This is a genomic window from candidate division TA06 bacterium, assembly GCA_016235665.1.
GTDB lineage: Bacteria > Edwardsbacteria > AC1 > AC1 > EtOH8 > UBA5202.
The window spans coordinates 1-115,343 of the sequence record JACRJI010000003.1 but is presented as its reverse complement, the minus strand read 5'-3'; the positions used below and the strand labels follow the sequence as shown (position 1 = coordinate 115,343).

At 54.0% G+C, this 115,343-nt stretch carries 106 protein-coding genes (1 of these 106 running past the window's edge); 54 read left to right on the top strand and 52 right to left on the bottom strand.

The annotated features are described in order from the left end of the window. Nucleotides 1-1,042, bottom strand: the 5' portion of a protein-coding gene (locus HZA73_01225; GenBank protein ID MBI5804647.1) for a guanine deaminase. The gene continues 203 nt to the left of window position 1, outside the view; the window shows 1,042 of its 1,245 coding nt (coding positions 1-1,042); its start codon is at nucleotides 1,040-1,042; its stop codon lies off the left edge, out of view. Between the two features lie 154 nt (nucleotides 1,043-1,196). Next, a complete protein-coding gene (gene ligA, locus HZA73_01220) occupies nucleotides 1,197-3,197 on the bottom strand; it encodes an NAD-dependent DNA ligase LigA (GenBank protein ID MBI5804646.1) in 2,001 nt (666 codons plus the stop codon). Between the two features lie 200 nt (nucleotides 3,198-3,397). On the opposite strand from ligA, the gene HZA73_01215 reads away from it, so the two are divergent. The 8 genes from HZA73_01215 (at nucleotide 3,398) to HZA73_01180 (ending at nucleotide 14,821) form a co-directional block, all read left to right on the top strand. Next, entirely contained in the window at nucleotides 3,398-4,273 is an 876-nt protein-coding gene (locus HZA73_01215) for a DMT family transporter (GenBank protein ID MBI5804645.1), read from the top strand. Between the two features lie 162 nt (nucleotides 4,274-4,435). Next, the gene (locus tag HZA73_01210) at nucleotides 4,436-5,170 is read left to right on the top strand and encodes a hypothetical protein (GenBank protein ID MBI5804644.1); all 735 of its coding nucleotides are present in this window, start codon (nucleotides 4,436-4,438) and stop codon (nucleotides 5,168-5,170) included. Nucleotides 5,171-5,602: 432 nt separating this feature from the next. Then, nucleotides 5,603-7,360, top strand: a complete 1,758-nt coding sequence (locus HZA73_01205; protein MBI5804643.1) for a metallophosphoesterase — start codon at nucleotides 5,603-5,605, stop codon at nucleotides 7,358-7,360. A gap of 31 nt (nucleotides 7,361-7,391) precedes the next feature. After that, entirely contained in the window at nucleotides 7,392-7,961 is a 570-nt protein-coding gene (locus HZA73_01200; protein MBI5804642.1) for a pseudouridine synthase, read from the top strand. Nucleotides 7,962-8,059: 98 nt separating this feature from the next. Further along, entirely contained in the window at nucleotides 8,060-9,211 is a 1,152-nt protein-coding gene (locus HZA73_01195; GenBank protein MBI5804641.1) for a hypothetical protein, read from the top strand. 18 nt (nucleotides 9,212-9,229) lie between these two features. After that, nucleotides 9,230-10,807, top strand: coding sequence for a hypothetical protein (locus HZA73_01190; GenBank protein MBI5804640.1), 1,578 nt, complete (start codon nucleotides 9,230-9,232; stop codon nucleotides 10,805-10,807). Between the two features lie 25 nt (nucleotides 10,808-10,832). Further along, the gene (locus HZA73_01185) at nucleotides 10,833-12,431 is read left to right on the top strand and encodes a hypothetical protein (GenBank protein ID MBI5804639.1); all 1,599 of its coding nucleotides are present in this window, start codon (nucleotides 10,833-10,835) and stop codon (nucleotides 12,429-12,431) included. 20 nt (nucleotides 12,432-12,451) lie between these two features. Beyond that, nucleotides 12,452-14,821, top strand: a complete 2,370-nt coding sequence (locus HZA73_01180) for a TonB-dependent receptor (GenBank protein MBI5804638.1) — start codon at nucleotides 12,452-12,454, stop codon at nucleotides 14,819-14,821. 148 nt (nucleotides 14,822-14,969) lie between these two features. Here HZA73_01180 and HZA73_01175 read toward each other — a convergent pair whose 3' ends face one another. Continuing rightward, entirely contained in the window at nucleotides 14,970-16,946 is a 1,977-nt protein-coding gene (locus tag HZA73_01175) for an OmpA family protein (GenBank protein MBI5804637.1), read from the bottom strand. A 135-nt stretch (nucleotides 16,947-17,081) separates the two neighbouring features. After that, nucleotides 17,082-19,034: a tRNA uridine-5-carboxymethylaminomethyl(34) synthesis enzyme MnmG gene (gene mnmG, locus HZA73_01170; protein MBI5804636.1), complete on the bottom strand. Its 1,953-nt coding sequence runs from the start codon at nucleotides 19,032-19,034 to the stop codon at nucleotides 17,082-17,084. Nucleotides 19,035-19,193: 159 nt separating this feature from the next. Here mnmG and HZA73_01165 point away from each other — a divergent pair, with 159 nt between their 5' ends. The 3 genes from HZA73_01165 (at nucleotide 19,194) to HZA73_01155 (ending at nucleotide 22,317) form a co-directional block, all read left to right on the top strand. Continuing rightward, nucleotides 19,194-19,637: a hypothetical protein gene (locus HZA73_01165; protein ID MBI5804635.1), complete on the top strand. Its 444-nt coding sequence runs from the start codon at nucleotides 19,194-19,196 to the stop codon at nucleotides 19,635-19,637. Nucleotides 19,638-19,974: 337 nt separating this feature from the next. After that, nucleotides 19,975-21,081 carry a hypothetical protein gene (locus HZA73_01160; GenBank protein ID MBI5804634.1) on the top strand — a complete coding sequence of 369 codons (1,107 nt, stop codon included), beginning with the start codon at nucleotides 19,975-19,977 and terminating at the stop codon, nucleotides 21,079-21,081. A 165-nt stretch (nucleotides 21,082-21,246) separates the two neighbouring features. Next, entirely contained in the window at nucleotides 21,247-22,317 is a 1,071-nt protein-coding gene (locus HZA73_01155) for a branched-chain amino acid aminotransferase (protein ID MBI5804633.1), read from the top strand. A 139-nt stretch (nucleotides 22,318-22,456) separates the two neighbouring features. Here HZA73_01155 and HZA73_01150 read toward each other — a convergent pair whose 3' ends face one another. Together HZA73_01150 and HZA73_01145 are read right to left on the bottom strand one after the other, a co-directional pair. After that, nucleotides 22,457-23,197 (bottom strand): rRNA pseudouridine synthase, encoded by a 741-nt coding sequence (locus HZA73_01150; GenBank protein MBI5804632.1) that lies wholly within the window; start codon nucleotides 23,195-23,197, stop codon nucleotides 22,457-22,459. A 91-nt stretch (nucleotides 23,198-23,288) separates the two neighbouring features. Beyond that, entirely contained in the window at nucleotides 23,289-24,683 is a 1,395-nt protein-coding gene (locus HZA73_01145) for a T9SS type A sorting domain-containing protein (GenBank protein ID MBI5804631.1), read from the bottom strand. 255 nt (nucleotides 24,684-24,938) lie between these two features. Here HZA73_01145 and HZA73_01140 point away from each other — a divergent pair, with 255 nt between their 5' ends. Next, nucleotides 24,939-26,192, top strand: a complete 1,254-nt coding sequence (locus tag HZA73_01140; GenBank protein ID MBI5804630.1) for a radical SAM protein — start codon at nucleotides 24,939-24,941, stop codon at nucleotides 26,190-26,192. 82 nt (nucleotides 26,193-26,274) lie between these two features. Here the strand turns inward: HZA73_01140 and HZA73_01135 are convergent, their stop codons facing one another. From HZA73_01135 to dnaA, 6 genes are all read right to left on the bottom strand, one after another. Next, on the bottom strand, nucleotides 26,275-26,892 hold the full coding sequence (locus tag HZA73_01135) for a chemotaxis protein CheC (protein MBI5804629.1): 618 nt from the start codon (nucleotides 26,890-26,892) through the stop codon (nucleotides 26,275-26,277). A 56-nt stretch (nucleotides 26,893-26,948) separates the two neighbouring features. After that, entirely contained in the window at nucleotides 26,949-27,824 is an 876-nt protein-coding gene (locus HZA73_01130; protein MBI5804628.1) for a DMT family transporter, read from the bottom strand. A gap of 70 nt (nucleotides 27,825-27,894) precedes the next feature. Beyond that, a complete protein-coding gene (locus HZA73_01125) occupies nucleotides 27,895-28,749 on the bottom strand; it encodes a DMT family transporter (protein ID MBI5804627.1) in 855 nt (284 codons plus the stop codon). 71 nt (nucleotides 28,750-28,820) lie between these two features. Continuing rightward, nucleotides 28,821-29,129 (bottom strand): Dabb family protein, encoded by a 309-nt coding sequence (locus tag HZA73_01120; GenBank protein ID MBI5804626.1) that lies wholly within the window; start codon nucleotides 29,127-29,129, stop codon nucleotides 28,821-28,823. 75 nt (nucleotides 29,130-29,204) lie between these two features. Beyond that, nucleotides 29,205-30,314, bottom strand: coding sequence for a DNA polymerase III subunit beta (gene dnaN / locus HZA73_01115; GenBank protein ID MBI5804625.1), 1,110 nt, complete (start codon nucleotides 30,312-30,314; stop codon nucleotides 29,205-29,207). A gap of 248 nt (nucleotides 30,315-30,562) precedes the next feature. Continuing rightward, nucleotides 30,563-31,900 (bottom strand): chromosomal replication initiator protein DnaA, encoded by a 1,338-nt coding sequence (gene dnaA / locus HZA73_01110; GenBank protein MBI5804624.1) that lies wholly within the window; start codon nucleotides 31,898-31,900, stop codon nucleotides 30,563-30,565. 561 nt (nucleotides 31,901-32,461) lie between these two features. On the opposite strand from dnaA, the gene rsmG reads away from it, so the two are divergent. Both rsmG and HZA73_01100 read left to right on the top strand, forming a co-directional pair. Beyond that, nucleotides 32,462-33,103, top strand: coding sequence for a 16S rRNA (guanine(527)-N(7))-methyltransferase RsmG (rsmG, locus tag HZA73_01105; protein MBI5804623.1), 642 nt, complete (start codon nucleotides 32,462-32,464; stop codon nucleotides 33,101-33,103). A 2-nt stretch (nucleotides 33,104-33,105) separates the two neighbouring features. Beyond that, nucleotides 33,106-33,804 (top strand): HAD family hydrolase, encoded by a 699-nt coding sequence (locus HZA73_01100; GenBank protein ID MBI5804622.1) that lies wholly within the window; start codon nucleotides 33,106-33,108, stop codon nucleotides 33,802-33,804. 66 nt (nucleotides 33,805-33,870) lie between these two features. Here the strand turns inward: HZA73_01100 and HZA73_01095 are convergent, their stop codons facing one another. Then, nucleotides 33,871-34,473: a PorT family protein gene (locus HZA73_01095; GenBank protein ID MBI5804621.1), complete on the bottom strand. Its 603-nt coding sequence runs from the start codon at nucleotides 34,471-34,473 to the stop codon at nucleotides 33,871-33,873. A 190-nt stretch (nucleotides 34,474-34,663) separates the two neighbouring features. Here HZA73_01095 and HZA73_01090 point away from each other — a divergent pair, with 190 nt between their 5' ends. From HZA73_01090 to HZA73_01075, 4 genes are all read left to right on the top strand, one after another. Next, nucleotides 34,664-35,443, top strand: coding sequence for a ParA family protein (locus HZA73_01090; GenBank protein MBI5804620.1), 780 nt, complete (start codon nucleotides 34,664-34,666; stop codon nucleotides 35,441-35,443). A gap of 49 nt (nucleotides 35,444-35,492) precedes the next feature. Next, nucleotides 35,493-36,311: a polyphosphate kinase 2 family protein gene (locus HZA73_01085; GenBank protein MBI5804619.1), complete on the top strand. Its 819-nt coding sequence runs from the start codon at nucleotides 35,493-35,495 to the stop codon at nucleotides 36,309-36,311. A 134-nt stretch (nucleotides 36,312-36,445) separates the two neighbouring features. Beyond that, nucleotides 36,446-37,327, top strand: a complete 882-nt coding sequence (locus HZA73_01080) for a ParB/RepB/Spo0J family partition protein (GenBank protein ID MBI5804618.1) — start codon at nucleotides 36,446-36,448, stop codon at nucleotides 37,325-37,327. Continuing rightward, nucleotides 37,327-38,199 carry a nucleotidyl transferase AbiEii/AbiGii toxin family protein gene (locus HZA73_01075; protein MBI5804617.1) on the top strand — a complete coding sequence of 291 codons (873 nt, stop codon included), beginning with the start codon at nucleotides 37,327-37,329 and terminating at the stop codon, nucleotides 38,197-38,199. The genes HZA73_01080 and HZA73_01075 overlap by 1 nt, the downstream gene beginning before the upstream one ends. Here HZA73_01075 and HZA73_01070 read toward each other — a convergent pair. Then, entirely contained in the window at nucleotides 38,176-39,051 is an 876-nt protein-coding gene (locus HZA73_01070; GenBank protein ID MBI5804616.1) for a hypothetical protein, read from the bottom strand. The two genes, HZA73_01075 and HZA73_01070, sit on opposite strands and share 24 nt — an antisense overlap. 141 nt (nucleotides 39,052-39,192) lie before the next feature. Here HZA73_01070 and HZA73_01065 point away from each other — a divergent pair, with 141 nt between their 5' ends. The 9 genes from HZA73_01065 to rpsU all read left to right on the top strand — a co-directional run bounded on the left by HZA73_01065 (nucleotide 39,193) and on the right by rpsU (nucleotide 48,181). Further along, nucleotides 39,193-39,675: an adenosine-specific kinase gene (locus HZA73_01065; GenBank protein MBI5804615.1), complete on the top strand. Its 483-nt coding sequence runs from the start codon at nucleotides 39,193-39,195 to the stop codon at nucleotides 39,673-39,675. A 28-nt stretch (nucleotides 39,676-39,703) separates the two neighbouring features. After that, the gene (locus HZA73_01060; protein ID MBI5804614.1) at nucleotides 39,704-42,157 is read left to right on the top strand and encodes an AMP-binding protein; all 2,454 of its coding nucleotides are present in this window, start codon (nucleotides 39,704-39,706) and stop codon (nucleotides 42,155-42,157) included. A gap of 97 nt (nucleotides 42,158-42,254) precedes the next feature. Then, nucleotides 42,255-42,473: a hypothetical protein gene (locus HZA73_01055; GenBank protein MBI5804613.1), complete on the top strand. Its 219-nt coding sequence runs from the start codon at nucleotides 42,255-42,257 to the stop codon at nucleotides 42,471-42,473. A 65-nt stretch (nucleotides 42,474-42,538) separates the two neighbouring features. Then, a complete protein-coding gene (locus HZA73_01050) occupies nucleotides 42,539-43,387 on the top strand; it encodes a 4Fe-4S binding protein (protein ID MBI5804612.1) in 849 nt (282 codons plus the stop codon). Between the two features lie 10 nt (nucleotides 43,388-43,397). Further along, nucleotides 43,398-44,546, top strand: a complete 1,149-nt coding sequence (locus HZA73_01045) for a M42 family metallopeptidase (protein MBI5804611.1) — start codon at nucleotides 43,398-43,400, stop codon at nucleotides 44,544-44,546. A 47-nt stretch (nucleotides 44,547-44,593) separates the two neighbouring features. Next, nucleotides 44,594-45,628 carry a M42 family metallopeptidase gene (locus HZA73_01040; GenBank protein ID MBI5804610.1) on the top strand — a complete coding sequence of 345 codons (1,035 nt, stop codon included), beginning with the start codon at nucleotides 44,594-44,596 and terminating at the stop codon, nucleotides 45,626-45,628. Nucleotides 45,629-45,839: 211 nt separating this feature from the next. Continuing rightward, nucleotides 45,840-46,844, top strand: coding sequence for a M42 family metallopeptidase (locus HZA73_01035; protein MBI5804609.1), 1,005 nt, complete (start codon nucleotides 45,840-45,842; stop codon nucleotides 46,842-46,844). Nucleotides 46,845-46,920: 76 nt separating this feature from the next. Continuing rightward, the gene (locus HZA73_01030; protein ID MBI5804608.1) at nucleotides 46,921-47,703 is read left to right on the top strand and encodes a M23 family metallopeptidase; all 783 of its coding nucleotides are present in this window, start codon (nucleotides 46,921-46,923) and stop codon (nucleotides 47,701-47,703) included. A 307-nt stretch (nucleotides 47,704-48,010) separates the two neighbouring features. Further along, a complete protein-coding gene (gene rpsU / locus HZA73_01025; GenBank protein ID MBI5804607.1) occupies nucleotides 48,011-48,181 on the top strand; it encodes a 30S ribosomal protein S21 in 171 nt (56 codons plus the stop codon). A 78-nt stretch (nucleotides 48,182-48,259) separates the two neighbouring features. Here rpsU and HZA73_01020 read toward each other — a convergent pair whose 3' ends face one another. From HZA73_01020 to HZA73_00995, 6 genes are read right to left on the bottom strand one after another with little or no spacing between them, the layout of a single operon-like run. Then, entirely contained in the window at nucleotides 48,260-49,132 is an 873-nt protein-coding gene (locus tag HZA73_01020) for a decaprenyl-phosphate phosphoribosyltransferase (GenBank protein MBI5804606.1), read from the bottom strand. Next, the gene (rsmA, locus tag HZA73_01015; protein MBI5804605.1) at nucleotides 49,129-49,950 is read right to left on the bottom strand and encodes a ribosomal RNA small subunit methyltransferase A; all 822 of its coding nucleotides are present in this window, start codon (nucleotides 49,948-49,950) and stop codon (nucleotides 49,129-49,131) included. Before rsmA ends, HZA73_01020 begins: the two co-directional genes overlap by 4 nt. 6 nt (nucleotides 49,951-49,956) lie before the next feature. After that, nucleotides 49,957-50,793, bottom strand: a complete 837-nt coding sequence (locus HZA73_01010) for a hypothetical protein (GenBank protein ID MBI5804604.1) — start codon at nucleotides 50,791-50,793, stop codon at nucleotides 49,957-49,959. Next, nucleotides 50,793-52,169: a YchF/TatD family DNA exonuclease gene (locus HZA73_01005; GenBank protein ID MBI5804603.1), complete on the bottom strand. Its 1,377-nt coding sequence runs from the start codon at nucleotides 52,167-52,169 to the stop codon at nucleotides 50,793-50,795. The genes HZA73_01010 and HZA73_01005 overlap by 1 nt, the downstream gene beginning before the upstream one ends. A 5-nt stretch (nucleotides 52,170-52,174) precedes the next feature. Then, nucleotides 52,175-53,581 carry a hypothetical protein gene (locus tag HZA73_01000; GenBank protein MBI5804602.1) on the bottom strand — a complete coding sequence of 469 codons (1,407 nt, stop codon included), beginning with the start codon at nucleotides 53,579-53,581 and terminating at the stop codon, nucleotides 52,175-52,177. 1 nt (nucleotide 53,582) lies between these two features. Then, complete coding sequence (locus HZA73_00995) at nucleotides 53,583-53,969, bottom strand: YigZ family protein (protein MBI5804601.1); 387 nt, start codon at nucleotides 53,967-53,969, stop codon at nucleotides 53,583-53,585. A 210-nt stretch (nucleotides 53,970-54,179) separates the two neighbouring features. Between HZA73_00995 and HZA73_00990 the strand changes: the two genes are divergently transcribed. The 19 genes from HZA73_00990 (at nucleotide 54,180) to clpB (ending at nucleotide 75,899) form a co-directional block, all read left to right on the top strand. Continuing rightward, the gene (locus HZA73_00990; GenBank protein ID MBI5804600.1) at nucleotides 54,180-55,655 is read left to right on the top strand and encodes an NADP-dependent malic enzyme; all 1,476 of its coding nucleotides are present in this window, start codon (nucleotides 54,180-54,182) and stop codon (nucleotides 55,653-55,655) included. Next, entirely contained in the window at nucleotides 55,652-56,497 is an 846-nt protein-coding gene (locus HZA73_00985) for a fumarate hydratase (protein MBI5804599.1), read from the top strand. Before HZA73_00990 ends, HZA73_00985 begins: the two co-directional genes overlap by 4 nt. Next, nucleotides 56,497-57,054 (top strand): fumarate hydratase C-terminal domain-containing protein, encoded by a 558-nt coding sequence (locus tag HZA73_00980; GenBank protein ID MBI5804598.1) that lies wholly within the window; start codon nucleotides 56,497-56,499, stop codon nucleotides 57,052-57,054. The genes HZA73_00985 and HZA73_00980 overlap by 1 nt, the downstream gene beginning before the upstream one ends. 357 nt (nucleotides 57,055-57,411) lie before the next feature. Further along, the gene (locus HZA73_00975; protein ID MBI5804597.1) at nucleotides 57,412-57,894 is read left to right on the top strand and encodes an NUDIX domain-containing protein; all 483 of its coding nucleotides are present in this window, start codon (nucleotides 57,412-57,414) and stop codon (nucleotides 57,892-57,894) included. Nucleotides 57,895-57,921: 27 nt separating this feature from the next. Continuing rightward, entirely contained in the window at nucleotides 57,922-58,884 is a 963-nt protein-coding gene (locus tag HZA73_00970; GenBank protein ID MBI5804596.1) for a hydroxyacid dehydrogenase, read from the top strand. A 1-nt stretch (nucleotide 58,885) separates the two neighbouring features. Further along, nucleotides 58,886-59,065, top strand: coding sequence for a hypothetical protein (locus HZA73_00965; protein ID MBI5804595.1), 180 nt, complete (start codon nucleotides 58,886-58,888; stop codon nucleotides 59,063-59,065). 317 nt (nucleotides 59,066-59,382) lie between these two features. Then, entirely contained in the window at nucleotides 59,383-60,555 is a 1,173-nt protein-coding gene (gene sucC / locus HZA73_00960) for an ADP-forming succinate--CoA ligase subunit beta (GenBank protein MBI5804594.1), read from the top strand. An 87-nt stretch (nucleotides 60,556-60,642) separates the two neighbouring features. After that, on the top strand, nucleotides 60,643-61,515 hold the full coding sequence (gene sucD, locus HZA73_00955; protein ID MBI5804593.1) for a succinate--CoA ligase subunit alpha: 873 nt from the start codon (nucleotides 60,643-60,645) through the stop codon (nucleotides 61,513-61,515). Between the two features lie 68 nt (nucleotides 61,516-61,583). Continuing rightward, nucleotides 61,584-62,183, top strand: a complete 600-nt coding sequence (locus HZA73_00950; GenBank protein MBI5804592.1) for a hypothetical protein — start codon at nucleotides 61,584-61,586, stop codon at nucleotides 62,181-62,183. 63 nt (nucleotides 62,184-62,246) lie between these two features. Next, complete coding sequence (locus HZA73_00945) at nucleotides 62,247-62,927, top strand: hypothetical protein (GenBank protein ID MBI5804591.1); 681 nt, start codon at nucleotides 62,247-62,249, stop codon at nucleotides 62,925-62,927. A gap of 207 nt (nucleotides 62,928-63,134) precedes the next feature. Beyond that, nucleotides 63,135-63,470, top strand: a complete 336-nt coding sequence (locus HZA73_00940) for a DUF350 domain-containing protein (protein ID MBI5804590.1) — start codon at nucleotides 63,135-63,137, stop codon at nucleotides 63,468-63,470. Between the two features lie 45 nt (nucleotides 63,471-63,515). Next, nucleotides 63,516-63,896: a hypothetical protein gene (locus HZA73_00935; GenBank protein MBI5804589.1), complete on the top strand. Its 381-nt coding sequence runs from the start codon at nucleotides 63,516-63,518 to the stop codon at nucleotides 63,894-63,896. An 82-nt stretch (nucleotides 63,897-63,978) separates the two neighbouring features. Continuing rightward, on the top strand, nucleotides 63,979-64,443 hold the full coding sequence (locus tag HZA73_00930; protein MBI5804588.1) for a DUF192 domain-containing protein: 465 nt from the start codon (nucleotides 63,979-63,981) through the stop codon (nucleotides 64,441-64,443). 31 nt (nucleotides 64,444-64,474) lie between these two features. Further along, nucleotides 64,475-66,358, top strand: coding sequence for a M6 family metalloprotease domain-containing protein (locus HZA73_00925; protein MBI5804587.1), 1,884 nt, complete (start codon nucleotides 64,475-64,477; stop codon nucleotides 66,356-66,358). A gap of 33 nt (nucleotides 66,359-66,391) precedes the next feature. After that, entirely contained in the window at nucleotides 66,392-67,456 is a 1,065-nt protein-coding gene (locus HZA73_00920) for a DUF1028 domain-containing protein (protein MBI5804586.1), read from the top strand. 141 nt (nucleotides 67,457-67,597) lie between these two features. Further along, nucleotides 67,598-71,059 carry an alpha-amylase gene (locus tag HZA73_00915; GenBank protein MBI5804585.1) on the top strand — a complete coding sequence of 1,154 codons (3,462 nt, stop codon included), beginning with the start codon at nucleotides 67,598-67,600 and terminating at the stop codon, nucleotides 71,057-71,059. Then, the gene (locus HZA73_00910; protein ID MBI5804584.1) at nucleotides 71,059-72,141 is read left to right on the top strand and encodes a divergent polysaccharide deacetylase family protein; all 1,083 of its coding nucleotides are present in this window, start codon (nucleotides 71,059-71,061) and stop codon (nucleotides 72,139-72,141) included. Before HZA73_00915 ends, HZA73_00910 begins: the two co-directional genes overlap by 1 nt. 14 nt (nucleotides 72,142-72,155) lie before the next feature. Continuing rightward, on the top strand, nucleotides 72,156-73,232 hold the full coding sequence (locus tag HZA73_00905) for a CapA family protein (GenBank protein ID MBI5804583.1): 1,077 nt from the start codon (nucleotides 72,156-72,158) through the stop codon (nucleotides 73,230-73,232). Between the two features lie 87 nt (nucleotides 73,233-73,319). Further along, on the top strand, nucleotides 73,320-75,899 hold the full coding sequence (gene clpB / locus HZA73_00900; GenBank protein MBI5804582.1) for an ATP-dependent chaperone ClpB: 2,580 nt from the start codon (nucleotides 73,320-73,322) through the stop codon (nucleotides 75,897-75,899). A 79-nt stretch (nucleotides 75,900-75,978) separates the two neighbouring features. On the opposite strand, the gene HZA73_00895 is transcribed toward clpB, so the two are convergent. The 23 genes from HZA73_00895 to HZA73_00785 all read right to left on the bottom strand — a co-directional run bounded on the left by HZA73_00895 (nucleotide 75,979) and on the right by HZA73_00785 (nucleotide 100,735). Next, nucleotides 75,979-77,130: a hypothetical protein gene (locus HZA73_00895; protein MBI5804581.1), complete on the bottom strand. Its 1,152-nt coding sequence runs from the start codon at nucleotides 77,128-77,130 to the stop codon at nucleotides 75,979-75,981. Nucleotides 77,131-77,168: 38 nt separating this feature from the next. Next, nucleotides 77,169-78,575, bottom strand: a complete 1,407-nt coding sequence (locus tag HZA73_00890; GenBank protein ID MBI5804580.1) for a phospholipase — start codon at nucleotides 78,573-78,575, stop codon at nucleotides 77,169-77,171. Nucleotides 78,576-78,694: 119 nt separating this feature from the next. Next, complete coding sequence (locus tag HZA73_00885; protein ID MBI5804579.1) at nucleotides 78,695-78,874, bottom strand: hypothetical protein; 180 nt, start codon at nucleotides 78,872-78,874, stop codon at nucleotides 78,695-78,697. Nucleotides 78,875-79,004: 130 nt separating this feature from the next. Further along, nucleotides 79,005-79,373, bottom strand: a complete 369-nt coding sequence (locus HZA73_00880) for a hypothetical protein (protein ID MBI5804578.1) — start codon at nucleotides 79,371-79,373, stop codon at nucleotides 79,005-79,007. Between the two features lies 1 nt (nucleotide 79,374). Further along, nucleotides 79,375-80,154 carry a DUF4065 domain-containing protein gene (locus HZA73_00875; protein ID MBI5804577.1) on the bottom strand — a complete coding sequence of 260 codons (780 nt, stop codon included), beginning with the start codon at nucleotides 80,152-80,154 and terminating at the stop codon, nucleotides 79,375-79,377. A gap of 121 nt (nucleotides 80,155-80,275) precedes the next feature. Continuing rightward, the gene (locus HZA73_00870) at nucleotides 80,276-80,722 is read right to left on the bottom strand and encodes a DUF3592 domain-containing protein (GenBank protein ID MBI5804576.1); all 447 of its coding nucleotides are present in this window, start codon (nucleotides 80,720-80,722) and stop codon (nucleotides 80,276-80,278) included. Nucleotides 80,723-80,724: 2 nt separating this feature from the next. After that, nucleotides 80,725-81,513 (bottom strand): tRNA 2-thiocytidine biosynthesis protein TtcA, encoded by a 789-nt coding sequence (locus tag HZA73_00865; protein MBI5804575.1) that lies wholly within the window; start codon nucleotides 81,511-81,513, stop codon nucleotides 80,725-80,727. Between the two features lie 117 nt (nucleotides 81,514-81,630). Then, entirely contained in the window at nucleotides 81,631-85,524 is a 3,894-nt protein-coding gene (locus HZA73_00860; protein ID MBI5804574.1) for a T9SS type A sorting domain-containing protein, read from the bottom strand. Between the two features lie 29 nt (nucleotides 85,525-85,553). After that, nucleotides 85,554-88,226 carry an endonuclease gene (locus HZA73_00855; protein ID MBI5804573.1) on the bottom strand — a complete coding sequence of 891 codons (2,673 nt, stop codon included), beginning with the start codon at nucleotides 88,224-88,226 and terminating at the stop codon, nucleotides 85,554-85,556. Between the two features lie 352 nt (nucleotides 88,227-88,578). Further along, nucleotides 88,579-90,303: an RNA polymerase sigma factor RpoD gene (rpoD, locus tag HZA73_00850; protein ID MBI5804572.1), complete on the bottom strand. Its 1,725-nt coding sequence runs from the start codon at nucleotides 90,301-90,303 to the stop codon at nucleotides 88,579-88,581. A 197-nt stretch (nucleotides 90,304-90,500) separates the two neighbouring features. Beyond that, complete coding sequence (locus HZA73_00845; GenBank protein MBI5804571.1) at nucleotides 90,501-92,279, bottom strand: DNA primase; 1,779 nt, start codon at nucleotides 92,277-92,279, stop codon at nucleotides 90,501-90,503. Nucleotides 92,280-92,459: 180 nt separating this feature from the next. Then, nucleotides 92,460-93,164 carry an SOS response-associated peptidase gene (locus tag HZA73_00840; protein MBI5804570.1) on the bottom strand — a complete coding sequence of 235 codons (705 nt, stop codon included), beginning with the start codon at nucleotides 93,162-93,164 and terminating at the stop codon, nucleotides 92,460-92,462. Nucleotides 93,165-93,390: 226 nt separating this feature from the next. Then, entirely contained in the window at nucleotides 93,391-93,795 is a 405-nt protein-coding gene (locus HZA73_00835; protein ID MBI5804569.1) for a PAS domain-containing protein, read from the bottom strand. 62 nt (nucleotides 93,796-93,857) lie between these two features. After that, nucleotides 93,858-94,187, bottom strand: a complete 330-nt coding sequence (locus HZA73_00830; protein MBI5804568.1) for a hypothetical protein — start codon at nucleotides 94,185-94,187, stop codon at nucleotides 93,858-93,860. Between the two features lie 7 nt (nucleotides 94,188-94,194). Further along, the gene (locus HZA73_00825) at nucleotides 94,195-95,049 is read right to left on the bottom strand and encodes a class I SAM-dependent methyltransferase (GenBank protein ID MBI5804567.1); all 855 of its coding nucleotides are present in this window, start codon (nucleotides 95,047-95,049) and stop codon (nucleotides 94,195-94,197) included. A 10-nt stretch (nucleotides 95,050-95,059) separates the two neighbouring features. Next, entirely contained in the window at nucleotides 95,060-96,832 is a 1,773-nt protein-coding gene (locus HZA73_00820) for a DUF4153 domain-containing protein (GenBank protein ID MBI5804566.1), read from the bottom strand. A gap of 43 nt (nucleotides 96,833-96,875) precedes the next feature. After that, the gene (locus HZA73_00815) at nucleotides 96,876-97,379 is read right to left on the bottom strand and encodes a hypothetical protein (protein MBI5804565.1); all 504 of its coding nucleotides are present in this window, start codon (nucleotides 97,377-97,379) and stop codon (nucleotides 96,876-96,878) included. Beyond that, nucleotides 97,358-97,837 carry a hypothetical protein gene (locus tag HZA73_00810; GenBank protein ID MBI5804564.1) on the bottom strand — a complete coding sequence of 160 codons (480 nt, stop codon included), beginning with the start codon at nucleotides 97,835-97,837 and terminating at the stop codon, nucleotides 97,358-97,360. The genes HZA73_00815 and HZA73_00810 overlap by 22 nt, the downstream gene beginning before the upstream one ends. A gap of 65 nt (nucleotides 97,838-97,902) precedes the next feature. Continuing rightward, nucleotides 97,903-98,391: a GNAT family N-acetyltransferase gene (locus HZA73_00805; GenBank protein MBI5804563.1), complete on the bottom strand. Its 489-nt coding sequence runs from the start codon at nucleotides 98,389-98,391 to the stop codon at nucleotides 97,903-97,905. Between the two features lie 30 nt (nucleotides 98,392-98,421). After that, a complete protein-coding gene (locus tag HZA73_00800) occupies nucleotides 98,422-99,105 on the bottom strand; it encodes an isoprenylcysteine carboxylmethyltransferase family protein (GenBank protein MBI5804562.1) in 684 nt (227 codons plus the stop codon). A 136-nt stretch (nucleotides 99,106-99,241) separates the two neighbouring features. Continuing rightward, complete coding sequence (locus tag HZA73_00795) at nucleotides 99,242-99,673, bottom strand: hypothetical protein (protein ID MBI5804561.1); 432 nt, start codon at nucleotides 99,671-99,673, stop codon at nucleotides 99,242-99,244. Between the two features lie 6 nt (nucleotides 99,674-99,679). After that, nucleotides 99,680-100,231 carry a GNAT family N-acetyltransferase gene (locus HZA73_00790; protein ID MBI5804560.1) on the bottom strand — a complete coding sequence of 184 codons (552 nt, stop codon included), beginning with the start codon at nucleotides 100,229-100,231 and terminating at the stop codon, nucleotides 99,680-99,682. A gap of 21 nt (nucleotides 100,232-100,252) precedes the next feature. After that, entirely contained in the window at nucleotides 100,253-100,735 is a 483-nt protein-coding gene (locus HZA73_00785; protein ID MBI5804559.1) for an NUDIX hydrolase, read from the bottom strand. A 146-nt stretch (nucleotides 100,736-100,881) separates the two neighbouring features. On the opposite strand from HZA73_00785, the gene HZA73_00780 reads away from it, so the two are divergent. Next, nucleotides 100,882-101,040 carry a hypothetical protein gene (locus HZA73_00780; GenBank protein MBI5804558.1) on the top strand — a complete coding sequence of 53 codons (159 nt, stop codon included), beginning with the start codon at nucleotides 100,882-100,884 and terminating at the stop codon, nucleotides 101,038-101,040. Between the two features lie 93 nt (nucleotides 101,041-101,133). Here HZA73_00780 and HZA73_00775 read toward each other — a convergent pair whose 3' ends face one another. From HZA73_00775 to HZA73_00735, 9 genes are all read right to left on the bottom strand, one after another. Then, the gene (locus HZA73_00775; GenBank protein MBI5804557.1) at nucleotides 101,134-101,619 is read right to left on the bottom strand and encodes a GNAT family N-acetyltransferase; all 486 of its coding nucleotides are present in this window, start codon (nucleotides 101,617-101,619) and stop codon (nucleotides 101,134-101,136) included. Between the two features lie 114 nt (nucleotides 101,620-101,733). Next, nucleotides 101,734-102,378 carry a hypothetical protein gene (locus HZA73_00770; GenBank protein MBI5804556.1) on the bottom strand — a complete coding sequence of 215 codons (645 nt, stop codon included), beginning with the start codon at nucleotides 102,376-102,378 and terminating at the stop codon, nucleotides 101,734-101,736. A 101-nt stretch (nucleotides 102,379-102,479) separates the two neighbouring features. Continuing rightward, nucleotides 102,480-103,103 (bottom strand): hypothetical protein, encoded by a 624-nt coding sequence (locus tag HZA73_00765; GenBank protein MBI5804555.1) that lies wholly within the window; start codon nucleotides 103,101-103,103, stop codon nucleotides 102,480-102,482. A gap of 212 nt (nucleotides 103,104-103,315) precedes the next feature. Next, the gene (serS, locus tag HZA73_00760; GenBank protein MBI5804554.1) at nucleotides 103,316-104,587 is read right to left on the bottom strand and encodes a serine--tRNA ligase; all 1,272 of its coding nucleotides are present in this window, start codon (nucleotides 104,585-104,587) and stop codon (nucleotides 103,316-103,318) included. Between the two features lie 135 nt (nucleotides 104,588-104,722). Further along, the gene (locus HZA73_00755; protein MBI5804553.1) at nucleotides 104,723-105,748 is read right to left on the bottom strand and encodes a phosphotransferase; all 1,026 of its coding nucleotides are present in this window, start codon (nucleotides 105,746-105,748) and stop codon (nucleotides 104,723-104,725) included. Nucleotides 105,749-105,912: 164 nt separating this feature from the next. Beyond that, complete coding sequence (locus HZA73_00750; GenBank protein MBI5804552.1) at nucleotides 105,913-108,135, bottom strand: T9SS type A sorting domain-containing protein; 2,223 nt, start codon at nucleotides 108,133-108,135, stop codon at nucleotides 105,913-105,915. 97 nt (nucleotides 108,136-108,232) lie between these two features. After that, nucleotides 108,233-109,183 (bottom strand): PAS domain S-box protein, encoded by a 951-nt coding sequence (locus HZA73_00745; protein MBI5804551.1) that lies wholly within the window; start codon nucleotides 109,181-109,183, stop codon nucleotides 108,233-108,235. A 35-nt stretch (nucleotides 109,184-109,218) separates the two neighbouring features. Further along, nucleotides 109,219-109,989, bottom strand: coding sequence for an exodeoxyribonuclease III (xth, locus tag HZA73_00740; protein MBI5804550.1), 771 nt, complete (start codon nucleotides 109,987-109,989; stop codon nucleotides 109,219-109,221). 278 nt (nucleotides 109,990-110,267) lie between these two features. Then, nucleotides 110,268-111,008, bottom strand: coding sequence for a hypothetical protein (locus tag HZA73_00735; protein ID MBI5804549.1), 741 nt, complete (start codon nucleotides 111,006-111,008; stop codon nucleotides 110,268-110,270). Nucleotides 111,009-111,193: 185 nt separating this feature from the next. Here HZA73_00735 and HZA73_00730 point away from each other — a divergent pair, with 185 nt between their 5' ends. The 7 genes from HZA73_00730 to HZA73_00700 all read left to right on the top strand — a co-directional run bounded on the left by HZA73_00730 (nucleotide 111,194) and on the right by HZA73_00700 (nucleotide 115,205). Then, nucleotides 111,194-111,562, top strand: coding sequence for a metalloregulator ArsR/SmtB family transcription factor (locus tag HZA73_00730; protein MBI5804548.1), 369 nt, complete (start codon nucleotides 111,194-111,196; stop codon nucleotides 111,560-111,562). Between the two features lies 1 nt (nucleotide 111,563). Further along, entirely contained in the window at nucleotides 111,564-112,631 is a 1,068-nt protein-coding gene (gene arsB, locus HZA73_00725; GenBank protein MBI5804547.1) for an ACR3 family arsenite efflux transporter, read from the top strand. A 96-nt stretch (nucleotides 112,632-112,727) separates the two neighbouring features. After that, entirely contained in the window at nucleotides 112,728-113,096 is a 369-nt protein-coding gene (locus tag HZA73_00720; GenBank protein MBI5804546.1) for a rhodanese-like domain-containing protein, read from the top strand. Between the two features lie 43 nt (nucleotides 113,097-113,139). Then, nucleotides 113,140-113,391 carry a hypothetical protein gene (locus HZA73_00715; GenBank protein MBI5804545.1) on the top strand — a complete coding sequence of 84 codons (252 nt, stop codon included), beginning with the start codon at nucleotides 113,140-113,142 and terminating at the stop codon, nucleotides 113,389-113,391. Between the two features lie 104 nt (nucleotides 113,392-113,495). After that, nucleotides 113,496-114,422: a cation transporter gene (locus HZA73_00710; protein ID MBI5804544.1), complete on the top strand. Its 927-nt coding sequence runs from the start codon at nucleotides 113,496-113,498 to the stop codon at nucleotides 114,420-114,422. 16 nt (nucleotides 114,423-114,438) lie between these two features. Beyond that, nucleotides 114,439-114,669, top strand: a complete 231-nt coding sequence (locus tag HZA73_00705; GenBank protein MBI5804543.1) for a TM0996/MTH895 family glutaredoxin-like protein — start codon at nucleotides 114,439-114,441, stop codon at nucleotides 114,667-114,669. 212 nt (nucleotides 114,670-114,881) lie between these two features. Beyond that, complete coding sequence (locus tag HZA73_00700) at nucleotides 114,882-115,205, top strand: thioredoxin family protein (protein MBI5804542.1); 324 nt, start codon at nucleotides 114,882-114,884, stop codon at nucleotides 115,203-115,205. Nucleotides 115,206-115,343: the final 138 nt, after the last annotated feature.

The following is a 115,343-nucleotide window of genomic DNA, read 5'->3' as shown; positions in this document are numbered from 1 at the left end:
CCCCGCCCAAAGTGGCCAGGTAAAATAACCGGGACAGCGGCATCATATTGACATAATAGGCGTCGCGCATTACGTCAAACATGGAGAAAGACGGCCCGGCCCCCACGTCGCTGCCCAGAGCCAGCTTGGAATAACTCGGCCAATGTTCCACAGGAAACCGCCCGGAGTGAAGGAACAGGTTGGAGGACGGGCAGTGCACCATCCCGCAGCCCCGCTTTTCGATCAGTCTTCGCTCGGACGGGGAAAGGTGGATACCATGGGCCAGCAGGGTCTTGGGTGTTAAAAGCCCTGCCCGGTCGTAGACCTCGGCATAGTTTCTGGCTTTGGGAAATAATTTTTTTACCTCGGCAAGTTCCTGCAGGTTCTCCGAGATGTGGGTCTGAATGTAGACCTCGTTCTTCTTGGCAAAATCTCCCAAGGCTTTCATGAAACCCGGCGTACATGAGGGCGCAAAACGGGGATTGAGTGAAAAGCAAAGCTTGCGGTTTTTTTGATGATGCTTGTCAAACAACTCCCGGCATTCATCCATAACTTTCGACGGCTCCAGTTTTAATGCATCCGGAACATTGCGGTCCATCAAGGTATAGCCGATGACGGCCCTGATCCCGGCTTTTTGCCCTTCAGCGAAGGCCGCCTCTACTCCCGCCTTGTAATTGGTATACAGGGCGGCGCAGGTTACCCCATTGGACAACAGCCTCTGGTAGAATTTTTGGGAGACCCTGCTGGCATGTTTGGGATCTTTGAACTTGTGTTCAGCCGGAAATATGTGGTTCTTCAGCCAGCCTAAAAGAGTATCCCCGCTGCGGCCCCGCACATAGTACTGGGAAAGGTGGGTGTGGCAGTCTATCAGCCCGGGGATGATGAAAGAATCGGCCGGGGCCGTAATCTTGGTTGAGTTCAGCAGTGGCGCCTGTTTGCGCTGTCCGCAATACAGGATATGCCCGTCTTCATTGAATATCAGGACCCCGTCCTTTATAAACCTGCATTTTTGCGGGCTTTCCGGGTTCAGTATCCCGGCGTTTATTTTATATGTTTTATTCATTTTTACAGCCGGCCAGCCTGATTGTAATTTATTTATTATAGGTGAAATAATCTGCGTGAATCTGTGAAATCGTCCGGCGCCATAGCAGGCTTTTATGCTTGCCGGCTTTGGCCGACGGCGTCTGCGGATAAAAAACCTTGGTAGAATCAACTGGTCATTTTAACATTTTTACAAACCCGCCTTCGTCGATCACTTTTACCCCCAGTTGTTTGGCCTTTTCCAGCTTGGAGCCCGGTTCGCTGCCGGCCAGCACCATGGAGGTCTTCCTGGATACCGAAGCTGTCACCTGCCCGCCCCGGCTGACTATCAGCTCGGTAGCCTGCTCACGGGTGTAGTTCTGCAACGATCCCGTCAAGACCACTGTCATCCCGGCGAAGGTCTGGGGAACTTCTGCCACATCGGCCGCCTCCAGATTGATCCCGGCCTTCTTAAGTTTTTCCAGTACCTGCTGGTTCTTCTTATTGGCAAAGAAGTTCTCCACCGAACTGCCCACCGCGCCGCCCAGGCCGTAGATCTGGGAGATGTCCTCGCAAGTGGCTTTCCGCAGATCGTCCAGCGACCGGTATCTATTGGCCAGCAGCCTGGCCGCCTGGGAGCCCACATTGTCTATTCCCAAAGCCATTACCAACTTCCAGAAGGGATTGTCCTTGCTCTTTTCGATCCCATCCAATAAATTCTCGGCCGACTTCTTCCCCATTCGTTCAAGCTTTATCAACTGCTCGCCACGGAGAGAGTACAGGTCCCCGTAATCTTTGACCATCCCGGAGTTGACCAGCGCCTCCACCATGGCCATGCCCAGGCCGTCTATGTCCATGCAGGAGCGCGAAGAAAAATATTCTATCCGACCCTTCACCTGGGCCGGGCAGGAAACGTTGAGGCATCGCCAGGCCGCTTCTTCCTGGTTGCGTTTAAGCGGTTCACCGCAGGAGGGACAGTTCCTTGGCATCTTCACCGGCTTGGCTTGGAGCGGACGTTTTTCAATCACCACTTTGATTATCTGGGGAATGATCTCCCCTGCCTTTTCCACAAAGACCGTGTCCCCGTAGTGAATGTCCTTTTTCACCAGCTCGTCCTCGTTGTGCAGCGAGGCCCGGGAGACGGTCGAGCCGGAAAGCAGCACCGGTTCTAACAGGGCCACCGGCGTCACCACCCCGGTGCGGCCCACGCTGAACTCCACATCCTTAAGTACTGTGGTGGCCTGCCGGGCCGGGAACTTGTAAGCCATGGCCCAGCGGGGGCTGTGGGCGGTGGCGCTTAAAACTTTCTGCTGGACGAAGGAATTGACCTTGATCACCATCCCGTCGGTCTCGTAATCCAACTCGTCCCGCCGGTTCTCCCACTGGTTGCAGTAATCGATCACGCGCTGGATGTCTGGACACAGTTTGATGAAAGGATTGACCTTGAACCCGGCCTCCTTCAACGCCTGCAGGGTGGAGTAGTGGTCTTGCAGCACCGCCGGCGCCTGCCCCACCCCGTAGATGAAAACGGAAAGGCGGCGCCGGGACACGGCCCGAGGGTCCAGGAGCTTCAAGGTGCCGGCCGCGGCATTGCGGGGATTGGCAAAGGGCGCTTCGCCCGCCTCATCTTTCTCCTTGTTGATGCGCAAAAATTCCTGGCGCGGCATATACACCTCGCCCCGGGCCTCCACTTCCTGCAGTCCGGCGGCTTTGGGTGATAAAGCGAGCGGAACGGCTTTGATGGTCTTTATGTTGGTGGTGACGTCGTCGCCCTTGGTCCCGTCGCCCCGGGTGGCGCCCTGATGTACCCTGCCATTCCTGTATTGCAAAGACACCGCCAAACCGTCTATCTTCAGCTCGGCTACGTACTCGTACCTCTGCCCTTCCAGCGCCTTGGCCACCCGGGCATCGAACTCCCTCAATTCGTCCGCCGAGTAAGTGTTGTCCAGCGAAAGCATCTGCGTCTGATGGTTCACGGTCTTAAAGGACTGCAGGGGCTGGCCGGCCACACGCTGAGTGGGGGAATCTGGCGTGACCAGTTCCGGGAATTCTTTTTCCAGCTCCTTCAGCCGCTGCAGCAGGGCGTCATATTCGTGGTCGGAAATTGAGGGATCGTCCAGCGCATAGTAGCGGTGGTCGTGCCCGGCTATCTCGGCCCGCAGTTTCCGTATTTCCTTATCGGCTGTTTCCCGGTTCATCCTTGTCCGTGTTTATTAAGTTCCGTGTTTCTGTGGTAAAGTGCCATGTTTTCCTTGACACCAATAGCATACTAAATTATAATGACTACGTCAAGATGCTTTTTCGCCACAGAGGCACTACGTCGTCAATTGTTAATCGTAATTCGTTAATTGTATTTGTGTCTTGGTGACTTGGTGGCATAATAAACCATGAACTGTAAATGAACAACCTTTCCAGAAAACAGATATTCACCGTTCTGGTGCTGACCCAGGTCGTGATCAGCGCCACCTACATGATGGCCAAGTTTTCCCTGCGGGAATTCTCGCCATTCTCCCTGGGCGTCTACCGCTTTCTGTTGGCCGGGGCGGTATTCGCCGGGCTTCTGCTCTGGCGCAGGGAGTTCATCCTGCCAAAAAAGGAGGACCGGAAGACCTTTCTACTGCTGGCCTTTCTGGCCGTGCCCTTGAACCAGGGGCTTTTCCTGTATGGGATGAAATACACCTTTGCCGCCCATGGCGCTCTGATGTACTCCACCACCCCCATCATGGTTCTGCTGCTGTCCTCCCTGTTCCTGGGCGAGCGGCCTACAGTACTTAAGATCACCGGGATAGCCCTGGGATTTCTGGGCATCATCCTGGTGCTGTTCGACCAGGGAATTCACCTGTCGGCCAAAACCATCAAGGGCGACCTGCTGCTGATCGTGGCCGTCATCACCTGGGCGGTTTACACCATCATCAGCAAAAAACTGCTGAAGAAGTATCCCCCGCTGGTGGTCACCGGGTACGCTCTGGGCCTGGGCGCGTTGATGTTCGTCCCTTTTGGCCTGCCCGCTGTGATAAGGCAGAACTACGGCCAGATAACCAGGACCGGCCTGCTGTCGCTTTTGTACCTGGCGCTGATGACCTCGGTGTTAGGATACCTGGTCTGGTCCTGGGGGCTTTCCAAGCTGGAGGCCACCAAGGTCTCTGTCTTCTCCAACCTTCAGCCGATAATGGCTGCCCTTTTGGGCTGGGCTTTTTTAAGTGAACCCATCACTTTGAAATTTGCCCTGGGCGCTGCGGTGGTGATCGCAGGAGTGTTTCTGGCAGAGAAGTGATGATGAAAACCATACCCATCAGACCTAAAATAAGACCTAATTGTTTTTACGTTTTCGTATCTTTTGCGTAAAATGTTTTATAATATTTATCTTGCATGCGCTGGTTAATTGTAGTAATATTTATCGTTGTATTTAATCATAAATTATAATTTAGGAGGCTGTATGTCCCGGTTTAAATATTTTGTTCTGGCAGTTTTCCTTTCAGCAATAATAACCTCATGCCAAAAACAGCCGAAACCCCAGCCGGAAACAAATTCGGCTCCGGTCATAAAACCAACTGCTGTCTGCATTTTAGACGGCACCGCCTTGTGGAAGGATCCCCTGCAAAAAAAGGAAAAGGGTTCCTGGCTTTCATCACTAAGACTGGGTGAAACCGTTAACCTCCTGGAAGGCACTATTGTAGATTCCACCGATAAATATAAGGAATATTGTCAAGTTGAGCTTTCGGACGGCAAGACCGGCTGGGCCTCCAGCTACGGCCTAGTAAAGGCTGCTACCGCCGGCGCAGTCAAAGAAGAAACACCCGTGTACCAACGGCCGGACCTTTTAACCATTACCGACAAAAAATTCAAGATGCTTGATGTTGTTGCCGTTACCCAAAGCAAGGAAAATTTATGCGAAGTAGTGGGCGAAGCCGGTACGGTAAAAGGATGGATCAAGAAAGAGGCCATACTTGGTTCCAAGGAGGACATCACTGTAGCCGTCATGGCCAATAAGATATTTCGAGACAACGTAAAAATGACCAGGGCCGAGCAATTGGAAAAAATCATAGCCTCCTCTCCCTATCCCGATTCCTACTTTATGCAGCAATTCAGGCTCGAGACTTTACCCGATACTGTTGCCAAAACAGAAGATGAAAGCTCCGGCACGGAAGATACTGAAGACGGCGGCCATTGATCTGCCATAAACTAATATAACGAAAGGCCGAAATATTTTCGGCCTTTTTGCATTTTTATCTTGCATATAGATGTTATTTATAGTAACATAAATTGCTTATAGCGTTTAAGGCCTGTTATCTAAAAACACTATGCTTTTTCAATGGTTCAACAACATCGCCCACAACGGGATTTGCCAAATCGGCGCCTATCCGGAAATTATTGCCCGGGGATTCCTGAACCTAGGCGGTTTTGATCCCTGGATACTGATTCCGCTTCTTATGGCACTGTTTACCGTGACTTATGCCGCCGATATGAAAAAAATAACTTATAAGCCTCTTAAGAGACGCCCCCAGACTGTCGCAAATGATCCGCGCCCTGGGGGCATTTTTATATAGAACACCGTGTTTGGCCCGCAGCATATCGTTCATCAACCAAAACGTAGGGAGAGATTATGATAAGGATATTTATTGTTCTTGTTCTAATGGCGGCGCCTTTGGCGCTTAACGGATGGACAGCCAAGCCCGCTGCGCTCAAGAACGACTTCCGGTTCGTGGTGCTGGCCGACCGGGCCAATAGCCCAAATCAAAAAGCCTTCGAGATGGTGCTAAAGGATATCGAACGGTTGAGCCCGGACTTTGTGGTGACGGTGGGCGATCTGATCCAAGGGTACAAGGATTCGGCCGGAACTGTAAATGACTGGGATTCCATCCTGCCCTGCCTGAAGGTCCTTTCCTGTCCCGTATATCTTACTCCCGGCAATCACGACATCACCACCCCTAACGTCCGTAATATCTTCATTAAAAAGACCGGACGCAATCCCTACTATTCTTTTGATCACCAAAGCAGCCATTTCATAATTCTGGACAACACCTTGGTCAAGACGGCCGACCAGATGGATCCGGATCAGATGAAATGGCTGGAGAATGACCTTAAGGCGTTCAAGAACAAGTCCGGGATCTACGTTTTCATGCACAAGCCTTTCTGGCCTTTCGGAATAGGGGCCGGCAAGCCGGACCGGCTGCACGATCTCTTTAAGAGATACAGGGTGACCGCGGTGTTCACCGGGCACTGGCACAACTATGCTTCGGAGGTTTTTGACGGCATTCGTTATGTGGTGATGGGCAGCTCCGGGGCGGAACTGCGGGGCGGGACCGAAGAGAATGTGAGCCTGGCCAACTTTTACCAGTATCTATGGGTTACCGTCAGAGACGGGAAATTCAGCCCGGCATTGATGCGGGCCGGAAACACCTTTGCCATAGACTGGGTGACACTTAAGGAGGAAACATTTGCCCATGACCTTGCCGGAAAAGCCGTTGATCTGAGGGGTCCGTCATTCCAAGAAGGAAAGACACCCAGGGAGTTTCAGACCGACCTGAAGCTGGTCAATTTGACCGACAAGCCGATCAAGACCGAGGTGCTATGGGAGACCGGCCAGAACTGGCAGGCGCTAAGCCCCAAGACCGAAGTGGAGATCGCCCCCGGCGACACCCTGAAAAAATCCTTTAAATTCAAAGGCCCCGGCATTTTGTATCCCCTGCCCCTGATGAAGGTGGCCTATCCTTTCGGCCGGGACAAGGTGTTCACCATTGAAAAATATGCCCCGGAAGTGGCCAAGATAATCGACTGCCCCAGGGCCAAAAAGGCGCCGGTGGTTGACGGAAATTTCGCAGCTACCGAGTGGCTGGGGGCTGGCAAAGCGGTCGAGTTCTGCAACGGTTACGGCGATACCGAACCGGCGCTTAACGATCCCACGGAGGTCTTCTTCCTGCACGACGGGGAGAACCTTTACCTGGCGGCGGTCTGCCACGACACCGCAATGACAAAACTTAAAGCCACTAAAACTGTCCGCGATGAGCCGGTCAATAAAGATGATTATCTGGGGTTTTACCTCTCCCCCAACCAGGACACCGTTTATCAGATTTATATCAATCCGCTGGGCACGGTCTGGGACCAGCAGGTGGACAACGTTCGCAACAGTGAAAATGAGAAATGGAACGGCAACTACCAGGTCCAGTGCGAACGCAAGGACAAGGAATGGCGTTTGGAGATGAAAATCCCCTTGAAGGATATCGGATTGGCAAAACTTACCAAGAACAGCCAGATCAGGATGAACATTCGCCGCTGTCAGCAATACAACAAGCAGCTCGCCCTATGGATATTCAACTGGGACTACCTTACCCAGAATTACGGAATTTTAAATTTCAAGTAATTTTACCTGCAACCGCGCTACAGATAAAAACGTGCTTATAGCCTTCAACAAACCCTACGGCGTGCTTTCGCAGTTCACTGCCGACGGCTCAAAAAACAGGACCCTGGCCGATTTCCGGTTCCCCAAGAACATCTACGCACTGGGCCGGCTGGACGCCGATTCCGAGGGCCTGCTGTTTTTGTCCGATGAGCCGGAACTTAACGCTCTTTTGCTGAACCCCGAACGCGGCCATTCCCGCACCTACTGGGCCCAGGTGGAGAACATCCCTTCGGACCAGGCCCTTAAAAAACTCAGGGCCGGCGTCGTAATCGAGCAACAGGAAACCCTGCCCTGCTCGGTGATGATCCTGGCCCCCCAGCCGGAGATAGCCGCCCGCATCCCGCCTATCAGGGTCCGGAAGAACATCCCCGACTGCTGGCTGGAGATCACCTTGACCGAGGGGAAGAACCGCCAGGTGCGCAAGATGACAGCGGCAGTGGGTCATCCCACCCTGCGGCTGATCCGGGTGAAGATCGGCAACTATTCCCTGGGGGACCTTAAGACCGGCCAGTGGAAGGCGATCGACAAGAAGACCCGGATTAAAATATTCAACCAACGATAAGGCTTTTCCCGGTAAAAGGTCTTTGTATGTTTCGGCGGCCTTACAACCTTTCTGAACCTTTTGTTTGAATGCCGGCCAGACCGGAAAGGATCGGACGAATGAATCACACTGTGAAACTGCTGTTTCGGGTGGCCACTGCCCTGCTGATCGCCGCCGCCGCAATTTTCCTGTACAAGGCTTACCAAAAACACCGGCGAGCTTTGGTGGCGGCGGCCCGCCGGGAACAGGCGGTGGATATTTCCAACCGGGCGGTAGCCTTTTCCCAAAAGGGAGAGTTTCCGCAGGCCCTCGGACTCTTGAAACAGGCCTTGGAACTGGCGCCGGGCGACTCCGGGATCCGGGCCAATCTGACCGCAGTTTACGGCAATGAGATGGTTATAAATTACCGCCAGGGCGATTTCCAAAAAGTGCTGGAACTGGGAGCCGCCGCCAGACAGGATTCTCTTATCAGCGCCGTCATATATTATCTTAACGCTCAGGCCTTTTGCCTGGACAATCAAAACGATTCGGCCCTTAATTTACTAGAGACGGCCAACCGCGCCCTGCCCTATAACGTTGACATTGTCCAGCGCCTGGCTCAGCTAAAGAAGGAGACCCTGACCGAGCAGGGGTTTGAACAGGACCACAGCGGTTATTTTGAAATCCGGTTCGAGGGGGCGGAGAACCGTGAGGTGTCGGGCCAAGTGCTGATGCTGCTTGAAGAGATACGGGACCGGGTGGGCAGTGAGCTGGGTCACCGCATCCGGGGCAACACCAGCGTGATCCTTTACAGCGACCAGCAGTTCCGGGATATCACTCACCTGGCCTCCTGGGCCGGCGCCGCCTTCGACGGACGGATCCGGATCCCGGTGGCCAATTATCAGAACGACCGGCAGCTGCTTAAGAATGTGCTGACCCATGAATTCACTCACGCCGCCATCTATGACATGACCGGCGGACGCTGCCCTGCCTGGCTTAACGAGGGTCTGGCGATGCTGCTGGAAGGGCTGACACCCAAGGAAAATATCTACGTCCCCCTGAGAGACTTGCAAAAACCATTCACCGGCCTGGAGTCCGGCCAGGCGCTTCTGGCCTATAAAGCCAGCCTTTCTGCCGCATACTTTCTGACCAGCCAATACGATTGGGCCTTTGTTCGCCTGCTTTTTTCCAAAATGCAGCAAGGGACAGGTTTTACCCAGGCGTTTAAGGAATCATATGGAATGGGTCCGGATGAGTTTGAACAGCGTTGGAAAGAAAGCCTTTTTAAATAATAAACCGTGGAGACTTTCATGTTGCGAAAGTATTGTTTTGTGTTTCTTGCCGCCGGGATGGCCATGGCGCTTTTCTCCTGTACCAAGCGCAAGCCGGAGGAGATAGAATATGCTCCGAATGCCCCCAATAGTCCCTACCCCCCGGACAGAGCCACCAACATCGATCACACCACCACCGATGTCACCCTGTCCTGGAAGTGTTCCGACAAGGACGGAGGCCTGCTTTATTACGATGTTTACCTGGACACCTTGAACCCTCCTTCGGCGCTAGCCGCCTCGGGCCTGGCGACCGCCAGCTATTTTGCCGACAGCCTTAGCTACAACACCACCTACTACTGGAAGGTTTTCGCCAGTAATGACAAGGGGGTCATCACTGCCGGACCAGTCTGGAGTTTCACCACCCTGCCCCACTCCAACCAAGCTCCCTATGCTCCGGTATACCTGGCCCCGGCCGACGGCGCACCCTGGGAATACCCCACCCTCCTGTTCAATTGGACCTGCACGGATCCCAACGGAGAAGATGACAATCCTTTGTGCTATGATATTTATTTAGGTACCACTGCTTCTCCGCCTCTATTTTGCCCGCAATATCAAAAAGACTGGACTTTGTGGTCATCCCTTTCTTATGCCACGACCTACTATTGGAAGATCGTAGCCTGGGACATTCACGGGGCCTCGACCTCCGGCCCGATTCACTCTTTTACCACCAGGGCCTGTCCCTGGTATTCTAAAAAAGACATGCCCTCAAAACGTTATTTCTTCAGCACCGCCGTGGTCAACAATAAGATCTATATTATCGGCGGGAAGGACCCGTCACAAAACGTTTTATCTCTGGTGGAGGAATATGATCCCATTAATGACACCTGGACCCAAAAAGCCGACATACCTACACCCAGAAGCGAATCCGCGGCTGCGGTCTATAACAATACCGTTTACATCTTTGGCGGATATACTAATAAGGTAGAAGTGTACGATCCCCTGGCAAATATCTGGACCGTTAAAAATGATGCCCCGGAGGATATCGCCTCAGCCACAGCCGCGGTCTTCCAGAACAAGATATATGTCAGTAGTTCTGGAATCCACGTATACGATCCGGCCATTGATGACTGGTGGGACTCTACCTGGGTTGAAACCTATACCGACACACTGGAAGACACCACTTATTACGACACGATATATACATGGACAAACCCGCACTACCCAGGTTCAAATCCTGTGATCCTGAACAATGAACTATATTTTTTAAACGTCGGCGGCGGGTTTTGGCGCTATAATGAATCATTGGACACTTGCCTGTTTTTGCATGGCGTTACCATTCCATATTCCTTATCCTATTATGGAACTGTCATTGCCAACAACTATCTGTACGTTTTGGGTGGCTACGACGCCGGAAGCTACTCTGACCGGGTCAGCAAATACGACCCCTTCACCGATACCTGGTATATCCGCAGCGATATGCAGACTGGCAGATCAACAATTGGAACGGCCTATGTCAACAATTGTATTTATGTTTTCGGGGGATTGAATGTCCTGTGGTTGTCTTCAGTAGAAGAATACCGGCTGGAAGAGGACCCAAAAAACATACCTGTCAGGTAAGCCACAATAAACTAAGGAAGGCTTTATGAAAAGACTCGTTCGGTTTTTAATCATAATCTCTTTTTGCTTCCTGGCCGCTTCCTGTACCAAGCGCAAGCCGGAGGAGATAGAATATGCTCCGAATGCCCCCAATAGTCCCTACCCCCCGGACAGCGCCACCAACATCGACCACACCACCATCGATGTCACCCTGTCCTGGAAGTGTTCCGACAAGGACGGAGGCCTGCTTTATTACGATGTTTACCTGGATACCTTGAACCCTCCTTCGGCGCTGGCCGCCTCGGGCCTGGCGACTGCCAGCTATTTTGCCGACAGCCTTGGCTACAACACCACCTACTACTGGAAGGTTTTCGCCAAGGACGATAAGGGAATTATCACCGCCGGATCTGTCTGGAGTTTCACCACCCTGCCCCACTCCAATCTGGCCCCATACGTCCCGGTTTACCTGAATCCGGCTGACGGCGCACCCTGGGAATACCCCACCCTCCTGTTCAATTGGACATGCGCGGACCACACCGAAGACGACACTCTCTATTATACTTTTTATCTGGGAAATACTGCCGAACTCCCGGCCTTAAACCAGCCGTACTTCCAGCAAAATTACCTGGAGAAAACCGGCCTGGCTTATGATACCAAATACTATTGGAGGGTTATCGTCCGCGACAACCACTGGGCATTTACCGAAGGTCCGGTCCAAAGCTTCACCACCCGTACCTGTCCGTGGATCAGCAAAAGAGATCTCCCCTCCCCCCGTTACGGCTTCGGTACGGCTGTTATTAACAATAAGATATATATCATCGGCGGAACAAATGGCCTTACCTGGCTGAATGAAGTTCTGGAGTACGATCCATTGTCGGACACCTGGACCAGAAAGGCGGATATGCCGACCCCTCGCAGCAATCTGGCCGTGGCCGTATGGGACAACAGGATCTATGCCATAGGAGGGCGCATCAACGATGTCGTATATAATAGAAATGAAATGTATGACCCTGTGCTCAACACCTGGGCCAGTCTGGATACAATGCCAATAGCGTATGAGGCCGCAAACAACATCACTTCGGCCCAGGCCGTCCAGGGAAAGATTTACACCCTGGGACCGGTACTTCAATACAACATAAGCACCAATGATTGGTGGACCGACACGGTTATTTTTGCCGATACCATAGCCCCAGATACGATATATGCTGATACGTTTTATAATTACATAAAATCATACCTGCCTAACGACAATCGCTGTCATTGTTCGGCAGTTTACAACAACTTGATCTATGTGATGGGTGGCAACAACGGTCCTAAACCGCTTCCCTCTGTTGACGTTTATAACCCGGGCACCAATTTATGGACATCTGCCCGCGACATGATCGGGCCGGCCAATTATTCGGCTGCTACCGTGGCCAACGGCTTCATCTATGTTTTGGGCGGCTATGATGGCACTTATTCTAATAGAGTCAGGAAGTACGATCCCGGCACTGACACCTGGTTTATAAGAAGTGATATGCAGACCGGCAGGTCTTGTTTGGGAGCCGCCTTTATAAACAACCGCATTTACGCCATCGGCGGGGCCAATGTTTTTCCTCTGGCGACCGTCGAGGAATACCACCTTGACCTGGACCCAAAACGTTAATGTAACAACTGGAGAACAACATGAAAAGCACCCGGACCTTTGGATTGGCCCTGGCGATGCTGCTATCAAGCCTCCCGGCCCTGGCCCTGCCCGGCTCCATTAAGGGAAAGATTTACGACCAAACCAACCACGAGCCGATAATGGGAGTTACTGTTACTGTGGTCAACACTCCATTCGGGGCCATCAGTGATAGTGGCGGTAGTTTTATAGTGCCGGATATTCCCCCGGGATATTACAATCTGCGATTTAGTCGGATGGGCTATAAGGTCATATTAAAGAACCGGGTGCTGGTGCGCTCAGCCATGTCCACCACGATGGAGATAGACCTGGGGGTGAAGCCCTTAAGTATGTCCGGAATGGTGGTCAAGTCCACTTTTTTTGAAAAGACCAAAGATGCCGTCTCCTCTTCCCACCGGATGGATTTTGAGGAGATCGCAGCCCAGCCAGGCGGATATTTTGATGTCCAGAGGGCTGTTCAGGCCCTGCCTTCGGTGGCCTCGGTGGCCGACCAGAACAACGAGATCATTGTCCGGGGGGGGAACGCCGGGGAAAATCTTTTTCTAGTGGACAATATCGAGATATCCAACCCCAACCATTTTTCCAAGCAGGGAGCTTCCGGGGGTGCGGTGGGCATCATCAACACCGATTTCATCCGTCAGATGGATTTTTTTACCGGGGCCTTTCCTGCCAAATACGGCAATAAGGTATCTTCGGTAATGGATATCAAACTCCGGGACGGACTGAGCGAAAAACGGCGGATCAAAGCAGATGGCGGGATCTCCGGGCTGGGCCTGACCTGGGAGGGTCCGCTAAATCCCGTTTCCACTTTTTTGCTTTCCTATCATAAAAGTTATCCTTCCTTCATCCGGTCACGTTTCGGCATCACCGGCATCCCCCATTATTCCAACCTTCAGGGCAAATATGCTTATGATATCGATTACCGGCATAAGCTGACCGTGCTGGCTCTTTACGGTAAAGACGATTACCGGCTGGATCTGGAAAACGCTCTAACGGAAGATTACCAGCATTCGGTAGACTATGATTCCTGGCAATACACTTTGGGAGTCAACCTTCACACGGTATACCCTCAGGGATATACCATACACACAATATCCCGCAACTTCAATAACTGGACCCAGAATGAGGCCGACACCAGCGGGGCTGAAACTTACCGGGCTTTTGCCAATGAGGGCGAAACCTCTTTTAAGATGGATATGGGATTTTATCTTTCATCTGATAAAAAAAACGAGATCGGATTGGGCTTTGTCATCAGGAATACCCAGGTCAACAATGACATCTGGTTAAAACCGGATACCTTGCCCATCTATTATCCCGGCACGGACTCCGTCATCGGCACCACAGACTACACCTATGACCTCAAAATAAACAAATACCCCTGGCCCTGGCGTTATGCCGGATACATACAACACAACTGGACGCCGGTTTCCTTTTTCACTTTGCGCAGCGGATTGCGCTTTGATTATGTGGACTATACCGCCCAGATGGACATTTCACCCCGGGTTGGTACCAGTTTCCAGCTTTTTGAAAATACCGCGTTTAACTTTTCCTACGGACGCTGTTTCCAGCCGCCTGACTGGTATCAGCTAGGAATTGATACCGCCAACCGCCGGCTGGAGAGCAAATACAACGATCAGTTTGTGGCCGGGCTGGAGCATATTTTTGCCGAGGACATCAAGGGGACCATTGAGGCTTATTACAAGACATTCCGCAAGGTTCCCATCCAAAAGGTTTTGACCACTACCGATCCCTCCGACCGTTCCAATGTCTACGTCAATCAGGGACAGGGCTATGCCCAGGGAGTGGAACTATTCCTGCAGAAGAAGGTAAAAGAAAATTTTTGGGGGACACTGAGCTGCTCCTACTCCACCTCGCAAATGAAAGACCCCCGTTTTACCAACACTTATTACGACTGGGATTATGATTACCGCAACATCGTCACAGCCATCGCCGGATACCGCAATAATTTTGATGATAAACTGTGGTATGTGGACCTGCGGTACAAGTGGTGGTTCCTGCCACTCTCCGTCATACCGCTTTTCCCGGGAGATGAGACCGAATATTCCGTTCGCTGGCGCTATCTGGGCGGACGGCCCTATACACCGATGGTCATGCATCCTGAGCTTCGGCTGTGGCAGATCGACGAGCAGACTACGTTAAACTCCAAGCGGTCCGACCCTTACAACCGGGTGGATTTCCACGCTCAGCGCCGCTGGTTCTGGGACCGGGTAGGCTTGGTCTCATATTTTGAGATCGACAACCTTACAAACTACCCAAACATCTGGGAATACCAGTACACACCGGACGGAAAGCGAAAGCCCATCTATCAGTACGGCCTTAATATTACCGCCGGGATAATAGTTGAATTTTAGTTTTTTCTTTTGTCCAGATAAAATCCTTTCAGAACAAAGAGAAGAGGCCGTCTTAAAAAACGGCCTCTTCTCTTTTAGGATCAAACTATTTAAAAGCGTACAGTTGTGTTTCCACTTTTTCAATGTTTCCCTATCCGGCGCCTTCTTGTTAAAACCCGAACATCACTCCCGCCCCGCCCCGGAGGATGAGATTGTTCTTGTCAATCGAGCCGGCATTGACTGTGTCAGCCATCATATACCCTGCTGTCAAGTCGGCCAAAATGCTTACCCTTTCGCTGACGGCAAACTTTACCCCAGATCCCAGGGCTCCAAATAACGCAGTTCCGCTGGTTTGAGTCACGCCCGACAACTTGTTTTGCCAGAACACCGCACCGGCCTCTACTGTGGCGAACAGAGAGATCTTGGACTCAGGCAGGATCGTGAAACGGCCCAGGGCCGCTGCCGGAACTGCTGTGGTGGTGTAATCGGCAGAGCGCGGTTCCCAATCAGCGGCCTCAACTCCTGACTGCCCATAACCGCCGGCCACTCCCAGCCCCCAGTACTGGTTAAGGTTGTAGATCAGCCGGACCGTACCCGACAATCCAAGAGAGGCCGCATCCGCCAGGCCCCCCATAAGTTTGATGGCCCCAATATTGAGCGAGGCATCAACCACGGCCGTGGGAGCACAGAATATTTTGAGGCTGGTGGTGCTTTCATTTCCGGCCTGGTCGGTGGCTGCCACGGTAATCACATTTTCACCGGCCTTCAGCAGGATCATCTCGCTGAAATCACCTGCGGCCGACACCAGGGCCGGCTTGCCGTTGATGGTCAGTTCTGTTTTAAGGTCGGTGGATCCGTCCACCAGCATTTTCAGCTGGTTTGCTTTCTCCCCCATCTTAGGGCGTCCTATCCGCAGCCTGGGTCCTTCAATTTTACGAACCAGTCTTAGGGTGCGGGTGGGCCAGGGTTGTCCCTCCAGCCCGATTTCATCTATAGCTGTCAGCATCCAGTAAAAAATATCATCTGTCTTTCCCGGCTTAAGGCTGAAAGATTCTTTTTCGGTGATGATGTCGGCCACCACCTCTCTCATTTCAAAATCGCGGGCGATTATAAGATGCGCCTTCGTTCCCTCGCTCCGGCTCCAGGTAAACTTAATGCTCTTCGGTTTGTCGGGGTTGTAGAAAAACGTATCGTTGGCCGCCGGTGTTTTGGGCATGGGCGGCTTGGGCAGATCCACCGCCGGCTCCGGATGCTGGCCGGGCAGGCAGCGGCTTCCCTGGGCTGCTCGCAGGGACTTGTCCATTGAATTGGCGATTTGTCCCCGCCACATAACGTTGTCCTCCCAGACGGATAACAGGGCAGACCGATCCGGTTTTGACTCCACTACAAACTCGGTTCCCCGGATCCCGGCCACTGCGGTTGGCGTTGCCAGGGTAAAACTTTCCTTTTTGTCCCCCAGTTTGTTGATCTTGGCGTAGGCTTTCCCGATGATCAGGTTCAGGCCAACCTGGGCCTTTTTATTTCCCGTTTCCCAGGACTGTTCTTCTATCACCAGGTCCGAGCTGGGATTTACCTTTATCTTGGAACCGTTGTCAAATGTTATCTCGGCCCGGCCAGTGGAATCGGTGACCACCTCGTCCAATATGGTCAGCACCTGGTTCAGGTTGGCCGGCTGGAATTTGCTGATGCCCTGCTTGCGGGTAAACACGTTGCCCTGGAGATATGAAAGCCGGGCTTCCCGGATCTTGGAATTAACTGTTATTTCCACCCGGCGGTTCCTGGCCCGGTATTCATCGGTCAGGTTCGGCACCAGGGGGATCAGGTCGCCGTAACCCTTGGCTGTCAATTGGGACGGCGCTATCCGGTGTTTGGTGATCAAATAATTGCAGACCGACTGGGCCCGCTGCAGGGATAGTTTCTGGTTTTTCCTTTTATCGCCCACGTTATCGGTATGGCCGGCCACTTCCACCCGGGCGCCGGAACGCGTCAGGAACTGGCTTAGCGTATCAAGAGCCGGCAGGGTGGCGGTCTCAATCACCGCCGAGCCCGATTTGAACCGGATGTTGGAGAACTCAAACCTGACAGCCTGGGCAAAGAGCAGCGAAGGCAGCAGGGTTAGGATTGACAACAGCGTGATCTTCCGCATGAGAAGAACTCCTTAGAATATTTTTGCGTCAAAAGTTTTTTCTCAGGCTTTCCTGAGCATGATAATTTGTAACCGGTTGCCTGCATTGACAACTATAATATACAAAAATTAGCCTCAAATATCAAGCAAAATATTTTATGTTTTTAGCGCCCGGCCATTGTTGCGCCCCTGTTCGAATCCGGCTTTCTTCAAATGCACCAGCAGTACCCCGATGTCCGAAGGCGTGATCCCGGAGATGCGGGTGGCTTGCCCGATAGACAGCGGCCGGATGGCCGCTAACTTTTGCCGGGCCTCTCCCGAAAGTCCATACACGGCGGAATAATCCAAATCGGCCGGAACCGCCTGGTGCTCCAGCTCCGCCGTCCTGTCTGCGGTCTCCCGCTGCCTTTTGATGTAGCCTTGATATTTTATTTCTATCTCCACCCGCTCTGTTATATCCCGGTCAAGTTCGGGACGGTGCTGGTCCAAAGGCAACAGCGACATATAGAATATTTCCGGACGCTTAAGCAGGTCGTCAAGCCGGCAAGCCTCGGACAATGGCGCAGTATCTAGGGTTTGCAGGATATCGTTGGCCTGTTCCGGATATACTGTCTCTAGGCTCAGCCGTTCCAGTTCTTTGTTTATCTTATCCTGCCTGCCTTGGAAGCGGCCCCAGACATCATCGTCCACCAGCCCTATCTGATGCCCCAGCGGCAGCAGCCGTTCCGGAGCATTGTCCTGGCGCAGCAGCAGCCGGTGCTCGGCCCGCGAGGTGAACATCCGGTAAGGCTCTTCCGTGCCTTTGGTCACCAGATCGTCTATCAGCACGCCTATGTAGGCCTGGTCCCGGCCCAGGATCACCGGCTCAAGGCCTTTGATTTTCTGGACCGCGTTGATCCCGGCCAAAAGCCCCTGGGCGGCGGCCTCTTCATAGCCCGAGGTACCGTTGATCTGTCCGGCCAGGTAAAGCCCTTGGATCTTCTTGGTCTCCAGGGTGGGAAAAAGCTGGGTGGGAAAAACATAATCGTATTCTATGGCATAGCCGAACCGCATGATCCGGGCCCCCTCCAGCCCGGCGATGCTGTGGATGAATTGTTCCTGAACCTCTTCTGGCAAAGAGGATGAAATGCCGTTCAAATACAATTCATCGGTGTTTAGCCCCTCCGGTTCAATGAACACCTGATGATGGCTGCGCCCGGAGAAACGCACCACCTTGTCTTCTATTGACGGGCAATATCTGGGGCCGATGCCTTTTATCTTTCCCGAGTACAGCGGCGAACTCCCGATGTTCTCCAAAATTATTTTGTGCGTGGCTTCGTTGGTGCTGGTCAGATGGCACGGCACCTGCTCCAGTTTCGGCCAGATCCGTTTCTTTTGCCCGGTGCGGGAACTGATGGTTTCGTATACTTCTGTCCGGTTGGAAAAGCGCTGGGGATCATCGTCGCCAGGATGCAAGGCCATCTTGGAAAAATCAACCGACCGGGCATTTACCCTGGCAGGAGTGCCTGTTTTTAATCTGCCAAGACTTAAACCGTTGTCTGCAAGCGACTTGGATAATTCGGTGGCCGCCGGTTCCCCGGCCCTGCCGGCGGGAAAGGCTTTGGGACCTATGTGAATGAGCCCGTTCAAAAAGGTTCCGGTGGCAATTATCACAGCCCGGCACAAGAACTCCCGGCCGCCATCGGCCACTATCCCCCGGATAATCTTGCCGGAGTCATCCTTGTCCATCAGCAAATTGATGGCCGTGCCTTGCTTGATCTCTAAACTCTTCTGGCGTTCCAAAGCCTTTTTGGCTTCGGTGGAATAGATCTGCCGATCGCACTGAGCCCTTAGGGACCACACCGCCGGCCCTTTGCTCAGGTTGAGCATCCGAAACTGGATGCCCGCGGCGTCAGCCAACAGCCCCATCTCACCACCCAGTGCGTCTATCTCTTTTACTAACTGGCTTTTTGCCAGCCCGCCAATTGAGGGATTGCAGGACATCCAGCCGATCCTGTCCAGCGACATGGTGAACAACGCCGTGTTCATACCCATTTTGGCGCAAGACAGGGCGGCTTCGATCCCGGCGTGCCCGCCGCCAATAATTATTACATCGTATTTGTTTGACATATTTGAAATAATATGATACCATATTCCGATCTTTAAAGCAAGGCTGGGTTTGGGATTATGCAATAATTATCTGCGCCCGGGAACCAAAGCAGGCACTATTGTATCTAATGTATATAACCAAGAATAATTTGGAAATTAAAAAAAACAATAGGAGGAAAAATGAAAACTATTATTAAACTTTCTCTGGTCCTGGTAATAGCCGCTTTGCTAACCCCAATGGCCATCGCCCAAAAGACCGATTCTTTGACGGTAAAGAATCAGATCAAAACACAGACTGATGGGGCGGAACAGCAGCTGCGGATTCAGAACCGGGAAAAAATCCAAAACGGAACTCCGGCGGATTCCGGCCAGGGAGAAAAGAAACAACTGCAGAACAAAGAACAGACCAAGACCCAAACCAAGGCCCAGTATAAGGACGAGGACGGAAACGGAGTGGGAGACCAAAACAAGCTGCAAAAGAAGGAACAGAAAAAGACCAGGACCCGGACCAAGGCCAAAAAACAGTACGGCGAATGCAACGGGAACATGGTTCCCCAGGGCGGCGGGTCTGGCAATAAGCAGGGACAGGGATCTGGCTCGGGAACAGGCAACGGAAACAACTAAAATAAGCGCCTGAAACCTTTGCCAAACCGCAGGTTTAATAGTATTAAACCTGCGGTTTTTACAGCAATAAACATTTTAAAGAGAAAAATAAGTCAAACAATGACAACGCTGCCATCCTACGAATTAGAACTCAAGACATATAGCCACCGTTGGACTGACTTATCCATCCCCCTAAATGATCTGGCCGGCGATTGCGGTGTTCAGTTGGAAATAGTTGCCATCCCCCGGGGACTTTTCCGGCTCTATCTCTGCGTGGCCACCGGACAATGGGATGGCTTGGAGCTGTTTAAAAAACGATGGACGGAAATCAAAAAACCGGTTAAACTACGGAGATAATATGAAAAAGATCATGATTTTGGCTCTATTATCGGCATTTGTAACCGCCCTTGCCTTTGCTCAGGTTTCCGGCACGGCCGGAGCATGGACCGACTATAACAGCAATGCCTTTTCCGATGCATCCGGTGGTGGAACACTTACATTGGGAGCATTTTTGGATCTGGCGGCCGATTGGCCCTTCGGAAAATCCCCTCTTTCTGTCAGCGCCGATTATTCGGGAAGTTATAGCGCTTATTTAAGCTATCTAAGCAGAAGCCATAACGACCACCTGGCCGATGCCCTGCTTGTTTTAGACATCGGAAAGGACGGTTATGCCGGGTTGGGCGGATCATTTGAGGCCCAGTTGAATTCAGCCGACCGCAAGTACTATGACAATAGTTCGACGGCCACTATCCTGGAGTCTAAAATATATTTGGCCAATCCTCTGTTATTAAAACTTGACGGCTCGGTGGGAAGAACCTCTTTTAGCTATTTTACGGATTATGGCTACAACAGTACTGGGATTGCCGGGTCGCTGAGCCTCTTTTTGCCTGCCAAAACCGCTTTAATTGGTTTGGTGGACTACAACCGAAAGGTTTACAGTTCCTGTAACGACACCCTGGCACCGCAGAATATCCTCTTTTTTAGCCCCCGGTTTAAGTTGACCCAATCCCTTGGTCAAAATGTCGGGCTGGCAGTATCGTTTGGAACCCAGCAAAACAAGGTTTCCGCCGATAGCTTCTATATGCCGGATACTCTTTTGCGCGAAGTGGCCGAGTATTTTGATTATCAAGGGATCCGGGCCGAGGCCCAATTGACTGTTTTAACGCCCGGAGACAATAAGTTTGTGGTTTATGGGGCTTACAACAACAAGGACTTTTCCTCGCTTTATGCCTACCAAAAGGCGGGTTCGGACACCTCCAGCCCCTTCAGCCGGGCCAAAAGCGAAAACCTGAGAAAAGACGTCATCACCGAGGTGGGTGTAGAGTTGACCTTGGGCTTGGATGGGTCCGGAAGCAAGAGCCCCAGCCTGATCCTGGGAGGGAATTATCTGATCAATTCCTCCAATGACCCATATTATGATTTTTCCCGGCTGCTTTTCTCGGCCTCCCTTGAATATTCCTTTTAATGTTTCACGTGAAACAATTTCGGGCGCCCCGTTTTTGGAGCGCCCGTTTTGTTTTGTTCCGGCGCGATTGTTTCACGTGAAACAATCGCCGGTTTTTGTTTGACATTTAATGGATTAAGTTTTATAATTAACCCATCATTTCACCTTTAACTTTAGGGCATAAAAATGAACATTCAAACCACCCTGCTGCCCAAGGAAAAACTGAAAGCCCTTTATCCTGATCCATTAAAGCTCCAGTTCGGCCGGACCTTCACCGATTATATGTTCACCATGCCCTACAACCGGAAGCTGGGCTGGCACAACCCGGAGATCAAACCCTACCAGTCTCTGAACCTGGACCCGGCGGCCAACGTCTTTCACTACAGTCAGGAAGTTTTTGAAGGCCAGAAGGCCTATAAATCGCCGGACGGCAGGATCCTGCTTTTCCGCCCCGACGAGAACGCCAAGCGGCTGAACAATTCCATGCGCCGGATCTGCATGCCCGAGATCCCGGTGGAGGACATCATCCAGGCTGTCTCGGAACTGGTAAAGCTGGAACAGCGCTGGATCCCCACCGCCGAGGGCTGCTCCCTTTACATCCGGCCTACCGTGATCGGCACCGAAGCCGCCCTGGGAGTCAAGGCCTCCGACGAGTATCTTTTCTACATCATCCTCTCCCCGGTCGGCCCGTATTTTCCGGAGGGCTTTAATCCGGTGGGTCTGTGGGTCTCGGACAGCTTTACCAGGGCGGCCCTGGGCGGCACCGGCGAAGCCAAGACCGGCGGCAACTACGCTGCCAGCATGCTGGCCTCCCAGCAGGCCAAGGACCGGGGCTACAGCCAGGTGCTGTGGCTGGACGCCAAGGACCACCGCTATATCGAGGAAGTGGGGGCCATGAACATCTTCTTTGTGATCGAGAACGTGCTGGTCACCCCTCCCCTTTCCGGCAGTATTTTAAGCGGCATCACCCGCAAGTCGGTGCTGAAGCTGGCCGAGGACATCGGCATCCGGGCCGAGCAGCGGCAGCTGACGATCGACGAGCTGGTGGACGGCATCAAATTCCAGAAGGTGACCGAGATCTTCGGGGCCGGCACCGCGGCCGTGGTCAGCCCGGTGGGCAAGCTCAGTTACAAGGGCCAGGAATACGTGGTGGGCAAGAAAGCCGGCCCCTGGGCCAAGAAGTTCTTCGATACCCTGACCGGTATACAGACCGGGAAACTGCCGGACAAGCACGGCTGGGTGCACCAAGTTAAATAAGACTAATTTAGTCCTGTTAACCCTTTGGTGTTAGAAAGCGTGCACTGAGCGGCCCGGCTGAGCGTTCGACTGAGCTCACGCCGAAGTCGGGCCGAAGCCTTGTCGAATGTGCACAAGGGGCACAAAAAGAGGGCGGAAGTCATTTCTTCCGCCCTCTTTTCATTTGGGCCAGCTCTTCATCCGTGATCTTCCGGGCCTGGCCGGTCTCCAGATAACCCAGCTTCACCGGACCAAAGGAGATCCTCTTAAGCTCCAGCACCTGGCGGCCCAGAGCCCGGAACATCATCTTGACCTCGCGCTTCTTGCCCTCTCGGATGGTGATCTCGATAAAGGAATTCTGCTCCCGGGGATCGTAGCGCAATATTTTGGCCGGGGCCGGGGCGTAGTGCTCGCCCTCGTATTCCACCCCCTGCTTCAGCTGGTCCAGCTCGGCCTTCTGCACCAGGCCCCGCACCCAGACCACGTAGGTCCGTTTGATCTGGTTGGAAGGGTGGGTGATCTGTTCTATCAGTTCGCCGTCGTCGGTCATGATCAGCAGGCCTTCGCTGTCCAGGTCCAGCCGCCCGGCGTATTTCATGTTCTTAAGGTAGAAGGGCACCGCGTCATAGATGGTGGGCCGGCCGTAAGGGTCTCCCCGGCTGCAGAGGTAGCCCTTGGGCTTGTTGAAGACCCAGTACTGGTGCACCTTGGGCGGGTTAATGTGCTTGCCGCCCACCTTGACGGTGCTGCGGGAGGGCAGGATCACTGTGCCCAGCTCGGTCACTTTTTTCCCGTTGACCGTGACCTGTCCGGCCGCGATCATCTCATCGGCCTGGCGGCGCGAGGCCACCCCGCACTGGGCCAGGAATTTATTAAGCCTTACTTTTTGTTCCATGTTCATAGGATATCATTTTTGCCTGCGATTTGCAACATAAAAGAGCGAGGGAGCTCTATGTGCTCCCTCGCTTTGCTGCGAAGAATATTCTGCCCGATTATCTGAGAATCACCAGTTTTTGGGTCATCTCTTTATTCTCCGCCTGCAGACGATAAATATAAATGCCCGAAGACACTTTGTTTCCGCTGTTGTCCCGGCCGTCCCATTTGACGGCATGCGGCCCTGCTGCCGCCTGCCCGCTGGCCAGGGTCTTCACCAGTTGTCCGGCGATGTTGTAAACCTTCAGGTTTACCAGCCCCGGTTTTGATACCCGATAATTGATCGTTGTTGCTTGTTTAAATGGGTTGGGGGCGTTCTGCAGCAGCAGGATGGGGGGCATGGTATTTTTACCCAGTAGTCCAGTGATACCCAACTGATCGAACTGTAACTTAGCGTCTCTGGCTTTTTCCCGCAGTTCCATTATGGCCATCGTGTCATTGGTCCCCAGATAACTGTAATCAAAATTGGCGCAGATCATGCAGACGATCACTTTGGCGGTCTGTCCAGGGGCAAGGTCTATGGGCCCGGTCGATTCCATAAATCTCTGGTCATTGGGGGAAGGTTTATTATCCAGTCTCTTAAAATTTCCGGTCATATAATCGTATCCGGCCAGTTCCTGATATTGCTCGATATCGGTCGGCGGATCTATTGCCCGATTGAACACCTTAAAAGCATACAGTCCTATGGTGTCGCCAATGCTGAGGTGGTAGCCGTCTGGTGCGGTGAATTCCTTGTTGGCCACCGGGCTTTCCAGGAACATGAAGCCTATACACCCAGGTTCCCTGGTCCAGCCGGGTTCGCTGTTGATGCCGTTGTACTGGTATCCCATATTTGTTGTGGAATCCCAGTAGCATATATCATTTTGGTAGGGGTCGCTCTCGCTCCCGATGTCGCAGTCGGTGGTAGGCGCCAAGTATACATCGAACAGAGTATCTTCTCTGGTATTCCGGACCTCGAATAAATAATAGATGACGTCCGTAATGCTGGCAGTGTTCCATTGGTAGGTGGTCTGGGTTACTTCTATCTTCAGCGGTCGGCCGGTAAGATGATTGCTGACATTATAATCGTTATAGACACACCTGGTGTCCAGCATAGATACGATGCTGTCCCCGCCTCCGGTCTTTTGCAGGGGCCAGCCGGCCTCCGTGGAAACATAAACCTTGACATCCGCAGCCGTAGGGCTTTGCGGGACCCCGCCTATTACAGCTCCCGGAGTGTATTCATATCTTGCGTTGCTCGGATTATAGCCCTGTGTTACCAGGGTATCCATTTTGCCCGGTATACTATCGTTTCTCACCTGTGCCCCCACCCATAGACCCCAGCCAAAAACGTAGTTCATCAATGGCGGTATGGGGTCTCCATTGATATCCAATGCCGGGGCTGGCCAAAAGGTATAGGCTGAGCTACCACCCTGAACCTGGCCCAGCTGACCATAATTGGTTACGCTGGACATTAAATTATTTTGGTACAAACTATTCCAGTCGTATATCGCAAACGCATTCACTGCAAACAACAAGATTGCCAATAGCAAGATTGCCTGACGAACTTTGCCCATAGCGCCTCCATGAGTTTAAATTTTGTTTATTATACAATATTATACCGGGAGTGGGATAATGTCAATATTTATTTTATGATATTTACAACTTTATTCTGGACACGTCGTAATATGCCCTTACATATAATTGTCTTTTTATGATATAATCCCCGTATGCCAAATTTATTATATTCCGACACTTCCGGCCAGATCTACGACACACCTGAATTTCAGCCACTGGGCCTTTCCGGTGGGGACTTTGTGCCCGTGCCGGAAAACGAGCTGGTGCCACTGCCGGTGGGCAGTGAGATCTTCGTGATCAAAAAGGGTGTCGTGGTTGCTTCGCAGAACAGAGCCACAGTATACCTGGAAAAACTGCAGGGCAAGAAGATCTTTCCAGTGGCAGCTTTCATGCCGGCCGGGTTCACTAGGACCCTGCTGCCGGGTTATGTAGAGAAAGCGGAAAAACCCTTTCTTCCCCTGTGGTCTTACACCGCCTTGGCCTGGCACAAGGGAAGGATCTGCGGCGCGGCGCGGCTGGTTGCCAAGAACCCCAAGGCCGATCCCGAACTTCACAGCCCGCAACAAGACAAACGTCTTGTTAAACTTGTTGAACAAAGATTGTCAGAAGAACCCTCAAACCGGTTATTGCGCCAGCTGGCCCGCTGCGCATTGGAGTATCACTGCTTTGCCGGCAAGAACACTTTTTACCGCAGATGGGAATTGCCCCTGCCAACCTCGCCGTCCTGCAATGCCCGATGTCTGGGCTGTCTTTCCCTTCAGCCGGGGGAGTGCTGCGCCAGCCAGGACCGGATAACTTTCGTCCCCACGCCAAAAGAGATAGCGGAACTGGCCGTGCCCCATCTGCAAAAGGCGGAATCGGCCATCGCCAGCTTTGGCCAGGGCTGTGAGGGGGAGCCCCTGCTGCAGGACAAGACCTTGGAGGCCTCCATCAAATTGATCCGCGCCCGGACGGACCGGGGGACCATCAACCTGAACACCAACGGCTATTCCCCGGAGAAGATCAAACGCCTGGCCCGTGCCGGCCTGAACTCGGTGCGGATCAGTTTGAATTCCTCACTCAACAAGAGCTATGATGCCTACTACCGGCCGGTCAACTACAAATATGCAGACGTACTGAAAAGCATCGCCGTGGCCAAGCAGAACGGACTGTATGTCAGTATCAACCTGCTGGTGTTTCCCGGCTACACCGACCGTGAGCGGGAGACGGAAGGACTGATAAAATTATTCCACAAACACAAGGTGGACATGGTGCAGATGAGAAACCTGTCCATCGATCCCTGGTGGTATATCCGCACCGTGCCAAGGCCAAAAGGTACAAGTCTGGGGATAGCCAGCCTGATCGATATTTTCAAAAGGGAACTTCCAAAAACGCGGATAGATTATTTCAATATCCCGGTGCATTAAAGGGGACAATGAAAAGCTGGCGTTCTAAAGAACGCCAGCTTTTTCCTTTTGGTCCTTTATCCCCTTTACAACCTGATTCCAATTACATATTCATTTTCTTGAATATCGCCTTTAGCGATTCCCCGTCCGGGATCAACAGAAAGTATCCTTGAAGATTGATCTTTTTGTCCATGAACCGGAATTCATTCTTGATGGAGATCACCATGTCCCCGTGCTCCTTGTGCGAGGAGAACGATTGGCCCCCTGCTTCCCGCGGGTCCCGGATCTCCAGGGACGGTGCGGTGGGGATCACCATCACGCCCAGCAACACTCCCAGGGCATTCATGTAGGCACAGGTCAGAATGTTGGATGTCTCCTTAAGCGCCGATTCCTCCAACTGGCCCAAAGCAACCGGTTTTATTGACTCTTCCCGGCCCAGTACCCGGTTGGAGAACTCCACCGCATCTTGTTCGGTGAACAGCAGCAGGGATTCTCCCTTGATATCCCCGGAAAGGCCCACCGCCACGCAGGCGATCTTCTGCCCGGGGGCGGCCAATGCGGTCAGCACTTCGCCCAGCGGTTTGACCTCGATCACCGGCACGTCTATCAGGATTGTCTGGTGGGCCAGTTCCGAGAGGGCGGTGGCGGCGTGCCCGGCCCCAATGTTGGACACCTCTTTAAGGGCGTCCAGGTGCAGGGGGTCTAAATTTTTAATATCCATACGGATTAGTTTAGCCTAAATCTGACAAAATATCAACAGTTATTTTGTCATGAGAACTATGTTTCAGCCGCCACCACACCGGCTATCAGGATAATGCCCCCGGCTATCAAACCAACCGTGGGGGCTTCCCGGATGAACACCAGCCCGGAGATTATGGTCACCAGCGGGATCAGATAGACCAAAGCCCCCAGCCGGGCGGCCTCGGTCTTCTTTAAGGCCCAGGACCATACCAGGAAGCCGAAGATGGTGCAGACCAGGCTCAGGAATATCAAGGCTCCCCAGCCTTTGGTTGTTATTGCCGCCATGGTTCTTACCGGCGGCAGAAAGAACATCAGCGGCAGGCTGCCCCAGACGATGGCCGACATGGTGATCAGGTTGGGGTCGTGGCGGTGGACCATGGGCTTTCCCACTATGGTGTAGAGTGCCCAGGAAAGCGGGGCCCCGAAGGTGATCAGCACGCCCAGAAGATAGTTGAAGTTGATGGCCTCCCCGGCCCCCCAGCGGACCACGATGAACAGCCCGATGAAGGCCGCGATGATGCCGCCCAGTTTTCTGGCGGTGATCTTTTCCTTAAGCGCCAGGTTGGAGGCTATTAAAGTAAAAATGGGGGAGAGGCCCACTATCAGGCTGGCGGTTCCGGCCGCGATCCGGCTCTCCCCGTAATTCAGGGCCAGGTTGTAACCCAAAACCCCGGTGATGCCGTAAAGGGAAATTCCCAGCCATTCCTGGCGCCATACCGAAAATATCTTCTGCGGTTTGTAGATCGCAAACATCAGAACCAGCAACAGCAGGGCCGCCGGCAGGTACCGGAGAACCGTCAGCTGCATGGGGTCCAGGCCCTCCACCTCCAGCAGGTATTTGATTGCCACAAAGGCGTTGCCCCAGAAGACCACCACCAGGGCCAGCAGTGTTATGAATATGATTTTTTTCATCTACTGTTTTTCATTATCCTTTTGATTCCTGCATTCCTGTTTTCCTTATAAAGTATCCGAAGAAAGCTTCTTATTCTTTCCCAAATTCCGAGGACAGCATTCCCACCATTATCAGACTGGCCCCCAGCCACCCCAGCCAGGGCATCTTTTCCCCAAAGATCAGAAAGGCGAAGACGGCCGCAAATAACGGTTCCAGCGTGTAGATGACGGCGACCCGGGCGGCGGAGGTCTGTTTTTGGTAATGTGACTGGATCACCAGGGACCCGGCCGTGGCCAGGCCGCTGGTCAACAGCAGGTCCAGCCAAAGCGAGGGGACAAAATGGATGGCCGGTCTTTCCAGCCGCCACATGAACAGCAGGCTCAGGAAGACGGTGGTGATTATCTGGACCATTACCATGTTCATGGCCCCGTGTTTTTGGGTGTAGGTCTGGACCAGTATTATCTCCACCGCAAAACAAGCCGCGCACAGGGCTGTCAGAAGGTCTCCCCGATTGAAGCCCCCGGAGGCCGGCCGGGACAGGAAATACAGGCCCACCGCGGCCAGGGCCACCCCGGTCCAGATCCACGGCCCCACTTTTTTCTTGAGCATGGTGATAGAAAGCGGCGGCACCAGGATCACCGACAGCCCTGTAATGAAGGCCGAACGGGTGGCTGTGGTGTGCACCAGTCCCGCTGTCTGAAGCGCGAACCCCCCGAACAGGAAAGACCCCAGGATGATCCCGTCCCGCCATCCCTTAAAGGGCAGGGTTTTCAATCCACGGTAACAGAACGGCAGCAGAATTACCCCGGCCAGGGCAAAGCGCACCCCCATGAAGACAAGGGGGGTGGCGTGGAGCATGGCATCCTTGACCGCCACAAAGGTGACGCCCCAGAAAAAAGTGGCCAGCAGCAGCCAGAGGTCGGCTTTAAGGTGTCGGTTGGTCATAGGTCTTACATTATAACATAAAACCGCCGCGGTGTTAACCCCCGGCGGTCTTTCCTGGCTTTGATGTTTTTCTATGTTTCGACCGGATAATCCGCCACCACCCGCCGGTCCCTGACCTTCCGCAGAAAGTCCACGGCTTTCAAATGCTCGGGATGTTTTTGGTAGGTGTCCAGGTCTTTCTCGTTCTCGAACACGGAATAGAGGGCCAGGTCAAAAGCATCCTGGCCGGTATTGATGTTTATGCCGATCTCCAGGGACCTCACTTCTGGGATGCTCTTTTTGAGCCCCAGCAGTTTTTCCCGGGCCAGCTCTATGTTCTCCTGCTTGCTGCGGCCCTCGGCCTGTGGCCTAAAACTCCAAAGGACAATATGCTTTATCATGGTTCTCCTTTGCTGGTGAAAATAAAAAAGGACGTAACATTTTTTGCTACATCCTTTTATTCTGCCTGCGGTTCTTTATTCCGGCAGGCGGATGGGCATGATCAGATAGACCAGTTTGTTGTCGTCCTTTTCCTGGCTGGGCCGGACGATGGCCGCCGCCAGCGGTGCGCTGAGATAAATATTCAGCTCGTCGGACTCAACATTCTTGATGATGTCCAGCAGATAGTTGGCGTTGTAGCCGATCTCCATTTCCTCCCCGCCGTATTTGGCCGCCAGGCTTTCAAAGGCCTCCCCGATGTCGGCGGTGCGGCTGGAAAGGTCCAGGGAATCGGCCTTAATGTTCAGTTTGATCATGCTGGTGAAAGTGTCGGAAAACACCGATACCCGGCGCACCCCGGCCGCAAATATCTCAGTGTTGACGGTGACGATCTTATCGTTGCTCCAGGGTATGAACTTGTCGTATTCGGGATAAACTCCTTCGATGTGCCGGGCGAACAGCTGGGTGCTGCCCAGGATGAACTGGGAATAGTTATCGTCGAACTTCAGGATTATCTCCTGTTCGCTGGAACCGATCATCTTGTTGACCAGGTTCAGCCCCTTGGGCGGGATCAGCAGTTCGCTTTTCTGTGAGACTGGCGATATCAGGCTTTCCATCAGGGCCAGGCGCCGGCCGTCGGTGGTCACCACCCGCAGCTTGTCTCCGTTGACCTGGAACAGCACTCCGCACAGGGCCGGGCGGGAACTGTCGTTGGCCGCGGCGAAAAGGGTCTTTTTGATGGCGCTCTGCAGCAGTGAGGCTGGCAGCTTGATCTGCTTGTCTTTTTTGATTTCGGGGATCTTGGGAAATTCGTCCTTGGGTATCCCGATCAGGTTAAAGCGGCTCTTGTCGCACTTGATGGCTATCTTGTTCTCGTTGACCTCGATATCCAGCGGCAGGGAGGGTAGCTGTTTGATGATCTCGAAGAACTGGCGGGCCGGAATGGTGATGGCTCCGGGGTTGGTGATCTTGGCCTCGGTCTCGGTGACGATGGCCACTTCCAGGTCAGTGGCGGAGAACTTTATCTTGTCCTTGGTGGCCTCTAAAAGCACGTTGGCCAGTACCGGAAATGTGCTTTTGGTGGGAACCACTCCGATTATGCTTTGAAGGCTTGAAAGGATCTTGTCCTGGGAGATGGAAATTTTCATTTTAAGATATCTCTCTGTGAATGAGAATGTTTCTTTAGATGAGATGATTAGTTTATTATGATATATCTAATTAACAGTAAAAGTCAATAGTAAAGTTGGTAAATCTTGGGATAAGTCAAAATAATGTTGAAGCCAGTGTCTGTCAGCGGTAAATTGATGTTTTGGTAAGACTGGAAAACATGTTGATAACAGAGGGTTTTATCCACAGTGATCCACAAAGAAAAAAAACAAAAAAACTTATCCCCGGGTTATTCACCCTTTATAGTCTTGGTTATCAACTCCACCTGCCGGGCCATATCCTGGTCTTTTAAGATATCTTTATTCATTTTGTCTATGGCGTGATGAACGGTGGAATGGTCTTTGCCCCCGAAACGCTTGCCGATGTCGTTCAGTGAAGAAGTGGTCAGGGTTCGGGAAAGGTACATGGCTATGTGGCGGGGGAGCACCAGTTCCTTGGTGCGCTTGCTGGAGCGCAAAGCCTCGTCGCTGACGGAAAAATGGTTGGCCACCGTCCTCAGGATGGAATCGATGGAGATGCTTTTGGTCTTTTGGGAGATGATGTGTTTAAGGGCCTCCTGGGCCAGCTCCAGGGTCAGTTCCCGGTCAGCCACCGAGGCAAAGGCGGTGACCCGGACCAAAGATCCCTCCAGTTCCCGGATGTTGGACTTGACCGCCTCGGCCATGAAAAAGATGACCTCATCTGGTACTTTCAGCTCATCGATCTCGGCCTTCTTCTTTAAGATGGCGATCCTGGTCTCCAGGTCGGGGGATTGGATGTCGGCCACCAAACCGCTTTGAAAGCGGGAGACTAGACGCTCCTCCAGCTGGGAGATGTCCTTGGGCGGTCGGTCCGAGGTCAGCACTATCTGTTTGCGTGAGTCATAAAGAGTGTTGAAGGTGTGGAATATCTCCTCCTGCATCCCGGTCTTTTCCGAAAGGAACTGGATATCGTCTATCAGCAGGACGTCAAGATTGCGGTAGTGGTTTTTGAAGTCAAGGATCTTGCGGTTCTGGATGGCGGCCACCATCTCGTTCATGAAATTTTCGGCCGGGGTGTAAAAGATCTTGGCCTTGGGTTTTTTGGCCCGGACGTAATTGCCGATGGCATGGGTCAGATGGGTCTTTCCCAATCCCACACCTCCGTATATGAAAAAGGGGTTATAGACCTTGCCAGGCGCTTCGGCCACGGCCCTGGCCGCGGCGTGGGCAAACTCGTTGCTTTTCCCGATCACAAATTTATCAAATGTATAGCGTTCCCTCAGCTGGCTGTCGCCGTCAATGGCGATGGGCAGTGGAGGGGGAAACTGTTTTTCTGACAAAGAAGGCTTGGGTTGCTCGGTGGGCGCTGAAAAGATCACATCCAGTTCCCTTAGGGCTGTTTCTTTGATGGCTTCTTTTATGAATGGCAGGTAATGTTGTTCCAGCCATTGTATGAAAAACTGGTTGGGAACCCGGAGGGTTATAGACGTATCCCCCATGGAAGCCGCTTTGACAGGCCTTAGCCAGGTGTCATAGCTGCCGGAGCCTATCCGTTCTTTGATTTTTTCCTGGGCCTGTGCCCAAAGTGCTTGTGCTTGTTGGCTCATAAGATATCCACAGCGCTAAAAGGCTGATATTTAAGGGTAGTTAAAGGGTGGTGTTTATAAAGTGCGGAAAATCAAGGCTTGGGGATTATTAACACAGTTATCAACAGGTTGTAAACAACAGTAATATATTGACACACATACTGTTACAAAAAAGAAACGATATTTACAAAAGGATTATCAACAATGCAGTAAGGGTGTATAAAATATCTATTAACAAGGGGTTATAGAGTGTCATTGAAGAGCAAAGTTATCAACAAGGTTTTCCACAGAAAGGGCCATAAAAAAGAAAAAGAAACCACGGATTGCCTGCCCCGTGATTTCATATTAAAAAACATATAACGGTGCTCTTTACTGAGCCAGGATGTAAATATATCAGGTTGCCGAAAAAAAGTCAATAGCGTTTTACGAAAAATAAAAAATAAAAAGAAGAAATTTTTCAATAAATGAAATTTATCTTGAAATAAATCTGCTTTTAGGTTAAAGTTTGATAAAAGAACCCACCAAATAAATTTTATTCCGTAAAAAATGTCAAACCAAAGCTTCAGGTTGAGCGCAAAAGAATTGTCCGGAAGTAAAAACGGGGAAATAACTCCCGGCCAGATCCAACAGTTGGAACAATACGCCCGGTTTGTTTTGGACTGGAACCAGAAAATAAATCTGATCTCCCGGCAGAACGCCGAAAAAACTGTGGCCGGCCACATCGCTGACTCGCTGGCGGCCCTGCCGCTGCTGGATGAGGCCGCCATATACAGCCCGGTTCCGATGACCGTCATGGACCTGGGCTCCGGCGGCGGTTTTCCCGGTTTTCCGCTGAAGATCTGCCGGCCCGGCATCAACCTGACCTGCGTGGAGGCCACCCAGAAGAAAGCAAAATTTTTGGACCTGGCGTCCCGGGAGCTGGATTTGCAGAACGTAACGGTGGTTCCCCAGCATTCCCAAGAGCTGGTCAAGGAGAAGGAACGGCTGAGCAAATACGATGTGGTGCTGTGCCGGGCGGTGGCCGAACTGAAGGAGCTGGTCAAGAGTTCGTTTCCTTTCCTGCGGCCCGGAGGGGTTTTGCTGGCATTCAAGGCGCAGAAGGCGGAGCAGGAAATAAAGGAGGCCGAAAAGGAGCTGGCAAAAAACTATATGCGGATAGAAACCATCAAAGAATATGTCATTGACGGGAAAGCCCGGCAAATAATTGTGCTGGAAAAACAATAGCCGTGGCCAGCAACAAATACACCCATCTGGTCCTCTTTGACATCGACGGAACTCTGGTGCACTGCGGGGCCACTCCCCGAAGGGTTTTCAAGCAGGCCCTGCTGGAGGTCTTCGGTACCGCCGGGCCGATAGACGGCTGGATCTTCGACGGCAAGACCGACTCCATGATCGTCCGGGAGCTGATGGCCGAGGCCGGGGTGGAACACAACAGCGACATGGTGGAAAGGGCGCTGAACCTTTATTCCTCGGCCCTGCAGACTGAACTACCCAAGGCGTCGGACAAAAAGATCTACCCCGGGGTGCGGGAACTGTTGGAGGAGCTGAGCAAACAACCAGTGTTGCAGGGGCTGCTGACCGGGAACATAAGACCGGGCGCGAGGGCCAAACTGGAGTCCTTGGGCCTGTGGAAGTATTTTTCGTTCGGAGCCTTTGCCGACGACTCGGCCGTCCGGAAGGAACTGGCGGATATAGCTGTGCAGAGGGCCTTTGAGATTTCGGGGCAGAAATTCACCGGCAAGCAGATTGTGATCGTTGGTGACACAGAGCACGACATCAACTGCGGCCGTCATTTGGGCGTTAAGACAGTCGGAGTGGGAACCGGGCGCAGTTCCGCTGCCAAGCTCCTGGGGCACGGGGCCGACCAGGCCTTCTGGGACTTCAGCGATTACCAAGAAGTTGTCCGGGTAATATTGGACGTATGAACCGCAGTAAAAGTAAAAGCCCCTGGTCAGAAAAGACCAGGGGCTTTTTGGGTTGTGCCAAACCTCTTAGAAAAGAGAGAACCCTATCAAAAGAGAGATGTTCGAATTTTTAACATTTTCGTCCGGTGCGATGTTATCTATGGAACCCAATCCCATTGAATAGCGGGCTTCGACGGAAAGCTTGATCGGTGTCTGGACACCGGCCCCGAAGGTCAACCCCATGTCGGAGCTCTTGAACAGGTCGGAAATATCCACAGAAGCCGAAATTCCTCCGAGGGTGGCTTCACCGGTGGCTCCCATCATGGTGGAGAAATAGGGTCCGGCCAGAACATAGGGTTTGACAATGGCGCCAAACGAGATCTTGGCCAGCACCGGGATCTCAAGGTAATTTATACGGCTGGTGGCTTCGTATGCGGTACCCAGGATCTCGCCGGTCTCCTTACAGCCTTTTTGCGAGAACAGGATCTCCGGCTGGACCGCGATATTGGGCAGCAGGCCGATGCTGGCGTATGCGCCCACCGCCACCCCGGCCAGGCCCTCGGTGCCGCTCAGGCTGTCGCCGGACATGTTGGCCACGTTCATCCCGCCCTTGATGCCAAAAGACAATCCCTGGGCCAAAGCCAAGGAACCCAGGCCCAACAAAAGCAGCAAGACAAATAATTTTTTCATAACTGTACTCCAGTTGTTGTTATTGAGGTTGATAACCAATATAATAATAGGTTGAGCATTAAATGTCAACAGTAATCTAATAATTTTAGCTCAAAATAAAAAAGATATTTTTTGCAGATTTTATAAATATTATGGTATAATAAAAAGCTTGCATCAATGACCTTATAAACCCGGATATGATCACCAATAAATGACAAAAATAATAGCCGTAGCCAACCAAAAGGGCGGGGTGGGAAAGACCACCACCGCCATCAATCTGGCCGCCAGCCTGGCGGTGCTGGAGAAGACCACCCTGCTGGTGGACCTGGATCCCCAGGCCAACGCCACCAGCGGGCTGGGCCAGGACAAATCACAGGTGGAGCGGGGCATCTACGACGCGCTGATGGAGGAGATCCCGCTGGCCGGGATCATCCTGCCGACCGCTTTGCCCAAACTTATGCTGGCCCCCTCTCAGATAGACCTGGCCGGGGCCGAGGTAGAGATGGTGGAGCGCCAGGGCCGGGAGTTCCTGCTTAAGCCTTTGGTGGAAGCGGCGGCCGAAAAGTTTCAGTACATAGTAATTGACTGCCCGCCCAGCCTGGGCCTGCTGACCATCAACGCGCTGACGGCGGCCCACAGCGTGCTGATCCCGCTCCAAGCCGAGTACTACGCGCTGGAGGGGCTGGGCCAGCTGATGAACACCTTTGACCTGGTGAAAGAGGGACTCAACCCGGCGCTGGAACTGGAGGGGATCCTTCTGACCATGTTCGACAGCCGGCTGAATCTGGCCCAGCAGGTGGCCGACGAACTGCACAAGCACTTTCCGGAGAAGGTCTACAAGGCCGTGATCAACCGCAGTGTGCGGCTGGCCGAGGCCCCGTCCCACGGCAAACCGATCATCCTTTACGACGTCAACTCCCAGGGGGCGCAGGGATACTTGAGCCTGGCCCGGGAGATAGTGAAAGCCGAAAAAACAAAGGAACATAGATAAATCAAGCAAAGACATGGCATGCCATGTCCCAACCAAAACGGAGGGCGTAATGGACCCGAAAAAACTTTCGTCCAAACTTTTGATCAAGCCCGGTAAAAAAGTGAACCTGGAAAAGATCAAGCCCGGCGATACTTTGGGGTTCAAGGACAAGGAACAGGCCGTAAAGCTATTGGAGAAGAACCAGAAACGGATGGCCGAGCTTCAATATCTGTTGTACGCCCAGAACAAATACGGCCTGCTGATAGTGCTGCAGGGTATGGACGCCTGCGGCAAGGACGGCACCGTGCGCCAGGTGATGCGGGGGGTGAACCCCCAGGGCTGCAAGATAGTCTCCTACAAGGCCCCCAACTCGGTGGAGCTGGACCACGACTACCTGTGGCGCATCCACCACAACGTGCCGCCCAAGGGGGACATCGGCATCTTCAACCGCTCGCACTACGAGGACGTGCTGATAGTGAGGGTCCACAATCTGGTTCCCAAGGAGGTCTGGTCGGAACGCTACGGCCAGATCAACGATTTTGAAAAAATGCTGGCCGGCAACAATTATGTGGTGCTGAAATTCTTTTTGCACATCAGCAAGCAGGAGCAGAAGGAGCGGCTGGAGGCCAGGCTGCAGGATCCCACCAAGAACTGGAAGATGAACCCCGAGGACCTTAAGGAACGGGCCAAGTGGAACGATTACCAGAAGGCTTACGAGGCGGCCCTCTCCAACTGCAGCACCAAGCAGGCCCCCTGGTTCGTGATCCCGGCCGACAAAAAATGGTTCCGCAACCTGGCCATCTCCCAGATCATCGTGGAATCGCTGGAAGGGCTGAACATGAAGTTCCCCAAGCCGGACTTTGATCCCAAGAAGATAGTGGTAAAATAGAACACGGATAATAACCATACCTGACGAGGTGACCGGACGCGGATTAACGCTGATTTTATGGATTTAATTGGGATATTCTCGGCGGAATCTGCGGGGATCTGCGTCCTGTAAGAAATTTAAACAACGGAGACCGCATGTCTGCACCCAAACGCGGGCTGGGCAAGGGGCTTTCGGCCCTGATCCCGGCCAAAACAACAAAAATATTACCGGCCAGCCATCCCGAAGGCCTGGAGCGGTTCCTCAAGGTCGGCGACATCAAGCCCAACCGCTTTCAGCCCCGCCGCAGCATCAAGGACGAATCGCTGGCGGAGCTGGCCGAGTCCATCCGGGAGAAGGGCGTGATCGAGCCGGTGATAGTCCGGCGGAGCGGGACCGGCTACGAGCTGATCGCCGGCGAGCGCCGCTTTAGGGCGGTGCAAAAGCTGGGATTACCTGAAATCCCGGCCATCATCCGCCAGGCCACCGACCAGGAGGCCTTGGAGCTGGCGCTGATAGAGAATATCCAGCGCGAGAACCTGAATCCCGTGGACGAGGCCAAGGGCTACGAACGGCTGCAGAAGGAATTCACCCTGACCCAGGAGGCCCTGGCTAAAAAGGTGGGCAAGGAGCGTTCCACCGTGGCCAACAGCTTAAGGCTTTTGACCCTGCCGGCCGAGGTCCAAAAATTGCTGGAGGAAGAAAAGCTTTCCGCCGGCCATGCCCGGGCCATATTGACGGCGGTCGGGGCGGCCAGACAGTCGGCCCTGGCCAGGGAGATAATCGCCAAGGGGCTTTCGGTGCGGGAGACCGAGGCCAAGGCCAGGGGCGAGGCAGGAAAGCAGACGCCCGGGCCGGTTCCCGCCAAGAACAAAAACCTGGACCAGCACCTGTCCAACATCCAGAACGAGATGCAACGGGCGCTGGGGACCAAGGTCCGATTAGTGCCCAAGGGCAAAGCCCAGGGGAAGATAGAGATTGAGTATTACTCGGCCGAGGATTTTGAAAGGATAATGGAGAGGCTGAAGATAAAGGTATAATGACAGATACTGTCGAAAATATTAAAAGGATAGCAGTATCTTCAATTTTTTCTGACGATACCCTAAGAGACATATTTGTTCTAAAGGGTGGCAATGCTTTAAACCTAGTATATAAAGTTACATCAAGGTCTTCTTTAGATATTGATTTATCGATCTCCACATCATTAGACAGTTATAGTCTCCAAAAGATAAAGGTGTTAATAAAAAGAGCCCTCAAAGAGGGCTATAGTGTTGAAGGCTTCACATTATTTGATTATTCATTCAGGGAGCGTCCACAGAAAATTATGCCAGGAATACCGCCTTTCTGGGGTGGATATCGTATAGAATATAAGGTAATTCAAAATGAAAAATACAGCAAACAAGATATTAATACAACAAGAAAGCATGCACTAAGTTTAACAACAAAGCACAACAAGATATTTTCAATAGATATAAGCAAGTATGAGTATTGTGAAACAAAGATAAAGCGAGATCTGCAAGGGTACGTTATTTTTACATATAGTCCCGAGATGATCCTGTTCGAGAAACTGAGAGCAATTTGTCAACAAACGGATGAATACAACAAGATTTTTGGGAAAAGTCACAAAGAACAGCGGGCGCGGGATTTCTTTGACATCTTTTCCATATTGGAAAACATTAATATTTCATGGAACCCGCTAACGCATACAAAGTTAATTAGGAATATATTTAAGGCCAAGAAAGTACCACTTACGCTACTATCAAAAATACATAAATACCGTGAAATGCATCGAATAGGCTATGATTCTTTAAAGGACACGGTATATCACAAAGAAGAAGTAAAGGATTTTAATTTTTACTTTGACTATGTTTTAAGCTTTATTGTTAAGTTAAAAACCTTTAGGATAATATAACTTCCATCTATCAGAATAGTCTAATTTTTTAAAGCCATGTGCTAGGTAAAAATTGTATTTAATTCCTTTCTTGTGGAAGATGTTTAAATCTTGTTGGTTCACCAGATTTGTTTTTTCAAGATAAAAACCGATACATTGATGATAGGGATAAATGTAATCCATTTTTTTTAGATAATCATATAATTTTTTTATGGATATTTTACCCACGGCATTTTTATATGCTTTCATAACCTCAAAAACACCACCCGAATATTCTGGCCTTACTGTGGCATCAAGTAATGTTCTTTCGAGATCTGTTACCTTAACTTGTATGTTATCGTTTTTATAATCAATAACGCCCAGCTTGTGTGAAGCTTTACCGCTTATCATATATATTTTATAGTTCTTATACTCTGCAATGTTGTTTGTTGAACGGGGTTTGTTCTTAAATGCCATATCAATTCTATCCTGCATAAGAATATTATCACTACTAGAAAACTTAGGCGTTTGTTCAACATTGATGTAATATGTGGTTGGGCGTTGTTCCGTTAAATTATGCAGATACATTGCGGTGTAATAGCAAAAAAAACTGTTTTTTTTCAATAGAGAGAGCAGCTCTAAATCAGAAACCTCTCCATATGTATATTTAATTTCTTTTTGGGCCGGAAAACTGAATTCCCATTTTTTAAGTGGAGTGTGTTCTACTAAATCGTTAATCACAGAACGGTAACTTTTACTGGTAGGAATGCCCCACCGTTCATTGTTGTCGTCAATAATTTTTTTTATTTCCGTGAAAGTTAAAACGTACTTACCGTATTGTTTAAAAGTATTCGAGGCTTCGATGATGAGTTTTGTTAGCTGTTTTTTTCGCATGTTTATATCAGATGACTATACAGTATATATACTGTATAGTCATCTCCTTTCAATAAAGAGTATTTCTTAAAAAGGTGTATTATCATAGTATATATACTATGATAATACACCTAATGACCACTTCTTGTCAAGAGATATTTTATGAATATAACACAAATTTCCATCACCAAGCCCGAGGAGGTTAACTTCATCCTGGGGCAGACCCACTTCATCAAGACGGTGGAAGACCTTTACGAGATACTGGTCTCGGCCGTGCCGGGCATTAAGTTCGGGCTGGCCTTCTGCGAGGCCTCCGGAGCCTGCCTGATCAGGTCCGAGGGCACAGACGAAGAGATGGTAAAACTGGCGGTCGACAACGCCAAGACCATCGGGGCCGGACACAGCTTCATCATCTTCCTGAAGAACGCCTACCCCATCAACGTCCTCAACGCGGTCAAAAACTGCCCCGAGGTCTGCCGCATCTTCTGCGCCACCGCCAACCCCTGCCAGGTGATAGTTGCCGAAAACGAGCAGGGCCGGGGCATCATGGGCGTGATAGACGGCTCCTCCCCAAAGGGGGTGGAGGACGAAGCGGGCAGGACCTGGCGGAAGGAACTATTGCGAAAAATAGGATACAAGAGATAACCGCAAAGCATTTGTAAGAGGAAATTTTTTGTACATCAAAGATTACAATAAAACAGCCCTGATCTACCAGAGACGGGAGATATCCTACGCCCAAACCATAGCCGCGGTCAAAACCCTTGCCGCCGGGTACCAGTTGAAAAAAGGCGAGCGGGCGGCCATCTTTTCCGAGAACCGCCCGGAGTGGGTCTATGCGCTGTTCTCGGTCTGGGAGAAAAGCGGGATCGCGGTCCCCATCGACTATCTGTCCCCGGCCGACGAGGTGGGCTATATCCTTAACGACTGCCGCCCGGAGATAGTTTTTTGTTCCGCCAAAACCAAAGATGTCCTTAATGCCGCTGTCTCTGAACTGAAGGACGGATACCGTCCCAAGATATCCATTTTCGAGGAACCGCCCAAGTCCGGGTCAGCCCCGGTCCAAGAGCCGGTAAGTTACGACGTCCACGACACCGCCATCATCATCTACACCTCCGGCACCACCGGCAGTCCCAAGGGCGTGATGCTGACCCACGACAACCTGCACTCCAACATCGAGGCGGTGGTGGACGGGGCAAAGATCTATTCCGCCCGGGACAGGCTGCTGGCCATCCTGCCCTTCCACCACATCTTTCCCCTGATGGGGAACATCATGGCTCCCTTGTCCTGCGGCGGCACTTTGGTGATCCTGGAAAAGATATCATCCGAGGACATCCTGAACGCCTTCAAAGAATACAAGATCACCATCGTCATCGGAGTGCCCCGGCTTTACCGGTTGTTCCACAAGGGGCTGGTGGACAAGATCAACGCCAGCCCGGCCGCCAAAATACTGCTGAAGATCTCCCGCAGCCTGAAATCACTGGCCTTCAGCCGGCTGGTGTTCAAAAAAGCCCAGCAGGCCTTTGGCGGCAGCATCACCTACTTCGTCTCGGGCGGGGCCAAGCTGGACGAGCAGGTGGGGGGAGATCTTTACGCAATGGGCTTCGAGATACTGGAAGGTTTCGGCATGACAGAGGCCGCCCCCATGATCACCTTCACCCGGCCGGGGCAGGTGAAGATAGGTTCGCCGGGAACGCCAACCACCCAGACGGAGGTCAGGATCGAGGGCGGAGAGGTGCTGGCCCGGGGCCGCAATATCATGAAGGGCTATTACAACAAGCCGGAGGAGACTGCCGCCATCCTGAAAAACGGCTGGCTGCACACCGGGGACCAGGGCTACCTGGATGGCAAGGACCGGCTGTACATCACCGGACGCAAGAAGGAGATCATAGTCCTCTCCAACGGCAAGAACATCAATCCCGAGGAGATCGAGAACCGCATCCTGTCCATCTCCCCGCTGATCAAGGAGATCGGGGTCTACCCCAAGGACGAGAAACTGGGGGCGGTGATCCACCCCGACCTGCTGGCGGTCAAGAAGGAGCAGGTGGTCAACCTGCGCGAGACCATCAAATGGCTGGTGCTGGACAAATTCAACCTGACGGTCCCCAGTTACAAGAAGATCCACCATTTTACCCTGGTCACCAGCGAACTGCCCAAGACCCGGCTGGGCAAGCTCAAGAGATTCCTGCTGCCCCAGATGGACCAGAAAACGGCCGAGACCCACCAGGCCAAGCCCGACCCGGATACCGATGAATACCGGGCCTTGAAAAAGTATCTGGAGAAAGCCCTGGACCAGAAGGTCTGGCCCGAACAGCATCTGGAGTATGACCTGGGGCTGGATTCGCTGGGCAAGATAGAACTGGACCTGTTTTTGGAAAAAACATTTGGGCTTAAGCTGGAGGACGAGGAATCGGTGGCCCACCATACGGTGGAGGGGCTGAGCCGGGTGATCGCCGAAAAGAGATCCCAAGGCAGCGCCGAGGTCTCCGACTGGCACAGCACCTTGCAGGAGAAGGTGGATTTCGAACTGCCCTCCAGCATAGGCTTGATCAGGTTCCTGAAAATAGCTACCACGCCGCTGTTCTGCCTTTACTTCCGCCTCAGTGGCATCGGGCAGGACCGGCTGCCGCCGGCACCGTTCATTCTGGCGCCCAACCACCAGAGCTTTTTGGACGGGTTGTTCCTTTCCATATTCCTGCCCAACCAGGTGCTGGAGAACACATATTTCCTGACGGCCGGCAAGCATGTTCAGACCCCCTTTGCCAGGTTCTCCGCCCGCCACAGCAACATGCTGGTGATGGACATCAACCGCGACTTGAAGAAGACCCTGCAACAGGCCGCCGCCGCCATCCGGGCCGGCAAGAACCTGGCCATCTTCCCCGAGGGGGCCCGCAGCCGGGACGGGAACCTGCAGGAGTTCAAGAAGACCTTCGCCATCCTAAGCAAGGAACTGCAGGTGCCGGTGGTACCGGTGGCCGTCTCCGGGGCTTATGCTGCGTTTCCCATCGGCCGCAAGATTCCCAAGTCCGGAAAGATAACGCTGAAGTTCCTTCCGCCGATCTACCCCGGAGAGATGGACTACCAGCAGATCGCAGACAAGACCAGGGAGGTCATAGCCGGGAACCTTTGATCTCCGGTGGAGGGAAAGCAGTTCTTTCAAAAACAAATAACATGTCTACAGCCGAAGCGGGCATCCTTTATAAAACAAATATAAAAGGAGCATTACCATGCCGGACTGTGAATGTCTAGCCGCCTGTCCGTTCTTTAACGACAAGATGGCCAACATGCCGTCTATGGCGGGGATCTACAAGAATAAATACTGCAAGGATGATTTTGAATCCTGCGCCCGTTACATTGTTTTCAAGACGCTGGGGAAGGGGACGGTACCGGCAGATTTGTTTCCCAACCAGCTGAGCCGGGCCGAGGAACTGGTCAAGGGGAAGTAAGCCGGGAACAGAAGAACCGTAACGGCCCACAAAAAGCTAATTCCAATAATCTGCCCCCTGTTAATATGCGTTGCTGTATCATATATTTCTCCCAGACCGGGAACACCCGCCAGGTGGCTGAGACCATCCAGGAGGACCTGGCGGCCCAGGCCGGCTCCTGCGCATTGGTGCGGCTGGAGGACGCCGACCCTTTGCTGGTGGAGCGCTATGACCTGATAGGCCTAGGAGCCCCGGCCTTTTATTTCAGGGAGCCGTACAATGTCCAGAAGTTCCTGGAGGAACTGCCGGACCATTCGGGTAAACCCCGCCCCTTTTTCTTTTTCGTGACCCACGGCGGAACCCCGGGGGCAATATCCCAAAGGATCTGCGCCCTGGCGGCCCGGCATGGCTTTGTGACCCTTGACTTTTACCAGTGTTTGGGATATGATACATATCCGCCTTTTGCCGCCAGGGTCCCGGCCTCGGGGGCCGGGCACCCCGACCAGCAGGACCTGGAAGGGGCAAAGATATTTGCCGAGAGCGTCCTGAACAAGGCCCGGCAATTTGTCCAGGATCCAAAAACCAGCAACTGCTCCCCGTCCGGCAGTTTTTTGAACCGGGCCGTGGCCGGAATGTTCAGCCACCGCGCTTTATTGCGGCACATGAGAACGGGACTGCTGCCCCGGAAGAACCTGAAAAAAGAACTCTGCACCAAATGCGGCCTGTGCGCCGAAAATTGCCCGGTCAATGTCATCAGCCTGGATCCGTATCCGGCATTCAGGGAGGAGGACTGCATCGCCTGCTACCATTGCGAGCGCATCTGTCCCGAAGGGGCTTACAGCAACAACTGGGCCCCCTTCAAATTGCTGACCGGAGAGTACCTCCATCAATTTTTGTCAAAATTATTTCACCGGCAGAAAAACCCCAAACCTTAGGAGCGGTTTAATGTCTTTAAAAACAAAGGGTCCCACAACCAATAACAAAACAGCCGAAGCCCCCAAGCCAAATCCCACGCTGGAGCTGGTTAAAAGACTGACCCAGGTCTCGGGTCCCTCGGGCTACGAAACCCGGGCGGCCAAGGCAGCCCTGGCCGAACTGAAGCCTTTTGCCGACCAAGTGAAGACCGACAAGATGGGCAGCGTGGCCGCCTTCAAGAAGGGCTCGGGTCCAAAAGCTTCCGGCAAAAAGATACTTTTGGCCGCCCACCTGGACGAGATCGGTCTTTTGGTGACCAGGATCGAGGAGGGCGGTTTTCTGCGCTTTACCGAGATCGGCGGGTTTGACATCAGAGTCCTGTTAAGCCAGGAAGTGGTGGTCCACCCGGTGGGCCGGCTGGGGCCGGGCACCGACAAGGTCTTTCCCGGGATCATCGGGGCCAAGCCGCCGCACTTTCAGACTCCCGAGGAAAGCCATCAGGTGATAGCCCTGGCCGACCTGTATATCGACCTGGGGATGGAGGAAAAGGAGGTCCGGGCCAAGATCTCGGTGGGCGATGTGGTGACCATGCGGATGCCGTTCATCAACCTGAGGAACGACCGGGCCGCCGGCAAGGCCATGGACGACCGGGCCTGCATAGCGGTGATGGTGAAGACCCTGGAACTGCTTAAAAAAATGCGCCACAGCTGGGACGTTTACGCGGTGACCACGGTGCAGGAAGAGGCGGGCTGGGGCTGCCTGGGCGCCCTGACCTCCTGCTATAACGCCAATCCCGACATCGGCATCGCCATTGACGTGACCCACGCCGACATGCCGGCGGCCTCCGAGACAGAGACCGCCCCCCTGGGCAAGGGGCCAACCATTTCCATGGGGCCCAACCTGCACCCGGCGGTGGTGGACAAGCTGAAGGAAGTGGCCAAGACCGAAGAGATCCCCTATCAGCTGGATCCGGTGGCCGGGGTCACCGGCACCGATGCCATGGACATCCAGATCTCGCGTGAGGGGATACCCACCGGCCTGATCGGCCTGCCGCTGCGCTATATGCACACCCCGGTGGAGACCCTGGCGGCATTGGACGTGGAGCGCTCGGCCCGGCTGCTGGCCCGGTTTATTGCCGAGTTGGATGATATCAAGCTGGAGTGGAAGGACGAAGACTGAATAACGATTGCAAATTGAAAATTTGAAATTGCAAAATTAAGGAAACAATGATAGACCTTAAACTGATAGAACAACTGACCAACGCCTGGGGCGTCAGCGGCAACGAGAACCAGGTGCGCCAGATCATCCGGAAGCAGATCGAGAAGAACGTGGACGACATCCGGGTGGATGCCATGGGCAACCTGATCGCCTTAAAAAAAGCCAAGAGCTCCAAGGGCAAAGCCTTGAAGGTGATGATCGCCGGCCACATGGACGAAGTGGGGCTGATGGTGACCTCCATCGACAAATCCGGCTACCTGAAGTTCGACAAGGTGGGCGGGATAGACGACCGGGTGCTGCTGGCCAAGCGGGTGCTGATCGGCAGGGACCGGATCCCGGGAGTGATCGGGGTGCGGCCCATCCACCTGCTGTACCGCAAGGGCGAGCACAAAAAGGTCTCCAGCCACGAGGAAATGTTCATTGACATCGGGGCTTCCAGCCAGGAAGAGGCCCAGCGCAGCGTCAACCCGGGCGACTACGTGATGTTCGACACCCCCTGCGAGGACTGGGGCAGCCTGATCAAGGCCAAGGCCTTTGACGACAGGATCGGCTGCTACATGATGATAGAACTGCTGAAGAATCGTTACAGCTTTGACCTTTACGCCGCCTTTACCACCCAGGAAGAGGTGGGACTGCGGGGCGGCCGGGTGGCGGCCTACCGCCACCTGCCGGACATGGCCTTCATCCTGGAAGGGACCCCGGCCGGTGATTTCCCGCAGCCCAATGAGAAGGACATCAGCCGGGTCCCGGCTTTGGGCAAGGGCCCGGTGATCACGGTGATGGACCGGACCGTATTCTGCGACAAGGGGCTGATCAAGCTTTTGACCGACACCGCCAAGGCCAATAGGATCCCGGTCCAGATCAAGCGGCCCGGCACCGGCGGCACCGACGCCGGACGGATCCACATGACCAAGGAGGGCGTCAGGACGGTGGTGCTGGCCATACCCTCGCGCTACATTCATTCGCCGGTCTGTCTGATCAGCAAGCGGGACGTGACCGCCGGGATGAAGCTGATGGAAGAGACATTCAAGAAGCTGCGGTAGACGTACCAGAAAGGCACATTTACCACGGAAACACAGAAATCATGAAAGAAATATTGAACAGAGAAAACCAGTTGTTATAATTCCGTGTTTTCCGGCCTTCAGTGTTTCTGTGGTAAGTTTCGTAAAATAACAGCTCTAGCCAATCTGAGGCTTCTGAGAACGTAGCACGAAACAAGTTTAATAATAAAATTTACTATAAAGGAAAAGTTCGATGAAAGACCTGATCAAGCGGCTGACCGAGACCTACGGCCCTTCGGGCAACGAGGAGCTCATTAGGGAACAGATCAAAAAGGAGATCAAGGGCCTGGCCAACGAGGTGAAGACCGACGTGCTGGGCAACCTGATCGCCGTGAAAAAGGGCAAGGGCCGCAAAGTAATGGTGGCCGCCCACATGGATGAGATCGGCTTCATCGTCACCCACATCGACAAACAGGGCTTTTTGCGGGTCTCCAACATTGGCGGCATCTACCTGCACAACGTGCTGGCCCAGCGGGTGATCTTCGCCAACGGCACGGTGGGCACCATCAACGAGGAGCGGGCCGAGACCCCCAGCGACGCCAAGCGGATGGACAAGCTTTACATCGACATCGGCGCCTCCACCAAGCGCGAGGCCGAGGCCAAGGTGGCGGTGGGCGACGTGGCCGGATTCCACCGCTGCTGCACCTTTTTGGGCAACCGGGCCATCGCCAAGTCCATGGACGACCGGATCGGCTGCGCCATCATGATCGAAGCCATGAAGAAACTGAAGAACTCCCCCAACGAGGTCTACTTCGTCTTTACCACCCAGGAGGAGGTGGGCCTGCGCGGGGCCACCACCGCCGCCTTCGGGGTCTCCCCGGACCTGGGGATAGCCGTGGACATCACCGGAGCCTTTGACACCCCGGACGAAAAGCCCAAACTGCCCTCCGTCCTGGGCGGCGGCGCGGCCATCAAGGTCAAGGACGCCGGACTGCTGGCCCACCCGGCGGTGAAAAAACTGATGATCGAGACCGCCAAGGCCAACAAGATCCCCTACCAGCTGGACATCCTGGAGGGCGGGACCACCGACGGCGCCGCCATCTACAAGACCAAGTCCGGGATCCCCACCGGCGTGATCTCGGTTCCCACCCGCTATGCCCACTCGGCCTCGGAGATGGTGGACATGTTGGACGTCAAAGCTTCGGTGGACCTGCTGGTGAAACTGCTGATGCTGGATCTAAAACAAAAAGGCTTTTAGGACACCTTCCCCGCTAAAAACGCGAAAAACCTTATTGTGATCTTTCGTGACATTTCGCGGGCAGGATCCGGTATTTATGAAAAAACGGGAAAGATACGTTTCCATATTCATAGTTCCGCACCACAAAGGCACCCAGAAGGAGCTGGAGTTCTCCTATACCGCTCTGCGCTGGCTGGGTATTTTGGGTGCGGTTCTTTTGCTGGGCGCGGTCCTTTTGGTGGTCAATTATGGCCATATTTACTGGCGGGCCGGGCAGTACGAATTGATGAAGAAACGCCAAGAGGAGATGGAGACCCAATTCGGGAAGTTGAGCGAGCTGAACGCCGAGATATACCGGCTTAAGGCGGTGGAAAACAAGCTGAATGTGATGCTGGGCGTTCCCCGCCAGCCCGACACCCTTAATTTGGAACAGATCACCGCCCATGTTCCGGCCGCCGGGGATACGGCCGCAGCCGGGCAGCCCATGGCTGTCCTTCCGGCGGAATCCCGGCGCAGCAACGTGCCGGCCATCATGCCCTGCAAGGGATGGATCTCCGCCGGTATGACGCCGGGCCACACCGGAGTGGACATCGCCGCCCGCGAGGGCGATCCGGTGTGGGCTGCGGCCGACGGGGAGGTATCTTTTGCCGGCTGGGACAACTATTTCGGCAATAAAATTGAGATCAAGCACAGTGATAAATTAACCACCCTTTACGGGCATAATGCCAAACTTCTGATCAAGGTGGGAGACACGGTAAAACAGGGCCAGGTAATAGCTTTGGTGGGAACAACCGGACAAAGTTCGGGTCCCCATCTGCATTATGAGGTTCACCTTAACGGACAAACGGTAGATCCGGCTAACTATTTGGTAAACAAATAGATAGCCCTGCAAAACTCAATGTTAATCAGTCCCGGTCAATGTTGGTGGCCAGTAATATCTTAGTTATCAATGAGATACGTAAACCGTCTTTCGCGAAAAAGACGGTTTTATTTGTCAATCTTTTATATGTAAACGAGTTACGATTGTTTTTTGATTGGCGTCGACTGGCGGGCCCGAAAAAATAATTCTTGACAAAAGATAAAAAAAGATATATACTTAAGTCCTTAATATTGAAGAACTCCGCTTAAATAAATAGTGGCGGTGTTTTTATTTCAGAAATCGGAGGTGATTTAATACGAAGGTTACCATTCGCGACAGTGATTCCTTTGAAAAGGCATTAAGAATCTTCAAACGCAAGTGCATTAAAGAAGGTTTGCTTGCCGATATGCGCAAGGGTGAGTTCTTCAGCAAGCCCAGCGTCAGGAAAAAAGTCAAATCGGCCAAGGCCAGAAGCCGCAAAGCCAGATTTGGAATGTAGGGATCACCAAAACAATATAAAAACGGCGTCTTAGTTGCTAAGACGCCGTTTTCTCTTTGGTCCCGGTCCAGGCAAAGGTTACAAGTATATAGCCAGCCAGACGGTAATCACATAAAGCACCAGGTCTCCCAACAGCCAGGCATCGGTCAACAGCGCCAGCTCCGGGCTTTGGCCCTCTTCTTTCCGGTAGATCAGGTAAAGGTACCGGAAGATCCCGTAAAGCACAAAGGGAATGGTGTATTTTAGGTTGCTGTTGCCGAACTTGGCAGTGGTCTCGGGGGACAAGGTGTAAAGGCTGTAGCAGACCACGGCGGCGGCGGTGACCACGGAGATCATCTGGTCCAAAAATTTTTGGGGATACTCGGTCAAGACCGTCCGGTGGCCGGGAGCCTCGGAGGTCAAATGAACCTGTTCCTGCCGCCTTTTGGCCAGGGCCAGGAACAAGGCCAGCAGGATCACGCAGATCAGCAGCCATTCCGAGATAGGCACCGCTATGGCCTCGGCTCCGGCCACCGCTCGCAGCACGAATCCGGCGGCGATCACGAAGACGTCTATGATCACCAGTTTTTTCAAAACGAAGCTGTAAAGCAGCATCAGGACAAAATAAGCCAGGGCCGACAGCCCGAAAAGAAAATTAACGTAAAAAGAAGCGGCCAGAGAGAAAAAACCAAGCCCCAATCCCAGCAGCAATGCCGTTTTGGCGGACAGGGCGCCGCTGGCCACGGGCCGCAGTTTTTTTTTCGGATGCAGACGGTCGCGTTCAATGTCGGCCAGGTCGTTGAAAATATAGACCGAGCCGGAAAGCAGGCAGAACAAGGCAAATGAAGCCAAGGTCTTGGCCAGCATCACCGGGTGGCCCAGGTTCTGGGAGAAGATCAGCCCGGCGAAAAGCACCAGGTTTTTGGTCCATTGTTTGGGGCGCAGAGCGCTTAATAGGATCTTGGGGCTCATGCCTGGATCTCCTTTATGTTTTCTTCAAAACATTCATACAGTCTGGCAAATTCGGACAGGGAAACAGTCTGGGGGCGGCGGCTTAGGTCGATCCCGCTCTTGGCGGCCAGGGGTTCCAGGCCGGAGTCCCCGATCTTAAAGGCCTGGCGGAAAATGGCCCGCAGCATCTTGCGGCGCTGGGAAAATGTTTTTTGGACGAATTTGAAGAAAGCTTCTTCGTCCCTTACTTTTACCAGAGGATGCTGGTGCGGGGTCAGCCGGATGACCGTAGACGTCACCTTGGGCGGGGGAAAGAAGGCGACGGGCGGCACTTCGAACAGCTTGTCCACTTTGACGTGATATTGCACAAAGACGGAAAAGGATCCGAAGTCGGTGCCGGGCCGGGCCGCCATCCGGTCGGCCATCTCGCGCTGGACCATCACCACAATGCTTTCGATCCGGTCCCGGACCAAAAACAAGCGTTCCAGGATGGGGGTGGTGATGTAATAGGGCAGATTGGCCACCACTTTGAATTTTTTTATGCCTTGATCATCCAGTATTTGCGGCAGGTCCAGCTTCAAAAAATCCTTGTTCAGGATCGTAAGGTTCTGGCAGGAAGAAAGCTCTCTTTTCAATTCTTCGGACAATCTGGTATCCACTTCCACCGCCAGCACCGAGGAGGCCTTGGCCGCCAGCAGGCCGGTCAATACCCCCCGGCCCGGGCCGATCTCCAGCACTGCGTCCTTGGGGCTCAGGGCGGCGGCGTCTATTATCTTCTGAACTGCCGCCGGCGAGATCAAAAAATGCTGGCCGTATTTTTTTAAGGGGGCAGGGCTCATAAACGATCAAACAATTTGTGCTTTTTCCGGCGGGACCGGACGATAGTAGTAGACCGCAAAAATAAAAGGCCGGTAGAAGATCTCCGAGATCCCCAGTATCCCGAAATAAAAGCAGCCGAAAAGCATCGAAGAGCCCATGACCCGGACCTCGCGGGGCTGGTATTCCATCAGGCCCATGGTGTAATCGGGGCGGTTAAGAAAGATCAGACCCAGCACCAGCCAGAACCCGGCGTTCAAAATGCTTTGGAGGCATCCCATCATGTGCTCCCTGACGGTGGGCCGCTGAAAATACAAATGGGCGCACTTCAGCAGCACAAAGACCCATACCAACTGCATGATCTTGACGAAGAACATAAAGCCGCCGAATATCAGCAGCATGACGGGGATGGAAACTATGCGCTGCCAACGCGGGGTGTCATCGTCCCGCAAAAAGATCCAAACTATGAACGGAGAGAAGAACAGGGCAAAGATCTCGCTGAGATACCAGGGGAGCAGTATCTTGCCGGCCTGAAGCGACAGCGGCCCGGGCGGCTGAAGCCTTAAACCCCTGAAGACATAAAGAAACCCCAGGCAGAAGACGAGATAAGGCAGGGCATACAGCAGGTTCTTCCATCCGATGCGGCCGAGAAAATACCTGACGAAGCCCAGGGCCGCCCCGGTCTTGGGGTCTTTCCACGATTTGTAGAGGGTGTGCCTGAAAATGGCCAGCAATATCAGGGCAACCACCAGGACCAATCCCAGCAGGGCCGGGATCAGCATCACTTCCTGGTAGCCCCGGATCACAACCAGCAGGCCGAAGGCCAGCAGCAGCAAATACCCGGTTATCAAAAGAAAGCGCCGCATCACCCCACTACGTCGTAATGTCTGATCCGGATGCCAACACCAAGCTCCTTGACAATTGTCTTACAGGCTTCTATGTCCACCCCCGGCATGTCCATGACAGTGACTGTGGTCTTGATGCCGGCCTTGCGGCACTCCACCGCAAAATCCTTGACCGCTTGGTAGGCGGCGCTGCCGAAGCGGCTGGGGCAGATCCTGTCGTAGGTCTCGCTGTCGTGGACGTTGAGGCTGATGGAGACCTCGTCCACCAGGCCTTTAAGCTCCGGCACGATGTTGCGCCCGGCTATCAGGCTGCCCTGGCCGTTGGTGTTGATGCGGACCCAGGCCTTCCGCTCCTTGAGCCAGCCGGCAACCTGCTTGACCAGGTCCAGCCTTAAAAGCGGCTCGCCGTAGCCGCAGAACACCACTTCCTTGTATCTGGAGGGGTCGCCTATGGCGCCCACCACTTCCTGGAGGTCGGGCTCCCGTCCTAGTCTTAAGTTGTGCCCCTTGATGAAGTCCGTCTTCTGGCGGATGCAGAACACGCAGGCGTTGGTGCAGCGGTTGGTGATGTTGAGATAGAGGGAGTCCCGGATCTGGTAGGCGATCTTGGCGGGGTCGATCTTTCCGATGTTGAAGAATTTCTTGGCGTTGACCGTGGTCACCCTGCAGACGTCATCGTAGGTGAGGGGATCGAGCAGTTCCGAGACTTTTCGGGCTATCAGGGGCAGGTAGGCCGGCTCGTTGCGGGCTCCCCGGTGCGGTTCCGGGCCCAGGTAGGGGCAGTCGGTCTCCAGCATCAATCCTTCCAGACCCAATGTTCTCAGTACTTCCGGCAGATGCTTGGAATTCTTGAAGGTCACCGGCCCGCCTATAGATAGCAGGTATCCCCGCCGTTTGGCCTCTTTGGTCATCTCCGCATCGCCGGCAAAACAATGGAGCACCACCTTCAGTTCCGGATGGTCTTTCAGGATGTCCATGGTCTCCGGATGCGCCTCCCGGTCGTGGACCACCACCGGCAGGTTCAGGGTTTCCGCCCAGGCCAGCTGTTTTTTGAAGGCCTCTATCTGAATGTCCCGGGGCGACAGGTTCCTATGGAAATCCAGGCCCATCTCGCCGACGGCCACCACTTTGGGGTTCTTGGCCAGCTCGCCCAGGTGCTGGAACACTTCCTGGTCAAGGGTCTTGGCATCGTGGGGATGCACGCCCACCGCGGCGTAGCAGCAGTCGTACTTCTCAGCCAGCTCCACCGCCCGGTGGCTGGACCGGAGGTCATAGCCGATGTTGATGATATATTCCACCCCGGCAGCCTTAGCCCGGTCTATTACCTGGCTCAGGTCGCCGTTGAAGTCCTTGTTGTTCAGGTGGGCGTGGGTGTCGATGAGGGTATTTTTAGACATAACGTTCAAAAGCTTCCGGTTATCCAGGGAATCTTCGTTTTTGTTTTGCCGGCGGCCAAAGCCAGGCCCAGCGGTATCCCGTCGAAGTTGATGTCCAGGTTGCCCAAATTTTTATGATTTTGGTTGCGGACAGAATAAAGTCCCAACGTAAAACCTGCGATCATTCCCAAAGAAGACAAGCCGGAAACAGATTGAAATATCTCATTGCTTTCACTGTCGCTGGAGGGATGGATCAAAAATCCCAACCCGCAACCCAACAGACCACCGGCGGCGGTGCTGCCCATAACGATAAAACCGTCGCCGCGGGAAAAAGTGTAGCCGTTGGTGTATTTGTGGGCCAGATAAAGGCCTGAAGCGCTAGTGGTCAGGGCTATAAAGGTTGCGGTACGGATATCGGATGCCTTTAACTCAAACGAAGAACTAGAGTATGTATCTCCATAGGGGCTTATGAAGGTAGTGTGTTTGTAAGGACTCTTGAAAAATAAATATGTTCCATAACCAGCCACTAACCCGGTCCATCCGGCTGAGGCGATGATGGTTGGATGGCCGTCGGAGTAGTTTTTACGGTAGGCCAGCTTGTAACCCAGATAGGCACCACCGGCCATGCCAGCCAAGAGATAGGCAGACTGGACCCTTAAAAACGATTCGCCTGTCTCGTATTCAGTTTTGAGCAATATCGAAGCCAACGGCAACTCTATCATGCCGAAAGTGGCATAATTGCTTATCATCCGGGCCTGGGGTTTGGTAAAATATTTTCCGTAATGATAGCCTGCGATCTGGCCGGAGATGCTGGTAGCCAGCATGGTTGCAAAATAGCCCTTGGAATCCTCCATGTTCAGCAGATTCGAGATGGCCACGCCAGCTGTTATTCCGCGAAAACCGCCTGCGATGGATAAATGTTCCTGTCCGGAGGTGACCTGTTTATTGTTGGTTATAATAAAAGGTATAAAATACGAGGCCGAAGCGCTGGCCAGATATAATCCCGCTCCGGTGGTGGCTTCTTCGGGCTGAATTATTCCCAATACCGCCGGACCGTACCAGCCCAGGGAAAGCGGGATCTGCCACAGGAGGTAGGCTCCGCGCCCTTCCTGATTTAAAGCCAGCGAACCTCCGGAAGCACTAAGAAAGTTATCGACTTTTAATTTCAGTGTGTCATAGCCGCTTTTGGGGAGGGGTTTTCGCATTCTTCCCAGTCCGGCGGTAATCTCCAGAGTATAGAGCGTATCCGCTTTCCACAGTACGGCGCTTTTAAAATCTGCCACCTCGGGGAAAAGGCCGGCCTGAGATTCCAGCTTCCGGGTCCATTCCAGGATCTTGCCATTGGAATCAAACGAAACCGGCGTCTCCATGGTCTGGCCCAGGGCCAGGGCCGGGGCCACCATAAGGGAAAAAGCGAGGAAGAACTTCTTCATTTTAACCTTCCAGTATTTTAATGGTTGCCTCCCGGACGTGCTTGAACCGGTCGGCCCCCAGGTGGATCCCCCCGTACCAGCGGGTGACCACGATGCAGAGGTTCTCGGCCTTTTTCTGGCGCATGATCTCCAGCATCATCACCCCGGCCCCGGTTTCTTTTGACGGAGAATTGTAGCCGTCGTTCTTGTATTCCAGCAGTCTGCCCTCCGGGCTTAGGATGCGGTAAGCCGCGATGTTGTGGTCGGCGCTGCGGAATTTCTTGTCCTTCAAAAGCAGTTTGAGCTTTTCCTTGAAATCTTCCTCCGAAGTCACCGGAAAAGAGGTGACGGCGTATTTGGACTTGCGGTCCACCACAAAGGGGTTTATTTGATTAAAAGCTTGTTCCACGGCGGTCGTTTTTCAATTTGAACCAAAAGCATACCACGTAAACGCAAGGGCTGTCAATTGAAATTTACAGCCGGATCGCCGGTGCGGTCAACAAAAGATTTCCTCTTTACAAAGCCCGTGGTTTGTGCTTTAATTATTAAATCCCTGCCCGCGAAACACGCGAAAACAACGAAATGATTTTAACGTATACCGGCCCAAAATAAAAGGCAGATGCGGCATCGAAATATGGACATTGAACTTAAGAACATAGATGAACTTTTCCCCCGGGATCTCACCCCGGATCAGGTGAATTCCGCCAAGACCCTGTTCCTGAAGGAGCTTTCATTAAGCCTGCACCGGCATTACGGTGGGAAGATGATGACCCTGCCCAAGGCCGGGCTATACGGGAACAACTGGTTCAACCTCTGGTACACGCCCGGGGTCTCCGGCGTCTCCACCGCCATCCGGGACGACCAGCAGGCCTCCTTTGACCTTTCCAACCGGGGCAACCTGGTGGCGGTGGTCTCGGATTCCACCCGGGTGCTGGGCGACGGCGACTGCGGCCCGGCCGGCGGCTTGGGGGTGATGGAAGGCAAGGCTTTTCTGATGAAGTACCTGGGCGGGGTGGACGCGGTGGCTTTGTGCATGGACAGCCGGGATCAAAACGGTAAGCCCGATGCCCAGAAGATCATCGATTTTGTAAAGATGGCTCAGCCCAGTTTCGGGGCGGTCAACCTGGAGGACATCTCCCAGCCCAACTGCTATCAGGTGCTGGACACCCTGCGCGAGGAATGCGGCATCCCGGTTTGGCACGACGACGCCCAAGGTACCGGCTGCGTGACCCTGGCCGGGCTGATCAACGCCCTGAAGCTGGCCGGCAAGGAACTTTCGGATGTCAAAATAGTATTTTACGGGGCCGGAGCCGCCAACACCACCATCTTCCAGCTGGTGATGGCCGCCGGAGGGAAGCCGGATAACTGCGTGATGTTTGACATTGACGGCTCACTGGGCCTGCACCGGCAGGATATCAGGAACGACACCAGATACTACCAGCAATGGGAGATCTGCCAACGGTCAAAGGTTGTAAATGATATAAAGGTTGAAAATGCCTTAAAGGGGGCGGATGTCCTGATCTCGCTTTCAAAGTCCGGGCCGGGTGTGATCAAGCCCGAATGGATAGCGGGGATGGCCCCAAGATCTATCGTCTTTGCCTGCGCCAACCCGGTGCCGGAGATCTATCCCAGCGAAGCCCTGGCGGCCGGGGCTTTCATCGTAGCTACAGGCAGAGGCGATTTCCCCAACCAGGTCAACAATTCCCTGGGCTTTCCCGGCATCCTCAAAGGCGCACTGCTGGCCAGGGCCTCCAATATCACCGACAACATGGCCATCGTTGCCGCCCGCGCCATAGCGGAATTCGCTGAAGACTCAGGTCTTAGGCCGGAGCGCATAGTCTCCTCCATGGAAGAATGGGAGATGTTCCCCAAGGTGGCCGCCGAGGTAGCCGCCCAGGCGGTCAAAGACGGAGTGGCCCGCAGCCCTTTGACCAAAGCCGAAGTGTACAACAAGGCCCGGCAGGATATCAGCGAGGCCCGGGCGGTAATCCACGGCCTGATGGACCACGGGTTCATCAAGAAGCCGCCGATGGAACTGCTGGAAAAGGCCCTGGAGAAGGCGGTGGCCCGGGTCCGGGCCGGAGGGGCAAAATGAGGGCCATAGGATGCGACACCATCGCAACTGCGGTGGAGAAGATGTGCCGGGTGGCCAACGGCGTTCTGCCTAAGGACACCGAAAAGGCTTTGGACAAAGCTCTGAAAATAGAAAAGTCACCGCTGGGCCGGGACATCCTGGAACAATGTCTTTTGAATGCCAAAATTGCCAAAACCCAAAAGATGCCGGTCTGCCAGGACACGGGACTGGCGGTGTTTTTCGTAAAACAGGGAAAGGATGTGGAGATAAAAGGCGGCCCGCTCCATGACGCAATAAACAAAGGTGTGGCCAACGCCTGCCGCCTTGGTTTTCTTCGCGCCTCCTGCGTTAACGATCCGGTCTTTGCCCGCAGGAACACGGGCAACAATGTTCCGGCCATCATCCACATAGAGCAGGTTCCCGGCGGCAGGCTGGAGATAAATTATATGCCCAAGGGCGGCGGGGCCGAGAACACCAGCCGGCTGGCCATGCTAAAACCTTCGGACGGCGAACAAGGCATTCTCTCCTTTGTGTCCGAGACCGTGATCCAGGCCGGGGCCAACCCCTGTCCCCCGACGGTGGTGGGAGTGGGGATCGGCGGGAATTTTGAGCGCTGTGCGCTGCTGGCCAAAAAAGCGTTGATGTGGCCGGTGGGAAAAGCCAACCCGGACAAAAGATACGACCAACTGGAAAAGAAGATCCTGAAAGCGATCAATTCTTCCGGCCTGGGGCCGCAGGGGCTGGGCGGGACCGTTTCTTGTTTGGGCGTGCACATAGAGCACGAGCCCTGCCACATGTCCAGCCTGCCGGTGGCGGTGAACATCAACTGCCATGCGCACAGGCACCAGACGGTGGTATTGTGATGAAGGCGAAAAGAATATCCCTCCCGCTGGGCGGGGACGAGGTCAGCCGGCTTAAAAGCGGCGACCGGGTGCTGATCTCGGGCGAACTGTTCACGGCCAGGGATGCGGTGCACCAAAGGTTCCATAAGCTGTTAGCCATGGGCCGTAAGCTTCCGGTAGATCTTAAGGGCCAGACCTTGTTCTACGCCGGGCCGGTCCCGGCCCCCAGGGGAAAGGTGATCGGCAGCATCGGGCCCACCACCAGCGGAAGGATGGATGCCTACACTCCCTTGCTTTTGGCTAAGGCCGGGCTGAAGGCCATGATCGGCAAGGGGCGGCGCAGTCCGGAAGTGATCGAAGCCATCAAGAAGAACAAAGCGGTGTATTTTGCCGCCACCGGCGGCGCGGCGGCCTTGCTGGCCCAAACGGTGGTCAGGGCGGAAACAGTCCTGTTTGCCGAACTGGGCCCGGAGGCCGTGCTAAAGCTGACAGTGAAAGATCTTCCGGCGGTAGTGGCGGTGGACTGCCTGGGCCGGGATGTTTACGAAGAAGGGCCGAAGAAATTTAGAAAACTATAAACTAGCCGGAACGCAGATTCCCGCTGATCATTGTTGATGCCCGCAGATACTTATCGATATGATCTGCGAAAATCGACTATCTATCTTGTTCAGGAAAATCATGTATTTTGAGTACCTATTTGTATAGAGTAGCAGTATGATGATTGAAAAAACATCTTCCCCAACTCATCCCCTCTGTCCCCTTCTCTTGGATAAATTAGGGCTATCTTGGAGTAAGAGAAGGGGAAGCGAAGCATGCACTGAGACGTGCAAGCATTTCACAAACGAAGCGGGGTTGAGTTCAGAATAGCCCTCGAACTCAGCGGTGGTTCCTGAGGTAGTTAGATAGTCAACTAAAACAAAATGAAAAACGGTATAATGGAAAAGTCATTCAACGATTCTTATATAGGTCAACTAAGAAAACTGGTAGGTAGTAAGAAGCTGATCGTTGCCGGGGTAAGGGCCGTTGTCAGGAATAAAGAAGGAAAGATTCTTCTGATCCACAGGAAAGACACCAATAGGTGGGGTATGCCCGCAGGTTCGGTTGAGCTGGGAGAATCGGTCACAGAAGCGCTCAAACGGGAAGTCAAAGAAGAAACCGGACTGAATGTTGAATCGGCCGAACCGTTTGCAGTATATTCCGAACCAAAATATTCTGTTACCTATCCCAATGGCGACCAAACGCAGATATTTGTCATCGTTTTTCGGGTTGATGAATGGAGTGGTGAACTGATCGGAGAAAATGATGAAAGCCTGAGCTGCGACTTCTTTGGTTTGGACGATCTGCCGGATACACATGAAGCATATATAGAAACTTTAAATGACCTGAAAAATTATAATGGTCGTTTTATAGTCAAATAGGTCTTAAGAGATTATAATATCCAAACAATGAACAAACCATCAGAGGTCATACTTATCCAGACGCTGGGCGTGCCCCGGGAACTGGTGCAGCAGCGGTTTGCTGAGATCCTGCCAGATCATATGCTGGTCTGGAAGGGCTCCGAGCTGGCCGAAGGCAAGCCGCTGGCCGAGCTGGTGGGCGGCGCCAAGTACCTGATCACAGGCAGTTTACCGATAGACGGCCAGACCATCCGCAACTGCGCGCTGTCAATGATCTCCGTCTCCTTTACCGGGTACGACCACGTGGACTTGGCGGCCTGCAAAGAGAAGGGGATCGCGGTCTACAACACGCCGGGGTATTCCACCGACTCGGTGGCCGAGCTGGCGCTGGGCCTGGCGTTGTCGATTCTTCGCAAGATCCCCAGGGGCGACGCCCACGCCCGCCAGACCGAACAGAAGTTCTTTGCTTTTCCGGATGGCGTGGAGCTCAAAGGAAAAACCGTGGGCATAGTAGGCACCGGGGCCACCGGGCTGGCCGCGGCAAAACTGTTCGCCGCCTTTGGCTGCAAGGTGCTGGGTTACAACCGGGTCAAGAAGGATGAGTTCCAGAAGCTGGGCGGGATATATTGCGAGTTAGATGATCTGTTAAAACGCTCGGACATAGTTTCCCTGCACCTGGCGCTTAACGCCGGGACCAAGCATATCATGAACGCGGAGCGGCTAGCATTGATGAAACCCTCGGCCTACCTGATCAACACCGCCCGGGGCGGGCTGATCGACGAGGCGGCTTTGGCCCAAGCCCTCAACGACGGGAAACTGGCCGGCGCCGGTCTGGACGTGTTCGGAAGCGAGCCGACAAACCCGGACAACCCCCTCTTGACCGCCAAGAACACAGTGCTGACCCCGCATTTGGGATATAAGACGCATGAGGCGCTGTTGAGGAAGCTGGAAGTGACGTTCAGGAATATTGCGGATTTTGAGAAGGGAATTGAGACAAATAGGGTGGCATAGTATGAAGGATTTAAAACAACGTCTCCTCTGCTCTTTTTTACCTTTGCTTGTAGGTGTGCTTGTGGCACCAGCAGTATTATTATACGTTAAGGTAGTTTATGGTAAAATCGGAATATTTATAGCAATTCAGGAGATATATGTTTCACAATTTAAAGAAGGCTATAATTTAATTTTTTATTGAATTAACAAGTTTAATTCCGTTTCTTTTACTGTCGGGATATTTACTATACTACACTTCAAAAGGGTCTATAAGAAAGGCATATGCCAACGGCATAGGTGGTATCATTGGTGCACTTACAGCTACGACATTAGGCCATTTTTCAATTTGGCATTCGATATATACACATTCACCAGGCTCATCAACGTCTGTTATAGGTTTTTTGTTCATACCTTTTATAAGTATTTTGCCTATGTGCTTCGTGGGTTATATTGCATATTTGTCGATCAAAGCATAAAATCAGTAAACACTATTTTATTTAACAATACTAAACAAAAAACATGAACATTCACGAATACCAAGCCCGCCAGCTGCTGCGCGATCACGGGATCCCGGTCAAGCCGGATTTCATGGCCACCAGCGTTGACGAAGTGGAACAAAAACTGTCCCGGCTGATCGGCCCGCCCTGGATCATCAAGGCCCAGGCCCACACCGGGGGACGGGGCAAGGCTGGCGGGGTCAAGCTGGCCAAGTCCAGGGACGAGGCGCTGGCCCACTCAAAAAACATCCTAGGCATGACGCTGGTAACACCCCAGACCGGGCCCAAGGGGAAACTGGTCCGCCGGATAATGGTGGCCGAGGATACCCGCATCGCCAAGGAATACTATCTGGGCTTTTTGGCCGACCGAGCCACCGCCAGCTACATCTTCATCGGCTCCACCGAGGGCGGAGTGGAGATCGAAAAAGTGGCGGCGGAAACGCCGGACAAGATCATCAAGGTGTCGGTCGATCCGGTATCAGGCTACCGTGCCTACCACGGAACGGAGATGTCCCGGAAACTGGGATTCAAAGGCGCTTTGGCCAAGCAGCTGGGCCAGGTGATGTCCGGGATGTACCAGCTGTTCATTTCCAAGGACGCCTCATTGGTGGAGATCAACCCTCTGGTGCGGACGCCGGAGGATACGCTGTTTGCGCTGGACGCCAAGGTCACCTTCGACGACAACGGCCTGGCCCGGCATTCCGAGATCGCCAGCCTGCGGGACATTGACGAGGAGGACCCCAACGAGGTGCTGGCTTCCAAACACGACCTCAGCTACATCAAGCTGGACGGGACCATCGGCTGCCTGGTCAACGGGGCCGGCCTGGCCATGGCCACCATGGACATCGTCAAGCATTACGGCGGCAGCCCAGCCAACTTTCTCGATGTCGGAGGTTCCGCCTCGACGGAAAAGGTGACCGAGGCTTTCAAGATAATTTTGTCCGATCCCAACGTCCGGGGCATACTGGTGAACATCTTCGGCGGGATCATGAAATGCGACGTGATAGCCGAGGGGATAGTGGCGGCGTCCAAGACCCTGGGCGTGAAAGTGCCGATCGTGGCCCGGCTGGACGGCACCAACGTGGAACAGGGAAAGAAGATACTGGCCGGCTCCGGTCTGAAGATAATACCGGCCTCGTCGCTGGGCGAGGCGGCCCAGCTGATAGTCAAGGAGGCTACCTCTCCACTTCGTTAGCAAAGGGAGTTGTCTTACTCAGTGCAGGCCTAAATCTCTCTCCCGCCAGGCGAGGGACTTGTTCACAAGAAGAAAAGAAAGGAATATATGGCAATATTAGTTGATAAAAACACACGATTGATCTGCCAGGGCTTCACCGGTCAGCACGGCACCTTCCATTCCCTTAAATGCGCCGAGTACGGGACCAAGTTCGTGGGTGGAGTAGTGCCCGGCAAGGGCGGCACCATCCACGAGGGATATCCGGTGTTCGACACCGTGGCCGAGGCGGTGGAAAAGCAAAAGGCCAACACTTCGATGATCTTCGTTCCGGCCCTGTACTGCCGGGACGCCATCCTGGAGGTGGTGGACGCCGGGCTGGAGCTGGTGATCTGCATAACCGAAGGCGTGCCGGCCAACGACATGATGTTCGTCAAGCGCTACCTGCAGGGCAAAAAGACCCGGCTGATAGGGCCAAACTGTCCGGGAGCCATCTCGCCGGGCAAGGCCAAGGTGGGAATCATGCCGGCCGCCATCCACAAGGAGGGTTCGGTGGGCGTTATCTCGCGCTCCGGCACTCTGACCTACGAAGCGGTCAACCAGCTGACCAAGCTGGGCATCGGCCAGAGCACCTGCATCGGCATCGGCGGCGACCCGGTGATCGGCACCAATTTCATCGACGCGCTGGAGCTGTTCAAGGCCGACAAGCAGACCAAGGCGGTGCTGATGATCGGGGAGATCGGCGGGTCGCTGGAGGAGGAGACCGCCCGCTGGATCAAGAAGAACTTCACCAAGCCGGTGGCGGCCTTCATCGCCGGGGCTACTGCGCCTCCGGGCCGCCGGATGGGCCACGCCGGGGCCATCATCTCCGGGGGCAAGGGAACTTATGCCGAGAAGGTCAAAGTGCTGAAGGCCTGCGGCATCAAGGTGGCCAATACCCCGGCCGAGATGGGCGAGACCATGAAGAAGGCCATGGGCAAGTAACAACGAAAACAATGCTCGTGTCAATTTTCTTATGAAAGGTACGTGACATGCCGTGGCTGTCGGATAAGATGAAAAAATGGGCGGCCCAGATAGACCGCCATGCACCAGGTAAGGGAGATTCCGTGATCGCGGGCTGTGACAAGATCCCGGATCGTCCGGATGAGTATGCTGTCTGGTCGGAGCAAGCCATGAAGAGGCTGGAGACGGCCGTCCCGGATCAAACAGCCCGGGAGGAGATCATGCAGGGCCGGGCCTGCGTCTTTACCGAGGAATTCGGGACCGGGCCGATAGACGCCCTGACCAAGCTGTATGCCGAGACCCAAAGTGTGGACCGGGTGCTGGAAGCCATGGGCGCGGACAAGGGTAAATTCGGCCATCCCTACCGGGAGGGCAATGTGATCTACGAGATTCGCAGTCCGCGCGACCCGGCGGCCTTTGCCAAAGCCACTACGCCCTATGAAAAACAAATGGCGGCCTGTTTCTGCCCCCTGATGCGCGCCACCAAGAATGTGGTCTCCAAGGAATACTGCCACTGCAGCGCTGGCTGGTACAAGGGGATCTACGAGGGGATCTTCGGAACCAAGGTCCGGGTGGAAGTGCTGGAGGCCGTCATCAGCGGGGACGAGCACTGCAAGTTTGCCATCCATCTGCCCGGGGACTTTAAATAACGTATCCGCAGATTTCGCAGATTGGCGCAGATTTAACTTACCAAATATAGCGCTTTATTAAGAATGGAACAAACGAAGAACTTTGTCTTGGATCTTTTCATCTCCCTTGTCTGGGCTTTGCTGCTGGGTGGAGTGCTGACCATTCTGATCATCCCTGGCACCAGAGAGTTATTCGTAACCACCACCCGGGCCTATCCCTACCTAATGGGCATGGCCAAGTTCATTCTGCTGGGGACCATGGGCGAACTGCTTAGCCGGAAAGTGGTCTCCGGCAAATGGCAGCTGGCCGGGATCCGGCTGTGGCAGCGGGCCCTGGTCTGGGGACTGCTTGGTGTAATGATGACCCTGGCCTTTCCCCTGTTCTCGGCCGGGACTGAAGGCCTGCTGGAACTGGGCTACTTGCCGGGCCGGGGTGTAATCTGGCTGACCGCTTTCTGGAAATCTTTCTTCTTTCAGGCAGTGTTCGGTTTTCCCTTCATGACCTTTCACCGGATCACCGACACCCTGATCGACGGCAATAAGCTGTTCTCCAAGTGGCCGCTGATCGAGACCTACCGGAACATAGACTGGGACAACATGTTCAAGATAGTGGGCGGGTCCATCATCTGGTTTTGGCTGCCGGTCCAGTCGGTGAATTTCATGCTGCCTCCGGAGTTCCGGGTGGTGGTGGCGGCCCTGCTGGCCATAGCTCTGGGACTAATCCTGGGATTGGCCAAGCTGAAGGCGGGAAAGAAAGCGGGATAACCTTTTCCTTTCCCCAAGGTAGACAGGATTAACATGATTTTTCGTGATCAATAAATAACTTTTCCCAAGCTTTACGGAATCCTTCAATAGTATCCAAACAACAGGATATGAGCCTTCTTGACAATTGGTTTTAAAAGAGGTAACATATAAACCAGATTTTAAACAAACAAAAACCAACGGTTCAACATAAACATAAGGGGATGGAAAATGAAAAAGCTTTCCGCCATGTCTCTGGTTCTGTTAACGTCCGCCGCCTCATTGTTAGCCCAGGCCCAGGTGGTGCAGGAGGGGGCCGGCCGGCCGGTCAACGTCAGCATTTCCTTCGGAACCTGGATCATCAAGCTGCTGATGTCCCTGGGCTGGATACTGACCGCCTCCATCGGGTTCGCCCTGGGGGTGGGGATCGCCATCAAGGTCTTCGACGCCCTGTCCACCAACATCGACGAGTGGGAGGAGATCAAGAAAGGCAACTGGAGCGTGGCCCTGATCCTGATCAGCATGATTGTGATGGTGGGACTTCTGGCCATCTCGGTGCTGCGCTAAGGCGCACCGCCCCATCACCACAACCATTTACAAGGAGGGCTCATCATGAAATGGAAGACCGCGATAGCCGCAGTATCGCTGCTGTTGTTGTACGCCCTTCCCGGTCAGGCATACATCTACCGGGACGGCAGCCTTTCCCGCGGCCAGAGGATATACATCGACATCGAGATAAACTCCACCGGGAATTACCAAAGCCTGGTCTATATGGGCGCCAACGGGACGCTGGACGCGGACCTGTGCATCTATTCGCCCTACGGCAACAAGATATTCACCATGAGCGGGTCGGCCGAACAGAAGCCCCAAATGGTAACCTTCACCTATTCCGGGACCTATCGCTTTGAGATAGTGGGATACAGCGGTTCCGGCAGTTACATGCTGTTCCTGGGGGACAAGAATGAATGGGAACAGGTAGCCAGCCGCCAGTGAACGGAGAAACAATTTCAGAGGAGGCAGGAATAACCTGCCTCCTCATTTACTTGGATCAGTTGCACAAGAAGTGTTTAGCATTTTGAAAATACAAAAAAGATATTTTTTCGTTCTGGCCTATCTCAGCCTGGCGGTGCTTGCCGGCTGCAGACAGGAGACATCTACCCAAACCCTGCCCACCAAGGAGTCCCGGCCGGGCAAGGTACAGCTGGCCATGGGCGGGGCCAGGCTGTGGGTGGAAGTGGCGGAAGACGAGGCCGCCCGGTCCCAAGGGCTGATGCACCGCCACCAGATGCCCCAGGACGAAGGAATGCTGTTCGTGTTCGAGTATCCCCAGCCGCTTTCATTTTGGATGAAGAACACCTATCTTCCGCTGGACATAGCATTCGTTTCAAAAGACGGGATCATCCTTAACATCCTCAGGATGGAACCTCTGAACGAGGTTCCCCGTTATCTCTCCCGGGGTCCAGCCCTTTACGCCATAGAGGCCAACGCCGGGTGGTTCCAGAGTAACGGTATAAAACCCGGGGACAGGGTTAGGTTTTAAGCAACCAAGAAACATTTAAGAGGCAGCGGTCATGAAGCTAAAACTATCATGCGGCAAACTATTTTTATTGGCGTTTATCCTGGGCTGGACGGCAACGGCCCAGGCCGTGTTAGTGGAAAATTCTCCCGTCACCTTGACCCAACCGGACGGACAAAACCTATTTCTGTTCCTGACCGGGGACGAGTTCCATCACCGGGTGTACGACAAAAATGGATATACGGTGTTAAAGGACCCCGCCACCGGGTTCATAGTATACGCTGCCAAAGAGCAGGGCCGTCTGGTACCGGGGCCGTTGGTAGCTGGCCGCGATGATCCGGCCGGAGCCAAGCTGGTGCCGGGGCTCGATGACGATCCTTTTGTATTGCAGCAGGCCAGGGAGGCTATGCCGTATATGGCCGGTCAGGGCGCCAAAACCCCGTCTACCGGGGCGATAAATAATCTGGTGGTGTTCATTAGCTTTGCCGATCAGACGGAGTTCCCGGACACCTCCGGATCGTTAAACTACTACGGCCGGACCTTCAACGACAGCACCGGATCGACCAACTCCCTGCGGAATTATTTTCATGAGGTAAGTTACAAAAGGCTAACGGTAAGGTCCACCCTGTATCCTTTGTCGGGAGATACCTTTGTGGTCTCCTACCAGGATACTTTGAACCGTAATTACTACTGTCCCTACGATGCCGCCACCAATCCCGAAGGGTACACCGGCGGGAACAACAGCTACGACCGGGCCACCAGGGAGCACGGCCTGCTCCGGCGGGCCATTGAATCGATAGCCGGGCAGGTTCCGGCCGGGCTGGATATAGACGCCGATGATGACGGGTACGTGGACAATGTCTGCTTTGTGATCCGCGGCCCGACCACGGCCTGGGCCACCCTGCTCTGGTCCCACCGCTGGTCAATGTATTATGAGGATGCCTACATAAACGGAAAGCAGGTCTGGGACTATAATTTTCAGATGCAGTCGCAGTTCAACGTGGGGGTGCTGTGCCACGAAATGGGCCACTCGGTGGGGTATCCCGATCTCTACCACTATTACACCGGCACCAGCCTTTCTCCCACCGGCATCTGGGACATCATGTGCTCCACCCCCAACCCGCCGGCCCATTCCAGCTCTTACATGAAATATTACTATACCGGCTGGGTGGACAGTATGCCGGAGATCATCACGGCCGGGACTTACTGGCTGAAGCCGCTGGCTGACAGCGCCGGGGGATCCTGTTATAAGATCGCCTCGCCGAACTCCGTTTCGGAGTATTATGTGGTGGAGTACCGCCGAAAGGCGGGGATCTACGAGAACTCGCTCTACGGTTCCGGTCTGCTGGTATACCGGATCAACAGCAGTTTTGCCGGGGAAGGCAATGCCTACTATGACGGCAGCACCATATTTGATGAGGTCTACCTCTACCGCCCCGGAGGCACAATTGCGGCCAACGGCACCATTTCCACCGCCTATTTTTCGGAAGGCTCGGCCCGCAACGCCATCAACGATGCCACCAACCCCACCGGATTTTTGCACGACGGGTCATTGGGTGGGCTGGACATTTACGACATCGGGGCGGCCGGGGATTCCATCTGCTTTACGGTCGGTTTTCCCGCCGGGGTTTCCGGGGGGCCCGGCTCCGGCGTCCTTTCCCGGGGAATAAGGATCATATCCTGCGGGCCCAATCCTGCGGCGGGTTTTGCCGACATTCGCTTTGAAACGGACAATCGTTCCGCCGCCAGACTGGATGTCTATGCCATAAGCGGGCAAAAAGCGGCCAGCCTGGAACTAGGCAGCCGGGAGCCCGGCCAGCATCTGGTGAAATGGGATCTGCGGGACAATCACGGGAAAAGACTGCCGGCCGGGATATACATATTGCGCCTGTCCTCCGGGGACCGGCAGGCCACCGCCCGTTTGGTGCTGGTGAAATAGCTTAGGACTTACGGATAAAGGAGATGCTCGGCCATGAAATCGTTGCTACTAGCAATCTCACTGCCGGTCTTGATAGTCTCCGCTGCGGTCGCAGGCGGGAACGGCAATATCGCCACCTTCTCCATAGTGGCCTACGATTCCGTGGCCCGCGAATGGGGAGTGGCGGTGCAATCGCGGTTCCTGGCGGTGGGCGCAGTGGTGCCATACGCCAGGGCGGGGATCGGCGCCCTGGCCTCCCAAGCTTGGGGCAACACCAGGTACGGGCCCGAAGGGCTGGAAATGCTAACCCGGGGCCTGCCGGCGGACTCAGTCCTGAAAGCGCTTCTATCAGCGGACAGCAGCGCCCAGAACCGGCAGGCGGGAATCGTCGACAATGCCGGGCGGGCGGTGACCTTCACCGGAAAGCTTTGTCAGCCCTGGGCCGGCGGCATCGCTGGGGAAGGCTTCTGCGTCCAGGGGAATATATTGGCCGGCCCGCAGGTGGCCGACAGCATGGCGGCGGCCTTTGTCCGGTCCCGTGGATGCCTGGCCCAAAGGCTGATAGCCGCCCTTCACGCCGGGCAGGCGGCCGGCGGCGACAGCCGGGGGATGCAGTCGGCCGCTATGCTGGTGGTGACCGAGGCCGGAGGCTACTCCGGATACAACGACCGGATGATAGACCTGAGGGTGGACGACCATCCCCGGCCGATCGAGGAACTGGAGCGGATCTTCAGGCTACATCAAAAGACGTTCGGGGCCGAAGCCTATATCCGGATCGCCATCGCCTCGGCCAGGCAGAACGACCAAGCCCGGGCGGAAAACGCCTTTGCCCGGGCGGCAGAGATCGCCGACGAGTTTCATGACGACCCCCAGCTTTACAACGGGATAGCCTGGGAGATGGCCCTCAACGATTTCCGCCTGCCGCAGGCCCTGGAGCTGGCCTTGAAGGCATTGGCCCTGGCGCCCGGCGACGCCAACATCATGGACACCGCGGCCGAGATATACGCCAGGATGGGTAACTTCAAAAAGGCGGTGGAGCTGGAGAAAAAGGCCCTGGCCATCTCCCCGAATCCAGAGTTCAAAAAGAAGCTCGGCGATTGGCGGAAAAAGGCCAGGTAGCTACTTCGGCGAATCAACAGAACCCCTTCCCCAGCGGAAGGGGTTTTACGTTAGCTTCTTTTGGGAAGCCATATTTCTGGTTGCTTTATGCCAAAAATAATGTATAATCATATCAATGCAGTTCGCACTAGAGTCCACCATATGGTTAAAATAGTCCTGCCCGGGATAACGGGCGAGGCCTCCCCCAATCCTCTTTACGAGTTTCACATCTCGGCCGCCGCCAGAAAGAAGTACGGCTGTGACGATGGCCTTTTTTCCATTTCCGGCAACGTGATCCTGGCCGATCTGAACGCCGCCCGGCAATTGGCATATAAAATGAACTGTTCCGGGGTTCAGATCACGGCCGGACAGCTGGCCGCCATGGGCCTGATCGACGAGCTGCAGCACTATGTGATAGCCCAGTACCGTGCCCGGGTCAACCAGAAGGCATTTTCCCAGGCCCTGGCGCACCTGGACCGGGAGCTTTCCCCGGCTGACACTAAAGACTGTCTGACGGAATTCGTCAAAACCTTTCCTCCGCTTTTAGTGCACCGTCGGCAGATCACCCTGGCAGAATATCTTAAAGGCAGCACCGCCAAAGTGTCCCACAGGGAGATCTCCCTGGAGGAAATGCTGCTGCTGTGGACAGCCAATCAGAACCCTGCCCTGGAGCCGTTCGGCGAATTATTCGGCGACCTGCCGTTGCGGCAGAACAGCCGGTACCCGGAGTTAACGGAATCACTAAAGATCTTTTTCTCCGGACAGCCCGGGTTCGGCCCCTTCAACCAGAACCTGGTGGAACTGCTGCTGGCCCCGTCCAGGGCCCATCCATACTCTCTGGCGGACCAGCTGAACTATATAAAACTCCATTGGCTGGAGATACTGCCGGCCGGGGCGCTGGAGCGGCTGTTCCAAAAACTGTTGCTGGCGCTGGACATCATCCGGGAAGAGGAGCGGATGAGGGGCGGCGGGCCGGGACCGTCTCGGGTGCTGGATTTCAGCGGGGCCGCCCCAGGCGCCAAAGCCGGCCCGGAGTACGAGCCAAAAGCCTTTTCCCCGGACCTGGACTGGATGCCCAACGTGGTGATGATGGCCAAGAATGCCCCGGTCTGGCTTTACCAGCTGTCGCAGAAATACGGATACCCGATAACCACCCTGGACCAGGTCCCCGACCGGGAGTTGGAGCTGCTGTCCCAGCGGGGATTCAACTCCCTGTGGCTGATCGGCATCTGGCAGCGCAGTTCCGCCTCCCGCCGGATCAAGCAGATGACCGGGAACCAGGAAGCGCTGGCCTCGGCCTATTCGCTTTACGATTATTCCATCTCCCATGACCTGGGCGGGGACCCGGCCTACTGGAACCTGAAGGACAGGGCCCAGCGCTGCGGGATAAGGCTGGCGGTGGACATGGTGCCCAACCACACCGGCCTGTATTCCCGGTGGATAGTGGAGCATCCCGACTGGTTCGTCCAGACCTCCCAGCCGCCCTTTCCGGGGTATGCCTTCAACGGCCCCGATCTTTCGGAGGACCCAGGCATAGGCCTTTTCATAGAGGACGGTTACTGGAATCGCCGGGATGCGGCGGTGGTCTTCAAGCGGGTTGACAAGAATTCCGGAGAGGCGCGCTACATCTATCACGGCAATGACGGCACCCACCTGCCCTGGAACGACACCGCCCAGCTGAACTTTCTGCTGCCGGCGGTGCGGGAGGCGGTGATGGAGAAGATACTGACCGTGGCCCGCTATTCCTCCATCATCCGCTTCGACGCGGCCATGACCCTGGCCAAGCGCCATTACCAGAGGCTGTGGTTCCCGGAACCGGGCTCGGGCGGCGACATCCCCTCCCGGGCCGGCCAGGGCCTGTCCCGCCAGGATTTCGAGCGGGCCTTCCCGGCCGAGTTCTGGCGGACCGTGGTGGACCGGATCGCCGCCGAGGCCCCCCAGACCCTGCTGCTGGCCGAGGCTTTCTGGCTGATGGAGGGATTCTTCGTGAGAACCCTGGGGATGCACCGGGTCTACAACAGCGCCTTCATGAACATGCTGAAGAAGGAGGAGAATTCCAATTACCGGACGGTGATCCGGAACGTGCTGGAGTTCAACCCCGAGATACTGAAACGCTTTGTCAACTTCCTCAGCAACCCCGACGAGGAGCCGGCCGCCGCCCACTTCGGCAGGGGGGACAAGTATTTCGGGGTCTGCGCCATGATGGCCACCCTGCCCGGCCTGCCGCTGTTCGGCCACGGCCAGCTGGAAGGGTTTGGCGAAAAGTACGGGATGGAGTACGGCCGCTCCTACCAGAACGAGACCGAGGATCAGGGGCTGATGGAACGGCACCAGCGGGAGATCTTTCCCCTGCTTAAAAAGCGCCATTTGTTCAGCGGGGTGGACCAGTTCGCCTTTTACGACGCGGTCTCGGAACAGGGCCACATCCATCCGGACATTTATGCCTACTCCAACGGGCAGGGGCCGGAACAGGCCCTGTTCATTTACAACAACCGGTTGCAGTCGGTGGCGGGATGGATACGGGAAACGGTCAGCCAGCGCCGGGATGAGAACGACAGACAGGCCGGGAAAAGCAGCCTGGCCCAGCGCCTGCAGCTGACGCACGGAGGCTGGTACATCTTCAGGGACGAGGTCTTGGGGCTGGAGTACATCAAGACGTCCGGGGAGCTGATCGAGAAGGGATTTTATTTCAGCCTGAACGGTTACCAATATAATCTGCTTTCTTCCTTCCGCAAAGTTGATGGGGAAGAATACGGGAATTTGTGCCGGCATCTGTCGGGCCGGGGCGTGCCGGAAATGGGCCGGGCCTTGTGGGAATTGAAGCTGGCCGGAGTGCTGAATGAAGTATCAAAGCTTTTCCTTCCACTGGCGGCGGCGGATCTTGGCCGGGAATACCTGGCTTCTCCGGAAAAGCAGACGGTCCTCATATCGCAGCAAAACTCCTCCCTGAAAAGATATTTTATAGAAGCCGAAAAGATAATTGGTCCGCTGTCCGCTGAAGACGATGTCATCAGGCAGGCGGAAAAACAGTTCAAATCAGTTTCCAGACTGGCCAATGAACCGGAGCTCAAAAGCATCAGAGCCTCTCACCTGGGCCAAAAGTATTTAAAAGCTGTTCCCGAAGCTGAAATGTCTTTTACTCTGTTTAACGATCCCGGATACAAGTTCTTATACGCCGTACTGCTGCAGAAGGCACTCCGGCAGGGGCTGGGGGACGCAGTCTCCGCCGGTTTGTACGGGGAAAAGGCCGCAGAGTCACTGCAGGCCGGGGGCGTGGCCCGGGAAACAGCCTCGCAAATGCGCTGGTTGTGGGAGAACCTGGCTCTCCCCGAAACAACCAGGGACAACTTGCTGGAGGACAGTGGCAGGTTCAAAGATTTCTTAAGCCAGCCCCGGGTGCAGGAATTCCTGGGATGCAATTGGCACCAGGGGATACTGTGGTTCAACCGGGAAAGGTTCCTTACCCTGCTATACTGGCAGACAGTGGTCTCCCTCATGGAGGAAAAGCCGGGAATCAAGGCGGCCAAGAGACTGCTGCGAATATTGAAGATTGACAGGAAGTATATCCAGTCCGCCGAAGAATCAGGCTATGACCTCAACAAATATACGGGCATGATCAGCTGATGGCAAAAAAGAAGAACAACAACTTCAGGGGCGTGATCCTGGCCCTGGCGGCCATTGTGGCCGCCGCCCTGGTCATGAAGTATTTGTGGAGCAGCGGAGTGAAGATCCCGCGGCCCGGTCCGATCTCCTTTGCCCGGGAGGCCGGGGGGCTTAAGGCCTTTGACCAGGCCCTGTCAGGATTGAAGGATGACAGCCTGGCGGTCCGGCCATTGACGGTTGGGCCGGACTCGGGAACCTGGTATCAGATAGCGGCCGGCAAGGATGTTTCCTATATCCTGCTGAACCTGCGCCTGAGCCGGATGGCAGGATCCTGCGGTCTTAAGACCGTGGCGGCCGAAGAGGACAGCAAAAAACAGACGCTTAAGCTGAGCTATGCCTTTCAGGAGACGCTGACGGTAAATATCCTGGTGAAAAGGAAAAGGTCCGAGATCGTTCCTCCGGCCGCAAAACCCAGGATGGTGATAGTAATATACAACTGGCCCCCCCAGGACACCAAGACCGCCCAGGAATTCCTGAACTGTCCCCAGGCGGCAACCCTGATAATCAAGGCTTCCGCTCAAAATATCAGCAAAACGGTTTTGGCGGCCCTGCCGCTGGAGCCCAAGGGATACCCCCGGCAGGATCCCGGCCCCGGCACGATCCTGGTGGATGACTCGGAACTGAAGATCAAGGCCAAGATGGACCAGGCTTTAAAGCTTTATCCCAAGGCCGCCGGTTTTTACGCCGTGGCCGGATCCCGGGCATTGGAGGATTCCCGGGTCTGCAACATTGTTCTTAAATACTGCCTCCAAAAGGGCCTGATCTTCCTGGAACCCCAGCCCTCCACTCGCTCCCTGGCTTTTGAACTGGCCGGCCAGCTGGAATGCCGGTACCTGAAGCCGGATATGGTCATTGAAGCCAAGGATCCCCGTTCTTCCGCCGCCGGGCAATTGAACAAGGCGCTGAGCGCCTGCCGGGAAAAGGGCCGGTACATTGTTCTGGCCCCGGCCAGCCCGGCATTCATCAAGGCCCTAAAGGAGACGGCGGGAGAAAAAACGAAAAAGGAGTTTGACTTTATTTCGGTCTCCAGGATCGGCCAATAAAAGCGTCCGTAAGAATGAGAAAAATACTGGCCATAGTTCTTCCCGCTGCGATGCTTGCGGGGACGTTGATCACAACCACGGTCCGGGCGCAGAACGATCCTGCCATCCGGTTTTGCCTGACCGGGGACATCATGCTGGGCCGGGGGGTTAAGAGGATGTCGGACAGATACGGCACGGGCTACCCCTTTGCCGGGACCTGTTCGCTGACGGCCGGAGCCAACCTCACTATAGGCAACCTGGAATCCCCTTTGACCTCGGCCGAAAACCAAAGCACCAGCCCCTGGCATTTTAAGGGCGACACCATCACAGCCGCCCTGGAACTCAAGAAGGCGGGGTTCGACATGATGTCCCTGGCCAATAACCACACCCTGGACTGCGGCATCCAGGGCCTTTTTGATTGCACCGGGGTGCTGGACACCGCGGGCATCGCCTACGGCGGGCTGGTTCGAACAATGGTTGATCCATCCGGGGATACCGTGATCCTGGCCCGGCCGTCATATCTTCGGGTCAAAAACAAAAAAATAGGCCTGGTGGCCTTTTGCGAACCTTATCTCTTGGACATTGCCAAAGATCACGGGGCCGTGAACATCGCCCCGGCCGACTCGGCCTGCGTGGCCCGTTCCATCGCCGCCATCCGCGATTCCTGCGACATCATCGTCGCCTCTTTCCACTGGGGCTTTGAATACAAGGACCTTCCAACCTGGACCCAGAAAAAACTCGGCCGGCTGGCCATTGACTGCGGGGCCAAGCTGGTGCACGGCCATCACCCCCATGTTTTGCAAGGGGTAGAATTTTACCGGGACGGGCTGATCGCCTACAGCCTTGGGAATTTCATCTTTGATCAGAAAAATCAGGTCTGCCGGGAAAGCGCCATGCTGTTTGCGGAACTTAAGGGAGATTCTCTGACGGCGGTCTCGATGGTTCCCCTGGAGATCGTAAGTAACCGGCCGGTCCCGGCCGGGAGGAAGAAGGACCGGGACATTCAAGCCCGGCTACGGCAATTGTGCTGGAAGCTGGGGACACAGGTCACCGGGTCCGGGCAAAACCTTAGACTCCGGCCCGCTGTCCAAGGAAAAAAAGGAGCACCTTGACAAAACTAGCATTCATGATTATATTGCTTTATGGGCGGTTCTTTAGGAATCGCCCGTTGCCTTGAAGACAATAAAGAAAGTTACAAGATGCGATTAGACAAATTCACTATCAAATCCCAAGAAGCCCTGGATGCCGCGTCCCAGCTGGCCGCCCAAGGTAACCAACAGGAGATAGCGCCGGAGCACCTGCTGGCCGCCCTGCTGGACCAGCCCGAGGGCGTGGTCATTTCCCTGCTCCAAAAAATGGGGGCCAACCCGGCCCTGTTAAAAAACCGGGTGGAAGTCGAGATCCAGAACCTTCCCAAGGTTTACGGTGGAGCCTCCCAGCCCTACCTTTCCAACGCGCTGAATAAGCTTCTGCAAAAGGCCCAGGCCGAAGCCGAAAAGATGAAGGATGAATACGTCTCCGGCGAGCACCTGCTGCTGGCCCTGGCCGAGGAACATGGCAAAGCCTCCCAAATCCTGAAGAACTCAGGGATCAACAGCGACCACATCCTAAAAGCATTGGTGGATGTCCGGGGCAGCCAGAGGGTGACCGACCAGGATCCCGAGGGCAAGTACCAGGCCCTGCAGAAATATTCGCGGGACCTGACCGAACTGGCCCGCCAGGGCAGGCTGGACCCGGTGATCGGCCGGGATGACGAGATTCGCCGGGTGATCCAGGTGCTTTCCCGCCGCACCAAGAACAATCCGGTCCTGATCGGCGAGCCGGGAGTGGGCAAGACCGCCATCGCCGAAGGCCTGGCCCAGCGGATAAATTCCGGCGACGTGCCCGAGACCCTTAAGAACAAGAAGGTTGTGGCCCTGGACCTGGGGGCCCTGATCGCCGGGGCCAAGTTTCGGGGCGAATTTGAAGAACGTCTTAAAGCAGTGCTCAAGGAGATCGAAGCCGCGGCCGGTTTGGTCATTTTGTTCATCGATGAGCTCCATACTTTGGTTGGCGCCGGCAAGGCCGAGGGGTCCATGGACGCCTCCAACATGCTGAAACCGGCCCTGGCCCGGGGCGAACTGCGGATGGTGGGCGCCACTACCCTGGACGAGTACCGCAAGAACATAGAGAAGGATCCGGCCCTGGAGCGCCGTTTGGCACCGGTGCTAGTGCAGGAGCCGTCGGTGGAGGACACCATTGCCATCTTACGCGGCTTAAAGGAACGCTACGAACTGCATCACAAGGTAAGGATCAAGGATTCAGCTTTGGTGGCGGCGGCGGTGCTTTCCCATCGCTACATCTCCGACCGCTTTCTGCCGGACAAGGCGGTGGACCTGATTGACGAGGCCTCCTCCCGCCTGCGGATAGAGATCGACAGCCTGCCTACCGAGATCGACGAAGTGGAGCGGCGGATCATGCAGATGGAGATCGAGCGCACGGCCTTAAAAAAGGACCACGACGCGCTTTCCAGGGAGCGGCTGGCCAAAATAGATTCCGAGCTGGCCGAGCTCAAGGAGAAATCCTCCACCATGAAGGCCCACTGGCAGAACGAGAAGGCCATCATCAAGAAGATCTCCGATATCAAACAGCGGGTGGAGAATTCCAAGATCGAGGAACAGCAGGCCGAGAAGAAGGGCGACTACAACAAGGTGGCCGAGTTCCGCTACGGCACTTTGGTTGCCCTGCAGAAGGACCTGGAGCACGAGAACAAGCACCTGGCCGAAATCCAACAATCCCAGAAATTCCTGAAGGAGGAAGTGGACGAAGATGACATAGCCGAGGTGGTGGCCAAGTGGACCGGTATCCCGGTCACCAGGATGCTGGAGGGCGAGACATCAAAGCTTATCAAGATCGAAGAACGTCTGCGGGAGCGGGTGATCGGCCAGGACGAGGCCTTAAAGTCCATCGGCAATGCTGTCCGGCGGTCACGGGCCGGGCTGTCCGACCCCAACAAGCCGATAGGTTCCTTCATCTTCCTGGGGCCCACCGGGGTGGGCAAAACAGAATTGGCCCGGGCTCTGGCCGAATTCCTGTTCGACGACGAGCGGGCCATGGTGCGGATCGACATGTCGGAATACATGGAGAAGCACACGGTGTCCCGTTTGCTGGGCGCGCCTCCGGGCTATGTGGGATACGACGAGGGCGGCCAGCTGACCGAAGCGGTGCGGCGCCGGCCCTACTGCGTGATATTGTTCGACGAGATAGAGAAGGCCCACTACGACGTGTTTAACGTGCTGCTGCAGGTGCTGGACGACGGCCGGTTGACCGACGGCCAGGGCCGTACGGTGGACTTCAAGAACACGGTGATCATCATGACCTCCAACATCGGCTCCCAGTGGATCAGCGAGCTGGGGGACGACGAGGCCAAGATGAAGGAAAAAGTGATGGAGGCCATGCGCCAGCATTTTAGGCCGGAGTTCCTTAACCGGGTGGATGAGACCATCATCTTCCACCGGCTGGACAAGCAGCAGATCACGGCCATAGTGGACATTCAGCTGAAGCATTTGTACCTGAGGCTGGCCGACCGGAAGATAAAGCTGGAGGTGACAGATAAGGCCAAGGAGCTGCTGGCCAGCGAGGGCTACGATCCGGCCTTCGGGGCCAGGCCGTTGAAACGGGCGATCCAGAGGTTGCTGCAGGATCCCTTGTCCATGAGGATACTGGAGGGAGAGTTCAAGGACGGGGATACGGTGAAGGCGGAGGTTAAGAAGGGGGAGATTATATTTACCAAAGGGTAAGATAACGGAAAACAAGAAGCCCCGCCGAAAGGCGGGGCTTCTTGTTTGCTAAACATTACATTCTCGTCTTTTTTAAAGTTTATAGCTTTTCAAATTTCATACGCAAACCTTCGGCATATTCTCGTACTTTTTTAAAGTTTATAGCTTTTCGAACGTTAATTTTATAATCTAAACGGTTCTTGCTTTCAATTAAATTTGCCTTACGTTTAAAATTTTCTATTACCTGTGGTGTCCACCAAATATAATTATCTACCACCTCTTGGGAAAAATAATCATAAATTACCTCGTCAACAAAGGAATGGCCAAATACAGCAAATTCACGCCGTAGATCTTTATCAAGGTCTTCGTACTTAACGACAATTGGCGTTACTCCCGACAAATATTGGAGACGACATAGTTCTTGAATGATTTCTTTATGATCCTTTAAATCATGTTCCTGCGCGACAAAAATACGTTTAATCTTAACGCCACGTTTTGTTGCTTCGTGGTTTATACGGAGATACTCTAAACCTTCTATAGCCCAATAGAGAGGAAATTGACTTAAATTAACAGCATCAGTTGTGATAACTTCATCACCTTTCTTTAGAGAAGAAAATATAGCTTCAGATGCAGCCATGAAGCTTTCTGCCGTTGTTCTAACACGTTGTGCACGTATATCAGTTGCTGTTGATAGGTTTGGATATTGCTTACAGTAATTATTAAGTGGATTAGGGATGTCCATATAACGAAGTTTATTTATACTACTGGTAAGATGTCGGTGTAAAATATTCTTTAACTCAGAGTGACTTCTAAATTCGCGATACAGACCCTTTTTCTTGCAGATCTCTTTGAATTTATTTAAACGTATAATTTCCTTAGGCTTAATTTCATTTTTTGGGATAGAGCGATTAGAAAAATACAATAGTACGGGTTTATTTAATTTTTGCCCCACAATTATTTCCTCTACCGTACCTGAAGGTGCTTTGCCGGTTGGTGTACCTAGTTGCGCCCAAAAAAGAGCAACAATAATATCAGAATCTTTTATAAGTTGTTCATTTAGTATTGCTTGAGGCCTTTTCCCATATTGTGGCACTGAATGTGTCGCCCAATCAATAGGTTCAAACCAAATGCCCTCATTACTCCCAGTGTTAGTGTTCCACTCTAGAACGATTTCCTTTACAATGTTTCTTGTTGAGTTTAAATCAGAGGGACAAGAAACAAGAAGTTTATAGATAGTAGCATTTCGGGGCATGATAAAACCTCCATAATATTAGTAAAGCTAAAAGACAGTTAGATTAACTCATTCCCTTTAGGTTGAGCTTTAAATGACTCCGGTTTAAGATCGTTAGTTAACCGAAATACACCCTCTACCACATGTCGCTTTAGTTGTATTTCAACCATGAGCGTTTGATTGGGTTCGAAGTATCGCTTAAGTTTGTCAAAAGTACCCCTGTATTCGGCTACGGTGTAATAGGAATAGCCCGATGAAGGTTGAGCCGCGATTTTAAAGCCGAATTTGCCGCCAAGTTCTGGTTTTTCAAGCCAGTCAGCCATTACGTCGTAATCAATATAGTACGTAAGTATTCCGGGATTTAGCTTGTTGCGTTGTCTGTCTACAAAGAATCCTGGAGGCAAGTGATTCTCATTATATTCCGGTCCGGCAGTAAAAAGGACGTCATAGTTGACAAGGCTATTATCGCGGTCATCCATAATCTTGAAAACGAACATGCAGTAACGATTAGTGACAAAGGTGCGTTCAAAAAGAAAAAGCTCTTTGGTTTTTGTCTTCCGTTCGGCCACCTGAGTTGCTACTGTTATTTCGTTTAACTTGGTGATCAGCCGCTTGTAGTTGGTTGCGCTATTCACGGAAAGACACTGAAGAGCCCAGTTAACCGTAGGATGGGTGATGTCATCGCTTGATTTTACGCTGTTTAATATGCCCATGGTTTCTCCGGAATGCGAGCACCCCGGTAGTATGCCAAAAGCGTATTTTTTTGGCAGTTTTTCTTTTTCAAGTTTAAACCCGCCGTCTTGCTGCAACAGGCGTATCAGGCCGTAATTCATATTCGCCGCCGCTGTCCGGATCACGCCATCGGACCCTTCTTCTCCGGTATAAGAGTTAAGATGGTCATAAAAACTGTGATCGATGCGCTGGCCGGTAAGTACGAAGATATACAGTCCCGCAGTAAGGCAGTCATAATCTAGCCAGGATTGGTTTAACGCCCAGCTTTGGCCGCTTCCCAGTTCAAGCCAGTCCAGCACCCCGGTGCCCGGCTGAACGCCTTCCACGAAAAATTTCATTCGTGACAGGCGGCTTTTGCCGAGTTGGGCAAGCGCAGAGCCATGGTTTGCGGGCGCCAGCATAATAAGGTGCTGTAATGGGCATTTGTCAAGCCGTTCTTTGTAGAAAAGGTCAATCCATTTGCGTACAACAGGTCCGCCGGTTGAATGCGTAATGCACGCAAACCGTTCCCCCGGTTCTAAGTTCGGCAGAATTTCGGCTCTTACGGCGTTCTGCATTCCGCGGGCAATGTCGTCGATATTTACTTCATCCGAGAAGCTTACGTATTTACTGAGATAGAGATGCTCAATCTTGATTTCAAGGTCGTCGGGGGCGTTTTTTGCCAGAGCGGCAGGCAAGCCGCCGTATGTGTTAGTATTGGTAACGCTCCATCCGTGGACAAATACAACAAGCATAAACTGTCTCCCTTTTAGTTGTTAAAAAAGGAATGGTATGAAACCACCTTGAAAATTCCACCATGTTGTGCCAACAGTTCAATTTCTATAAATGGGACAATTGTTTTCGCTATGGCTATTTAGGCCTTGGCAAAAGCCCTTAAGAAGAGATTTAAGTATTCATTGCACAGGTTGGCTTCATCAAAGGTTTTGCTCTTGCAATGGTCAAGATTACGGCCAAACTGCTCAACCAGATGGTCCAATTCTTTCTGGAAATGAGCAAAGGTTATGATGTCGCTGGATTGTCTTTGGCGGGACATAGCTCAATCCGATGTTTAAAACAACGTTTTAAGTTCAAGGCATTATAAGTATCATAATACTATATAGGGGGGCTAAAAAGCAAATAAAAAACCGCAACTAAATGTTACGGTTTTACATGAAAGCATCATTTCACAAAAAGTTTTTGATTCGAGCCATACTAAAGTCAGAACCTTGTTTCTCCTTGTAATATATCTCCACCAATTCAATCCGGTCTTCATCCTTAAAATAAGCATAGATCAGGCGTAGCCCGCTTTGCGCCCCTTTTCCCTTAAGCGATTTGCAGGCAAATTTCTTAACCTTGCATACCGGCGGGTGTTCAAGCCCTAAACCGGGTATTTGAAATATGCCGCCGTTATCAATTCCTTGCTTGTGGCGTGAACAAATAGAGTAATCAATGAGTTTTTCTAAATCTTCCTCCAACGTCTTGAATCTTTTTATCAATTTTTTCATGTCTTTGATAAATTCAGGGTGCCTGTGCAATTGCCTGAATTTATCCATATCATTTCCTTACTGAATATTCAGGTGTCCGGTAAAAAACGGCCTCGTAGTCAATGGGCTTGCCTTTTTCAGCGGTGATCCAGGGAACATCGCGGTGCGAGTATTCGCTTAAGTCAGCGGCTGTTTTATCGGATAATCTGTTTAATACATCATTAATTACTTCGATTTCGTGGGCCTTAAAATGGCGCAGATCAAAACTTATTAAAGGCAAATACTTTCTTTGGGGATACTGGAAATAATTAGATTTAACCAACTCGATCTCTCCTTTTCTGGCCATATCGTCAACCACCTTCTTAAATTCCACCGGGGTGGGGCCGAACTTGTTTTTAATGTAGGTGGCGCCGATCAGCTGTTCTTCATATTTTTCGTAGAAATTAAAATCAATAAAATATAAAAGCTTATGAATGACGGTTTCGCCGATATTCGGCTTGGAACCGACTTTATTAAGGATATAAAGCAAAGCTTGTTTAAGCTTATCATGATTCTTTTGAGGTACGCTGGTGCGTATTTCTTCCTCTTTGCTCTTTTCCGGTCTCCTTTCCTTTTGAATTGATATTTGATGGGTTTTGCTTTCGTCAAACAGCTCTTCCATGTTCAACTGGAAGAAATTAGCCAGGCTTACCAGCTCGGAAGGGGTGGCCTTACGTTTGCCCTTTTCCAGCAAAGTTACCGCCGGACGGGCTATGCCCAGCGCCTTGGCCAGTGTTTCCTGATTGACGCCGTTGGCCTTGCGCAGCAGTTGGATCCGTTTGCCCAACAGGACATCTATGTTAACATTCATCTCAACAATCCCATAGTTCATTGCGATTATGCCAAATGTATGAATATATGTCAAGTAGTTGTAAGAAATATATACATTTGTTTTATAATCCGGCTTTTGGCTGGGCAACGTTCCTTGTATTCTATTTCAACAACCCCCAAATAATTGACCCCAGGCCAACCGCAAAAGCCAGCACACTCATTCCAGTAAATACAATTATAACCAGATCTAACGCCAAGACCGTAGTGGCGCCGATTTTAGTATAATGCAAGATGTCCGATTCTTCCGGGTTCAAGGGATTAACCCTTACCTCAACGGGCGTATTAATCTTATACTTGTTTCCGCCCACTCCCATGGATGAAGTTCCTTGGTAGTCTCTGCCGCCATAAGAGTATTGATATTTGGGGTAATAAAAGCGGCGGCCGCTGTCACTGCCCTTTTCGGACCGGATGGCCTTTATGGTCGCCAGGACCTTATGCCAGCGGTTTAATTTGATCTTCTCTTTTTTAAAATGCTTTACGGCTATGATCGGAATGAAACCAGCCCCCAGGAACATCAGGGTAAAAATGAGATGAGTTGCGGGATCCATATTTAATCCCTTTCCGCAATCGGATTCTTGTTTTTGATCACAGGTAAATATTCCATCTTAGGGTTGGTGATGGCCATCAAAATATTGGCTTTGATCTTGGGGTTTTGTTTCTCCAGCTTTTTGACCAACTGTTTGACGAAGGCCCTTTTGGAATCGTTGCTCCCCGGGCATTTGAACTTCGGCAGTTTGCCGAACCGTTCCCCGGCATAAAGATCAATAGCCTCTTTCCAGACCAAAGCCAGCGGCCGGATCAGCGTCAGCTTACCTCTAAGCACCTTCTGCCGGGCTGACATGCTGGAAAAGCGCCCCTGGTAGAACATGTTGAGAAGGGCGGTCTCCACCAGGTCGTCGGAGTTGTGCCCCAGGGCGATCTTGTTGCAGTTCTCCCGTTCGGCCAGGTCGAACAGGGCCTTGCGCCGGGCCATGGCGCAGTTGAAGCAGTCGCTGAATACTGCTTCCTGCAAAACCGAGCCTGAAACTGAAAACTTTAGGCCGTATGCTTCAACAATTTCCCTCAACAGGATTACAGGGAAGATCGCCTTTCCCCCGTAACTGCCGGGAACGTGCCCCGCGATCAAGGTCAGGTTCAGCTTGCGGCCGATCTTTCTTTGGCGCTCGGCCAGCAGGTCCAACAGCACCAGGCTGTCATTGCCGCCGGAGACCGCCACCAACACCTGGTCGCCTGGCTCCAGCAGATCATAACCCCTGATGGCCCTGGAAGCCCTGGCCAAAAGGCGTCCCCAGCCCGGGGGCCTGGGGTTTATGGCAAATGTTTCTGAAGTATGCTTCAAAGGACCTCTCATTAAACAACAATGTTCTGATAGTATAAGACAACCGAAGGGTGCAGTCAATACAAATAATAAAGAACCGCCCAGAGATAAGGGCGGTTCTTTGCTGTTCCGGATATTTTACCTTAAAAGGGTCATCCTTTTTACAAAAGTCCTGTTGCCCAGCACCAGGCGGCATATATAGACCCCGTTGCCGGCCCTGGACCCGCTTTGGCTCAGCCCGTTCCATTTAATGGAATACGTTCCCGGTGTCTGCCTGCCTTCAAATAATGTTTTGACCAGCTGGCCGGAGATGTTATAAACATTAAGCGAAACGTCCTTCTCCACCTGCCCCACCAGGTAACTGATAAGGGTGGACTGGGTGAAGGGGTTCGGAGTGTTGGTCAGTAAGATGTCGCCTGCCAGAGAGGAGGAAACCAATCCGGCCTGGACAGGGCCGTAATAAACGGTCTTTCCATCGGTCAAGATCTGGCCCAAACGGTAGTAATATTTCTGCCCAGTCATGGCCTGATCATCGGTCCAGGTATACTCCTGTGGTTGTCCCGACGGCCCCTGGGCCTGCAGTCTGGCCACGGTTTGGTAAGGTTCTTCAACCCCCGAAGATCTTTCCACCAGCCATTGGTATGCCTGGCATTCGCTTTCGGTGCGCCAGGAGATGATTATTCCGTTGGTTGCGGCTGTGGCGGCAAAATGGGAAAGCTGTACCGGCAGGGGATTGGCGGCGTCGCTGACCGTCCATTGGGAGAAAGAGTATACTGTTTGGGTTATGGTGCGGCTGGAAGAGGCGTCAACCACCGGACCCACCCCGGCCCAGCTGGCTCCGCCGTCGGTGCTTTTCCAGAGCTGGGCGGCGTTCAGGGTGCGGCCGTTGTCGTCGTCGGACACCCAGGAGAGGCCCAGGTCGCGGCCGGCAGAGGGCGGGTTGGCCGAAGAGATGATCCACTTCCGGGCGATCCCGGTGTCGGCGCTGGCCCCGGTGATGCTGGCCACCACCTGCCCGGCCGGCCCGGAGATTCTGCTTACATTGACGGTTCCCAGGTCATCTGTTCCGGAATTAAGGGTCACGCCGATCCCCCCCAAGCTTGAGCTCCCGGTGCCCACGGTCTTTGAGGTCAAAAGTTTTCCGATCACATAGCGCCCGGCCTGCTCTCCGGTCATGGTGGCGCTTGACCCCAGTATCAGAGAGTCTGCCCCGGTGTTCAGACTGCCGCTGGTCATGGTCAGTGAATTAATGACGGTGGACGAGGTGTCCATGGTGACGCCGGCCGGGGTGTTGATCACGATGTTGGGCACCGAAGGCTGCAATTCATGCTTGGTGTGCTGGGCGGCGGCGGCGGCATATTCCAGCGTGGCGCTTGAGGCGTATTGAAGGATCCCTGTGATTATCTGTCCGGATACAGAGGAGCTTCTCAAATAAGCCCCGTTGTTGATCAGGATGCTGTCGCCGGAGATGTTGGAGCCGGTCATGGCCAGGGTTCCGTTGACCGTGACCTTGCGGCAGGGAGCGGTGGCAGTTGATGTGCGGGAGATGCTTCGGGCGATCAAAGCTGCCCCGGCGTTGACTGTCAGCGTGCCGGTGGAGGCGGTGCCGGAATCCGCCCGGACATCCTGTCCCTTGAAGACTCCGGAACTGATTATGATATCCGAAGCCTTGATGTTCTTGGTGGACGATCCGGTATCGCCGGAAGTCAAGGCCACCTCCATCCGCCAGCGGGTGCCGTAGGCTCCCCAGTTCTCGCCGAAAAGAGCCCTTTGGCCGCCGACGAATTTAAGCTTTCCCGTATTTGACCGGATCAAATAATCGTTCAGGGTCACTCCGTCGGCGTTCAATATTCCGTGGACTGCCAGGGTGTAGTTACCGATGTCCAGCCTGGTCCCGAAGCTGGCTCCCAGGAAAACTGCGTTCTTGCAGGAAGCGTCGGAAACCACGGTGATGGTGTCGGTGCTCCGGATGAGTATATTATTGGTGGAACAGGGCGGCTGACTGGGAGCGCCCCAGGCTGTGCCGTTGTATGTCTCCCAGGCTGTCAGGTCGGTCCAGTTCCCGGTTTTAAGCGAGCGATAATCTCCGGTGTCAAAATGCTCGGTGGTCAGCTGGCTGCCTACGGCCGGGTTCAGGGTCAGGTAATTCTCCGTTCCGCCCGATCCATTGTATTCATAGACCGCAAAATGGTAAGTGGTGTTGGGAGCCAGCCCCAGGATGGTGTCGCAGTTTCCCGATGCGGAATAGACCGTGTAGTTGCCAGCGCCCACCTCCTGGCCCATCAGATAGGTTGAGCTGGGGTAATAGGAGACCCCGTCCAGGGGGTCGGAGTCCACCGCACTGCCCTCCTGGATCAGGACGATCCGGGCGCTGCCGTTGCCGTTGGTCCAGCTGATGATCAGCTGATTCTCGGAAACTTCGCTGAAGACTATGCTGCTGGCCTGGACGGTAGGCGCCCCGCCTATTGCGCTGAAAGTGATGGTAGTGTCTGGCGTCAGACCGGAAGCCGAAGCCTCGATGCCCAGCCCGGTTTCAGCCAGGTCATACTGCAGGTCGCTCCAGGTTCTTATCCCGGAAGAAAGGTTCTGGGTAAGGCCTGAGACTGCGGTCAGGTTCCCGGTGCCGCCCAATAAGGTCAGGGTGGTGCTGTTGGACGCATTCAGGTCGCGGTTGCCGTTACTGTCGGCGGCTTCTACCGACAGGCTGAAATCCACAGCCACATCCACCGAGGCCGGGGGCTGGGTTGTAATACTTAGCTTGGTGGCGGTGACGCTGACTGAATTGTTGGAGCTGCCGGATTCCACCGCGGTGCCAGCCCCGCTGGCAAAGGGTGTGCCGGCGGCGTCCGCCGTAAAGCTGGCGCGGTCCACCTTAAAGGCCAGGTTGCCGTTGTCAATAGTGGTCTTGAGCGAACCCAGATCGCTTTTAAGCCAGAGCTTAAGCTGGTAGGTCTTGCTGCTGTTATCGGTCACTTCGCCCAGCTTGCCGGAGGAATGGTCAATCCCTGAAAACACCAGGCTGTCGGCATAAACAGCGCCTGTGGCCGAATCGGCTGATCCGTCGAACAGCTTGGCGCCGGCGACCACAGCGGTCCAATTAGCCACGTCATTCCCGGTTCCCTTGGTGATGACGATCTTGTCGATCAGGGTGTTCAGGGCGTCGCCGCCGGTAGAATCGTCCTTCACCCGGAAATCGAAGTTCAGCACCTTCTCGGCGTCGCTGTCCATAAGAGCGGAGACTGAGGCCGGCTCGGTGCCCGCCCCGTCTGAAACATCGGATCCTCCGGAGACGGCGGGATCGATGTCGGCCCAGCTGAGGCCGATCCGCAGGCCGTCTATATAGGAGTTGGGATTTCCTGCGGCCTGACGGATGAAGAAACCATCTATGGTCAGGTCGCCGCCGGTGGAATATGAGGTCATGGCGGGGGCCGGCTGGCCGCCGCTCAGGGCCGGATCTATCCAGGCTCTGATGGTATCGTTGGCGGTGCCGGTAACGATCTCGTAATCGATGACGATCAGGTGTTCGGAGGCCACGCTGATATTGCCAGACCAAACGCTTACCGTGGTGGAGTTCTTGGCCAGGCCCAGGTTAAAAACATTGGAGCCGCTTACCTTCCGGATGTACAAGCGGGTGGCAAAATTGGTGGTTCCGTTGCCCAGTATGACAAAATAGGCGCCGGCGGTAGTGAGTCCCAAAGTGTCGATCACATTCAGGATGAAGGAAGCGTAGATCTTGGTGCCGGCGGTTGACTGGGAAGTGAAGGTCAGCTTATCGTCGTCGGCCCCGGTGCTTAAGGTCCTGACCTGCCTGCCGGTGGCCGGCATTTGATAACCGGTGTAGCTTAAGTTCCCATCAACCACGTTCAGGTCGTTGGCGGTGCCGCTGATCCTGGTCCAGTCGGTCCCGACGGACCGCAGTTCACCGGCGTTGTAGTCAAAATGCTCGGTGGCCGGCAGAGCTCTCTGGGCCCAGGCTGCTGGACCCAAGACAAGCACCGAGAAGGCCAGAAAGATTAAATATCTTGTTTTCATAGCATCTTTCTTAAAAACCATAGATGATTTTATTTTGCCAGTATCAGTTTGCCATGATATGTTTCCTCTCCGCAGGTCAGGCGGTAAAAATAGATCCCGCTGGCGCAGGCCTGGCCATTGTCCTTTAGTCCGTTCCAGACAAGGTAATGCCTGCCGGCCGGTTTGAAGCCGCTGTTAATGCTCTTCACCAGATGACCAGAGACGTTATAAATGTTAAGATCAACCATGCCCGGACGGTTAAGCAAGTAACTGAAAGTGGCTGTCCTGGCGAAAGGATTGGGGCTGCAGTTTACAGTGGGCAGATCTGCCCGTTCCGAAATAACCCGAGCGGCCGAGGCCGTTACCGGGCCGTAGACCGCAGTGATCCCGTCCAAACCGAGCGCTTTTAGCCGGTAATAATATATTTGGCCAGGTTCGATACCATGGTCTGTCCAGCAATAATTACTTTGGCCGGAAACATTGCCGGAAGCCGGGATTGAGGACAGTACCTGGTAACCGGAAGATGCATTCCGTGAACGTTCTATCTGCCATTGATAACAGTTGAGCTCGCTGGCTGTGGCCCAGCGCAGGACGATCATTCCCGGTTCGCACATGGAGGTGAAGCTTGTCAGTTGTATGTCCAGCGGAGCGCTGCCCCAGGAGGAGCCTATCTTGATGTCGTCCAGCTTAAGCACCGGGCCGGTGGTCGATCCGCCCTGGCGCAGGGCCACAGTGCCGATGGCGGCCGGGTCGGCGCTGACGGCCCCCAGCGGCCCCACCGTAGCCGTGGCAGGTTCGCTGCTGGGCAGGGTCCCATTTATTACGAACAGACTCATGGAGTCATCGGCGGCCCCGGCTCCGATCTTGTATTTCAGCACCAGCACATAGACTATCTTGAGAGTATAGCTGTAACTGCTGTAAGTGGCTCCTTCGCTGGCTTTGGCCAAACCGAAAGCCAGGTTGTTGGAGGCATCCTTCCGGGCATAGATCCGTCCCACGAAGTAAGAGGTGTTGATCGGTGAGGTGGATAGGTGGAAGAAATAGTCTCCGGCCAACGTAGCAGAATCAACCTTCACCAGGAAGGACGCGTAAACGGTGCCCGAACTCTGCACAGAAAAGGCCCGGTTGGCATCCTCGCCGGTGGTGGTCAGAGAACAGGCGTTGGTGACGGCTTTGCTTTTATATCCGCCGTAGGTCAATCCCGGAGATACCACCCGGATGGGGCTGGTGGTCCCGCTGTGAAGTATCCAGTTGTGCACTCCGTTGATGCTGTCCCCTGCCGGGTAGTCGAAGGGCTCGAAGAGAAAAGTGGTACCTCCGGCGGCCGCCGTGGTGGTAAAGGTATTATCGCCGGAAAAGGCCGGACCGTTGTTCATGGGATCGACCGACGACACCTTATAGTGGTAGGTGGTGGAAGTCGTCAGTCCGGACAGTCCCACCGAATGGCCGGTGACATCGCTCTCGTTCTTTGCCGTGTCGGAGTAAGCGGTGGTCAGGCCGTAGTAGACCCAGGAGTTGGAGGCTTCGTCGGTGGTCCAGTTGACGGTGGCCGAGGAGGAAGTGATCCCGGTGACCGATGGACCGGAAGTGATTACCGGGGCGGTAACATCGTCATTGTCGCCCAGGGTCAGGGTGAAAACGCTGTCGGCCCCGATGGCGGCGCTGGTGCCGCCGGAGACATTGCGCAGTTTGAAGGTCAGGGTCTCCGTTCCTTCCGCCAGGGCGTCGTCGGTGATGGTGATGCTTGCATTCTGGCTGGCCGAGGATCCGGCCGGGAAGTTTAGGGTCTGGGTGGTATAGTTGTTGATGTCGGCTGCAGTCCCGGAGGTCAGCACCACCTGAACAGAAGTGGTGTTGGTGGCGCTGGGAGTGGCGATGGAAACGGAGAGGTTAAAAGGGGCGTCCCCCTCGGTCTTGGTGATCGAAGAGGAAGCAAAATAAACGCTGGTGTTAAGATATTCCGGGAAATAACAGCGGTCCACCAGGGAGCTGTCGATCACGAAAGGGTTGGGCTTGTTCTGCTGGTAGGCGGCGATCTTCCAGGTCCGGCTTTTTTCGGTGGAGTCAGATGGGTCGCCGGCGTGCCAGTCCCTCAGATCGTACTTCTGACCGGTCCACCAGGCGTCCGATGTGTCGCCCAGCTGGTACATGGTCAGAACATAGAACATGGCCCGGGCGGTGTTGCCCTGCTGGACCTCCCTGGGCTCGCAGCTGATGTTCAGTATCACCTCGGCATAGGCGTCGATGTTGGAGGAGGGAATGGAAGTGCCGCGCTCCAGGCTCTGGTAATACCAGTATTGGGTGCTGGCGTCTGGTATCTCGGCAAAGGGGGAATTGCCCCGGTCGGCATTGACCAGCATCTTGGTGGGGAACAGGTGGTGCATGTCGGACTCGGTCTTGGTGGAGTCCAGCAGGCTCTGGGGCCAGGTGTGCTCGCAGTTGATGTCCCCGGCCGTGGCCCAGGCAGTGGGGTCGGCGGTGGGGCCTCCGGTGATGGTCCAGCCGGAGTAAACGCAGGTCAGGCTGCCGGATTGAATGTCGATCTCGCCGTACATCTTGTCCCTGGCCGTGTCATAGGTCTGAACTGTTACGGTCTTGTAGTATTTCCGCAAAGAATCTATCAGTGCCCGGCCGGTCACGCCGGGGTACAAGACAACCGCCAGGGAATTGCCGGCTTGCAGCAGGAGGCCCAGAAAAATCAATATTTTAAAATGTTTTTTCATTAAAAACCTAAATATTTAAAAATTCCATTTTGCCCCAACTAAAGCTATAATAGCAATTTTCATGCCATGCGAAGATCTAGAAGTCAGTTCATAATTGTCTTACAGGCAAGATATTAGGCAAATGAGTGATTGTATAAAAAATCGCAATACCTGTTGTGAATGAAGAAAAATGCACCGTAAAGTGTTAAGTCCTTGTCCCGTTGTAAATAAAATTGAGTGGTAGGTTTGCACCTGGGGTAATAATTGCACAGGTGATAATAACACGGGATGGCCCGAAAGTAAAGATTCGATCAAACAAAAAAATAAAGGGGGCGCAATTTACATTGCGCCCCCTTTATGGAATTACTGAAGTTTACAGCACGTCCGAAAATCCTTCCAGCCTTTTGCTTCTTGACGGGTGGCGCAGTTTTCTCAGGGCCTTGACCTCGATCTGTCTCACCCGTTCCCGGGTGACATTGAACATGGTGCCCACTTCCTCCAAAGTGCGGGGACAGCCGTCGTTGAGGCCGAAGCGCAGCCGGACGATGTGCTCCTCGCGCTTGGTCAGGGTGGAGAGGACTTTCTCTATCTGGTCCCGCAGCATCAAAAAGTTGGCGGTGCGGGCCGGGCTCTTGGCCGAGACGTCCTCGATGAAGTCCCCGAACACTGCGTCCTCGTCATCGCCTATGGGCTTGTCCAGACTGATGGGTTCCTGGGCCACCTTGATGATGGCCCGGACCTTCTCGAAGGGCATCTCCATGTGCTCGGCGATCTCCTCGCTGGTGGGCTCGCGGCCGTAGTCCTGGACCAGCTTGCGAGAGGCCTTGGAGACCTTGTTGATGGCCTCGATCATGTGCACCGGCACCCGGATGGTGCGGGCCTGGTCGGCGATGGCCCGGGTGATGGCCTGGCGGATCCACCAGGTGGCGTAGGTGGAGAACTTGTATCCCTTGCGGTAGTCAAACTTTTCCACCGCCCGCATCAGGCCGGAATTGCCCTCCTGGATCAGGTCCAAAAACTCCAGCCCCCGGTTGATATAGCGCTTGGCTGTGGAGATCACCAGCCGGACGTTGGACTCCACCATCTCCTTCTTGGCCCCGTCCCGGGCCTTCTGTTTCTGGCGGATGTTCAGGGAAAGCTCCATGGCCAGCTTGGGTTCCATCTTAAACGCATGGCCGATCCGGTCCAGCTCCTTGGCGGCATGGTCGTATTCCTCCCGGAAAGCGGCCAGCTTTTCCTTGTTGACCTTCATTTTGGCCTTGATCTCAGGCTTGGGCTTTTTTCCGGCCTTGTAGGCCGAGAGGGCCGACCGCATCTCTTCGTAGCTTAAGCCCGACTGGTGGAGAGCCCTGTCTTGAATGTGTTTTTGTTTTTTCATCTGGTGGTCGGCCTGGTGGATCTTCTTGACCATGCCGATCAGCAGTTCGGGGTTCAGCCTTAAGGCCAGCAGGCTGACCGCTATCTTCTGGCGGTGCTGGGCCACCTTGGGCAGGGCTTTTTCCTGGTTTTTAAGGGTCAGCAGGTATTCTATCTGGGTGTATTCCTTCTGGATCCGCTTTAAAAGCTGGATGATCTTTTGGCGCTCCCGGTTGGAGGAGTAGTTGGGCATCCAGCCGTCAATGTCGGTCTGGACCAGCTCCTCCATGGCCAGCTCGTGCTTCTGGAACTTCTTGGCCAGGTGCATGAAATCCTTCATGTTGAAGGGGGCGGTAAAGGCCAGGTTAAGGATGTCGTACTGGCACTCCTCGATCTTCTTGGCTATCTCGATCTCCCGTTCCCGGTCCAGCAGGGGGATCTTGCCGATCTCGTGGAGGTACATCCGCACCGGGTCGTCGTAATGTATGCCGGCCGGGGTCTCCACCTCGTCGTCCTTGGAGCGGGTCTTGTCCCGCAGTTCTTTGATCTGCTTATATTCCTCCTCGGAGTTCACCACCTCCACCCCGCTCTGGGCCAGCATCAGGATGAAGTTCTCCAGGTCCTGGGCCGAGATCACCTCTTCGGGCAGCATTTCGTTGAGCTTGGCATAGGTAATGTAGCCCGAGGCTTTGCCGTAGGTGATGATCTGCTTGATCTTTTTCTTGACGTTCTTGTCGTCCATGGACCCTCCTTGGCATTCAGGTTTTTAAGCCCGTTATATATCCGCAAAAATAAGTTACTAATCACCAACCCAGCCAACCACAGAAACACGGAAACCGGAAGGCACGGAACAGGCAACCTAAATAATAATCCCAGTGATTCAGCTGTTCAGTGTTTCCGTGGTAGGAATCTAAGTAAACTTTTGATTATAGCACAAAATCAGGGTTTTTTACCAGCATAAATTTGGCGCAGTTCCTGGTACTGGGCCAGCAACTGGCTGACCTGCTCCCGGTTCCCGGCCTTTTCCGAGAGCTTGATCTGCTCCTGCAGTTCCTTCATCCGGGGCTTAAGCCTAAGCTCTTTCAGCTTTTTAAGGTAATCCCTGAGCACGGTGCGGTCCTTGTCCGCGTCGTCCATGGTGTCATCGCCCTGGTGGGAGCGGGCGATGATGGCCGACAGCCGGTTCTGCTCTTCCTGGTCCACCAGGTCCTCGAACAGCTTGGCCCCTTCTATCCGGCCGCTCTGGCTGTACTGGGTCTCCAGCCGGGCCAGCATTCCCTGCAACCAGGGCGAGGGCAGGTTTCCTTCTTTTAGTTGGGGTCCGAATTCTTCCAGGAACTGGGGCCGCTTTATCAAAAGCACAAAGATCTCGTGCTCCCAGTCAATTTGGGGCAGTTCCTTGCCCGGGGCCGCCGCCTGTTTGGGGGACAGGCCCTGTTTTTTGCGCATCAGGTCCAGCACCAGGGATTCATCCACTCCGCAGAGGTCGGCGGTTTCCCTGGCATATTGCGCCCGTGAGACCGTGTCCTCCACCTTGACCATCAGCCCGGCCAGGTCGTTCACCAGCTTGCTCTTCTCCGAGATCTGGGAAAGGTCCTTCTGCAGGCTGGTCCGCATCACCAGGAATTCCACGAAGGTGATGGCATTCTTGATCAGGGCCCCGAATTCCTCCGCTCCCTTCTCCCGGATGAAGGCGTCGGGGTCCATGTTGGGCGGCAGCAGGGCGGCCTTTACGTCCAAACCCGCTTCCAGCAAAGGCTCTATGGCCCGCTCGGTGGCCGACTGGCCGGCGCTGTCCGGGTCGTAGCAGACCACCACCCGCCGGGCATAGCGGGAGAGCAGCCGGGCCTGGTCCGGGGTCAGGGCGGTTCCGGCGGTGGCCAGAATATTCTTAAAACCGGCCTGAAAGGGGACGATCAGGTCGAAGTTGCCCTCCACCAGGATGGCGTAGCCGGCGTCGCCGACGGCCGACTTGGTCTGGTTGAAGCCGTAGAAGCCTCGTCCTTTGTGGTAGATGGGGGTCTCGGGCGAGTTGAGGTACTTGGCCTGGGGGCTTTGCTCCAGACTGCGCCCGCCGAAGCCTATCACCCGTCCGCCCAGGGAGAAGAAGGGAAAGATGATCCGGTGCCTGAAGCGGTCGTAGAAGCCGCTGCCGGTCTCCCGGGCTACGATCAGTCCGGATTCCTGCAGCAGGGGCAGGGACAGGCCGGAGCGCCCGGCGTATTTTATGAAGCCGTCCCATTCGTTGGGGGCATAGCCCAGCCGGAACAGCTCCTGGGTTTCCTTGGTGATGCCCAGCTTTTCCAGATACTCCCGGGCAGAAGCATTTTTGGGGTCGGCCAGGTTCTCGGAAAAGAAGCTGGCGGCCAGCTCGTTGGCCTGGTACAGCAGGTCGTGCCGGCCATCCTTGTAGTCGGCCCGGGTCTCGGGGACCTTGATGCCGGCCTTCTGGGCCAAAGTGCGCACCGCCTCCACGAACGAGACCTTGTCGTACTCCATTAAAAAAGTATAGACGTTGCCGCCCTTGCCGCAGCCGAAGCAGTGCCAGATCTGCTTTTGGGGGTTGACATTGAACGAGGGGGTCTTTTCCTGGTGAAAGGGGCAGAGGGTCTTGTAGGTGTTGCCCATCTTCTTCAACGGCAGGTACTGACCCACGATGTCCACTACATCACTGGCCTGGCGGATCTCGTCTATGATATGTTCGGGGATCTGGGCCATCTAACTGAATTAACGAATTACTAATTATGGAATATAAAAAACTAAAAAGAAAAAATCAAAGATTCCTTGATACTGCCCTTATGGCTTATAGCATAAAGCTGATAGCTATATATAACCAAAATAACCAGATTTAGCAAGGGGTTGCGCCACTTATTTCCTGTAAACACCGGTAAATGAAGGTCATTGTCCATTAGTGTCAAATAATGTCTCAATATCCCCAGTATGGTCTATCAGCTCCGGGCCCTCGTTCCTGGTGGAATTGACCTTGGGGTCGGCAAAATAGGCCGTCAGCTTGTCTTTATCCAATGGTGTAAAGCAAGGCACCAGGCTCTCATAGTCTGCTACTGACGGGTCCAGCCACTGCTTTTCGCCGAACTTCTCCAAGATCACCGGCATCCGGGAGTGGACCTTCTTCACCAGGTCGTTGGCTTCGGTGGTCACGATGGTGCAGGAGGGCTTATCATCCTTGTCTACGGCATACAGCCCGGCAAAGGCGAACAACTTTCCTTCCTTCAAAATATAGCGCACCGGGCGCTTGGTCTTGCCTACCGGTAAAAATTCGTAGAACCCGTCGGCCACTATCAAGCAGCGCTGCTTCTCTATCAGTTTGGAAAATGACGGCTTCTGGCCCAGTGTCTCGGAGCGGGCGTTGAACAGCAGGGGAGCGGCTTGGCCGGCGGTCTTGAAGTGCGGGAGCAGGCCCCAGTGCATGGTCTTCAAGCGGCGGCGCTTCCCGTCGAACAGCACCACCAGCACGCTGTTGGCCGGCGCGATGTTGTAGCGGGGGAGATACTCTTCCTTAAGCCTAAGCACATCCTCGCCGTCAACCTCGAACCGCTCGGCGATCTCCTCCAGTTTGGCTGTTAGTGTGAATCTTCCACACATGGGGCACCTTTCCCACGAAATACACTAAATGACTCTAAAATATTGGCTTTGTTTCGTGCTTCCTGCGACGTTGCTCTTCGGCACTGCACAGTGTAGCACTCAGGTCAAGCTTTAGCGGGCATTAGTCCGGGGGACCCTTTCCCCACTAAAGGCACTAAAACCAGAACTTACCTAATTATTTTTCGAGAGGTTTCGTGCTTTTTCGTGGGCAGCGTGTTGGTCGTTTTCAGCTCATCAGCCGCTGTTCGCCCTGCAGCTGGCGGATGTCCTCCACGTTCCGGGTGCATTCCAGGCAGCCCAGATATTTTCCGGTCTCGTCGCGCAGGGCAAAGAACTCGATCAGTATCATCTGCTTCTGGCCGCCGGGGCCCAGCGGGAGCTGGATCCAGAACCGGGCTTTGTCCCGCTTCTTTTCCTTGAACTCGTTGACGATGGCCTCCACCTTGGCCAGGCTGCTCTGGGGGTGGCACTGGCGGAAGTTCATGCCCATGCTGCCCATGGGGCGCTTGAAGAGCCTGGTCTCGTGCTGGTTCCAGCCGATGACCTCGTCGTTGTGGTCAATTACGGTCAGCTCGTAGGGCACGGTCTCCAGCAGGGCTTTTACCATCTGGTCGTTCATGCGGTCGAACATCTTCTTACCTCTGTTTACAATTTACAATTTGGCAATTTGCATTTTGAAGTATGCAATATGCATTACCTTTGTGGCTTGTTTAGTCGTGCGGTGAAATATCCCAGCGCTCCGCCCAGTATCAGCGTCATGGCTCCGATGGGCACCAGGCTCAACGGCTCTTTGGCGCCTATCAGTACGGCGGAGGGCAGAAGTACCAGCATGGAAATTATAATGCCCTTGACAACCGGGTGGATCTTCCACTCCACCGAAGCGGTCAGCACCCCGGAGACCAGCCACAGGCTGAAGGCCGAGAAATTGGCGTCCCAGCTGAGTTTTTGCAGCAGCATGGGGACCAGGTCTATGATCCCGGCCGCCAGGCCCAGCACAAAACCAATGAAGATTCTTTTTCTCATGTTATCTTTACATTATCTTATCAAACGATTTCATCACCCCTGCCGCCCGGAAATCAACCTCCTTCAGCTCCTTCTCTTTTTCGAAGATGATGAAGGTATGCTTGTTCACCAGGTTTTTTGGGTCAAGGTTCATCTGCAGCTGTTCCCGGTAGACCTCAAGTTTGTAGGCCGCGGGAATTTCTTTGTGCCGGGCCAGGCTCCGGTAATACCTGAAATACGAACTGAGCAGGATCAACGGGTAAAAGAAGGGAAACAGGAACAGCGAGCCCTTGCTGAGCCGGACATATTTGACCTCCCTGATCCTGAACCCGGCCAGCTTTGCCAGGATCCTCAAGCGCTGCAGACCGATCAGGAAGATGTGGCCGTGGTAGATCTGGCTGGACACGCTTTTGTCGGACATCCAGATGTCGTCAATCTCGTTGGGCGGCATCTGCCGGGCGGTCTCGCTTTCGAACAGCAGATGGCTGAGCTTGGCGGCCAGGCTGGAGGCCGAGGGGGTGGTCAGCAAAAGCCTTCCGTTCGGCTTAAGCACCCGGTTGAACTCCTTAAAGGCCTTCAGCTGGTCGCTGAAGTGCTCGATCCCCTCCTGGCAGACCAGCATATCGGCATGGCCGTCGGCCACCGGGATCTTCTCCATGATGTCAGCTCGTTTGCACTCGATACCTTTGAGCATGAAATATTCCGGGAACAGGTCAAAAGGCTCGACCAGTGCGCCGTGCGCCAGCAGGATCTCGGTGGTGGCGCCGTTCCCGGCCGGCACGTCCAGCACGATCTTGCCCCGCAGCTGGTCTTTCTGGCCGTCCAGGTGTTTCTTGACGTAATATTTGGGGCTTTTGGGATTATTGATGTGAGCGTCGATCATGGCTGGGTCATCATTTCTTTTTCTTTATCAGGAAGTTCACATTTACGGCGTTCATTTCCAAACCTTCGGGCTTTATCCTGCCCGTCAGATCATCGAACAGGCAGACAATTTTGAAATTAGCGTCGTCAAAGGAATATATATTGACCTTTTGGCTTTTATCCGGAGATTCCTTTTGAAACTCAGCGATCACATCTTTAAGCAGTATGACCGAGGAATCCCCGGCCGGGGAGGAAATCACAAAACCCGGAAGGTTCGCCCGGTATTCAACACTCAGCGCCTTCATCTCCATTTTGTTTTTGCCGGAGTCGCTCCATGACTGGACGTTCATTTTGACAAAGGCGTCAAAATCATTTTTGTCATAGCCGTATGTATCGTTTGCGAACGAATAGTTGAACCACTCATTATTCTCATAATAGTCCGAGCTCCAGAGGGGCCGCCATTCAAAGCCCAACTGTGCAATAAAGACCTTTGGTGTTAAGGTATCCGTGGAATTAGATAAACTTGAAAAGGTCTTGAGCTTGCCATAATCGAACAGATATTTAGTTATGGAACAGATCTCGCTTTTTACTTTTACGGGGATCTCATCATTGGGCTTGGCCAGCTTCCCGTTCTGAACCAGGGAATACTTGGTTAAAATGCCGTTCAACCGGTCCCGCTGGTTGATGAAGGATACGTTAAAGGCGTTCCAGGGCCCGAAGGAAGATAAAAGGGCGACAATGAAAAGCGAGAACGGTATCATTATCAGGTCTTTGTTCTTCCGTATCACCATGTAAATGGTGATAAACAGGAGCCAGACCGACAAAGCGATCACATAATACCGCTTGAAGGTGATCCCGTAATCCAGAACCCGCCTGACGATGGCTATGCCCAGCAGCACCAGCAAAGGGAATTGCAGGTAATAGAAGAGTCGGCCGAACCAGCGGCTCCATTTGGAGTTTTCGTCCTTTTGGAAAGGATAGACCACGAACAAAGATGCGATCCCGAAAGCGGCGAAGGAAAGCACCAGGTAAGAGACCATCCCCTCCGGCAGTTTCCACAGGATTGCGATCTTGCCCAGATAGGCATAGAGGATGCCCAGATAGACCATGGTGAAAGGCAGCAGGACGTATATCCCGATGTTCTTTATCCATTTCGGCTTAAAAGCCAGGATCTCATCCATGTTCTTGAATCTCGGGACTCCGGTCAAAAAGAACAGCGGCAGGAATATCCAAAGGGTCAGGATCACCACCCGGACCTCCTGGTGCTGAAGCAGTTTGGTCTTGAACAGGGTGTCGATGGCTCCCAGGGCGGCGCTGGAGGCCGCCAGGATCACACCGGTGTAAACGGATGCGATACTGAAGCGGGAGAAAAGGCTGATGTGAAAATGCCAGAACAGGTCATCGTCCTTTATGCAGTTCTTAATGCAGATAAAGGAAAGCAAAAAAGTGATCGATAGATAGAGCCAAAATTGGGAAAAATGATAGGCCAGCAATTGGGAGTTGGGCAGGGAAAACAGATAGATCAAGGTTATCCCGACGGCAGACAATTCCAATGACAGTTTAAGTCTTTTGGCCAGCCATTGTGACTCAAAAAACAATTGAAGGGAATAAAGAACAGGCAGAAGAACCAGGATGCTCATGAAAAGGTTGCGGGAGTAGTATTTAAAAGCAGCTGTTTCAAAAATGTTCATGTAGAGGTGGTTGGCTGCGCCCAACAGAAGCAAAACTGACGGCAGGGGAAACCTGGAAATGGTTTCCTTGGCCGATGCCCCCAGCTCGCGCAAAGAGACAAGTTTGAGTTTCATTTGTTCTGCTCTCCTCGATATTTGGGGATTTTAGTTGCCGGGTCTATTCTGCCTGGCAGTTGAACATGCTGGGCCGGGGATGGATCCTCAGGAATTCACCGTCGCGCACCAATACTATCGCCGAGGGGATGCCCTGCACCATTACCTCCACATGAATGTGGTCTCCGTGATCCCGCTCGCTTTGGTACTCGGTGTTCTTCCAGGCTTGAACCCACATATCATCGTCTTTCAGGCTCTTCTCCAATTCCTTTTTTTCCTTTTCCAGGTCATAGTTCCGGAGCTCTTCCTTCAGGACGGGATCGATCTCCAGTTTTTCAAGGATTCCTATCCCGGCCCGCATCTTCAGGATAGCCTTGGCGTCCCCGTTCTGATAGGCTTTGGAATAGGACTTGATGAACTGCTCTGCGGTGGAACATTCGGTCTTGACCCCGCAGCCGGCCGCCAGCAGCACCGCGGCCAGCAAAAGACCGGCCATTATGGCATTGTTCCTCGGACCCATGGCAAATCCTTTCTTTTTGTTGGGGTTTACCGGCAGAAGATCCACCATATTAAAAACACAATGGCCATGAAAATTCCGGCGATGATCGACAGCCCCAGGGCAACGTCCCTGTTTTTGTGGCGGGTATTTTTGTCCACCCGCTCCCTAAAGCGCAGCAGGGCCCTTGTTGTTTCCGCGTCCCCTGGCCGGAGCTCAAGCTTGACTATGACCGATTCCAGGCGCCGGGCGGCGGCATCGGTGCGGTCCTGTTTGATCTCGTCCTCGTCCATCAGCGAGATGCACTTGAGCCCGGCGTCTATCAGGGCGGCGGTATCGTCGGGCAGGTAGCCGTTCTTGATCAGCAGGACCTGCTTCTCCCGGGGGCTGTTGGCGATCAGCTTGTGCAGTTCCTCTATGGCCCGGCGCTGTTCCTCCACGGTGGATGTCGTGCCGGCCAGAGCTCCGCAGTAGTCGCAGATCAGCCCGGTGAAGGCGGCCCCGCAATGGGGGCAGTTGGGTTTGGTCATATGGTTATCTCTTTTTGTCGGGGCGGGTTTGAAACCCGCCCTTACCTTTGCCATACGGGACATGTTTATTGTGATGGCTTCACTTCTTCTGGAACGAACTCCAGACCCATCAGGATGTTCATCATCGGCCAGTTGTCCTCGGCCACCTCGGTCCGGATTTCCTCTGCACCCCGCTCCGCCAACATCCTGACCCGCCGGATGGTCATGTCGCGGCCAAGACCTTTACCCTGCGAGGCTTTGGGCACGCCCAGGGTGTCCAAGAAACCGATCACCCGGCCGTTCTGCGCTTCCGTCCTGATCTGACCGGCGGCCACAGGGCGCTCTCCATCATACATTATCAAACAGTCCGCCCGCGTGTACCAACCCTCTTTAAGGTCCAGTTCAAAGGCTTCGCGGGTCATGCGGGGCGGGCCGTAGGAATCAAAAAGCACCTGGTAAAAGTCATTCTCCACCGCCTCTTCCAGCGCCGGGCGGACGGTATGCCCGGGGTATTTAAGCTGGTAGGACGGGAAGGGGTTTTTGAGGACGAAGATCAGATCGCTATTTTTCGTCATAACTGATCCTTTGCTTGATCTTGCTTTGTTTTACCAGACATGCGGTATCAATCTGAAGCGGACCTTTGTCGTGTATTCCCGGTAGCCTGGCAGGTCCTTCAGTAGCAGCCTTTCCTCGTCGAAGATCCTTAGGATTATTATGGCCACCACCGGCAGGAAGAAGACCAGCGCCGGGTACGAGCCCAGGGCCAGCGGTATGGCCAGGTACATGGGGATGATCCCGGCGTACATGGGGTGCCGGATGACGGCGTAGGGTCCGGTGTCTATCACCTTCTGGCCCTGCTGGACCTCCACGATGCGCGAGGCGTAGCTGTTCTCCTTAAAGACCCGGAAGATGAACATATACGACAGGAACACCACCGCGTCCGCGGCCAGGCACAGCCAGCCGGGCATCTGCGACCAGCCGAAGCGGCGGTCCAGCCCGGGGGCCAGAAACCCGGCCAGGAACAAGAACTGGCCGGCCTTGATCATGGATTTCTCGCGGGTTTCGGTTTCCCTGCTTTTAAGCCGCCGTTCCAGCAGGGCCGGGTCATGCCGGACGAAATACGATATCACGAAGCCGGCCGGGATGAACAGGGTGGCCATAAAGGCCCAGGCCTGCCAGTAGCGGAGGGTGCCGGCCGGAAGGAACAACAGCAGTCCGGTAACGGCCGGGGCCATGATCAGGAAAAGGACAAGCTTTTTCTTAAGAGTGTCCATGGCGTATCTCCCCATCGTTTCTGCGATGTGTCCGGCTGCATGAAACAGGGATCGTGACACGGCATGCCGTGTCCTTAAAGTTGGGGCAATTCATCCTACTACGCCACCATTATGGACTTCGTCGGACGGGTGAATTGTCCTTACAGATCTATCACTCCACCACGAAGGTCAGTCTTATCAGTCCCGGTTCCACCCAGTTCCAGGTGCGGATGTGCAGGCGGCCGATCTCCGAGGTGTTCTTGACGTGCGGGCCGCTGCAGGGGGTCACCACATCCGGGCCGATGCGCACCAGCCTTACGTTCTCCGCGCCCTCCGGCAGGCGGTGCAGGGAGCAGTAGGCGGCGGCCTCGCCGGCGGTCATCTGTTCGTAGGTGACATCCAGATTTTGCGCGATGATCCCGTTAGCTTTGGCCTCGGTCTGCCGGATGATCTCTTCCAGGGGCAGACCGCTTTGGACCGCAAAGTCACAGCGGACCTTGGTGCCCTTGAACCGGGTGTCCAGCAATTTGCCGTTAAAGAGCAGTCCGAAGACCGCGGTCAGTATGTGTTCGGCAGAGTGCTGCCGGGGATCGGTGGCCGGCATGTTACTTTATCCTGTCGGGGCGGGTTTGAAACCCGCCCTTACTGCCCTTACGGCGGTCAGGTCCTTGGCCATGATGATACTGCGGAAATCCACCACCTCCCATTTGACCCGGTCCACCTGCTTAAAGCCCCAGCGCTGGTACATCTCTATCAGGTCCGCTGCGTTCTCGCAGGTGTCCAGGGCCAGGTACCTGATGTTGTTCTTTTGGCAATGGTCCTCCACTGTTTGGTACAGCCGTTTGCCCAGGCCGGTGCCCTGCAGGGTGGGGTCCACTCCGAACTGCCCGAAATAGCGGACGTCTTCCCGCCGGTAGAACTCGGCCGCGGAGTTTTTGTCCGGGCCGTAGACCGAGATGGTGCCCACGATGGCGCCGTCCCTGACGGCCAGGAAGGAGGTTCCCTTTTTGAGCCGTTTCTCGGTGACGGTGTCGTCCTGGCGTGAGGCCCAAAAGCGGACGCCCTGCCCGGCCGGCTTAGCGTAGGCCCGATGCAGAAGGGCGGTGATCTCCGGGATGGAGTCGCCGGGCTGGTATGGGCGGATGAGGATATCTTCAGTCATAACACAACAAAATAATGAGAATTATACATACCGTGATGACAAGACCCTGAATTCCGGCTTTGTGACATAAGAACAATATCTGACCCGGCCGTCAAATTCTAGTATATTTTTAAATCGGAGCAAACACGCGGGTGCTGTGACATATTCCAAAACCTTGCTCTTGGGAACCCAGATCACCTTGCTGGTCTCGCTTGAGGGCGTAGGTTTTCCATCAATGTGATCACAGATAAAATCAAACATGACCTTGGTTGGAATTGTTGTTGTGCCGTCATGAAATAGGTCCTGGCCCACATTGGAATATATGCCGGCCAAACATCTTACGGAGGCTTTTATGCCGTTTTCTTCCAGTATTTCACGCAAGACCCCTTCTTCAAGGCTTTCGCCAGAGGCTATCTGACCCCCGGTACAATCCCATCCCCGGTGCTCGGTTTTTACAATGAGAAGGTTATCGTTTTTGTCAAAGACATAACCTGCGGCGGCAACAATGTGTGTAGGCCAAGGCATATTGGCCGTCTCCTAATGATTAGTAATGGCCCGGTGCAGAAGGGCGGTGATCTCCGGGATGGAGTCGGTTGGCTGGTAGGGGCGGATGAGGATGTTGTCTGACATTTTATTTTTTAATTTATGTCCGTCTAACTTGCTCAGGAAATATGTTCTTTTTCTTTTTTGTACCGCCAACTAAGAAAAAGAACCAAAAAGAAAAAAGCTCGTCGCTTAAAACTCTCCTGGCGCTGCGCTTCTCGTTGACGGCGGGCTTGTCTGAACTCGGGCTTTGGCAAAGCCCTCAAACACGCCAGACAAGCTTTTAACCGCCATCAACTGCGATGCTCACTGATCGTTTTAACGCGACATACCGGGGTTGGCACCGGGCGTTCAACAAGTTTCCGGAGTATGTTAGAGGATCATTTTAAAATTATCTCCAGGGCTATGTCGTGCGGTTCAGTGAACTTGAACTTACGGTAGACCGGTTCGCCGTCCTTGGTGGCGTGCAGTTCCACCTTGTCCAGGCCCCGCAGTTTGGCCTCTTCCAGCAGTTTTTGGAAAAGCGAAGACCCGATCCCGTTCCCGCGGAATTCCTTAATGGTGAACATGTTCAAGATGTAGCCGGTCCGGCCGGTGGGCAGTTCAAAGTTGCCGGGCTGCTCCCGGATGACCATGCCGCTGAAGCCAACGGGCTTGCTTTCGTATTCGGCGATCCAGGAAACAAAGGTATCGTTTTTAAACGCTCCGGCCAGGTATTGCCGCAGTGACTGCCTAACGGAAGTCTCCAGTTCGGGGGATGGGTTGCAGTGGACCTCTTTTAGAAAGAGGATCCGGTGCTCGATGAGGGTCTCAATGTCGGCGGCGGTGGCTTTGCGGAGGGAGAGTTTGGTTTTGTCGAGTTTCATGGCAGGGGGTGGTTATTGTTGTTTGTGGATTTGTGCAGGAGTCGATGAGCTGGTATGGGCGGATGAGGATGTTGTTTGACATTACTAATGTTTTCACAAAAGAAAAACATTCTATTAACTTCTTGTAAAACATATAAAAGTAAGCCCATCGTCATTTAAAAATCTTAAAAACCAAACTGAATTTTGTATACTTTCATCACAAAAAGCACAAGTATACATTAGAACACCGTTTCCAAAAATTCCAACGGGGCTTTTAGATAAATTTATTAAAAGTTGTTTTGTTGCCAAGCTATTATCAAATTTGGGCCTCATTTTTACAATAACCTTGGTATCTTTATCTAATATTTTTTTTGTTTCAAAATAAAACAAACCACGTGTTATTTTTTCAACAATACGTACTATTCTCTTCATGTCTGGTTTAAATCCGGGGGTTTTGCCAAGGTAAATTTTACCCCAATATACGTCAATACTTTTAAATTGCTGATAAATCTCGGAGGCAAGTTTATGGTTTTTTGATAATGTTTTATGTGCTTTCTGTTCCCATAATTTAACACCGATCTCATTATTGCTAATGATGCTACGAGAAGTAGCAAAAACAAGTCTTGTATAATCTTCATCTGTAGAGAACGATTTGTTGCATTCAAAACAGCAAGGCACTGTAACTAAATTTGGTGGGTATGGTTTGGGAAAAAAGCACTTTGGTGGTAAATGATCACTTGTTGTTGCTGGTTTCCCGCAATAAATACATATATTTGGCATATTATATATAGATTTTATTGATTTATAGAACAAAGCTAAACTTTATAACATCCAACCCCATATACGGCCTCAGCACCTTCGGCACGGTAATCCCGAAATTACTAAAATGGTGCGCCCATGGTATCGGTTAACACAATGCTTTTCAAAATTTCTTCACCTTCTCTGATGATCAAAGAGTCAAGCTCCCCTTCCAAGCCCCGCTCTGATACTTCTGCTTTAATGACAACCGTGTTCTTATAAATAGGTTGAATGCACCTGAAGCCCTGTGCGCGTGCCACGAGGTGTATGCTTGGTGTAATTGCTGGTTGACGGTCAATTATCTGCTCTGTCCAGTTTACGCACCATTGCCCTTGCCGGTTAGTGGGGGTTTGGGTAAAGTTAACCATTTTAAAACGCACAGTGTCTTCAAATACATGGGAGGCTTTATCAATAAAGACCAGATCCTCAAGGCTTGTAGCCGCACGTTCCATTCTCCCTAAATAAATCTCAACAAAAGCAGTGTGGGTGGGCGAACTAAGTTTCTTTCTAAAAATTGCCCTATCGTCTTTTTGCTCACTTTGTAGTGCAAACCATCCAGTATCCGGCGGTCTGGCCACGGTAAACCCATAAAAACTCAGCCGCGGCTGCATCCTTGATGCTGGTATTATGGTTTGCCTGTTACATGAAGCAATGGTGAGAATTGCTAATAGAAACAACAACAGTGATGATCCGGTGGTCTTTTTCATTTTTCGCCTCGTATTGTTGGTTTTATGTCTCAATGTTTATTTTATCACATCCATCCCCATATACTACCGTAAAACTACCGGGGGTGCGCGATGGGTTGAAACCCATCGCTGGGTATCATCAAGGCCGCGGGTGCGGCCTGGGCCGTAGTAGGTTTCGTAGAAACCTTGATGAATGACCAGCGATATCATTAATGGTATCGCTGATGAATAAATCATTTTATAATGTCCATCCCCATGTACGGCCTCAATACCTCCGGCACGGTAATGCTCCCGTCGGCGTTCTGGTAATTCTCCATCACCGCTATCATGGTCCGGGGCAGGGCCAGCCCCGAGCCGTTCAAGGTATGCACGAACTCCGGTTTGGCTTTGGGCTCGCGCCGGAACTTGATGTTGGCGCGGCGGGCCTGGAAATCCCCGAAGTTGGAGCAGGAGGAGACCTCCAGCCACTCCTGGCAGCCCTCGGCCCAGATCTCAATATCGTACTTCTTGGCGGCGGTAAAGCCCAGGTCGCCGGTGCACATCTTTAAGATCCTGTACTTAAAGCCCAAAGCCTGCGGGATCTTCTCGGCGTCGGCGATCAGTTTGTCCAATTCCTGGTTGGAATTCTCCGGCAGGACGAACTTCACCAGCTCCACCTTGTCGAACTGGTGGCCCCGCTTGATGCCCCGGACGTCCTTGCCGGCCGACATCTTCTCCCGCCTGAAGCAGGCGGTGTAGGCCACGTGGTTGACCGGCAGCAGGGCGCCGTCCAAAATCTCCTCGCGGTACATGTTGGTCACCGGCACCTCGGCGGTGGGCACCCACCAAAAGTCCTCCTCGATGTCCTTGTAAACGGTGTCGGCGAATTTCGGCAGCTGGCCGGTTCCCACCAGGCACTTTCCGCTGACCATGTAGGGCGGATAGATCTCGGTGTAACCGCTCTGCCGGGTGTGGACGTCCAGCATCCAGGTGATCAGCGCCCGCTGCAGCCGGGCCCCGGCGCCTTTAAGCAGATAGAACCGGCTGCCGGAGATCTTGGCCCCGCGCTCAAAATCTATGATGCCCAGCTTTTCGCCCAGCTCCCAGTGGGGCTTTAGGGCAAAGTCGTATTTCTTCTCCTGTCCGACCACCCGATCCACCAGGTTCTCGGACTCGTCCTTGCCGATGGGTACCGAGGGGTCCGGCATGTTGGGCAGGGAAAGGGTGGCCTCGGACAGTTTCTCTTCGACCGTGCGTAGCTCGTCGTCCAGCGCCTTGATCTGGTCGCCCACCTGGCGCATCTCCACTATCTTCTGGTCAGCCAAAGGCGACTTTTCCTTCTTCAGCCTGGCGATCTCCTCCGAGACCTTGTTGCGCTCCGATTTCAGGGTCTCCACCTCCTGGAGGATGCCGCGGCGCTTGGCGTCCAGTTCCAGGAACGGCCCCAGGTCGGCCTTCTCGCCCTTGTCGGCGATGGCCTTCTTGACCAGTTCGATGTTCTCCCGGATGAATTTGGGATCCAGCATAATGAGTTCCTTTGTATTTATTTGACAGGATTAACATGATTTACAGAAATTAACTTTACCACAGAAACACGGAATTACTGAAACACAGAAAACTATAATTTCAGATAATATTACTTCTTCCATCCCTCTCCAAATTCATTTGGAGAGGGGTAGGGGTGAGGTCAGGTGCCCGGCCCAGGCCCCAAAGTCAAGGTCCAGGAATGGCACATCCCCCTCGATCTTCTCTTTTCGGCCCTTCATGAACCCGGCCACCCAGGGGTTGGTGATATTGCTGACGTCGAAGCTGCGGTGGATCACTGCATAAAGGTCTATCTCCCGGATCTTCAGAAAATGCGGGATCTCCTTCAGCCACTTGGGATCCAGCTTGTTCTCTTCGGCGTAGCCGGACAAAAAGTGGGCCAGGAATTCCTCAACCGAAGCGATGTCCGGCTCCTTGCCCGCGGTCATGTAAAACAGCACTATGGCGATATCGCAGACGAACCAGGAATGCAGGCTGTCGTCGAAATCGAACAGGCAGAGCCTTCCGTCCTTATCCACCAGCATATTGCTGCTGTGGGCGTCGTAGTGGATCAGTCCAAAGGAGTCTTTGTCCCGGGGCAGGACGGCCACCTGCTCCATCACTTTCCAGTATTTTTCCCGGACCAGGGATTCCGTCTCCGGTAGATGCTTGACGCATTCGGTGTTGGCGGAGTCCTCCCATTGGGGCCTTTTGGCCAAAGGATCACTGGGCCGGTAGTCCTTGGTCAGGGAGTGCATCTTGCCCAGAAGTTTTCCGTAGGTCCGGTAAAGTTGCGGGCTCCAGCCGGCCTCATGGATGGGCCGGCCGTCGATCTTGTTGAAGGCGGTGGCCAGAAAAAGCCCGCCATGGCCGTCATCGATCGCCTCCACCAGGTTTCCATTCTCCGACATCACCGCTCCGGCCACCGGCACCCCGCCTGCGGCCAGGTAGTTGATCCAGTCGGCCTCGCCCCGGATCAGTTCTTCGCTGCGGCGCAGGCTGTGGCTGATCCGCAGAATGTAATGCCTGGAATCTCGTTCAAACGAATGGATGAAGCTCTCGAACCCGCCCAGTTCCCGGATCTTTCCTTCCGGCACGGCGTAGCGCTGCATGGCTTCGGCCAAAATGTTTTTATTGAATCGCTCTTTTATGCGGCTTTCCATGATCCCTCAATCTCCGTCTGGTTTAAGGGGACATAACTCTTAACAATATCATAAAACATTGTCAAAGTCAAAAGCAAAAAACTTAAAAATAACGCCGTCCGGCCAGGTCTAAAACAAAGAACGGGCGCACCGGAGTGCGCCCGTTCTTAAAGGTCCTCGGAAGTTTACTTAAGCCAAACCAGCTTGCCGGTGGCGGTCCTGTCCCCGGCCTGGATACGGTAGAGGTACACGCCTCCGGGAACGCTGTTTCCCTTGGCATCCCGGCCCTGCCACACCACCTGGTGTTTTCCGGCAGGATAGCTGCCGGAGGCCACGGTGGCCACCTTCTGTCCGGCCAGGTTGTAGACCGAGAGCACCACTTGGGAGGCCTTGTCCAGGCTGAAGTTCAGCCGGGCCGAGCCCCGGGCCGGATTGGGCCAGGCCGGGGCCAGGGCGAACTTGTGAACCAGCGGCTGGTCAACCGGCTGGCCGGCCACCCCGGTGGGGGTCAGGCTGCCGTATAATACGAAATTATGCCCGTAGACGCCGGCCCAAACGCTGCTTTGGTGAACATAGCCGCCGCCCATGCCAAAGCCGCCGCCGGGATTATACCAGAATCCTTCATAGCTGCCGCGCAGGGGCATGGTGTTCTGATTGATATACCATTGGCCGCCCACGTCATAGTTCATCTGGCCCTGGAAAGCCATCCACAGTCCGGGATTGTTTCCGTAGACCTTGACCTGCGTGGGCAGGCGGACCATGAAGCTCCCGGTGGTCTCGGTATAGCTGGCCGGGGTGAAGTATCCGCTCCACAGCGGTTGGCTGAAGGCGGGATAGCCCGGGGCTCCGGCGCTGTCCGGCATGATGATGAACTGGATGCTATCCAAAGGTCCGGTAGAGGTGTACAGGCCCTGGACATAAACGGAATCCAGCCACAGGGAATCCGGACCGGCGATCCAAAAGTCTTCCATTATCCAGCAGTCATATGCATCGTTGGCCGCTTCGAAATTCTGGGCGGCCGAACCGGTAGTGGAGGCTCCGTCGATCTGGTACCAGACAGCGTCCATGATCTCGCTGGTGACGGTCATGGTATCGTTGGCGGTATTCTGGTCCAGGCTCCAGTTGACATAGGCCTTGAAAGTGTGGATGGTGCCGGGGGTCTTGGCCGCCGGCCAGTCGGGGAAGATGAGGGTGGTGGTGCCGGCCGAATCCAGATCGCACCAGCGGTTCAGATTATACACTATAGACCCGGCGCTGTCGATCTGAAGGCTAACCGGGACGTTGTACTGGCGGTGCGGCCCGTTGTTCCGAACGTTGACATAGACCGGGACCACCACCCCGTAATTGCCTAAGTACTGGGGGATGTCGATCTGGGTTACCTCGGCATCGTTGACCACCGGGACGTCGGTGGCGCCCTTCTCGGCGCAGGCCCGGTAGGCTCCGCTCCAGCCGCCCAGCACATAGGCATCATTGCCCACGGCCGTTACTCCGACCGTGCGCCGGCCGAAGACAAAACTGGTGTCTACCGTCCAGGGGGTTCCCCCGGCGGTGTCGGCTTCAGGTGTGTAATATTCTACGGTATTCAGGTAGGTTGCCCAGCCCCCGCCAAACACATATATCCTGCCGCCAATGTTGGCCGCTCCCAGGCCGCCCCGTCCGGTCAGCATCGGAGTCTTGGTGGTCCAGGTTCCAGCGGCCGGGTCGTACATTTCCACCGTGGTCAAATCACTAAGGGACCCATTTCCGCCCAGCACGTATATCTTTCCGTTCACCGTCACGGCGGCGGAAAATTGGCGGCCGGTCGGCATGCTGTCCTTCATGGTCCAGGTGTTGTTGTCAAAATTATAGGCATAGCAGGAACGGGAATTAGCGGCTCCGTCCCATCCGCCGAAGACGTAAAGCGTATCCTCCACCACGGCGCAGGAAGAGCCGTACCGGGGTTCGGGCATGCTGTCGTATCCCGAGTACCAGGAATTGGCCCATTGGTTGTAACCCTGCAGTATCCTCCGGGTGGCCACCCCGTCAAATCCGCCGGGGACGAACAGCTGATCCTGGTATTCCGTGGCGCACATGTTGGACATGCCCACCGCCATGGAGGCTCTGTCGGTCCACAGGCCGGTGGCCGGATCGTAGCGCTGTAGCCATCCCGAACGCAATCCCCCCGAAGCCTCGCCGCCCAGGCGGTAGACCTTGCCCAGAGAGGTAGCCGCGGCCATGCGCGAAGCCCCGGGATTGATTGAGTCTATGGTGGCCCAGGTGATCACCTTGGGCCCGGCCGGGGCTTTTGTGGCCGCCGGCTGTTCCGGGGCCTGGATACGGGTGCCGGTGCTGCTGGCGGGAACCGCCGCCCAAAGGGGAAGTCCCAGAGATAGTAAGGCCAGCAAAAGAACCATGACTTTGAGCTTCATGAACAGCCTCCAAAAAAGAATTAATATTGGGGTGAATTTCAGGTTAAATAGTAAGGCTTTTTACCGGTAAAGTCAAGGGCCAATCTGAAACATATTTTTATGCCCGGACGATCTTTTCCATGGCATTGACCATCTGCTGGGCGGCGAAGGCCATCAGGTCCTTCTCGGTCTGGCCGAAGGATATCTCCTCGGTGTAGCTGTTGATCACCATCACCCCGAAGATCCGGCCGTCCTTCTTCAGCGGCACACCCAGCCAGTTGACGAAAGGTGTGTCCATCTCCTCGTACCCGCCCTGCTGCAGCATCTGAGAGTAGGTCTCCTGGGTGGCGAACAGGGCCTGGCCGGTCTCCAGCACCTGTTTGATCAGGCCCTTCTTCAGCCGCTGGGGGCCGGGGGCTGCCGAGAACTCGTCCACGAAATAGGGGAAGGTGAGGTTGTCGGCCTCCTGGTCGTACAGGGCCAGGTAGAAATTCCTGGCGTAGATCAGGCCACCCACGATGTTATGCAGGTCGGAGCAGAGGGTCTTCAAATCTGAAGCCGCCGCGGCCTTGTCAGATATCTTATATAGCGCTGTCATGAAGGCCTGGGCCTGTTTTCTGGCGGTCAGCTCTTCGCTGGTGGTGATGATGGCCAACGCCTCGCCCCGCTTGTTCTTGACCACGTCCGAGGTCAGCAGGGCCTCAAAGGTGCTGCCGTCCTTGCGGAGGTTGATGGCCTCGCGGGTCAACCGTTTTATCTTTTTGGCCTGTTCTGGGTCCAGCGGGCTCCAGCGGCCCTGGGGGGCGAAGATCTTGACCTCCTGTCCCGTCAACTCCTCCACCGTGTAGCCGTGCATCTGGGCCTCGGCCGGGTTGGAATAGAGGATCCGGCCCTCCAGGTCCGAGATGGTCACTCCCATCGGCAGGCTGTTCACCATCTGCTCCAACGCCGCCAGCTTTTCCCGGGTGCGCTTCAGCTCCAGTTCCAGCACCTCGGCCTCGGTCAACCTGATTCTCAGGGCGTGGAGCTCGCCGATCAGCTGTTCCTTGGATTTGGATTGATCTTCCATCGGGGGTCTCCTTTGAACTTTATCAGGAATGATTATTATATCTCCAGTTCCAGCCCTATGGGGCAATGGTCAGATCCCATTACCTCCGGCAAAATGTAGGCCTTCTCTATGCTCTTTTTCAGGTTTTCGCTGGAGTAGAAATAATCTATCCGCCAGCCGACGTTGCGGTCCCGGGCCCGGCTGATCACATCCCACCAGGTGTAAAGGCCGGGCGATCGGTTGAACAACCGCAGGGTGTCCACGAATCCCAGTTCCAGGAATCTATCTATCCATTCGCGCTCCTGAGGCAAGAACCCCGAAACTTTCGAGTTCTCCCTGGGCCTGGCCAGGTCTATCTCCTTATGCGCTGTGTTGACGTCGCCGCAGATGATTATCTTTTTGTCCTTCTTCAGCAGTTTCTTCATCTCCAGCAGAAAGGCTTCATAGAAATCCATCTTGTACTGCAGCCGTTCGGGCGAGGCCTTGCCGTTGGGAAAGTAGATGTTGAACAAAATGAATTTGCCGTAGTCGGCCTGAAGGATGCGGCCCTCGTCGTCGAACCTGGTCACACCGAAGGTCTGTTTCACAGACACGGGCTTTTCTTTAGTGAACAGCGCCACCCCGCTGTATCCCGGCCTTTGGGCCGAGGAAAAATGAAAATCATATCCCTTGATGGTTTCCAGCTCCTTCACCACCTGCTCGGGCCTGGCCTTGGTTTCCTGCAGACAGAGTATATCGGGGCCGGTTTTGGCCACCCATGGGGCAAAGCCTTTTTTGAACACGGCCCGCAGGCCGTTGACGTTCCAAGATAGAAGTTTTATGCTCATAGCTTTATGCTCTTTAAAGGAATAGATTGCACAACAGGTACCAGCCCCGGTTGTCGCGTTAAGAACCATCAGTGAGCATCGCAGTTGACGGCGGTTAATAGCTTGTCTGCGCCTGTTTGAGGGCTTGGCCAAAGCCCGAGTTCAGACAAGCCCGACGGCAACGAGAAGCGCAGCGCCCGGATGGTTCTTTGCGACGAGCTTTTTCTTTTGGTTCTTTTCTTGTTGGCGGTACAAAAAGAAAAGAACATAACCGAGTCAAATCAGTACTGGCCGGCATCCTATTTTATGGTAACCGAGGCTTCCGGGTCAAACGGGTTGTGCCGCACCACCAGCGAGTACATATAAGGATAGGCTTCCTTCAAATGCCGGGCGTAGCCCAGCCACTCGCCCAGCAGCAGGCCGTACACCCGCTTGATGTCGCCGGAGAGATGCTGACAGTCGGCCGGCGGCAGGCCCTTCAGCGAGGTTCTGAACTGCAGTTCCTCGGTCAGATGGGTGACGGCCCACAGCAGGTCGGTGAAAGTGGCATGCTCCAGAAGATTTTGGTTCTCCAGCAAGCCCAGCACAAAGCCGCGTTTTCCCGAAAGAAAATCCTTCAGGGCTCCCAGGTCGGCCCGGCGGGCGTCTATCTGAAATTCTTTTTCTTCCAGCCGGCGGCGGGCCAGGGCAAAGTCCTCGGCCTTCCATCCCGGGCCGGGCCGGGCCACCGCCGCCAGGTCATTGAACACCGGGTCATACTTGGTCAGACTGGTTATCAGCTCGTTGCCCATCTCGCTGAAAAAGGCCCCGATCACCATGTTCATCTTGTTAAGCAACGCCTTCTTCTCCCGCCGGACCATCAGGTCGTTAAGGATCAGGGTCACCAGCAGCACCTGGATGGGCACGAAGGCCAGGTCCTGCAGCATGTAAAAGAAAGTGTCGTGCGGCTTGTGGAATATCAGCACCTGAGCCAGGTAAAAGGAGAACGAGATGGCGGCCAGCAGTGCGGCCAGGAAAAGATACCAGCGGGAAAGTTTCATGGTTCCTCCATTGGTTGACAGCTTAAATATAGCATTAAAACAAAGCGGCTGCAACAATAAATTGAAATAATTTGAAGGAGCCTTGACATTCTTGGAAATTTGTATTATCATATCAAGATATCTTGATATGTAAACAGACCCCACCCCTGCCCCTCCCCGCTGCGGAGAGGGGAGAATAGGTGAAAATGATACAAGCCGTCAAAACATTCAAGGCCCTGGGGGACCCCACCCGGCTGCGGATCGTCAAGCTGCTGGAGGGCGGGGAGCTGTGCGTCTGCCAGCTGATAGCGGTGCTGGGCATGGGCCAGTCCCGGATCTCGCGGCACCTTTCAATCCTTAAGGAGGCCGGGCTGATAGTGGACAACCGGAAGGGGAAATGGGTCCACTACAGGCTTTGCTGTCCGGATGCCTCAAAGAACATCTGCGCCTGCCTGAACGGCCTGTCACAGGACACGGCGGTCAAACAGGACCGCCGGGCGGCCAAGGGGGCCAAGCCGCTGATGCCATGCGGGCCGCATACTCACAAACCAGAAACCAAACGCAAGGATCAGTGACATGTCGGAGCATCTTTCCAAACGCCTGTCATTCCTGGACCGCTATCTTACGCTGTGGATCTTTTTAGCCATGGGCCTGGGGGTCGGCCTGGGTTGGCTGTGGCCGGAAACGGTCCGTTTCCTCAACCTCAGGCTCAGTTCCGGCACCACCAATATTCCCATCGCCATCGGGCTGATACTGATGATGTACCCGCCGCTGGCCAAGGTCCGCTACGAGGAGCTGGGCGCGGCTTTCCGCGATACCAGGTTGCTGGGCCTGTCGCTGGTCCAGAACTGGGTCATAGGCCCGGTGCTGATGTTCCTGCTGGCGGCGGTGTTCCTGAGAGGGCAGCCGGACTACATGATGGGGCTGATCATGATCGGGCTGGCCCGCTGCATTGCCATGGTGATAGTCTGGAACGACCTGGCCAGGGGCGACACCGAGTACTGCGCGGGACTGGTGGCTTTCAACTCCATCTTCCAGGTGTTCCTTTACTCGGTCTATGCCTACATGTTCATCAAGGTTTTCCCCCCGCTGTTGGGCATCGACCTGGGGACGGCGGACCTGTCCAAGATCACTATCGGCAGCATTGCCAAAAGCGTGTTCATCTACCTGGGAATTCCGTTCCTGGCGGGGATGCTTACTCGGTTGGCGCTGGTTAAAGCCAAGAGCAAGGACTGGTATCATTCCAGGTTCATCCCCGTGATCAGTCCCGTCACCCTGGTGGCTTTGCTGTTCACCATTGTGGCCATGTTCTCCATCAAGGGCCAGGAGATAGTGCAGCGTCCTCTGGATGTAGTGCTGATAGCCATCCCCCTGCTGGTGTATTTTGTGGTGATGTTCCTGGTAAGCTTCTGGATGGGCAAAAGGATGGGGTCCGGCTACGCCAAGACCACCACGCTGGCTTTCACCGCGGCCAGCAACAATTTTGAACTGGCCATCGCGGTGGCGGTGGCGGTTTTCGGGCTGGGGTCCAAGGCGGCCTTTGCGGCGGTGATCGGTCCGCTGATCGAGGTGCCGGTGATGATAGGGTTGGTTAACGTGGCGCTGCGGTTCAGGCAGAGGTACTTTACCCACGAAACACACTAAAGAGCACGAAATATATGTAATGGGTTGAGTAATATGGCAACTGATAAACACAGTATCAATGCATGTTTCGGCGATAAAGGCCTGTTAATAGCAGGAATGACGCATCTTTCCGGAAGCGAGGCCCTGGAGACAGCCATAAATGGCGGACTGTTCATAGATCTAAGGGCACAGATAGAGACCGATTACAAGAAATTCGACGTGCCGGAGGTGCTCTACATCCCCGCCCCGGAACTGGAAACCCGCCTGGCCGAGCTGCCCAAAGACCGCCCCCTGATCGTAGCAGACTCGGTGGGCCTGCGCAGCAAGGAGGCGGTAAGGTATCTGATGGAACATGGGTTCACCAATGTTGCCAACCTCAACGGCGGGATACTGGACTGGGAGCACGACGGGATGCCGATCAAGATAGACAATTCAAAGAAGCTCTCCGGCTCCTGCACCTGCCGGCTGCGGCCGGGCGGAAAATAAGCTGCCCGCTAAAAACGCGAAACACTCTAAAATTAGGAGAAATATGAAAAAAGCACAACCAGTCATCGATCAAATACTCTGCAACGGCTGCGGGGCCTGCCTCCAGGCCTGCTGTAAAAAGGTCTATGAACTGATCAAGGGCAAGGCCTCGGTCAAGAACGCCGACGAATGCTGCGGCACCGGAGAAAAGTGCCTGCCGGCCTGCCCCACCGGAGCCATTTCCTTTCCCGAAAAGAAAGAAGGTAAGACCGTATGCTCCTGCAGTTGCGGGGGCTCGGGATCTTCTTGCTGTTAACCTCGCAACGTAAGACTCTCCCTCTCCTCCAAGGAGAGGGAAGAAGGCTTGCACTGAGAAGATTGTCGGTGCTTTGGCCAACGAAGTGGAGAGGTTAATAATATATGTCACACGAACACAAACACGATCACCGGGCTGACAGCCTGAAGGGGCTGAAGTGGACCCTGGTCCTGACCGCGTTGCTGATGCTGGCGGAGTTCGCCGGCGGCTGGCTGTCGGGTTCATTGGCCCTGGTCTCCGACGCCGGGCATATGCTGACCGACGTGCTGGCGCTGGGCCTGTCCCTGCTGGCCATCCGCTTTGCCACCACTCCAGCCAACGCCAAAAAGACCTATGGCTTCTACCGGCTGGAGATCCTGGCGGCGCTGCTGAACGGGGTGACCCTGATAGTTTTGTCGGGATACATCTTCTACGAAGCCTGGCAGCGCTTCAGCTCGCCCACCGGGATCAAGAGCGGCCTTATGATCATAGTCGCCCTGGCCGGGCTGGCCGTCAATATTGCCGGGTTCTTTGTCCTGCGGGCCTCCAGCCGGGATAATCTCAACGTCCGGGGAGCCTTTCTGCACGTGGTGGGCGACCTGCTGTCCTCGGTGGCGGTGATCATCGGCGGGCTTATCATCCGCTTCACCGGCTGGCTGGTGATAGACCCGGTATTGAGCATCCTGATCGGGGTCATGATCCTGAAGGGGGCCTACGGCCTGGTGAAGGAATCGGTGGACATTTTGCTGGAAGCCGCTCCGGCCGGGATGGAGAGCCGGGAAATTGAAAAAGCCCTGAGCGGGATCAAAGGGGTAAAAGCCCTGCACCACCTGCATGTCTGGAGCCTGTCCTCCGGGATCCACGCCTTAAGCGCCCATGTGCAGATTGAGGACCAGATGACCAGCCAGAGCGATGCCCTGCTGGAGGAGATCCAGGAATTGCTGGAACATGGGTTCGGGATACTGCACACCACCATTCAGTTCGAATGCACCGAGTGCAACGGGGTGAACTGCCACATATCGGAAACAAAGAACAGCTGTGGCCACAAATAAACACAAGGAATAAAATATGAAGATCCAGATCCTGGGCACCGGCTGTCCCAAGTGCAAGACCCTGACCGCCAATGCCGAGAAAGCGGTCAAAGAGCTGGGCATAGAAGCGGAGATCGTCAAGGTCTCGGAACTGAAGGATATCATGGCCTTCGGGGTGATGATGACCCCGGCCCTGGCCATAGACGGCGTGGTCAAGTCCACCGGGCACCTGTTGTCCCCGGAGCAGATCAAGAAACTGATCACCTAATTGGACGCGGATTCGCGCGGATCAACACGGATATTAAATATCAAAGGAGAACGATGAAGAGAAACCATAGCTTTTTGATTTTGGCATTATTATTAATTTTTACGGCCGGCCAGTTGATGGCCCAGGAAGCCAAGACAGTCTCGGTTAAAAAGGATTCAATTGCCGCCAAGGCCGCAACAAAAAGCAAAACGAAGACCGCGGTTAAAAAGAAGATGGTTGCCAAAGCCGACAGCCTGAAACCCATACCGTTAAAGCTTCCCCGGCTGGTGGACCTGGGCGCCGGGAAATGCATACCCTGCAAGATGATGGCCCCGATCCTGGAAGAGCTGAAAAAAGATTACGCGGGGAAATTGGAGGTGGTGTTCATAGATGTCTGGCAGAATGCCGACGAAGGCAGCAAATACAAGATCCGGGTAATACCCACCCAGATATTCTACAGCCCGGAAGGAAAGGAACTGTTCCGGCACGAGGGTTTTTATTCCCGGGAGGATATTCTGGCTAAATGGAAAGAACTGGGACACGAGTTTAAGAAATAATGACTATCTAACTTGATCAGGAAAAGTAGAAAGAATATAGTGGATTTGGTAAAATGCAGATTTTACCCGGTTATGTTCTTTTCTTTTTGTACCGCCAACAAGAAAAGAACCAAAAGAAAAAGCTCGTCGCTTAAAACT

Bases quoted from the DNA above. Each gene is read 5' to 3' on its own strand.
- HZA73_01085 (MBI5804619.1), top strand. From the start codon at position 35,493: ATGGACCCGAAAAAACTTTCGTCCAAACTTTTGATCAAGCCCGGTAAA.
- dnaA (MBI5804624.1), bottom strand. From the start codon at position 31,900: ATGAGCCAACAAGCACAAGCACTTTGGGCACAGGCCCAGGAAAAAATC.
- HZA73_01030 (MBI5804608.1), top strand. From the start codon at position 46,921: ATGAAAAAACGGGAAAGATACGTTTCCATATTCATAGTTCCGCACCAC.
- HZA73_01000 (MBI5804602.1), bottom strand. From the start codon at position 53,581: ATGAAGAAGTTCTTCCTCGCTTTTTCCCTTATGGTGGCCCCGGCCCTG.
- HZA73_01005 (MBI5804603.1), bottom strand. From the start codon at position 52,169: ATGTCTAAAAATACCCTCATCGACACCCACGCCCACCTGAACAACAAG.
- HZA73_01050 (MBI5804612.1), top strand. From the start codon at position 42,539: ATGCGTTGCTGTATCATATATTTCTCCCAGACCGGGAACACCCGCCAG.
- HZA73_01045 (MBI5804611.1), top strand. From the start codon at position 43,398: ATGTCTTTAAAAACAAAGGGTCCCACAACCAATAACAAAACAGCCGAA.
- HZA73_00820 (MBI5804566.1), bottom strand. From the start codon at position 96,832: ATGAAACTCAAACTTGTCTCTTTGCGCGAGCTGGGGGCATCGGCCAAG.
- HZA73_01165 (MBI5804635.1), top strand. From the start codon at position 19,194: ATGAAAACTATTATTAAACTTTCTCTGGTCCTGGTAATAGCCGCTTTG.
- HZA73_01090 (MBI5804620.1), top strand. From the start codon at position 34,664: ATGACAAAAATAATAGCCGTAGCCAACCAAAAGGGCGGGGTGGGAAAG.
- HZA73_00970 (MBI5804596.1), top strand. From the start codon at position 57,922: ATGAACAAACCATCAGAGGTCATACTTATCCAGACGCTGGGCGTGCCC.
- HZA73_00705 (MBI5804543.1), top strand. From the start codon at position 114,439: ATGAAGATCCAGATCCTGGGCACCGGCTGTCCCAAGTGCAAGACCCTG.
- HZA73_01180 (MBI5804638.1), top strand. From the start codon at position 12,452: ATGAAAAGCACCCGGACCTTTGGATTGGCCCTGGCGATGCTGCTATCA.
- HZA73_01195 (MBI5804641.1), top strand. From the start codon at position 8,060: ATGAATCACACTGTGAAACTGCTGTTTCGGGTGGCCACTGCCCTGCTG.
- HZA73_00835 (MBI5804569.1), bottom strand. From the start codon at position 93,795: ATGTTCGACCGCATGAACGACCAGATGGTAAAAGCCCTGCTGGAGACC.
- HZA73_00920 (MBI5804586.1), top strand. From the start codon at position 66,392: ATGAAATCGTTGCTACTAGCAATCTCACTGCCGGTCTTGATAGTCTCC.
- serS (MBI5804554.1), bottom strand. From the start codon at position 104,587: ATGCTGGATCCCAAATTCATCCGGGAGAACATCGAACTGGTCAAGAAG.
- HZA73_00860 (MBI5804574.1), bottom strand. From the start codon at position 85,524: ATGAAAACAAGATATTTAATCTTTCTGGCCTTCTCGGTGCTTGTCTTG.
- HZA73_01075 (MBI5804617.1), top strand. From the start codon at position 37,327: ATGACAGATACTGTCGAAAATATTAAAAGGATAGCAGTATCTTCAATT.
- HZA73_00785 (MBI5804559.1), bottom strand. From the start codon at position 100,735: ATGCCTTGGCCTACACACATTGTTGCCGCCGCAGGTTATGTCTTTGAC.
- HZA73_00710 (MBI5804544.1), top strand. From the start codon at position 113,496: ATGTCACACGAACACAAACACGATCACCGGGCTGACAGCCTGAAGGGG.
- HZA73_00810 (MBI5804564.1), bottom strand. From the start codon at position 97,837: ATGACCAAACCCAACTGCCCCCATTGCGGGGCCGCCTTCACCGGGCTG.
- HZA73_00730 (MBI5804548.1), top strand. From the start codon at position 111,194: ATGATACAAGCCGTCAAAACATTCAAGGCCCTGGGGGACCCCACCCGG.
- HZA73_00770 (MBI5804556.1), bottom strand. From the start codon at position 102,378: ATGCCAAATATATGTATTTATTGCGGGAAACCAGCAACAACAAGTGAT.
- HZA73_00935 (MBI5804589.1), top strand. From the start codon at position 63,516: ATGAAATGGAAGACCGCGATAGCCGCAGTATCGCTGCTGTTGTTGTAC.
- HZA73_01035 (MBI5804609.1), top strand. From the start codon at position 45,840: ATGAAAGACCTGATCAAGCGGCTGACCGAGACCTACGGCCCTTCGGGC.
- HZA73_00905 (MBI5804583.1), top strand. From the start codon at position 72,156: ATGAGAAAAATACTGGCCATAGTTCTTCCCGCTGCGATGCTTGCGGGG.
- HZA73_00965 (MBI5804595.1), top strand. From the start codon at position 58,886: ATGAAGGATTTAAAACAACGTCTCCTCTGCTCTTTTTTACCTTTGCTT.
- HZA73_00975 (MBI5804597.1), top strand. From the start codon at position 57,412: ATGGAAAAGTCATTCAACGATTCTTATATAGGTCAACTAAGAAAACTG.
- HZA73_00715 (MBI5804545.1), top strand. From the start codon at position 113,140: ATGAAAAAAGCACAACCAGTCATCGATCAAATACTCTGCAACGGCTGC.
- HZA73_01160 (MBI5804634.1), top strand. From the start codon at position 19,975: ATGAAAAAGATCATGATTTTGGCTCTATTATCGGCATTTGTAACCGCC.
- HZA73_01215 (MBI5804645.1), top strand. From the start codon at position 3,398: ATGAACAACCTTTCCAGAAAACAGATATTCACCGTTCTGGTGCTGACC.
- HZA73_00790 (MBI5804560.1), bottom strand. From the start codon at position 100,231: ATGACTGAAGATATCCTCATCCGCCCATACCAGCCCGGCGACTCCATC.
- HZA73_00775 (MBI5804557.1), bottom strand. From the start codon at position 101,619: ATGAAACTCGACAAAACCAAACTCTCCCTCCGCAAAGCCACCGCCGCC.
- rsmA (MBI5804605.1), bottom strand. From the start codon at position 49,950: ATGAGCCCTGCCCCCTTAAAAAAATACGGCCAGCATTTTTTGATCTCG.
- HZA73_01125 (MBI5804627.1), bottom strand. From the start codon at position 28,749: ATGACCAACCGACACCTTAAAGCCGACCTCTGGCTGCTGCTGGCCACT.
- arsB (MBI5804547.1), top strand. From the start codon at position 111,564: ATGTCGGAGCATCTTTCCAAACGCCTGTCATTCCTGGACCGCTATCTT.
- HZA73_00830 (MBI5804568.1), bottom strand. From the start codon at position 94,187: ATGAGAAAAAGAATCTTCATTGGTTTTGTGCTGGGCCTGGCGGCCGGG.
- HZA73_00890 (MBI5804580.1), bottom strand. From the start codon at position 78,575: ATGCTTGTTGTATTTGTCCACGGATGGAGCGTTACCAATACTAACACA.
- HZA73_01145 (MBI5804631.1), bottom strand. From the start codon at position 24,683: ATGTCCAGCGTAACCAATTATGGTCAGCTGGGCCAGGTTCAGGGTGGT.
- HZA73_00755 (MBI5804553.1), bottom strand. From the start codon at position 105,748: ATGGAAAGCCGCATAAAAGAGCGATTCAATAAAAACATTTTGGCCGAA.
- HZA73_00880 (MBI5804578.1), bottom strand. From the start codon at position 79,373: ATGGATAAATTCAGGCAATTGCACAGGCACCCTGAATTTATCAAAGAC.
- ligA (MBI5804646.1), bottom strand. From the start codon at position 3,197: ATGAACCGGGAAACAGCCGATAAGGAAATACGGAAACTGCGGGCCGAG.
- HZA73_01055 (MBI5804613.1), top strand. From the start codon at position 42,255: ATGCCGGACTGTGAATGTCTAGCCGCCTGTCCGTTCTTTAACGACAAG.
- HZA73_00845 (MBI5804571.1), bottom strand. From the start codon at position 92,279: ATGGCCCAGATCCCCGAACATATCATAGACGAGATCCGCCAGGCCAGT.
- HZA73_01070 (MBI5804616.1), bottom strand. From the start codon at position 39,051: ATGCGAAAAAAACAGCTAACAAAACTCATCATCGAAGCCTCGAATACT.
- HZA73_00745 (MBI5804551.1), bottom strand. From the start codon at position 109,183: ATGGAAGATCAATCCAAATCCAAGGAACAGCTGATCGGCGAGCTCCAC.
- HZA73_00840 (MBI5804570.1), bottom strand. From the start codon at position 93,164: ATGTGTGGAAGATTCACACTAACAGCCAAACTGGAGGAGATCGCCGAG.
- HZA73_00950 (MBI5804592.1), top strand. From the start codon at position 61,584: ATGAAAAAATGGGCGGCCCAGATAGACCGCCATGCACCAGGTAAGGGA.
- HZA73_01210 (MBI5804644.1), top strand. From the start codon at position 4,436: ATGTCCCGGTTTAAATATTTTGTTCTGGCAGTTTTCCTTTCAGCAATA.
- sucC (MBI5804594.1), top strand. From the start codon at position 59,383: ATGAACATTCACGAATACCAAGCCCGCCAGCTGCTGCGCGATCACGGG.
- HZA73_01150 (MBI5804632.1), bottom strand. From the start codon at position 23,197: ATGAACATGGAACAAAAAGTAAGGCTTAATAAATTCCTGGCCCAGTGC.
- HZA73_00925 (MBI5804587.1), top strand. From the start codon at position 64,475: ATGAAGCTAAAACTATCATGCGGCAAACTATTTTTATTGGCGTTTATC.
- HZA73_00855 (MBI5804573.1), bottom strand. From the start codon at position 88,226: ATGAAAAAACATTTTAAAATATTGATTTTTCTGGGCCTCCTGCTGCAA.
- HZA73_00765 (MBI5804555.1), bottom strand. From the start codon at position 103,103: ATGAAAAAGACCACCGGATCATCACTGTTGTTGTTTCTATTAGCAATT.
- HZA73_00985 (MBI5804599.1), top strand. From the start codon at position 55,652: ATGAGGGCCATAGGATGCGACACCATCGCAACTGCGGTGGAGAAGATG.
- HZA73_01020 (MBI5804606.1), bottom strand. From the start codon at position 49,132: ATGAGCCCCAAGATCCTATTAAGCGCTCTGCGCCCCAAACAATGGACC.
- HZA73_00980 (MBI5804598.1), top strand. From the start codon at position 56,497: ATGAAGGCGAAAAGAATATCCCTCCCGCTGGGCGGGGACGAGGTCAGC.
- HZA73_00815 (MBI5804565.1), bottom strand. From the start codon at position 97,379: ATGGTGGATCTTCTGCCGGTAAACCCCAACAAAAAGAAAGGATTTGCC.
- HZA73_00940 (MBI5804590.1), top strand. From the start codon at position 63,135: ATGAAAAAGCTTTCCGCCATGTCTCTGGTTCTGTTAACGTCCGCCGCC.
- HZA73_00700 (MBI5804542.1), top strand. From the start codon at position 114,882: ATGGTTGCCAAAGCCGACAGCCTGAAACCCATACCGTTAAAGCTTCCC.
- HZA73_01010 (MBI5804604.1), bottom strand. From the start codon at position 50,793: ATGCGGCGCTTTCTTTTGATAACCGGGTATTTGCTGCTGCTGGCCTTC.
- HZA73_00805 (MBI5804563.1), bottom strand. From the start codon at position 98,391: ATGACGAAAAATAGCGATCTGATCTTCGTCCTCAAAAACCCCTTCCCG.
- dnaN (MBI5804625.1), bottom strand. From the start codon at position 30,314: ATGAAAATTTCCATCTCCCAGGACAAGATCCTTTCAAGCCTTCAAAGC.
- rpoD (MBI5804572.1), bottom strand. From the start codon at position 90,303: ATGGACGACAAGAACGTCAAGAAAAAGATCAAGCAGATCATCACCTAC.
- HZA73_00795 (MBI5804561.1), bottom strand. From the start codon at position 99,673: ATGCCGGCCACCGATCCCCGGCAGCACTCTGCCGAACACATACTGACC.
- HZA73_00875 (MBI5804577.1), bottom strand. From the start codon at position 80,154: ATGAATGTTAACATAGATGTCCTGTTGGGCAAACGGATCCAACTGCTG.
- HZA73_01155 (MBI5804633.1), top strand. From the start codon at position 21,247: ATGAACATTCAAACCACCCTGCTGCCCAAGGAAAAACTGAAAGCCCTT.
- HZA73_00870 (MBI5804576.1), bottom strand. From the start codon at position 80,722: ATGGATCCCGCAACTCATCTCATTTTTACCCTGATGTTCCTGGGGGCT.
- HZA73_01080 (MBI5804618.1), top strand. From the start codon at position 36,446: ATGTCTGCACCCAAACGCGGGCTGGGCAAGGGGCTTTCGGCCCTGATC.
- HZA73_01190 (MBI5804640.1), top strand. From the start codon at position 9,230: ATGTTGCGAAAGTATTGTTTTGTGTTTCTTGCCGCCGGGATGGCCATG.
- HZA73_01135 (MBI5804629.1), bottom strand. From the start codon at position 26,892: ATGGATATTAAAAATTTAGACCCCCTGCACCTGGACGCCCTTAAAGAG.
- HZA73_00990 (MBI5804600.1), top strand. From the start codon at position 54,180: ATGCGGCATCGAAATATGGACATTGAACTTAAGAACATAGATGAACTT.
- HZA73_00750 (MBI5804552.1), bottom strand. From the start codon at position 108,135: ATGAAGCTCAAAGTCATGGTTCTTTTGCTGGCCTTACTATCTCTGGGA.
- HZA73_00895 (MBI5804581.1), bottom strand. From the start codon at position 77,130: ATGCCCCGAAATGCTACTATCTATAAACTTCTTGTTTCTTGTCCCTCT.
- HZA73_00915 (MBI5804585.1), top strand. From the start codon at position 67,598: ATGGTTAAAATAGTCCTGCCCGGGATAACGGGCGAGGCCTCCCCCAAT.
- HZA73_00735 (MBI5804549.1), bottom strand. From the start codon at position 111,008: ATGAAACTTTCCCGCTGGTATCTTTTCCTGGCCGCACTGCTGGCCGCC.
- HZA73_00885 (MBI5804579.1), bottom strand. From the start codon at position 78,874: ATGTCCCGCCAAAGACAATCCAGCGACATCATAACCTTTGCTCATTTC.
- HZA73_01095 (MBI5804621.1), bottom strand. From the start codon at position 34,473: ATGAAAAAATTATTTGTCTTGCTGCTTTTGTTGGGCCTGGGTTCCTTG.
- xth (MBI5804550.1), bottom strand. From the start codon at position 109,989: ATGAGCATAAAACTTCTATCTTGGAACGTCAACGGCCTGCGGGCCGTG.
- HZA73_01205 (MBI5804643.1), top strand. From the start codon at position 5,603: ATGATAAGGATATTTATTGTTCTTGTTCTAATGGCGGCGCCTTTGGCG.
- HZA73_00720 (MBI5804546.1), top strand. From the start codon at position 112,728: ATGACGCATCTTTCCGGAAGCGAGGCCCTGGAGACAGCCATAAATGGC.
- HZA73_01130 (MBI5804628.1), bottom strand. From the start codon at position 27,824: ATGAAAAAAATCATATTCATAACACTGCTGGCCCTGGTGGTGGTCTTC.
- sucD (MBI5804593.1), top strand. From the start codon at position 60,643: ATGGCAATATTAGTTGATAAAAACACACGATTGATCTGCCAGGGCTTC.
- HZA73_00800 (MBI5804562.1), bottom strand. From the start codon at position 99,105: ATGGGGAGATACGCCATGGACACTCTTAAGAAAAAGCTTGTCCTTTTC.
- HZA73_01065 (MBI5804615.1), top strand. From the start codon at position 39,193: ATGAATATAACACAAATTTCCATCACCAAGCCCGAGGAGGTTAACTTC.
- HZA73_01175 (MBI5804637.1), bottom strand. From the start codon at position 16,946: ATGCGGAAGATCACGCTGTTGTCAATCCTAACCCTGCTGCCTTCGCTG.
- mnmG (MBI5804636.1), bottom strand. From the start codon at position 19,034: ATGTCAAACAAATACGATGTAATAATTATTGGCGGCGGGCACGCCGGG.
- HZA73_01140 (MBI5804630.1), top strand. From the start codon at position 24,939: ATGCCAAATTTATTATATTCCGACACTTCCGGCCAGATCTACGACACA.
- clpB (MBI5804582.1), top strand. From the start codon at position 73,320: ATGCGATTAGACAAATTCACTATCAAATCCCAAGAAGCCCTGGATGCC.
- HZA73_01120 (MBI5804626.1), bottom strand. From the start codon at position 29,129: ATGATAAAGCATATTGTCCTTTGGAGTTTTAGGCCACAGGCCGAGGGC.
- HZA73_00945 (MBI5804591.1), top strand. From the start codon at position 62,247: ATGGAACAAACGAAGAACTTTGTCTTGGATCTTTTCATCTCCCTTGTC.
- HZA73_01185 (MBI5804639.1), top strand. From the start codon at position 10,833: ATGAAAAGACTCGTTCGGTTTTTAATCATAATCTCTTTTTGCTTCCTG.
- HZA73_00910 (MBI5804584.1), top strand. From the start codon at position 71,059: ATGGCAAAAAAGAAGAACAACAACTTCAGGGGCGTGATCCTGGCCCTG.
- HZA73_00780 (MBI5804558.1), top strand. From the start codon at position 100,882: ATGTTCTTTTTCTTTTTTGTACCGCCAACTAAGAAAAAGAACCAAAAA.
- HZA73_01040 (MBI5804610.1), top strand. From the start codon at position 44,594: ATGATAGACCTTAAACTGATAGAACAACTGACCAACGCCTGGGGCGTC.
- HZA73_00825 (MBI5804567.1), bottom strand. From the start codon at position 95,049: ATGATCGACGCTCACATCAATAATCCCAAAAGCCCCAAATATTACGTC.